The following is a 113,861-nucleotide window of genomic DNA, read 5'->3' on the forward strand; positions in this document are numbered from 1 at the left end:
ACCGTCGGTGGAGACATGGAGCTTGGGACGCGAACCGATACCCTGCACGCAGAAAGTGCCTTCCACCTGGACCGACAGAACCCCTAGACAAGGTTCATCGTCCCAGGTCAGAAGGCACTTTCGCGTTCCCGCCCATGATCCGGACGGACCCAAAGTGAAAGCCCCGGGCTAACCCTTTCTCACCCCGCTCCGCTGGGCATGGGCGCCCACGGTTGCGGCCGAACAGCGGACGCCTGCGGCGTCGGCGGTACCCGAGGTATCAGGACTGCGCAGCAGGTGCTGCGCGGTCCTGATACGCGTCGAGACTGTCTGCCGCGCCGCGGGGCTTCGGCGGGGCGCCGTGCGCGTCGACCATCAGCCGGGGACAACTGCGGGCTGGCGGCTGCCCGCAGCAAGGGCCGGACAATGGAGGCCTGGTTGAGGCCGCCAGCCGCGACGATCGATGCGCGCGTACGGACTCGTTGGTCGCTTTCCGGACAGGGCGCACCTTTCGCGAGCGCTACCGGATATGTCACGCGCCTCAAGTTCCACCCAAGCCCTCACAGACAGCCCCCGATTGTCCGTCGCATGCGGGGGAAAGGGAGGGGCCATACGGCCCGAGAGGCCCGGTGGCCCCCGGGCTGGTCGTCAAGGGGAAGGAAACGAACCGGTGAGTAGTGTGTGGATGTATGCAGAGGGCAGCGGATACACGCCCCGGCAGTCGCTGGTGGGCTTCACCGTGGAGGCTGCTGATGGCGTCATCGGGCATGTGGACCGCCATCAGGACCAGCCCGGCAGCCAGCACCTGGTGGTCGACACAGGCGTGTGGGTGTTCGGCCAGAGTGTGCTCGTCCCGGCGGGTGCGGTAACCGCCATCGACAGCGAAGCGCAGACCGTGAAGGTCGCTCCGAGCCGGGAGCAGATCAAAGGAGCTCCCCGGTTCACCACCGACAGCGAGACAGCCGACCACCGCTACCTGTCCGCGGTCGGCAACTACTATCTTTCCTTGTGACGCCGAGAGTAGCCGGCTGCTTGCAGCGCTCTCCCCGTGCACGGACCGCAGGAGAGCCAGTCCTGATCTTCATGGAACGTGCCCTGCCTGAAACCGGATCGCCGTCCGGTCGTTGGACCGGGTGAGAGGCACACCCGCCGCCGGGGGTACCCCGAGCACCCCCGGCGCGGTGCTTTGCGGCCCTGGCGCCTTCGGTTGGTTGCCGGCCTCTGCGTGCCGTCCGCGTGGCCGGCTGCGGGCGGCTCGAGCCCTGCCCAGTCAACCGCCTCTGGGGCGTCTTCAACGTCAGCTGCACCCCCGTCGGTGACACCGCGGTCCATGTCTGCCAGCGGTACATCCAGATCTCTACCGGCGGTACCCAGACGCTTGCGACCAAGCTGGACCTCGGCATGGTGGGCGGCGATATCTACTACGGTTCGCTGGCCCTGAACGACGAGGACGACCTGTTCTCCGGATTCACCGCTTCCTCCTCCTCCATGTTTCCCACCGGGGTCGCCATCGCCGTGCCGGGCGGCAACTTCCCTGCGAGGACGTTCGGCGACTTCTACGCCGCGGGCACCGAGGCCTACGCGTGCCGCTGCGGTACACGAGTGCGCCGGGGTGACTACTCGGGCACCGCTCGCGACCCGAGCAACCCCAAGGACGTCTGGACCGTCCAGCAGATTGGCGCCACCGCCAGCACCGGGATCTTCGGGGGCGACTGGGGCACCGCGATGGACCGTGTCACGCTGTCCCCACCCACCGTCACCAGCGTCACTCCTAGCGACGCACCCGAACTCGCCCAGTGCCTGAACACCGTTACCATCCGCGGCAGAGAATTCCCCGCGCACGGCGCCACCGTGAACTTCGGTTCAGTGCCAGCCACGAACGTGAACGTCATCGGGCCCGAGGAACTGACCGCGGACGCGCCACAGCAGGCGCGGGGCACCGTGGATGTCAGCGTAACCAACGCCAACGGCACCAGCCCGGTCACCGCCGCCGGACGCTTCACCTACGACCCGGACACCTCCGCACCCGCCACCTTCGCGACCGTCTCACCGACGCATAACAGCGCTGGCTGGAACACCACCAGCCCCGCACGCGTCAACATCGGCGCACTCGACGGGTCCTGCGGCTCCGGCGTTGTGAAGATTACCTACAGCGCGAGCGGCGCCCAGCCGACAGGGTCCACCGACGTCCCCGGCGCGGCCGCCGCCGTGGCCATCACCACGAACGGCGTCACCACGGTGGCGTACACCGCCACCGACGCCGCCGGAAACACCTCCCCCGTGCAGACGATCACGGTACGGCTCGACACCGCAGGGCCGGTGATCACCATCGTGCGGCCCGTGGCCGGTACCTACCTGTATCGCCAGCCGGTCACCGCGTCCTAACTCCTGCACCGATGCCACCTCGGGGGTGGCGAGCTGCGCGGGCACCGTCCCCAACGGCAGCCCGATCAACACCTCGACGCTCGGCTCGCGAACCTTCACAGTCAACGCCACGGACAACGCCACGAACCCCTCCACCGAGACGGTCACCTACAACGTGGCGTACCGGATCTGCCTGCTCTACGACCCCAGCCGCCCCACCCGGCTGCTCGGCCAAGTCATCATCAGCCTGCGGATCTGCGACGCGAACGGCAACAACCTCTCCAGCTCAAACATCACCCTGACGGCCAGCCGTATCACCGGCCCGGTCACCAGGCCGGTCACAGGCCGGTTCAGCTACACCCCGCTCCTCTCTGCTTACAGCCTCCCCATCAGCACCCAGAACCTGCCCAACGGCAACTACAACCTCGAATTCACCATCAGCGGAGCGGACACCTCGACACACGTGGCACCGTTCACTCTGCGCTGAGACCAAACCAGTCCGCGCATCGGTCCGGTCCCGGGCTCCCGGGGCCGGACCGATGCGTGTAGGCGACGGCTGCCAATTCAGAGAAGTGACCAGGCCGAAGTTGATCGCCCCGCTCCAGACGGGTCGTACCGCAACCTTCCTCGATGAGCCCCTCTCCATTCCAGCCTGCACCCGCCCCATTCGGGTGCATACGGGTACGCGGCCGTCCAAGCGGGGGCCGGGTTACAGGCATTCGAGGAGACGACGCATTCCGCGCAGACTCGGATCCAAGGCGGGATCGGCGCGATCGTCTTCAACGCCCGTCCCCCTCGTCCCGGCCGCGCTGGTGGTCTGGGGCTGCGCTCGGCCTGATCCTGCCCGCGGCCACGTCCAGCCCCACCTGGTCGGTGAACTTGACGGTTTCCGGCCCATGCCGGATTCCGAGCTGCCGTGCTGTGACCCGTAGGCGGGCCGGGCACCCTGCGGTCCTCTACAGCGTCAGCCAGACCGGGCGTTGACATGACGTACTGTCAGAACGTTTACACATAGTCCGGGGTTGCGTTCGATTTTGGAGTCTGGAACTGTCACCCGAGTAACTCACCCCCCTCGCAGCGGACTTCGGAGCGCAACGCCCCCGGACTTCACTGCCCGGCGCCTCGCCCCGGCGCGGCGCGTTACGGGCGAACTGCCTCCCCTTGCGTGCTCTCCGCTCGCGGCTACGGCCCACGGAGGGCGCCAGCCGCTTCACCAGGACAAACTGGGAGACCAGGCAACAGTGAAACGCACGAGCACCCTCGCCCTGACCGCAACACTGCTCGCTTCATCCGCCCCGCTCGGCCTCGCCGCCATGGGAGCCGGTACTGCGCACGCCGCATCCCGCACGTACTTCGTCAGCCCCAGCGGCAACGACAGCAACTCGGGCACGTCCATCCAAACTCCCTTCCGGACCGTCCAGAAGGCCGCGGACAGCGTCGAGCCGGGCGACACCGTCTCGATCATGAACGGCACGTACTCCGAGCGTTCTGCGGGGTCGAACGTGCTGACCATCAAGCGCTCCGGCCTCCCCGGAGCCCCCATTACCTTCACCGCTCATCCCGGCCACCATCCGGTGATCCACCCGGTGAAGGCGTGGAACGGCATCAGCGTTCACGGTGCCTCCTACATCTCCATCAAAAACCTAGAGATCAAGGGCAACAATGGAGCCCTCACTCTGGCCGGAGCTGAACGAGAATCGAAGAAGGGCGACCCCACCTACAACACCAACTGCATCTCCCTGGAACAGGACCGGTCCACGGGTGCGCTGTCGCACCACGTCGAGGTGGCCGGCAATGAGGTGCACGGTTGCGCCGGCGGCGGGATATCAGCCATCGACTCCGACCACGTGACCATCTCCGGCAACCACGTGTTCGGGAACTCCTGGTATGCGGTCTACGGAACCAGCGGAATCTCCGTCCTCACCCCGCGCGACGTGGGTGGTGGCGACGCCGGTACGTACAAGATCCGCATCACCGGCAATCGCGTCCACGACAATGAGACCAAGATTAAATGGGAGAAGTGCGGCTGCTACTCCGACGGCAACGGCATCATCATCGACACCCTCAAAGGCGACGCCGATCACCCCGCCTACAACGGACGCGTACTGGTCGCCAACAACCTCTCCTACGACAACGGCGGCTCCGGCATCCACTCCTACAAGAGCCAGCACGTCGACATCATCCACAACACGGCCTTCGCAAACGGGCGCAGCACCCGCATGGAGAGCTACGCCAACGTCTTCGCGCATGACAGTACCGACGTGCGGCTGCTCAACAACATCGCGTACGGCCGGCCGGGGCAAGCCACGAACAGCAAGTCCCGCAATGTGGACGTCACCTACGACTACAACGTCTACTTCGGCGGCAAGGCCCCCGAGGTCCAAGGCCCGAACGATGTCATCGCCGATCCGAAGTTCGCCAAGACGGGCACCGGAGCCGACGCGGACTTCCGGCTGAGCGCGGGCTCCCCCGCCGCCGGCTCGGGTACGCCGTTCGCTGCCGTCACCACCGACTTCACCGGAGCCCGCCGGGCCGTTGGCGCGCCCGACCGGGGCGCCTACAGCTTCGGCGCCAAGAGCGGCGTCCCGGGAGATGCCTCCGACGCCTCCTCCGCCGGCCGGCAAGGGGACGCCCCCGCCGGGAGCGGCCAGTCCGCCGGAAGTCACCCCGCCGCCTCACCGGGCGTGCAAGCCGGCGAAGGCACCGATGGCGTCTCCGGGCTGAAGCCGAACAGCGCAAGCGGACCGCTCGCAGAGACAGGCGGCTCCAACCCGGCGCTGCCGCTCGGCATCGCGGCGGTGGTCCTCGCCCTCGGCGGCGGCCTCCTCTTCGCGGCCCGGCGCAAGCGCTCCTGATCCCTGCGGATCACTTGGGGCGCCGAGACGTGGTGCCGGCCCCGCCCCCTCTCCAAGGGCCGGCACCACCGCGCGCCCACCGCACCCGCACTCACGAGCCCGGTTCGCCGAACGGGCTTCAGCCCCTGGCAGACTGGCCACTATGGCGGCGGCAAGGCACCGGATCGAAGTGGCGACACTCACAGGTGGGTCGGTACCCGACCCCCCGCGCGTCGCCTGGCGCAAACAGATGAGACAGCGCGTATTGGAGGCCGCTCGCGACCTCACCTGCGAAGCCGGCTGGGACCAGGTCAGCCTCTTGGCCGTCGCCGCCCGCGCCGAAGTGTCGCGCCCGTCGGTGTACAAGGAATTCGGCAACCGCGCCGGCCTGGGCCGTGCGCTGGTAGTACGTGAAACCCAGCAGTTTCTGGCGGGTGTGGCCGATGCCCTCTATCCCGGCGTGCCCGATTCCCATGCCTGCCTCCGGGGGGCCATCCTGTATGTACTTCAGGAGGCCGACCATCAGCCCCTTATCAGGGCCGTCATCACAGCCGCCCGAAAGGGCTCCGACAGCCTCCTGCCCTACCTCACCGCCCGAGCGGACCCGATCTTCGATGCCGGTCAAACCCTCGTCCAGGGTTGGCTGGCCACGCGATACCCACAACAGCACACAGAGTCTGTGCAGATCGCCGCGGACGTCATCGTCCGCATGACCATCAGCCACCTCATCCTGCCGGCCGACGAACAACACCTCACCGCACAAAGACTGGCGACTGCAGCCCTGAAGCTGCTGCAGTAAGTCGACCTGCAGCGGGAGCGGCGGGGTCTTGTCCCGAAGACAGTTCGGGACCAGGCAGTCCGCTAGTGACTTGAGAGGGGGTTTTGTTCGGTCTCGTGGTGTGAGGAAGACGTGGACGAGGAAGATGAGGACGACAGCGTGTGGGCCGAGTTCTATCCCGACGGCCTGGGCTTCAACGCGCCCTGGAACGGCTACTACGACACCTGAGCCGAGCAGAGAGGAGCCGCGGGCCGCTCCGGACGGCTGCTCGGCCTCGGGCAAGCCGACGCACCATTACGCCGATCATTGCCCAGCGGATCATCGTCTCGGCGTGCGCGGGGCGGGTCTCGTAGTCCCGTGCAAGACGTCGGTGGGCGGTGAGGCACGAGAAGGTGCGTTCGAGAGCCCAGCGCTTGGGCTGGACCTGGAAGCCGTGCTGGCCTGGGTCTTTGCGCACGATGTCCAGCTCACGGCCGAGGATCTGGGCGGTCCAGTCGACCAAGCGGCCGGCGAAGCCCTGGTCCGCCCAGTTTTTCTGAACACTCGGGTGGCCGAGCCGGGTCCACAGCAGTCGGCGGCGGGCACCGTCGCGGTCCGGGACATTGGCCGCCACGACGTGCACGGCCAGGAGCAGGCCGAGGGTGTCGGTGACGGTAAACCGCTTGCGTCCCTTGATCTTTTTGCCCGCGTCGAGGTCCCTGGTCGTGGCCGGGACGGTATCGGCGGTGCGGACGGACTGGGAGTCGATCAGCCCCGCCGTCGGTTCGGCATTCCTGCCGCCAGCCGTTCGGACCTTGTCGCGCAGGGCATCGTGGATGCGCTCGACGGTGCCGTCGTCGTGCCACCAGGTGAAATACCAGTAGATGGTGGGCCAGGGCGGGAAGTCCTTCGGCAGCTGCCGCCAGGCGCATCCGGTCCGAACAAGGTAGAAGATCGCATCCGCGATCCGTCGCCGCAGGTGCTTCCCCCGCCGCCAACCCTTCGGTCCCACCCTCGCCGGTGGCAGCAACGGCTCCACCAGCGCCCACTGGTCGTCGGTCAGGTCCGACGGATACCCACCCCCAGAACCACCCACGCAGGCCTCAACGACTTCTCCCGCCCCAGGACACGGCAGATCTCAAACGCGGTCTGCGTCGGAGGTTCTCTGCTGGATACGGCGTTCGATTGACAGACCCGGAGCCGGGACGGTGTGGGGCTCCGGGGGGTGCGCGGCGCTTCGATCGACGAACCAGGGCGGATACGGTTGCCCGCCTGCGCGGATAAGAAACCCATAAAAGTTGGGTGCATGGTCGGGGCGTGCTCGGGCATCCGGTGCTGCGGAGGTTGATAACTATGGTTCCCCTGCTTCTCGTTCTTCTGCTCGTTCTGATCCTTTTCGGTGCCGGGTTCGCGGTGAAGGTCCTCTGGTGGATTGCTCTCGCGGTGTTGGTGCTGTGGCTGATCGGCTTCGTCGCCCGTCCGAAGGGCAGCAGCGGCCGCTGGTACCGCTGGTAGCTGCCCGCGGCTCCGCCTCATAGGGATCGGTGTTGGTCGGCCCCACCTCAGCGTGGGGCCGACCAACACCGATTTTCCCTATCCGGGTGTCCAGAGGGCGGCCAGCCCGGCGGTGCGTCCTGCAGAGGTTCACGCCGTGGTGGGAACGGCACGAGCCGTCTTTCTCAACGGATCGAACTGCCTCAGGGGCGGGTCTCGGTGAGCCAGCCCGTTGCGGTCAGCTGGTTGGCCAGGGTTCAGTTCGCCTGTGTCGGATGGAACCTTGGCGGCGGGAGCGTTCAGGGCCATGCCGTTGCCGCTGGGACCGAGGCTGATCGATGTCGCGTTCTGTGTGGCCAGTGTCAGGGCGAGCAGCCGGGTGGAGGCGGTTGCCTTGGATTTACGGAGCTTCCGGTCCGAGGTGACCTTCTGGCCCCATCCGGAGAGGGCTTGGGCTGCATCTTCTTGCCGAATGTGAACGGGCCCGTCCCGTCCGATCGGGGTGCCAGGGAGAGGACGGCGATCGGGGGTGGGGGTTTGCCGGTTGGGAGGTGCGCAGGTCGCCGAAGGCGCCGGGAAACACCAGCCAGCGGCAGCCGGCCAGCTTCGCGACAGGCCCGCCGGATCGGTCAGGCCCTGCGCGGTGAGTTCCCGGCCGACGAGGTTGCCGGTGCCGGTGCCGGTGCCGGTGCCGGTGCCGGTGCCGGTACTGGTGTGCGCGGTGCGCAGGGTTGGCATCAGTACCAGCAGCCGTGCTTCCGGTTCGGGCAGCGGGCCTGTGGTCGGCGGCGTGCGCGAGGACGGGCGGGCGAGCGGCCCGTTCACGGTACGGGGAACCGTTGCCGAGGCCAGCAGCCTGCGCAGGCGGCCTTTCGCGTCCGCGGCAAGTGGAGCGCCGTCGAAGTGGCGAAGTCCCTCGGCCGCCAGGTGAGCGATCTTGTTCTCGACCGCCTGCCGGGTGCCCGTCCGCACCAGTACCTCCCGCACCTCGTCGAGCCCGGCGGGGGGCAGGTTCTCATCACCAAGAGCTCGTTCGAGGACCGCCAGGGCCGACCTGTCGCCCGTGGCCTCGGCCCTTGCCACCGCGAGCGCGGCCAGATAGGTCGGCTTTCCCTCGCGGATGTCCCCGCCACAGCTCTTGCCGGTCAGCAGAGGGTCGCCGAAGAGGTCGTCGAGGTCGTCGCGCAGCTGGAAGGCCATGCCCACGCAGCGTCCCGTCGAGCTCAGCGCGCGTATCGTGCGGCCGTCCGCGTTCGCGACCACCGCGCCCAGCACCAGGGGTCGTTCTACCGAGTACAGCGCGCTCTTGAGGTGGGCTGCGCGCAGAGTCTCCGGCTGGGAGCATGTCCGGGTCAGCTGACCTCTGAGGTCGAGGAACTGGCCCGCCACCATCTCGGTGCGCATGTCGCTCCACAGCCGGCGCACCGCCGTCGCCGTCATCGCGTCGAGTATCCGCCACCACGTCGTCCGCCCATGCCAGTGCCAGGTCTCCGGCCAGGATCGCGGAGGCCTCACCGAAACGGGTGGCGCGGGAGGGCGAGGCAGCCTTGCTGTACTGCTCCCGCACCTCGGCGTGCAGGGCCGGTCGGCCGCGCCGTAGCGTAGAGCCGTCCATCACGTCGTCGTGGACCAGCGCGCAGCTCTGGAGCAGTTCGAGCGCGGCCCCCATGCGCAGCGCCGCCGCGGCCGTCGCCCGGTCGTCCCCACCGCAGGCACGCATCAACCACCAGACCAGCTGCGACCGGATGCGCTTGCCGCCCTCCTGGGTAAAACGTGCCACACGCTCGGCCAGTTCACGGGCGAAGACCGCGTCCACGGCAGCGGCTCGGGTGACCCGGTCGGCCAGCACCCGCTCCAGCATGTGCCCGATCGCGGTGTACACGTCCGCGTCGACGGCAACGGGCAGGGGTGCCAGGAGGGTGTCACCGTGCGGACCCTCAGAACCCCGTGGTGTTCCGGTGGCAGGCAGAATCGGCCGCCTCCGCCGTGGTGAGGACCCCAAGGGAGCCGCCGGACAGGGGCCGGGCGACGGCTCGGCCGCGGGGTGGTCCTTCGCCTGCGTCGGGCGCATCCCGGTTCCTCTCATCGTGGTATTGACTGCTCATCCCGGTTCTTCGGCTACTTCCCGCGATACGGATGCGGCGCGAAGCGAATGCCTGAAAAGAGAGGGAATTCGGTCTTCCGGACGCACCTGCCCGAGTGACCGAAGCACATGACCGCATCCGATTCCGCCCTGCGGAGGGAAAGCAGTCCTGATACGTGCACGCAAACTCGGGAGGGAGGCAATGGTCGTGCTGAAGGCGGACGTGGCGGTCATCGGAGCGGGAGCCGCCGGGCTGTCACTGGCCCACCGCTTGAGCGGACACGCATCCGGGGCCCGATTTCCCTCCGTACTCCTCGTCGACGCCCCGCCCGGCCCGCTGCGCCCAGGCCCGCGCACCTGGTGCTTCTGGGAGGCGGGTCGCGGCCGCTTCGACGCCGCGGTCCGATCCCAGTGGCGCCACCTGCGGGTACGCCCGCCTGCCGGCCCCGCGGTCGAGGGGGACATCGCGCCGCTGCGATACAAGATGATCCGCTCCGACGACTTCGAGTACCTGGTCGCTCGGGACCTCGCGCGCAGCCCCAACGTCCGGCACCTCGAAGCGACCGTGGACTCCGTGGAGGAGGTCGCGGAGGGGGCACGATTGCAGATGTCCCCGTCCGACGGCCACCATCAGGCCCTGCATGCTCGCTGGGTGTTCGACACGCGGCCCCTGGGCAGCATTCCGGCTGCGCGCACCACCCTGCTGCAGCACTTCCACGGCTGGTTCGTCCGCACGGCTCGGCCGGCCTTCGACTGCGGGACTGCCGAACTCATGGACTTCCGGACAGCACAGCCGTGTGCAGGTCTCTCCTTCGGCTACGTCCTGCCCACCGGGCCGCGCGAAGCCCTGGTGGAGTACACGGAATTCTCTCCGCAGGTGCTGACGGCAAGCGGATACGAGGCGGCGCTTCGGCGCTACGTCGAGGACGTCCTGTCCCTCGGTGATCTGGAGATCGTCGCGACCGAGACGGGGCTGATCCCCATGACGGACGCTCCCATGCCGCGACGGATCGGCACATCGGTGTTCCGGATCGGGGCCGCCGGCGGTGCGACCCGCCCGTGTGGGTGACAGCTTCCGGCACGTGCCGCGGACCCCGCCGTGGAGTGCGCTCGGCTTCGTCGCGCTGAGCCCCTCCTTCCGGCTGGGGGATCTGCGCGCCATGGACCCGGTCTCGGCCCTCCCCCTCCTGGACGTCCGCGTGCCCGACGTCTACCAGCGGCTCGACGACACCAGCGCCTACGATTTCCTGGAGGCGATCCGTTTTCCGGAACGAGCCCGCCACCTGGCGTTCGAAGTCTTCTCCCGCAGCTTCTTCGCCGACCCGCGGCAGCTGTCGGCGGCCGAGATGGCGCTGATGTTCCACATCTACTTCCTGGGATCCGCCGAGGGCCTGCTGTTCGACGTGCCGCGTTCGCCCTATCCGGCCGCGCTGTGGGGACCTCTTGCCGGATACCTGGAGCGGCATGGCGCCGAGGTGCGCACCGGGAGCACGGTCGAGCACGTCGCGCCCGCCCGCGGCGGAGGGTTCGAGGTGGCCGGAGACCGCGAAGAGCGCCGCCACGACGCCGTGGTCCTCGCCCTGGACGCCATCGGCCTGCGGTCTCTGGTCGCCCGCTCGCAGCGGCTGGGCGACCCCGCCTGGCGGGAGCGCGTGGCGCGGCTGCGCAACGCCCCGCCCTTCCTGGTCACTCGGCTCTGGCTCGATCGGCCCGTCGCCCCCGACCGGCCCGGATTCCTCGGAACCAGCGGTTTCGGCGGCCTCGACAACATCAGTGTGCTGGACCGATGGGAGGACGAGGCGGCCCGCTGGGCGGCACGCACCGGGGGATCCGTCGTGGAACTGCACGCCTACGCCGTCGACCCGGGTGCGCAGCGCACCGCAGAGGAGCGGCAACTCGTGGAACAACTGCACCGCGTGTACCCGGAGACCCGCGCCGCGACGGTGGTCGATGTCCGCCACGAATGGCGCGAGGACTGCCCGTTGTTCCCGGTGGGTGGCTACGCGGACCGCCCCACCATCCGTACCTCCGATCCCTGCCTGGTGGTCGCAGGCGACGCCGTGCGCACCGACCTTCCGGTCGCACTGATGGAACGGGCGGCCACGACCGGCTTCCAGGCCGCGAACGCTCTGCTCGAACGCTGGGGCCTGCGTGGGCAGACCCTGTGGACGGTGCCGGACCGGGGCCGTGCCGCCGTACTGCGCAAGGCGGCCGCTTGGGCCGGCCGCTGAGGCACTGCCGGGCGGTGGTACGGGCGGGCGCGGAGGGGCAGGACACTGCGTGGCCGCTCCCGGCACCTCGTGCCGGGAGCGGCCACCAAAGTTGCCCGGGCGGAGCCGGAGTTGCCGCAGATGGTCCGAGAGGCGCTCGGCCGCCGCGGCGTGGCTTTCCGACGTTCTGCCTCGATCCGCTGCCGGCGATGCCTGCCGTTCGTACAGGCTCGTGTTCCCGCCGGCCGCTGCCGCCGAGCCGTTTCCCGAGCGATGGGTTCACCTCGCAGGTCCAGACCGGCGCATCGCGGCCAGCAGCCGGGCGGCGGCGTAGTCCGGCCCTCGATCGCCCGGTCCACGTGCCCACCGCTTCATGCGGGGACCGACGGTCTCGTACAGCGTGTCCAGCGCGGCCGGAACGTCGCCGGGCGCCAGTGCGTTCGGATCCCGTGCGAGCCCCACACCGGCGCGTTCGGCGTCGCGTGCCACGGCGAACTGATCGCTGGAGAAGGGAAGGACCAGCGCCGGGACTCCGGAGTGGAGGCATTCGGTGAAGGAGTTGGCACCCCCGTGGTGGACCATGGCGTCCACGTGCGGAAGCAGGGCCTGTTGCGGAACTGACGGCGCGACGACGACGCGGTCGCCGGCCAGGTCGGCGAGAGCGGCCGTTCGTCCCCCCGCGGCGACGATCACGGCCGTCCTGCTGGTACTGCCCAACACCCCCGAGACGACGGCGCGCAACACATCGTCTCGGGCGGACAGGAAGGTGCCGAGCGCGATGAGGACGACCCTGTCCGCCGTGCCGCGCAGCCGCCGCAATCGCCCTGCCCACTCGCCGTCCAGCGGCTGGTACAGGCCGACCATGTGACCCGCATACACACGCTCCGGTCCCTCCGGCGGGACCGGTAGCCACGGCAGTTGCGGATACGTGTACAGGACGGCATGGGGTGAGGTCAGGGCGAACGCCCGGCCCGGGCGGGGCGCGTGCGGCGCCCGGTCGCGGGCGAACGCCTCGAACAGAGCGGTGAAGGCCCGGTCGTTGTCGCGCGCAACAGCCGTCAGGCCGGCCAACCGACGCGGGTCGGGCCGCAGGGCGGCGGGCCAGTCGTAGGGGACGCCGAACCAGCTGCCGGGCCCTGCCGGAACGTAGGTCGGGTGCCCGGGGCAGAATGATGCGAAGCGCACCCGGAGGCAGTGCAGGGCGAGGGTCGCCGCATAACTGAGCTGGTCCACCACGTACCAGTCCGGGCGCCAGCGCTCGTCGAGGGCGCGCAGGCTCTCGAATACGGTGTCCGGGTCGGCCAGCATGTCGGCACGGCGGTGACGGGCCTGAACCGTCAGTGCGGGTACCGCCCCGAAGCGTGTGGCCTCCAGGAACTCGGCCAGCCGGGCGGTCTCCGCCGATTCCTGCTCCGTCGTCTCGGCCACGCCGGTGTTCGCATTGCGCGTCACGGTCAGGGGCACGAAACGGACGCCTGCGCGGACCGCCAGATCCTCGAAGGCCTCTGAACATGCGAAGTGCACCTCCGTGCCGCGTTCCCGCAGTGCCGACGCGAGCACGGCCATGGGGCCAGCATGGGAGGAGAACGGGGGGCTGATGATCACGACGCGAGGCATACCTCTGTCTTCGGCCCGATGGGGACGATCGGATGCGCGCGTCGTGGGACCAGACCCCCGTGCGGAATGCTGTGTGACCGGGTGCATCCGAGTGCGGACGACCGGGAGAAACCCGCTGCGTCGTACGTTTCTCACCAAGGAGACCACGTGTTCGATCCTTCAGCGCAGCCGTGGGACACCGCGGTGGCGCCGCCGCCCCAGGACGATACGGACCCGCTTGTCGCAGCGAGAAACGGCTTCTTCCGGGGTGCGGGCGCGGACGTACGGGGGACTGCTGCAGGCGTGCCCTTCAGCGGCGACCTGACGGTTCTGCTGGAGGCCGAGTACGGTGTCCGCCCCTGTTCGGTGCCGTCCTGGAAGGCCGACGCGCTCAGCCGCGAGGACACCGCCGTCGCGTCGCTGCGCCGGGCGTGCCGCCTCGCCGTTCCGCTCACCCCCGAGGCGCTGCTGGCCCACAGCCATGACGGGCACAGACTCGCCGCGGTCCTGACCGAGATGTGGCCCGAAACAGTACGCCGCCACGGCGAGCAGTACGCCGAGGAAACGCTGCGCCACATGTTGCTGCGAGGTGCGCCGGATGCCGCGCGTACGGCGTTCCTGCTGGACTGCGCGGAATCGGCCGGCCTGCGTCCGCTGTCCGCCGCCGAGGCGGCGCACCATGCCTCATGCCATGACCGAGGCGTCCGGCATGCCGTGTGGCGTTACCTGCACCAGCTTCCCGATGGCATCACACACCTGCCGGGCATCGGGGCGGCAGCCGACCCCTATGAGAGGCTGCTCCTCCAGCCGCAGGTCCTCGCTGGGCAGGACGGGTGGCCGGCAACCGGCATCGTCGTCGCGCAGACCATGCTCCAGGGCGAACTGGACACCCCGGGACACGGGTCGAGCGGCGGACTGTCCGTGCTGCTGGGCGGACTGGGTGACCGCCTGGCCCTGAGCGCCGGCATCGGTTGCGTGCTGACGGTGGTGACGTCGGGGCACGAAGAACTCGAACGCGACCCCCTCCTGCTGCGCGAGCGCCGCCCGGGCCATTGGGTGCTGCGCCTTCCGGTCGATGCTGCGGCGTCACCCCAGCCGGACGAATGGCCGGCCCATCGGGCCGCGCTCGCCTGGTGGGCCACCCGTCTTCTGGGCGCCCTGCCCCGCCCTGCCGATCTCGTGCACGTGCGGTACGGCGACGACGGCAGCCTGGCGCTCGCGCGCGCGGCGGACCGGACCGGAGCACGGCTCTTCTTCACCGCGACCCCTGATCCCCACCGCAACCTGGCGCGCAAGCATGCCGAGGCCGGACCGGAAGACGCGGAGCGAGCGGAAGTGCTCCGCGACGATCTCCACCGCGTCTTCTGCGCCGACCGCCTGGTGGACCGTGCCGACGCCGTCGTCGGCATCCCGGGACGCCCCGGGACCCGGGACCTGCTCCGCTACTTCCCCTCCCTCGGCACGCGATACGGTCCCACGGGGCCGGCCGCCCCGCCCGAGGGGATCGCACCCTACATCCCGGCCGAGCGCGAGACCTCTCTGCGGCAGGCGATGCTGGAGGAACTGTTCGCCGACGGCGGCCGTTCCGATGCGCTGTCGCCGGACGACCGGGCGCTTCCCCTGCTGCTGTGTGTGGGTCGGCTCCACCCGGTCAAGCAACAGGACCTGCTCGTGCGCACGTGGCTCGCCACGGAACTGTGGCGCACGAGCACGCTGGTCGTGGTCGGCGGCAGCAGAGAGCGCCCGACCTTGCACGAGCGGCGCATGCACGCCACGTTCGGCCCCCTGCTCGCCGGCCGGGAAGCAGCGGCACGCCGCTTGGCGTTGGTCCCCGCGATGCCGAACGACCGCATTCGACGCCTCGAGCGAGCCCTGGCCGACCCGGCCAATGGCGTACCGGCCTGGTACGTGTGCCCCAGTGTCAAGGAGGAGTTCGGGATCGCGGTGCTGGAGGCGATGGAGGCGGGACTGCCGGCGGCGGGGCCCCGCCGCGGGGGAGTGCCCCACTATCTGCAGGACGGGGTCAACGGCATCCTGCTGGACACCGGTTCCGCCGCCGACCTGGCACGTGGCCTGCACAGGCTGGCGTCCGTTCCGGAGGAGCGCCGCCGCCGCATGGGGCAGGCCGCGCGAGGCACGGTGACGGAGCGCTACTCCGTGGCCGAGATGGCGGAGGCCCTGAGGGCCGAGTACCTGGCGGCTACCGGGGAGAGGAGCCAGGGCGGCAGCTGATGGTTGCCTCCAGTGGGTGGCCTCCGGGCGAAACCGGCACCGGGACGAGGTCGACGGCCCGCCCGGTCGTCCGGAGGGGCCGCCGAGTTGCAGCCTCGGCTCACGAAGTGATCACACGCGACGGCGGGAAGGCTGCGACGAACAGAACAGCGGTGCGTGATCAAGCAAGGCGAAGTGCAGCCATGGTCAAAGCTCGTGGCCTTCGCCCGTGGACCCGCCGATCCGGTCCCTGTCCTCATAGTGCGCCAGGGCGAGCCCCAGGCCGAAGAATGTGGGAGCCCATTCGCCCACGAAGATGCCCCATCGGTCGGCGCGCTCAAGGTTCTCGTTCCTGCTTGAAGTGAGCCAGGACGCGAGGGACAAGCCGATCGACGCGGTGGCGGCCAGGTAGGCGTGCTCGCTCGTCACACCGAGTTCGTGCAGCTTCTTGACGATCATGATCACTCCTCTGTAGGGGAGAGGTGCACCCTCATGCGATCGCAAAAGCGCATAAAGGATGTCATGCAACGATCTCTTCGCTCATGGTGTCGCGTTCGGATGCAGGGGCGGCTTCGGTGTGCGCGTATCCCGGGGCCCGCTCCACTCCGTCGGAAGTTCCTTCGTCGACGGGACGATTGACGGAGACCATGATCCTCACAGCGTCCCCCAGGCCGTGCGGCCTCAGCAGTTCCGGGTCGGGACGCAGCCCCCATCCCGGGCCGCACAGCAGAACGTGGCTACGGGTGCGCGCGCCGTGGATCCCCCAGCGCTGTGACGCGAGATGACGTGCCATGGGAAGGTCGGCGGTGTTCCGGGATTGCGACCACAGGGCGACGGCCGCCGGGGCGACTCGGTGCACGGTGGCTTCCAGGGCTTCGACCGGCACTGATCCGCCCAGCATCAGGACACGTTGACCGCGATCCCGCAGAGCGGCGGTGAGCGCTTCCAGGGGAAGGGTGTGCTGTTCGCCGGGCAGACACGCCAGAAGCGCAGGGCGTCCGTCCGCCGGTTTGCGGCGAGCCATCGAGCCTGCGTAGGCGTATCGAAGGGCTGCTGAGATGTGCCAGGACAGCATGTGTTCCACTTCCACGTACCGGTCGTCGGACGACTCCCATTTCCGCCCCACGTACCGCAGGGTCGGCATCAGCACTTCGTCCCACGCGGCGATCAGGCCGTACGCTTCGATGGAGCCCATGATCTGCTCGTGGACGGCTTCGGCGTCCATGCGCACCGCTGCTCGAGCGAGCCCCCGGCCGCGTCGGCGTGAGTCCTCCGGTGTCAGGTCCTCGCGCGGATCGTCCGTACCGGTCGACGGCTCGGCCGGCGCCCGATCGAAGGTGACCGCCGCGGCATGTTCCGAGCGGACCTCGGTGGCATGAGTCTTCGCGGCGCGCGCCGCCTCGGCCGGGGGTACGCCTTCCGCCGTCAGGCGGCACATTTCCTGGACCATCGCGACATCCCGTGCAGTCCATCGCCGGTGACGTCCTTCGACCCTCGTCGCAGGTCCCAATCCGTAGCGGCGATCCCAGGAACGCAACGTGGTGGGGGAGATGCCGAGCTTCCGCGCGAGGCCCCCGGTCGTCACGCCGGCCCCGGAGCCGCGATCCCCGTTCCAGTCCATCTCCGCCTCCACTGCCGCAGTGCACGTGCCACACCGATGTGTTCTCCGTTCGGGCGGGCTGCGGATGCGTCACGACGGGGCCCGCGAGGAAGCGATCGGCGGTTTGCAGCCGCCACCAGACGCTGCGCCTTGCGGTGCCGGCGCGGGGCCTGAGCTTTCTGCCGCCCGATCCGAGAGGATCAGGCAGGTCAAGACGTTGCGGTGGCACCCTCGGATGGACTGGGGGAGTCCATCACGCGGCGCAGCGAGTGCAGGGCCCTGCGGATGTGGCTCTTGACCGTACCCAGGGGCAGTCCCGTGTGCTCGGAGATCTGCGCCTGGGTCATGTCGCCGTAGACGGCCATTCCCAGCAGACGCCGTTGCACCGGCGTCAGACGTTCGAGTTTCTGCAGGACGAGGACTCGGTTGACGGCGGCCTCGCTCTCGTCGAGGCCCCAGTGCCGGACCGCCTCCTCCTGCTGCGCCGCGGACATGTTCTCGATATCGGCTCGGCGGGTCCGCGCCGCGTGCGCGTCCGCGATGGCGTGGCGCGTGATGCCGACGAGCCAGGCGGCCAGAGGGCCCCGGTCCTGCCGGTACCCGGCACGTCCCCGCCAGGCGGCCATGAAGACCTGCTGCGTCACATCCTCGGCGTCCCGGACGTCGTTCAGGGAGCGCCGAGCGAGCGTGTACACCAGGGCACCCCACCGCTGGTATGCCAGAGCCAATGCTTGCTCGTCCCCGGCGCGGAAGCGACGGGCGAGGTCGGTGTCCGGGCCCGTCTCCGCTTGCTGCGGACATGGATCCGGCATCCGGAGCGTGTCGGAGTTGCACGACCGCGTGCGCTCTGTGCCGGCGCTCGGGTGAGTGTCGTGCCGAGCAGTGGCCATCGTTGGCTCCTGGGTCGATGTACGGAGATGGCACGACAGTCCTTCGAAACGATGCAGAGCTGCAATCTGCACCGTTGCCGCATCGAAATGGGCGTACGGGGCCTGCATCCCTGAGCGACCCACCAACGGAAGACCGGGCTGCACTCACTCACCGGAAGTGAGCTCTTCGAATGGGAGCGAGCCTTGGACTTCCGCTTCCCCGCCGTCGCCCGCACCGCCCCCGCCCCGCCACCGGGCACTGTGCAGCCGGTGGCGCCGGGTGGCGCCGTGACTCCTCGGGAGAGAACCGAGAACGGCCGACAGCGTTGCGGCTGCTCCTTGTGCCGCTACCGGGCCGCGTTGCGGCAGCCCTGCACGCCCTCTCCCGTCATCGCCAGGCTGCGGCCCATGCCCGGCCGGCGTGTGGAGGTGACCATGACGGACGGCGAACCGGTCGGCGTCGCCCCGGGCCGAAGCATGCCCGCTCAGGTGTACGCGCCGGAGCTTCCCTCTCCCACTCGGGCGATCCCGCCGCCCACCGGCGCAAGGAAGGTGGAACACAGTGGAACATCTGGGCACCGCTGAATTCACCGACCTCGCTCTCGGCACCGATGCCCGCCCGAGTCTGCGGCAGCACGACCATTTGGACCGTTGCCTCGAGTGCTCTCGCGAGCTCAGTCGACTGCGAGAAGTGGTCCGCGCCGCGCGCGACGTCTCTACCGAAGATCTCCTGACCGCTCCGCCCGACCGTGTGTGGCGCTCGATCGCGTCAGAACTGCACCTGGGCGCCCACCTGCGACCCCCGGCAGGGAGCGGCGGCCCCACAACCCTTCCGGACAAGCGCTCCTCGCGTGACCGCGCGCTGTCGCGACGACCCGCCCTGTTCCTCGCAGCCACCGCGCTTGCCGTTGCCACCCTGTTCGGCGCCGTCGTCACCGCACGGCTCACCGCCGGACCGCCGAGCGTGGCCGGCCCGGTGAGCCGGCTCGCCCCACTCGGTGATCCTGGAGCCGCCGGGACGGTTCGCCTGCGCGGGCCAGCCACCGACCGGGAGGTCACGGTCACTGTGGCCGGGCTGCCCCCGACGGACGGCTACTACGAGGTGTGGCTCATGGACCAAAGCCACTCCCGGTTCGTCCCGCTGGGCGCCCTCCGTGCGGACGGTACCGCCACGCTCCCGATTCCTCCGCAGATCGACCTCGGCGCCTACCCCCTGTTAGACGTGTCGGCGCAGGCCTACAACGGGAACCCGGCCCACTCCGGTGTGAGCTCCGTACGCGGCAGACTGTACGGCTGATACGACCTGTACTGGGCGCGGTCCCATCACTTCAGGCCGCCCTGTGTCCCTCCGCTGACACTGCGGGACGGCGGTCGGACGGGCGTCGGAGAGGGCTCGTCCGCTGCCGTTGCGTGGTGGTCGCGACGGCTGCAGGCTGCTGGTAGGCGCCCCGGCCTTGGTGGACCCGCTGTCGGATCCGGGAGGTGAACGGGCATGCGGCACCCGCTCAAACCCGAGCCGCGCGATGGGAACAAGGAGCGCAGCGCGGTAGTGCTGGACGTGCGGGGCATGGTCCGGGCCACTCAGCAGAGCACCGTCGCTGCGGTGCTGGGCCGCCGGCCGGGTGTGCTGGACGTCGAGGTGAACGCGGTCGCGCAGTCGGCCACGGTCGTCTTCGACCCCCGCCGGACCTCCCTGGCCGAGTTGCGCGGCTGGGTTACCGAGTGCGGCTACCACTGCGCGGGCCAGTCGGTGCCGTCCCACATCTGCGACCCGATGGAGGAGCCGGATCCGCCCGGAGCGGCGGAAGCGGCCGAGGCCGTACCGTCGGCGCACCCGGGGCACGGGCCGGAGGGCGGGCCTTCGCCCGACGAGGGGGCGGGCCACGGAGCCCATCGCAGCCATGCGGGGATGTCGATGGCGGCCATGGTGGCCGACATGCGCAACCGCTTCCTCGTCGCGGTGGTCTTCTCCGTCCCGATCGTGGTGTGGTCCCCGATCGGCGAGGAGGTCTTCGGCTGGCACGCACCCGTGCCGTTCGGGCTCCGCCAGGACGTGTGGGCGCTCCTGTTGAGCCTGCCGGTGATCTTCTACTCGTGCTCGATCTTCTTCGTCGGCGCCGTACGGGCGCTGCGTGCCCGGACCCTGGACATGATGGTGCTGGTGGCGGTCGCCGTCGGCGCGGGCTGGCTGTACTCCCTGATCATTACGCTCACGGGTGGCGGAGAGGTCTTCTACGAGGCCGCCACCGTACTGGCGTCCTTCGTGCTGCTCGGCCACTGGTTCGAGATGCGCGCCCGCGGCGGCGCCAACGACGCCGTCCGTGCGCTGCTGGACCTCGCCCCGCCCAGGGCGCTCGTCCTGCGGGACGGGGAAACGGTCGAAGTCGCCACCTCCGAGGTGGCCGTCGGGGACCTGCTGCTCGTACGCCCAGGGACGAAGATCGCCACGGACGGGGTCGTGGAGGACGGCGAGAGCGAGGTCGACGAGTCGACGGTGACCGGGGAGAGCCTGCCGGTGCACAAAGCACCGGGCTCCGGCGTAGTCGGCGCCACCCTGAACACCAACGGCACCCTCCGGATACGGGCGACCAAAGTGGGCGCCGACACGGCACTGGCCCAGATCGTCAAACTGGTCCAGGAGGCCCAGAACTCCAAGGCCCCCGGCCAGCGGCTCGCCGACCGGGCCGCGTTCTGGCTGGTCTTCGTCGCCCTCGTCGGCGGAGGACTCACGCTCGCCGTCTGGCTGCTGGCCACCGACCGGCCCTTCAGCAGCGCGATGCTGTTCGCGATCACCGTGGTCGTCATCACCTGCCCGGACGCTCTCGGCCTGGCCACTCCCACCGCGATCATGGTCGGCACCGGGCTGGGAGCCAAGCGAGGGGTCCTGTTCAAGAACGCGATGGCCCTGGAAGCGTCCGCCGGTATCCAGACCGTGGTCATGGACAAGACCGGCACCCTCACCAAGGGCGAACCGGAGGTCACCGAGGTGATCACCGCACCCGGCCGTGACAGTCACGAGGTCCTGCGCCTGGTCGCTGCGGTCGAGCGGGAATCCGAGCACCCGCTGGCCGGGGCGGTCGTACGCCACGCCGAGGCGCACGCCGTGGGACCGGTACGGGCCCGGCGGTTCGAGAGCGTGCCCGGTCACGGGGCGACCGCCGTGGTGGACGGCCACCGGGTCGCCGTGGGCAACCTCCGGCTGGCCGAACGCGAGGGCGTGTTCCTCGGTCCGCTCGCGGCCCGGCGGGACGAGCTGGCGGCCACCGGCCGTACCGTCGTCATCGCCGCCGTCGACGGCTTGGCCGCCGCCCTGATCGCCATCGCCGACGCACCGCGGGAGACCTCCGCGTCCGCCGTACGCGAGCTCCACGCACTCGGCGTCGAGGTCGTCATGCTCACCGGCGACAACCGGGCCACCGCCGAACGGATCGCGCAACGCCTGGGCATCGACACCGTCATCGCCGAGGTCCTGCCCGGCGACAAGGCATCCACGATCGTCGAGCTCCAGCGCGGCGGCCGCAAGGTCGCCATGGTCGGCGACGGAGTCAACGACGCCCCCGCCCTCGCCCAGGCCGACCTCGGCATAGCCATCGGCGCCGGCACCGACGTCGCCATCGAGACCGCCGACCTCGTCCTGATGCGCTCCGACCCCCTCGACGTCCCCACCGCCCTGCGCATCGGCCGGGGCACTCTGCGCAAGATGCGACAGAACCTCGGCTGGGCCATCGGCTACAACGCCATCGCCCTGCCCATCGCCGCCGGCGTCTTCGAGCCCGTCTCGGGCCTGATCCTCCGCCCCGAGATCGCCGCCCTGTCCATGTCCGGATCCAGCGTGATCGTTGCCGTCAACGCCCTCGCCCTCAAGCGCCTCCGCCTGCCCGTTTCGACCCCTCCGGCCCCAGCCGACGCAGACGATCGATCGCCAGGTAGGTTAGCCAAGCCCATGCCGTGCTGCGCCAGGCGCGGGTGCGTCCTACGGTGAGAAACGTGACCCGTCACGAGCACCGCACACAGCCGCAGCCGCAGCCCCGGCCAGCGCCGTGGCTCGGACGGCTGCTCGTCCTCGCTCTCCTGATCGGGTTGCTCGGGATGCACGGTCTCGGCACCTCCACCGTGCTGCCGGCGACGGGCGTGACGGTGCACGTGTCCCACCACGCGGCGGCCGCCGGCCCGCTGTATCCGTGCGACGACGAGCAACGCGGCCCGGCCCGGGACGCCGGTCATGCGGACCAGATGTGCGCTTCCCCGGCCCTGCCCGGTGCCCCCGGCGTCGCCGCACCGGATACCACGCCCCTCACCGGCATGCCGGGCGGCCTTGTCCATGCCCAGTTTGCACCGGCACCCGCACTGGCCCATCAGCCCGTCGGAGGGCGGGCGCCGCCCTCGCTCGCCGGTCTCCAGGTCCTGCGGACGTAGGGACTCCTCCCGTGGCACGCGCCCGAGCGCGTCGGCCACGGAGAGTCAGCCCCTCCCGCATCCGAACCTGGAGCTCAGCGACATGAACACGAACCGATCCCTGCCGCGCCGGGCGGCCCTGGCGGCCACCACGGTCGCCGCCGGCCTGATCCTTGCTGCGTGCGGCAGCGACAACACCACGAACACGGCCGGCAGCGCTCCGGCCACCACGACCGCCCCGGCGCCGTCGGAGGCCGACCGGCACAACCAGGCGGACGTCACCTTCGCGCAGGGGATGATCCCCCACCACCGGCAGGCCATCCTGATGTCCGACATGGTCGCCGCCCACGGCGCATCCCCCGACGTCAAGGCACTCGCAGAAAAGATCAAGAAGGCGCAGGCCCCGGAGATCGAGACCATGACCGGCTGGCTCAAGGCGTGGGGCGAGAAGGTCCCCACCGGCGTCAGCATGGACGGCATGGGCCACGGCGACGACTCCGGCATGCCCGGGATGATGGACGACCAGGGCATGGATCGGCTGGGCAAGGCCAGGGGCAACGCCTTCGACACCATGTTCCTGACCATGATGATCGAGCACCACGAAGGCGCCATCGCCATGGCCAAGACGGAGAAGCAGCAGGGCGCCTACGGCCCCGCCAAGGCCCTGGCCGACGACATCATCGCCTCCCAGACAGCCGAGATCGCCCAGATGCGCAGCATGCTCAAGGCTGGCTGACAGCGACAGTAAGGCAGCCTCGCCGCCCTGCCCGTCCGGCCGGGCCCCTCGACCTCCTCCTCTCGGGCGTCCTGATACCGGCTTGGTCGGGTGCGTAGGGTGCCAGTGATGAACTGCCGTCACCGGCGGAGCCGTTTGATCCGTTCGGACAGTCGTTCGCATTCGCCGGCGGGGCGACGCAGCGGCTGAAGGCTGGTCGTGGGTGCGCCAATCTCGCCCGGCAGATCCTCTTCTCCTGAGAAGAGGGGAGCCGTGCCGGTTATGTACAGCGGCGTTGGAGCTGGGGAGCCGGATTGGTCAGATGGATCGTGGTGCCGGCCCTGACCGCTTTCAGTCGTGCGGCCAGAAGTGCGTTGATCCCTGAGGAGTCGCAGAAGGTGACGCGGCTGCAGTCGGTGACGATGCGGTCTGCTCGGGAAGCGCGGACATGGGTGATGGCTTGATCCAGGGCACGGCTCAGCGACGGCGCCGTTGCGATGTCGATCTCGTCAGCGGGCCGGACCACGACCACGCGACCGACGACTTCGACAACGGGCTGCACGCCGGTGTCCCGGTCGGGTCCTTCTGTCACGTTGGTACCTCCTCGGCGTGCGGCCTGCAGGGACGTCGGTTCGTAGACGCCTCTCAGGTCTCAGGCCTTTCGCTGGTCGTGGGTGTCCTGGCGGAGCTGGTCGGTGTGCCGGGTGAGGCTGTCGATGCGGTCGGCGAGTTCGGTGTCGTCGGGCCGCAGGTGGCGCCGGGCGCCCGCCAGAGGGCGGACCAGGCGGGCGGCGTCGTTGTCGGCGAGTGCCAGGTTGAGCTCGCCAATGGCGTCCGCGGCGTCGGTGGGGAGGTCGGTGAGCGAGGTGACCTGTCCTGCGAGACGCCGCAGGTCGGCCGCGTTGTCTCGAGCCCAGGCGTCCACATTGCGGTCGGCGGCACGGGTGCCGCGGGTGGCCTCTACGCGTTCCTCGCCGGTACTCCCCGCCTTGCCGGGGCGCAGGCGGAGGTAGCGGCGTTCGGCGGCCTGGCGGCTGGCGACTCCGAGGGGGGCTGCGAGGTCGGCCCAGCTGGCACCCTGGCCGCGGGCGGTTTCGATCAGGCTGGTCTCCCAGCCGGCGAGCTGCTCGCGGACCTCGCGGAGCATCAGCAGCGCGGCCAGCGCCGGGTGCGGACCCTCGGCCGGTGCCGACGCCGATGTTGATGTGCTCGTGGAGCCTTGCTGGGCGCCCTTGACGGCTTGGTTGATGGTCTCCAGTGCCGCAGCTGCAGCGAGGAACGGGACTCGTGCGGTCGGTTCTGCGGGTTTGGTCATGGCGGTCTCCGTGTCTGTCATCCTCCGGATGACGCCCTGCTTGTCATCGTTTCGATGACATCCCGAACGCTTCGTCCGCGCGACCGCGGCCTGGATCGAAGGCGCCACCGAGAAGACGGCCCTGTGGGACATCGGAGCGGTCCTCTCCACCGTGGCCGCAGCCGCCGGAGACATCCTCATCCGCGAAGCGCTGCTCCAGCTCCCGCCCGGCTACGACCTTCTCTTCGGCCACCCCCAGCCCACCTGACCACCTGCCGCGAACGAAGAGAAGGGCAACCGCACACCATGTACGACCAGCCTCGAGCGAACCCGGCCCAGCCCGCCATGACGTTCGACCAGATGCTGGAACGCGTGCGCTACGAAGGCGCCCACCCCACCCGCGAACGCGCCGAGGAAGCCGTCCGCACCGTTCTTGCCGCGCTCGGCCAGCAGCTCGTCGGAGACGAACGCGTCGACCTCGCCCAGTGCCTGCCCGTCGAAGCAGCCCTCGCCCTGACCGCCCAGATCCCCGACACCGAACCGCTCACCGGCTGGGGCTTCATCAAGGACATGGCCGCCCGAGCCGGCACCACCCCGGCCGTCGCCCGCTGGGACACCGGCGCCGTACTCGCCGTCGTCGCCCGCCTCGCCGGCCCCGACCTCCTCGCCCGCATCCTTCGCCAACTCCCCGGCGGGTACGCGCTCCTCTTCGGCCTGGCCGAACTGCGCCAGCCCCAGCCAGCCTTCTGACCCCCGGGGTGCAGCGCGCGGACACCCAGCAGATCGGAGACCCTTTCCCGCGGTCCCGGACCTGTACACGGCGGTCCCGGGCATCACTGCTCGTCCGAGGCAGCCACCCGCCGCGGAGGTCCGGGAAAGGGATCGGCTCCGCGCGGTGGATACCGCCGTCCGGCAACAGCTGCGGGCCGCTGGAGCAGTTCGAGACCGGCTCAGTGTTCCACGGGCATGCCGTACTCCAGCCGGGTCGTCTCGATCTCGGCCCACACGGCCTTGCCGTCCCCGTACGCGTGTGCGCCCCAACAGTCGGACAGGCGCTCCACTATGTACAGGCCGCGGCCGCCCGGGAGGCCGGGTTGAGGCGCCGGACGGTGGAGGGGAAGGGTTGTCGTGCCGTCGTGGACCTCGATGCGCAGGGTCGCTCCGTCGGCGGTCAGGACGAGTTCGCGGCAGCCGTTCGAGTGCAGTGACGCGTTGGTCAGCAGTTCGGACACGAGGAGCAGGGTGTCCTCGGAGGTCTCGGTCCTGTCCCAGCCCCAGTCCTGGAGCGCTTGGCGTGTGAAAGCGCGGCCTTTGGCCACATGCCGGGGCACGCCTGCCAGGGCGAGCCGACGACGCTGCCTCCTGGGGTTCGAACGAGCGCTCAATGTGCCGTCCGCGAATGGTTCCCTGCTGTCCACTGTGGCCCCACTGCCGTGTTCGCCCCGGGCCCCTGATAGCGGCAGCGGCCCCGTGTCACGGCGCGTAACTGGTGCCGGAGGCGCGGTGGCGCGCTCCGGTCGGCGCGGGAAGCTCGAAAGCAGTGCTGACGCTGTCAGAGATGTCCTGCCGCGGGGTGATCGCTGGGCAGACTGCAGGGCGAAGGTGTCTCCTGCGGTGGGGAAACACACCAATTCGCAGGCCGGGTGGGTCGCCGATCGCAGTCCGCGGCGCGCCGGGTTCCTCGGTGGGGTCATCATGGTGCGGGGTCCTAGGCGGTGAGCATGCCGGCGCGCAGCCGTGCCAGTGTGCGGGAGAGTAGGCGGGAGACCTGCATCTGGGAGATGCCCAGTCCGGCGCCGATCTCGGCCTGGGTCTTGTCCTGGCCGAAGCGCATCGCCAGGATGCGCCGGTCGCGTTCGTCGAGCTCTTCCAGCAGGGGCGCGAGGGTGTGGAACTCCTCGAAGAGCTCCATGGCGGGGTCGACGTCGCCGAGGCGTTCCGCCAACGGCCGGGCCGCCCGGTTCACTGTGGACTGCGCGTCGTCGTCCGCGCCCGCGGCGTCGAGGGAGCCGCTGGTGTAGCCGTTCGCGGCCACCAGCCCGTCGATGACCTCGTCCTCGGACAGCTCCAGGTGCTGGGCGACCTCCTTGACGGTCGGTGCCCGGCCCAGGACGTCGGTCAGCGCCTCCTGTGCCTTGGCCAGCTCCGTACGGAGCTCCTGGAGCCGGCGGGGCACGTGCACGGCCCAGGTGGTGTCGCGGAAGTACCGCTTGATCTCGCCGGTGATGTACGGCAGGGCGAGCGTGGAGAACTCGACCTCGCGGTCGAGGTCGTAGCGGTCGATGGCCTTGATCAGCCCGATGGTCCCCACCTGGATGATGTCGTCCATGTCCAGGCCGCCGCCCATCACGCGGGCGCGGAAGCGCCGCGCCGCGAACTGCACGAGCGAGAGGTTCATCTCGATGAGGGTGTTGCGGGTGTACTGGTACTCCCGCGTGCCCTCCTCCAGGGACCGCAGCCGCCGGAAGAAGTGCCGGGACATCTCACGCGCGTCGGACGGCGCCATCTCGCGGGCGTTCCCCGGCAGGACCTGCTCCAGCTCCAGCTCCCGCGCCGACGCTCCCGCAATACTCGTGACCTGCGCGTCTTCTGCCTGAGCGAGGCCGATCACGGTGGCCGTATGAGTCATGACGACCGCTCCCTCCCGGTTGACCAATGGCTGTCCGACCCCGTCTGCCCAGGCGGCGCGGTTCCATGCACGCCACGATTGATGACGTCGAGCGAACGATCAAAGGGTTGAAGAACTCCCGGGCAGTGACCACGAAGTTCCACGAGTGCGTCTGAGTCTTTCCGGCACCGTCCCTGTCCCCACACTCCGACTCCGGCGAGGGCTGGATTCCGGTCGTGCCGTCGAGTATCTCGCGAAGGATGTCGAGGCGGTGCCCGGCGATAAGTCTGTGGTAGCGGGCGCTCTGCTCGGCGTATTCGTCGAGCAGAGCGCGATCGGGAAGTCGACGGCGATACGCATCTCGCGGTCGGGGTCCTCCCGGTACAAGGGCCCCGGTCTCCTCGCCGAGGAAGACCACTTGGAACCGGCAGTACTCTGCCGCCGCCGGATGGACCGCGAGACGGCCCAGGCGTACCGACTGGCGGAGCATCACACGGCGGGTGCTTCGGCGATCCACTGGGCGAGGGAGAGCAGAGTGGTTTCGGCACTGTTCGTCATGTAGTCGCTGAGGGCGTCGAGCTCTCCGCGGGTGGAGCCCAGCACAGGGTCGAGGCGCAGGAGTTGCCAGGACTGCTCGACNCATGTAGTCGCTGAGGGCGTCGAGCTCTCCGCGGGTGGAGCCCAGCACAGGGTCGAGGCGCAGGAGTTGCCAGGACTGCTCGACGACGGTGCCTCGTCCCCGGGGGCGGCACGTCCAGCTCCATTGCACGATGCCGTCCTCGGCGCCGCCGACCACGAAGGCGAAGGCTGCGCCGGGGTCGGCCCGTACGACCTGGGAGCGGGTGGTCCAGTGCCGGCCGTCCTTGGTGTTGCGGCCGCTGAACCAGGCCCCGACCCGGGGCCCGGAGCCCTGGTCGAACGTGACGTCGCTCGCGTTGGGGCTCCAGCGTCCGATGGCGGACACGTCACTGATCAGGTCGTAGACCCGGGCGGGTGCGGCATCGACCCAGGCGCGCCGGGTGAAGGCGAAATCCGATGCGTCGACCCCCGAGAGGTCATCTTCGCTGCTGGTCGTGTTCAAGGTGTCCTCCTGGACGGGTGAAGTCGGTGCCGTGTCGGCGACGCCCAGGTCATCACCCGTTCCGCCGGAGAACCAGACCCGCTGGTGCCTATCCACACCAGGGACANGTCGGTGCCGTGTCGGCGACGCCCAGGTCATCACCCGTTCCGCCGGAGAACCAGACCCGCTGGTGCCTATCCACACCAGGGACAGGCTGGGCGACCGGGCCCGGCCCATACTCGGATCCATGAACGGAAAAGTGCGGCTCGGGGAGTTCCTGCAGACGCGGCGCTCCCAGCTGCAACCGGAGGATCTCGGCATACCCGGCTACGGGGAGCGCCGTCGTGTGCCGGGGCTGCGCCGCGAGGAACTGGCCTCGCTGGCGGGTATCAGCGTCTCCTACTACACCCGGCTCGAACAGGGACAGTCCCTGAACGCCTCACCGCAGGTGCTGGACGCGATCGCCCGTGCCCTGGGTCTGGAGGAGGCCGAACGCCTGCACCTGCACAACCTGGCCCGGTCGTCGGCCACAGGCCCGGGCCGAGGCCGCCGGCCTGCCCCGGAGCGGCTGACGGAGGCGACCAGCCAGCTGCTGGAGGCCCTGTCCCAGGTACCGGCGATCGTGACCGGTCGCCGCAGTGACGTCCTGGCATGGAACCGGCTGGGCCATGCGCTGTTCGCCGGACACCTGGACCCGGGCGCCCCGGACCGGCCGGCGGAGCGGCCCAACATGGCCCGGCTGGTGTTCCTCGACGCGCACACCCGTGACCTGTATGCCGACTGGCCGGCCAAGGCCAGGGCCGTGGTGGGGAATCTCCGCCTCGTGGCGGGCAGGCACCCGGACGACACCGCGCTCCACGCGCTGGTGGGTGAACTGAGTTCGAGGAGTGCCGACTTCGCCACGATGTGGGCGGACCACCGGGTGACGGCGTGCTCCGTCGCGACCTACGAGATGCGGCATCCGCTGGTCGGCCCGCTGACCGTCACCCAACAGACCCTGAGCCAGGGTCCGGTACAGGACCCGGGCCGCGGGCAGAACATCGTGGTCGCCACCGCCGAGGCCGACTCACCTGCCCGGGCCTCGCTGGCCCTGCTCGCCCAAGTAAGCGTGCCGCGCGACCCGGCGCGACCGGGGGTCCGGGCCGGCTCCGGCTGAACAGGGCTACGACGCGAGGTCGATGTCGACGTCCGGCGGCTGCTGGAGCGTGTTGTGGACGGTGCAGTGCGAGGCGACGGCGAGAAGGCCCGCGCGCCGCTCTTCGGGTAGCTGTGGGGGCGGCACGATCACCAGGCGCACCGCGGCCACCCGGGCGGGGCGGTCGGTGGCCATGGCGAATTCCGCCCGCACGGCCAGGCCCTCGCGCGACAGGCCGTGGCGCAGCAGGTAGCGCCCTGCGTAGAAGGCGACGCACGTGGCCACGGAGGAGGCGAAGAGCTCGGTCGGCGTGGGCGCGGTGTCCGTCCCGCCCGCCTCTGTGGGCTGGTCGACACGGAAGCGGTGGCCGCGCACATCGACCACGTAGACGTCGCCGTCGGCGTGGGCGACATGGAGCCGGTGGGCATCTCCGGGCAGCCGAGTACCAGACCTTTCCGGTGCAGTGTGGGTCATGGCCAGACCTCCGGTTCCGGTGGGTGTTGCCACTGTGGGCGATCCGTCGGCCTCGGGCATGGGTCCTTCGGGTAGTTCTCTGGCCCTGTTGGCCCCTCACGCCGCCGCAGCCGGAGCGCCAAGCTGGAGGCCGCATCCGGCCGAACGCATTCGGCCATGCCGCGCCGAGGAGGAGGAGGTACGCCATGACGGTCCGGGTCGCTGTGGGTCTGGACGGATCCTGCGAGAGTCTCGCAGCGGCCGAGTGGGCCGCGCGTGAGGCCGTACGGCGCGAGGCCCCGTTGCACGTGGTCCACGTGGAGGAGTGGCCGGTCGCGCCCGCGATTCCCTACCCGGTCGCCGCCTACGACGCGGAGCGGTCCAGGGGATTGCTCCGTGATACGGCCGAGCAGTTGCGCAAGGACCACCCGGGGCTGGAGGTGACGACCGAACAGGCGCGTGGACGTGCCGGCTCTCTGCTGAGTGCGGCCGCCGACGAGTCGGATCTCATGGTGCTCGGCTCCCGCGGGCTCGGCGGGCTCGTGGGGTTCCTGGCCGGGTCGGTTTCGCTGGCCGTCGTTCGCAGCTCCCACCAGCCGGTCGTGCTCGTACGCGCCGACCGGGCCGACGTTCCGGCCGCGAGAGCGACGCCCGGACCGGCTGTCGGCGAGATCGTCGTGGGCGCCGACCTCCGACACCCGAACACGCCCGTGCTCGCCTTCGCGTTCCTGGAGGCGGCGCGTCGGGGCGCGAGGGTTCGCGTCGTGCACGGCTGGACCCTGCCCGGTCCGTCCGTGTACGCGATGGTGGCCGATCCAGGCATCGGGGAGACGGCCGGTGCCCAGGTCGCGTCCGCTCTGGAAGAACTGGTCCGGCCCTTGCGCAGGAGCTATCCGGACGTCCAGGTCGTCGAGGAAGTCGTCATCGGAGCCGCCGCAGTCCAGCTCGTGGAGGCCTCGGAGGGCGCGGAACTCGTGGTGGTCGGGCGCCGCAGGCGCCCGGCGCCGACAGGGCCCCACATCGGTCACGTCGCGCACGCCGTGATCCACCACTGCGCAGGACCGGTCGCCGTCGTTCCCTTCGGATAGTCCCGGGCTCCGGCGATGAGGTACAGGTCAGTGTCCGCTCAGGCACGGGTGGCGGTCCGCACCTGTGAGCGGAGGGACCGGGCCACCTCCACGTCGAAGGACTCGGTGCTGGGGGTGAGCATCGCCGCGGCGGCCGTGGCCACCCCGAGCGCGCAGGCGCTGACGGGATCCTCGCCGGCGGCGAGCCGCGTGGTGAGGGCGGCGACCATGCTGTCTCCCGCCCCTGCGTCGCTCAGGGGTTCGCCGGGCAGCGGCGGCGCGTGGAGCTCGGTGTGGCCGTGCACGGTCGAGCACAGCGCGCCCAGCGCTCCGAGGGTGGTGACGGCGATCTCGGCGGCCCCCGTGGTGAGCAGGCGCTCGTTGAGGGCCCGGGCGTCGTCGAAGTCGCTGACGGGGCGGCCGGTCAGGCTCTCGGCCTCGGTCCGGTTGCACCTGAACAGGAACACGCCCTCGGCGAGCGCTGCCGGGAGCGCCGGCCCGGAGGTGTCCAGGACGAGCCGGGATCCGGCCTCCCTGACCCGGCGGGCGACGGCCGCGTAGTAGTCGTCCGGCAGGCCGCCGGGCAGGCTGCCGCTGGCGACGACGTACGAGCGACGGCCGGCCAGCAACCGCTCCAGCACGTCCAGGCACCGCTCGCCCTCGCGCGGGTGCAGGTGCGGGCCGGGCGGCACGATGTGGAAACTGCGGTGCGATCCCGTCTCGAAGAGCACGAGCGCCTCGCGGGTGTCGTCGGCGATGTCGACGGCGAGGTGGTCGATGCCCTCTTCGTCCAGCAGCCGGTTGAGGCGCAGGCCGACCTCGCCGCCCGCGGTGTGGACGGCGGTGGCCCGTCCTGCGAACCGTACGACGTGACGGGCGACGTTGATCCCTCCGCCCCCGACGGCCACCGACCGGACCCGCGCACGGTTCTTGCCGATGCCCTCCAGGCGGTCGACCTCCCAGCAGAGATCGATCGTGGGATTCATCGTCAGGGTGACGACCGGCGGACCGGCAGTACGCCCCGGTCCCCGTCCCCCCACGCCGTCGGCAGTCCTGGCGCCGACGGGGTCCGGCGTCGCGGCCGTGCTCATCGCGGTGCCCTGATGGTCGCGCCGGCCTCGCCGGCTCGGCGCCGCGACAGGAGCGCCACCAGGCTCACCTCCGTGGACAGTGACACGTATGCTCCGCATTCCATCCTCGGACAGCTCGGCATCACCTGCACGCCTGCTCACAGCGGCCACGGTCGGCGTGCCGGATTCCCCGGTTCATGGTCCGGTGCGCGCCTGGAGTCGGCAGTGGACGTCGACGATGCCCTCCACGGACCGGGTGAGACGGTCGGCCATGGGGATGAGGTGCTCGTCCCGGACGCTGCCGGTCAGGGTGGCGACGCCTTGTGTCACGGTGACGGTGATCCCGTTGCGGGAGAGCGGGAAGAGGCGTTCGACGACGCTCTGACGAATGTCTTCGGTGAGTTCGTCGTCGGAGCGGAGGAAGACCTTGAGGAGGTCGGCTCGGCTGACGATGCCCTTGAGTGTGTTGTCGGCGTCGACGACCGGCAGCCGTTTGATGTGGCGGTCGGCCATGAGGCGGGCGGCCCGGGGGAGCGTGGCGTCGGGCCGGATGGTGACGGCCGGGCTCGTCATGAGGTTCTCGGCGCGGGTGGAGCCGGCTTTGGCGGTGTCGCCGAGGCGGCGCATCTGCTCGATCATGCCGGGGCGGTGCTCGTGGAACTCCTCCTTGGGGAGGAGGTCGGCTTCGGAGACCACGCCGACGACGCGGCCCTCACCTTCTACGACGGGGAGGGCGGTAACCTTCCAGCGTTCCATCGCGGCGGCGATGTCCTTGAAGCCGGTGTCCGGGGTGACGGCGATGACTTTGGTGGTCATGACGTCGGCGACGGTGTACGGGGTGGAGGTCATGTCGGGTCCTCAGCGTGCGCGGGCGAGCGGGGTTCCGCTGCCACGGGGTGCGAACAGGTCAAGGAGACGGGTGCGGGTCGCGTCGAGCCGGTCGGCGATGACCGCGGCCACGGCGGTGGAGACGGAGCGGCCGACGGCCGAGTTCTCGGTGCACAGGTCCCGTACGGCGGCGGCGTCGAACTCAAGGGCGATCACGTCGTGGGTGGCGATGGCGCCCAGGTGCCAGGTGTAGGGGCGGAACATCCAGGACCAGCCGAGCAGTTCGCCGTAGCCGAGAGTGTCGATGACGACGTTCTTGCGGCCGGGCACGTGCGTGTCGAGGTCGACGGTGCCACGTTCGATGATCCAGAACTTCTCGGCACGCCGGCGCTCCGAGAAGATGCGGGTGCCGGCCGGGAACGCGACCTGGCGGGAGTGGGCGAGCAGGGCCTCGCGGGCTTCCGGAGTCATCTGTTCGAGGATGCTGTGCATGGTGCTCATGGGGTGCCTCCAGCCCTTCCCTCCCACCGTGCCCCGTGTGCTGTGGAGGCGGGGAGGGCCGCGCGGTGCAGACCGCGGGGCCGTCCGGCCCACCTCAGCGGACCAGGACGGTCCCGCGAGCTGCACCGCGCGGCTCTCCCCGGACTCGGGTACGAGGGCCGTCCAGCCCAGCTCGTCCGTGATCCGGTCGCGAAGGGTCTCGGAGGCGACGACGGCACGGGTGCCGCGGGCGTCGCAGGGCAGCTTGTCCCGGTTGCGGCGCCGCAGGTCCGCGACACCCTGGAAGAGCCCGCAGCCGACGAGGATCCGGGTGTGATCGCTCTTGACGAGGAACTTGCTCCCCGGACCGGCGGGGCTTTGACATAGGAGGGGCCCTCCTTCCGAACGAACGCCGACATCCACCATCGCACCGGACGGGACGCCGGAAAGGGTCCGACCGGTACCCCTGAGGGGCCCGGACGGCCCAAGCGCGGCGGAGCAGCGCGGAGACAGCCTGGGACTGCTGCTTGCGCAGCGCAGACAGAAGGCCCAGCCGTGCAGACCTCGCGCCGTCCCAGGAGATGCCCACTCGGCCACGAGACCGCCGACAGGGCCCCGCAGCCTGCCGGCGCTGTTCACACGCCCGGCGTGGAGGACAGCGCAACACCACAGGCTGCCGTGCCCGCTCAGGAGCAGTGATCACGATGAAGAGGACCCCGCCCATCCAGCCCGAGACGCCCGCGGGTACGTCCGCGGGCATGCCTGCGGACACGTCCGCGGGGACGTCCCGGCGGACCGACCTGGGCCGTCGCCTGGCAGCCCGTCGTGAGGCTCTCGGTCTGAGCCGCGCCGAGCTGGNCCGCGGGGACGTCCCGGCGGACCGACCTGGGCCGTCGCCTGGCAGCCCGTCGTGAGGCTCTCGGTCTGAGCCGCGCCGAGCTGGGCCGCAGGTGCGGTGCCGACGGCAACTACATCGCCTACCTGGAGGAGCATGCGGCCTCGCCCTCCATCGGCACCCTGGTGCGGCTCGCCGACGTCCTCGGCGTCAGGGTGGACGACCTGACCGGCGCGAGCGCCGGGCGGGTTCCCGGCCGTTCCACGGCCCGTCGGGGCGCCGCCCTGGTGCCGCTGGGCGAGTCCGAGTGCCGGGACCTGCTGGGCACCCATGGGGTGGGCCGCATCGCGGTCGTCACTGCCGAAGGGCCGGTGGTGCTGCCCGTCAACTACCTGATGGCGGGAACCGGCATCGCCTTCCGCACCTCCGCGGTGTCCGTCGTCGGGAGGTCGGCGGGGACAGAAGCCGCATTCGAGATCGACCACATCGACGACGTGACCGCGAGCGGCTGGAGCGTCCTGGCCGTCGGCACCCTGGAAGGGGTCACCGACCCGGAGGCACTCCGGCATCTGAACGCTACCGCNCGCGAGCGGCTGGAGCGTCCTGGCCGTCGGCACCCTGGAAGGGGTCACCGACCCGGAGGCACTCCGGCATCTGAACGCTACCGCACGTTCCGGCCCCTGGGCCGGCGGGGACCGCGATCAGTGGATGCGGCTCGCCCCCGCCCGGGTCACCGGCCGTCGTGTGGCCCACGACTGGTGAGCGAGGTGCGTGCGGTCGTGTTCGACACGGACGGCGTTCTCCTGGCCTCGGCGGTCCGCCACGCCGCGGCGTGGAAGGAAACCTTCGACGGCTGTCGTGCCGGGTGGCGGCCGCCGGACGCCGGTGAACCTCCGCTGCCTTTCGACGCGGTCCGCGAGTACCGGGATCTGGTGGACGGCCGCTCACGGCTCGACGGCGTACGCACCTTCCTCGCCGCCCGGCGCATGGAACTTCCTCCCGGGAGCCCGCAGGACCCGCCGGGATGCACCACGGTGTACGCGGTGGCCGCCCGCAAGGAGGCGATCTTCTCGCGGATGGTGCGGACCGAAGGGGTGGAGGCCTTCGACGACGTCCGGCCCGTGCTCCGGCGGCTCCACGCGATGAGCGTCAGGTGCGCGGCGGTCTCGGCATCCAGACACGCCCGCTCCCTCCTCCGGGCCGCGGACCTCAGCAGCTGCTTCGACGCCCTGGTGGACGGCCGGGACGTGGACGCGCTCGCGCTTCCCGGCAAACCCGACCCCGCTCTCTTCCTCGAAGCGGCGGACCGGCTGGGCACCGGCCCCGCGCACACCGCGGTGGTGGAGGACGCGCTCGTGGGTGTCGAGGCGGGACGGCGAGGCCACTTCGCCCTGGTCGTGGGGCTGTGCCGGGAGGACGACCCGCAGACGGCGCAAGCGCTGATCGCGCACGGCGCCCACCTCGTCATCACGGGCCTCGACTCCCTTCCGGCCGCACTGCACGGACACCGGCCGTGAACGAGTCATGGCGCTGGGAGTACCAGCGCTACGACCCCAAGACCGAGCGGCTGATCGAGGCCCTGTGCACGCTGGGGAACGGCCGCTTCGCCACGCGCGGATCGGCCCCCGAGGCCACGGCCGACGACATCCACTATCCGGCCACCTACCTCGCCGGCTGCTACGACCGGCTCACCTCCACCGTGGCCGGGCGCACGGTCTCCAACGAGGACATGGTCCGGCTGCCGGACTGGACCGCCGTGCGCTACCGCTGCCTGCCCGACGGCGCGCCGCCGGGTGACTGGCTCACCCCGGATCACCCGGCCCTGCGCCACTACCGGGTATCGCTCGATCTCCGTACCGCAACGCTCACCCGGCGCATGCTCTTCCTCGACGCAGAGGGCCGCCGCCTGGGCGTGACCCACACCCGCCTCGTGCACATGGGGGATCCGCGTCTGGCCGCGCAGCGCACCGTCCTCCGCGCGTACGGCTGGAGCGGCCGGATCGAGGTCGCCTCCGTGCTCGACGGCGACGTCGTCAACGAGGGCGTGGACCGGTATCGCGCGCTGGACGGACGCCACCTCGTGGAGCACCGGACAGGGGTCGAGGCCGAGGGCATCGCCTGGCTGGACTGCGCCACAGCGGTGTCCCGCATCCGGATCGGGCTCGCCGTACGCACCTCGGTAGAACCCCTGGCGGCCGTCGACCGGACCTGCACGGCCACCGCTGCACGGCAGGTCTGCGTTCTGCCGATCAGGCGGGGGCGGCCGGTCGTCGTCGTGAAGACCGCAGCCCTGTGCACCTCGCTCGACCGCCCCCTGGCCGACCCCGTCCGCAGCAGTGTCGAGCAGGCCGGCCGGGCCCCGGCCTTCCGGGCCCTGTTGGCCTCCCACGGTGCGGCGTGGCAACGCCTCTGGTCCGAAGGGCAGTTGAGGACGGATGGAGAGAGTGGAAGGATTCTGCGGCTGCACGCCTTCCACGTACTGCAGACCCTTTCGCCGCACACCGGGGAACTCGACGCAGGCGTCCCGGCCCGCGGCCTCACCGGAGAGGCGTACCGCGGCCACGTCTTCTGGGACGAGCTGTTCGTCCTGCCCTACCTCGCCCTCCACTTCCCCGAAACAGCCCGCGCCCTGCTGATGTACCGGCACCGCCGGCTGCCCGCAGCCCGGGACGCAGCTCGGCGGGCCGGAGCCGCCGGGGCGATGTTCCCCTGGCAGAGCGCCGGTTCCGGCGCCGAGGAGACGCAGCGGCTGCATCTCAACCCCCGCTCCGGCCGCTGGCTGACCGACCACTCCCGTCTCCAGCGCCACGTGGGCTCGGCCGTCGCCTGGAACGTGTGGCAGTACGGCCTGGCCACGGGCGACACCGGGTTCATGCACGGACCGGGCGCCGAACTCCTGTTCCACACAGCCCACTTCTGGGCGGGCGCCGCGACCTGGGACCCCGGCCTCGGCCGCTACCGGATCCGCGGTGTCGTCGGTCCGGACGAGTACCACGACGCCTACCCCGACGCCGCGGCGCCCGGCATCGACGACAACGCCTACACCAACGTCACCGCGGCCTGGGTACTCGCCCGCGCCCTCGACCTGTACGAGGAGCTTCCGGCCTCCCGGCGGGCCGAGCTGCTCGCACAGCTCGGTGTCGACGCGGACGGCCTCCGGGGATGGGAGGAGGTCTCCCGCCGCATGTACGTGCCCTTCCACCGGGACGTGATCAGCCAGTTCCACGGCTACGGCGATCTCGCCGAGCTCGACTGGGACGGATACCGCGCCCGCTACCACGACATCCGCCGTCTGGACCGCATCCTGGAGGCCGAGGGCGACACGGCCAACCGCTACCAGGCCTCCAAGCAGGCCGACACCCTCATGCTCGGCTACCTCTTCCGTCCCGTGGAACTCGTCCGCCTGTTCTCCCGTCTGGGCTACCCGCTGGACGACGAGCTGTGGGCGCGGACGGTGGACCACTACCTGCGCCGGACCTGCCACGGTTCGACCCTGAGCAGCCTCGTCCACGGCTGGGTGCTCAGCCGGCAGCAGGGTGCGGACGCATGGCGGTACTGCCAGGAAGCCCTCCTCGGCGACATCACCGACGTCCAGGGCGGCACCACCGGCGAGGGCATCCACCTCGGTGCCATGGCCGGCACGCTCGACCTGGTCGAACGCGGCATCGTGGGGCTCGAACCCGGCGCCGACGGTCTGCACATCGACCCCGTGCCGCTCTCCCAGATCCCCGGGTCCGCGTTCTCGGTCTGCTACCTCGGGCACCGCGACATCCGCATCCGGTTCCGGCCCGGCCGGCTCGGTGTCCGGGTCCCGGCCTCCCTGCGCGGCCCGGTGCCGCTGATGCTGCCCGGCGAGCGGCGGGAGGAGGTGGCCGCAGGTGACGAGCGGTGGTTCCGGCTACCGGCCGAATGAGCCGCCCGGCCGCGCCCCACGGAATGACCCCGGCGTACGTCCGTCGGCCCCCTCGCGTGGCGGCGTGTCCGCGCTTCGCACACGCTGGAAGAAGAGCACCGAAGGGATCAGAAGCATGGACATGCAGCCTGAGGTTCCGCGGATCGTGGTGGGCGTCGACGGTTCGCCCTCGTCCCAGACCGCGCTGCGCTGGGCGGTGCGGTACGCCGGCCTCGTCGGAGGCAGGGTCGAGGCGGTGACCGCGTGGGAGGTGCCCGGGGAGGCCTCGTGGTCGGCCCCGGCCGTTGACTCCGACTTCGACGAGGAGGAGGCGCAGCGGCTCCTGGTCGAGGAGGTGCGGGACGTACTCGGCGAGGAGGGCGCCTCCCGGGTGCACGAACGGCTGGTGCACGGACATCCGGCGAACGTCCTGGTGGACGCGGCCGCAGGGGCCGACATGCTGGTGGTCGGCAGCCGGGGCCGTGGTGGCTTCCTCCGGGCCCTGCTGGGCTCGGTGAGTCAGCAGGTGGCCCTTCACGCTCCCTGTCCGGTCACCATCGTGCGGCCGGACGTGTCCGCGGGTTAGCGGCATCCCGTCTCACCGCTGCGCCGCATGCGTGCGGCGGATGTCCAGTTCCAGGAAATGTGCGGAGCAGGAGATGCACGGATCGTGGTTGCGGACGGCTCGCTCGCACACTCTCGCGATCTCTTCGTCGGTGTTCTCTCCGCGGTCCAGACAAGCCTGGACGGTCCGGCGCAGATCCTCTTCGATGGCGCCCTGGTTCTGCGCGGTCGGCGGAACGAGCCGCGCGTCGGCGATACGGCCGGAGGCGTCCAGCACGTAGCGGTGGTACAGGAGACCGCGCGGGGCCTCGGTGGCGCCGTGCCCGGTGCCGGCGCGGGGCGGCACCTCCAGGTGCGGGCGCGCCGGCGGCTCGTAGGCGTCGATGATCCGGAGTGCCTCCTCCACGGCGTAGAGCACCTCCACGGCACGCACGAGGATGCTGCGGTAGGGGTTCCTGCAGACGGTGCCGGCCGCAGTGCCCGGTGTCCCCGGCCGCGTCGGGGGTGCGCCCAGTCCGGCTTCCCGGGCCGCTTCGAGCGCCAGGGGTGAGAGCAGGTGGCCGCTGATGGCCCAGCGGGCGAGCGAGCCGGTGAGATGCCTGCGGCCGTCCAGCCGGGAGTGCAGGGCGGAGGAGTGCGCGACCTGGGTCTCCGCGACGTGATCGCAGAAATCCCGCAGAGGGAAACCGCGGGCCCGGAACGGTTCGCCGTACCGCAGCACGGTCGGGACACCGGACTCGATGGCGTAGGTGCCGCTCTCGGCGAGCGCGAACAGGTCGGCGTCACACTCGGCGTCGGGGAAGTCGAACCCGGCCACCCAGCGCAGCGTGTCCCAGGCGTCGTCGAGGGCTGTGCGCAGTCGCTCCGCCAGGGGCCGGAGCTGGGACGGGGTGGGAGTGCGGTGGAAGCCGCCGAGGCGGACGTTGACGGGGTGGATGGCCCGCCCGCCGAGGAGTTCGACCACCGCGTTTCCGGCCTGCTTCAGACGCAGTCCGCGTTCCACGTGCTCCCGGTGGGTGCGGGAGAGTGCGATCACGTCGTGGTGGCCGAGGAAGTCAGGCGCGTGGAGCATGTGGATATGGAGGGTCTGGCTCTCGATCCACTCGCCGCAGTACAGCAAACGGCGCAGGGCGGCCAGTTGTCCGTCGACGGTGACGCCGCACGCGTCCTCGATGGCCCGGCAGGCGCTCATCTGGTAGGCGACGGGGCAGATCCCGCAGATGCGGGAGGTGAGGTCCGGGGGTTCGGTGTGTGCTCTGCCCCGCAGGAAGGCCTCGAAGAAGCGTGGCGGTTCGTAGATCGCCAGGTGTGCCTCGGTGACCGTGCCGTCCTGGACGAGCAGGCGGAGCGCGGTTTCGCCCTCCACCCGGGTGACCGCGGGAATGCGCAGGACGCGGGAAGCGGGCAGGTCCGTCACGGCGTGCCCTCCTCGTGTGCAGGCCCCGGCCCCTGTGTTTCCACAGCGGTGAAGGCCGTCACGTTGTAGGTGTGCAGGAACCTGCCGGTGTCCTCGGCGCTCATCCCGTCGCGGTGGAGGAGGGGGATGAGCGCGGGCAGGTTGGTCGTGGCGGCCGGACCGAAGCAGCCGTAGCAGCCGCGGCCGTAGGTGGGGCACAGGGCTCCGCAGCCCGCGTGGGTGACGGGTCCGAGGCAGGGCGTTCCGTGCGCGACGGTGACGCAGACGTTGCCGCGTCGCTTGCAGGCGAAGCAGACGCTGTGGTTGGGGATGCCCGGCTTGCGTCCGGCGAGGAAGGCCGTGATGACCTCCACGAGCTGCCCGCGGTCGATGGGGCAGCCGCGCAGTTCGAAATCGACGCGCACGTGGGCGGAGATCGGCGTGGACGTGGCGAGGGTGGCGATGTACTCGGGGCGGGCGTAGACGGTGGCGAGGTACTCCTCGACGTCGGCGTAGTTGCGCAGTGCCTGGACACCACCGGCGGTCGCGCACGCGCCGATGGTGACGAGATGGCGGGACTCGTCGCGGATGCGGCGGATACGGTCCAGGTGTTCGGGGGTGCTGACCGACCCCTCGACGAGCGCGAGATCGTACGGCCCCGGAGCCGTGTCGCTGGACGCCTCGGCGAAATGGGCGATGTCGACTTCGCCGGCGAGGGCGAGCAGCTCGTCCTCGCAGTCGAGCAGGGTGAGCTGGCAGCCGTCGCACGAGGCGAACTTGAACACGCCGAGCCGCGGACGGACGGACTGGGGTGGGTCAGGAGGGTGCATCTCACAGCTCCCGCACGGTGAGCAGGGATTCGGCCCGGTCGTAGCCGACCACCGGGCCGTCGCGGCACAACAGCAGGGGGCCGAGCTGGCAGTGCCCGCAGTGCCCCGTCGCACAGCGCATGTTGCGCTCAAGGGACACCTGGATACGTGCGGCGTCCACACCCCGGTGCACCAGGGCGCGCGCCGTGGCCCGGATCATGACCTCGGGGCCGCAGACGAAGGCGGTCGTGCCCGACGGTGCGAAGCGGGCTTCGTCGATCAGGCCCGTGACGATTCCGACCCGGCCCGTCCAGCCGGCCGAGGGCCGGTCGACGGTGAACTCCGCGAACGGGCTCCGCCAGAAGGGGACTTCATCCGAGTACAGCAGGTCGCCCGGACTCCGGGCACCGGCGAGGACGTTGAGCCGTCCGTACGTCTCCGGCTCGGCCAGCACCGTGTCGATCAGGGGCCTGAGCGGGGCGAGACCGATACCGCCGGCGACGACCAGCACATCACGTCCACGAGCGGCCGTCGTGTCCCAGCCCGTGCCGAACGGGCCGCGGACCGCGACCTGGGCGCCGGGCCCGAGGCCGCACAGCGCTCGCGAGACCGCGCCGACGGCCCGTACCGTGTGGACCAGCCGGCTGCCGTCCAGGATCCGGGACACGGACACGGGGATCTCGCCCACGCCGAACGCATACACCATCGCGAACTGCCCCGGGGAGAAGGGGGCGAGAGGCTCGCCGGAGGGTGCGAGCGTGAAGGTGACGGTGTCGCGCGTCTCCTCCCGCCGGTCGTCCACGCGGTAGGGAAGCGGTGTCAGGGTCATGAGGCGGGCCCGTCCGACGGCGGCCCGTACAGGTCGAGCAGCCGGGTGCGTGTCGCCCTGAGCCGCTCCCCGATGGTCTCGGCGACGAGGGTGACCAGGGCCAGGCCCAGCACGGGACGCTCGGCGCACAGGGCACGTACCGCGGCGGCGTCGAACTCCCAGGCACGGACGACGTCCCGGGTCTCGGCGCCGAGGTGCCACTGCCGTGGCGGACACAGCCACGACCAGCCGAGCAGGCCGTCCGCGCCGATCGTCTCGACGACGGCGCGGCCCCGGCCGGGGATCTCGATGTCGAGGGCGACGGTTCCCGAGCACAGGATCCAGAAGCGGTCCGCCTCCTCGCCCTCCTCGAAGACGCGGGTGCCGGCAGGCAGGACGACGGTGCGGGCAAGGGAGGACAGAGGCTCGCGCTCACCTGCCGGCAGGGCGGCGAGCAGTCGTGCGCCACAGGGACGCTCCGCGGGCGTGGTCATGGCGCCTCCTGGCTCCCCCCGGCTTCCCGGTGGAGGGCGTGTGCCTCCTCGGTGAGGTCGATGCCGGTGGGGCACCAGACGATGCAGCGGCCGCAGCCGACGCAGCCGGAGCTGTCGAACTGGTCGTGCCAGGTGCCGAGTTTGTGGGTGAGCCACTGGCGGTAGCGGCTGCGGGGGGTGGCCCGGACGGGACCACCGTGCAGGAGCGAGAAGTCCAGGTCGTAGCAGGAGTCCCAGCGGCGCCACCGCTCGGCGTGGTCGCCGGTCAGGTCGGTGACGTCCTCGGTGGTCGTGCAGAAGCAGGTCGGACAGACCATGGTGCAGTTGCCGCAGCTCAGGCACCGGGCCGTGACATCGTCCCAGCGGTCCGCCTCCAAGGTGTCCCGCATCAGCGTACGCAGGTCCACCGGCGGCATGGACCGGCCCATGCGTTCGGCCGCCTCGCGCACCCCCAGGACGGCAGCGGTCCGGGTCGTGTCGTCGGCGGCACGGCGGGGGAGTTCCGCGAGGACGGCGGCTCCCTCTTCGGTCCCGCTCCGGCACAGGAAGCGGTGACCCTCTGCATCCACCACCTCGGTGAGGGCGAGGTCGTACCCGGCGTCCGCGGCCGGTCCCGTCCCCATCGAGACGCAGAAGCAGGTGGCACCGGGCTCGGTGCACTCGACCACGATCAGGAAGGCGCCCGTCCGCCGGGAGAGGTAGGCCGGGTCGTGGTAGCGGCCACCGGCCATGACCCGGTCCAGGATCCGGATGGCCCGCAGATCGCACGGCCGCACCCCGAGGAACGCGTAGGAGACCCGCTCCGGCCTCTCCTCGCGCACGGTCAGGTCGCCACCGGGCCCGCGGTCCGCGGACCACTGGCGGACCCGCTCGGGGTGCAGGAACGACTTCCACGACTGGGGGCCCGCACTGTGCGCGAACGCGGCCCCGTCGTCACGCCGGCGGAGCCGGTACGTACCGGCTTCCAGCTCCACCCCCCACCCGTAGGGCAGCGCGGTGGCCGAGTCCAGCTCGTCGAGGACGATCGCCCCGTCCCGTACGGTCGGTCCGATCACCGTACGGCCACGACGCCGCAGGGCCGTCACGAGCGCGGCCAGACCACTGCGGTCGAGCACCGCCTCGGTCACGCCGCCGGGGGGCAGCCGGTTTTCCGCGGGGCCGGTCATGCTCTGCCTCCTGTCCGTGCCCCGTCACCGATGCGAGGCAGGGCGCATACGACGGCGCCGACCGCCCGCCGGGGGCCGCACCGCGCGACTTTCACGGCCAGGGTGTCAGGCGGACGGCCTGCGGGCGGTGACCTTCGTCCGGCGAGTCCCGGCCGGTGGCCCGGCCTTCCGGCAGCGGGCGTCGTCGGCGGCCCTGCCATGGCGCTCGATGTCGGCCGTGATGCGCCGGAGCAGCCTCGGTACGACGCACGCCACCGCGGGAGTCATGCCCAGCCCCGGCGAGAGGTCCGCTCCTTCGACCGCGTACACGATCAGGCGACGGGGACTGCGGCCGAGTGCGCGGCCCAGGTCCACGGCTTCGGCGAAGCCGAGCCCGTGCGTGCTGTGCCGCGCGGAACCGGTCGTGCCCGGTCCGCCGCCCGCAGCATCGTCCCACCGATGGGTGCGCCCAGGCTCCGCGGCGGGTGGAAAACACGCATCCACGACGATGGCCAGACCGGCGTTCTCCCACAGTTCGATCAGACGCCCGGGATCCCCGTCGCACTGCGCCACAACGACACCCGGGGGCAGCCCGCCTTCCTCGGCCCGGCGCCTCAGCAGCCCGGCCACGGCCCATCCGACACCGTCGTCGCGGCGGAACTCGTTGCCCAGGCCGATGACCACCGTCCGGCCGACCGCCTCCATCGGATCCTGACTCCTTCCGCACTCGGCCCGCGCCGGCCCTCCTGCACGGTTCCCGCCGCAACCGTACGGCGATGCCCGGTTCACAGCCCGCAGGCCCGCAGGCCCCGCGTCCAGGGCGGCCGCCCGCCGCGCGACGGGGCGCGGGGGCCGCCAGACTGGACAGGGGGGAGTTTTGAGGAGGCAGCCATGAAGACAGCACGCGAGATCATGCATCCTGGCGCTTCCTGCGTCCAGGAGACGGAGACGCTCATGGACGCCGCGCGCCGGATGGGCGAGCTGGATGTCGGAGCACTTCCCATCTGCGGACCGGACGACCGCCTCCACGGGATCATCACCGACCGTGACATCGTGATCAAATGCCTGGCCAAGGGAAAGGACCCCAGTCACATGACGGCCGGGCAGCTCGCTCAGGGCAAGCCCGTGACCGTCGACGCCGATGCGGGTGCGGACCAGGTACTGGCCACGATGCAGGACCATCACATCCGGCGGGTCCCCGTCATCGCGGACCACCGCCTCGTGGGCATGATCAGTGAAGCCGACCTCGCCCGGCACCTGTCCGACGACCAGGTGGGTCACTTCGTCGAGACCATCTGCGCGGGCCGCTGATCCACGCAGTCCCCGACTCGACGAGAGTCGTTCCAACGGTCCGGGGAGAGGAGGGTGACCCCATGGAACCGGTCGTGACGGTCGGCCTCGACGGCTCTCCGGAGAGCCGTGCCGCTTCCTACTGGGCCGCCGACGAGGCCCAGCGGCGCAGGCTCACCCTGCGTCTCCTGCACGCCTGGCCCCTGCTGGTGCCGGATCCGGCACACGCTTCCTCGGAGCTCGACCAGAACTACTGGGCCAAGAAGCTCGTGCACACGGCACGAGCGGAAATCCAGGCGATGTACCCCGGGCTGACGGTCATCGGGGAGCTCGTCGCCGAAGACGCCCAGGACGCACTCCTGCGTGTGGCGGCCGAGTCCGAGATGACGGTGCTCGGCACACGGGGACTGGAGTCCGTCCAGAGCTATTTCCTCGGTGGCATCAGTACGCCCGTCGTGAGCCGGGCCGAGCGTCCCGTGGTCCTGGTCCGGGCGGGCACACGCGAAGGCGGGCAGCCGGGCCCGGCGGGCGTGGTGGTGGCGTTGAAACTGGGCGGCCCGTGCGACGACCTCCTGGCGTTCGCCTTCGAAGCGGCGGCAGCTCGCGGAGTGCCCCTGCGGGCCGTACACGGCGAAACCCTCCCTCTGCACGCCCACATGCCGTGGGGCGCGGACCACGAGGTGACCCGGGAGATCGAGCGCGAGGCCAGGGCGAGGCTGAATCGGGCCCTCCAGCGGTGGCGTGTGCAGTATCCCGATCTCGATGTCGTCGACAGCGTCACCCTCGAAAGCCCGGCCAGGGCCGTGGTGAAGGCTGCCGAGGGCGCCGGAATGCTGGTCGTCGGGCGGCGCAAGAACCGCCCGCCGCTGGCACCCGGCCTGGGATCGGTCGCCCAGGCCGCCATTCACCATGCACGTTGCCCCGTAGCGGTCGTACCCCATGACTGAATCCGGCACCGGCCCCGTGGAGTCGCGACGGACCGACCTCCCGTCCGACGGCTCGGGGCCGCGGACAGGCTTCGGTGATCAAGCCCCTCCGCCACCGAGGGCGGAGGTGTGCGAGACCCATACGGCGGTCGTCCTGTTCGTGGGGGACCGTGTCTACAAGCTCAAGAAGCCGGTCGACCTGGGCTTCCTGGACCACAGCACGGTGGCGGCCCGCCGAAGCGTGTGCGAACGGGAAGTCGCCCTCAACCGGCAGTTCGCGCCGGACGTCTACCTCGGAGTCGGTGAGTTCCGCAGCCCCGGAGCAGAGGTGCCCGAACCGGTCGTCGTCATGCGCAGGATGCCGCCCGTCCGCCGCCTCTCGGCGCTCGTCGCCGAGGGCGCGGACGTGGACCGGTTCCTCGACGCCGTCGCCCGTCGGCTCGCCGCGCACCACGCGGGTGCGGCCCGGGGCCCGGAAGTGGACGCGCAGGGCACCAGGGACGCGCTGTCGGCACGCTGGGAGGACAGCTTCGCGCAAGTGCGTGAGCTCGTCGACGCCGAGCACCTGCCCGGAGGCCTGGCCGAGACCGAGCGCCTGGTACGCCGCTACCTCAGCGGACGCAAGCCGTTGTTCGACGCCCGCATCGGGCAGGGGCGGATCGTCGACGGCCACGGCGACCTGCTCGCCGACGACATCTTCTGCCTCGACGACGGTCCCCGCATCCTCGACTGCCTCGAATTCGACGACCACCTGCGCTACGTCGACGGTCTCGACGACGCCGCGTTCCTCGCGATGGACCTGGAGCGTCTCGGGGCTCCGGAGACCGCTTCGTACTTCCTCTCCCGGTACTGCGAGTACTCCGGTGACCCGGCGCCGCCCTCCCTGTGGCACCACTACGTCGCCTACCGCGCCTTCGTGCGGGCCAAGGTGTCCCTGATCCAAGCCGCGCAGGGTGCGCCCGGTGCGGACTTCGCGGCGCGGCGACCGGCCGCGGTCGCGCTGCGGCACCTGCGCACCTCCGCCGTCGGCCTCACCCTCGTCGGCGGGCTTCCGGGCAGCGGGAAGTCCACCCTCTCCGGCGCCCTGGCCGACCGTCTCGGTGTGACCCTGCTCAGCAGCGACCGGATCCGCAAGGAACTGGCGGGCATCCCGGCGGAGCAACCGGCGCCGGCAGGCTACGGCGAGGGCCTGTACACACCGGAGCGGACGGCCGAGGCGTACGCGGCCCTCCTCGACCGTGCGTCGAGGCTGTTGGCCACCGGCGAATCGGTCGTGCTCGACGCCACCTGGACCGATGCCGGACAGCGTGAAGCCGCCGTCCGCGTGGCCGGCACTGCCCACGCCGACCTCGTGGCACTGCACTGCCACGTTCCCGGTCCGGTGGCGGAAGCCCGGATCGAGGGCCGCACGGCAGGCCCGTCCGATGCCGATGTGGCCGTCGCCAGAGCCATGGCCGCCCGAGAGGCCGCGTGGCCCGAAGCCGTCACGATCGACACGAGCGGGTCTCTCGAGTCGGCAGTCGTCCAGGCGCTGGCCGCCGTGCACCCGTGGGGAAGCAGCCAGGCACCCATCTTCCGCCGCCCCTACATGGAGCCGGAGTGAAACCACCGTGCCGGGACCATCGGCCCCCGCACAAGGGGTCCGGTCGGCCCTGGTCAGCGGGCCCCCTCGGCACTGCGGACAGCACACCCCGTCGGGTGATGGTGGAACCCGGGCGACGCCGAACCGGCGCCGCTTGCCGAAGAGGGTGACCACGATGCAGCGCATACGGATCCGGACCCGGCCGAAGCAGTCTCACAGGCCCGCCCCGCTGGACCTGCGTACGCCCTCCGGCCGCCCGCTGCCGTACTGAGCACCCGGCTTGCGCGGAAGGCTCTGGAGGTCGCCATGGGACACACAGGACGCGTCATACCCTTCACCCGGCTGAGCCGCGCAGACATCGCCCGCGTCGGCGGCAAGAACGCCTCCCTCGGTGAACTGACCGGGCGGCTGGCCCAGGCCGGCGTGAACGTACCGCCCGGCTTCGCCACGACCGCGGAGGCCTACGAAGAGCTGCTCGACCGAAACGAGCTGCGTGCTCGGATCCAGGAGCAGCTCGACCGTTTCCACGACGGCACGGCGCTGGAGGACGTGGGTGCGGGGCTCCGATCGCTCGTGATGGGCGCACCCCTGCCCGCGGCGCTGCGCGACGAGATCGCCGCCGCGTACGCGGAGCTCGGACGTCGGCTGGGCCGGACCGACCCGGAGGTCGCCGTACGGAGCAGTGCGACCGCCGAGGACCTGCCCGAGGCCAGTTTCGCCGGGCAGCAGGACACGTATCTGAACGTGCGTGGCACCGAGCAGCTGCTGGACGCCGTGCACCGCTGCTTCGCCTCGCTCTTCACCGACCGGGCCATCGACTACCGCGAGCGCATGGGCTTCGACCATCTGCGGGTGGCGCTGTCCGTCGGAGTCCAGGCGATGGTCCGCTCGGACCTCGCCGGCGCCGGAGTGATGTTCACCCTCGACCCCGAGAGCGGCTTCCCCAACGTCGTCGTGGTCAGTGCGGCCTGGGGTCTCGGCGAAACCGTGGTCAGCGGGCGGACGGACCCGGACGAGTACACCGTCTTCAAACCGTCCCTGAAGGACCCCGCCCTCGACCCTGTCATCGATGTCCGCGTCGGAGCCAAGCGCCGCAAGGCCGTCTACGCCGAGGGCGGTTTCACCGATACGGTCGATACCAGCCCCGAGGAAAGGGCCGGGCGGGTCCTGACCGACGCCGAGGTACGCCGGCTCGCCGAATGGGCGGTGGCGGTCGAGGAGCACTACGGGTGCCCGATGGACCTGGAGTGGGCCAAGGACGGGACGACCGGAGAGCTGGCCGTCGTCCAGGCCCGTCCGGAAACCGTGCAGTCCCGCAGGCGTTCCGCGACCCTGCGCCGCTGCCGGCTGACCGGCACGCCCGGGGCGGTGCTCGCCGAGGGCACCGCGGTCGGCGAGGCGATCGGAGCCGGCCCCGTGTGCCGTCTGGACACACCCGTGGACCTCGAGCGCTTCCCGGCGGGCGGCGTACTCGTCACCTCCATCACGGACCCGGACTGGGAGCCGATCATGAAGCGGGCTGCCGCGATCGTCACCGATCATGGGGGCCGCACCTCGCACGCGGCGATCGTCAGCCGCGAACTCGGCGTTCCCGCCGTAGTCGGCGCGGCCGTCGCCACGAAGGTCTTGGAGGACGGGGCCGAGGTCACCGTCTCGTGCACGGAGGGCAGCCGCGGCAAGGTGTACGCGGGCCTGGTGCCGTACGAGGAGACCGAGACCGACCTCGCGGCCCTTCCCGCCACCCGGACCCGCGTGATGCTCAACCTGGCGGACCCGGCTGCGGCCTTCCGCTGGTGGCGGCTGCCGGCGGACGGCGTGGGCCTGGCCCGCCTGGAGTTCATCGTCGCCCACCAGGTCAAGGTCCACCCCATGGCCCTGCTGCATCCGGAGCGGCTGGGCGCGGGCGACCGCTGCGCCGTCGACCAGCTCACCGAGGGCCGTCTCGACCGCACCCGGTACTTCACCGACCGCCTCGCCTACGGCATCGCCCGGATCGCCGCCTCCCGGTGGCCGGACCCCGTCATCGTGCGCACCAGCGACTTCAAGACCAACGAGTACGCCAAGCTCCTCGGCGGCCGCCCGTTCGAGCCGGTCGAGGCCAACCCGATGATCGGATGGCGGGGAGCCAGCCGCTACTACAGCGACGGCTACCGTGAGGGCTTCGCCCTGGAATGCCGGGCACTGCGCCGGGTCCGTGACGAGATGGGCCTGACCAACGTCATCGTCATGATCCCCTTCTGCCGTACGCTGAAGGAGGCCGACAAGGTCCTCGACGTCATGGCCGCCGAAGGGCTCCGGCGGGGCGAGAACGGGCTCAAGGTCTACGTGATGGCCGAGATCCCCGCCAACGTCCTGCTCGCCGAGGACTTCGCGGAGCGCTTCGACGGCTTCTCCATCGGCAGCAACGACCTCACACAGCTCACCCTGGGTGTGGACCGCGACTCCGAAGCGCTCGCCGACGTCTTCGACGAGAACGATCCCGCCGTCACCCGCCTGATCGGCCTGCTTGTCCCGCGGGCCCAGGCCGCGGGACGTCCCGTGGGCCTGTGCGGTCAGCGCCCGAGCGACGACCCCGCCTTCGCCGCCTTCCTCGTCGGCGTCGGGATCGACTCGGTTTCCGTGGCACCGGACAGCTTCGCCGCCGTCAAACAGCACGTGGCCGCGGCCGAGAAGAGGTGCCACGGCGGGGACCGAATGGCCCCGGCCGGGATCCGTCCGGCCCATGCGGAACCACCGCCGGCAGCGTGACAGTGGCATCGGCCCACAAGGACGAGACGAGGAGGCCCCGCCATGACCGCCAAGAAGGTCCTGGTCGCCTACGGGACCCAACACGGAGCCACTGCGGGGATCGCCGAGCAGATCGGCAGGACCCTCCGCGAAGACGGCCTCGATGCCGTGGTCCTGCCCGCGGGCAAGGTCCACGACGTCCGCGCCTACGACGCAGTCGTCCTCGGCGGCTCTCTCTACGCCGGCCACTGGAGCGGCAAGGCCAAGCGCTGCGCCGAACGCAACGCCGAGTCCCTGCGACACCGTCCCGTGTGGCTGTTCAGCAGCGGCCCGCTCGACCGGTCGGCGGAGGAACAGGACATCCCCCCGGTCCCCGCGGTCGCCCGGCAGATGCAGCTCATCGGCGCGCGGGAACACAAGACGTTCGGCGGCAGCGTGACGGCCGGCACCCCCGGGCTCGTCGCCCGGTCGATGCTCCGCCAGGGCAAGGGCGGAGACTACCGCGCTCCCGAGCGCATCCAGGCCTGGGCACACCACATCAGCACCGAACTCGCGGCCGCCTGACCGGGCGGCCCGCCACGGCAGCCGTGCAACGCGGAGGTGAGCCATGGACGACCACCGGACGGCGGGGGTGGGGGGCAATCCGCTCCGGCGCGGGGCCGACCGCACGCGCACCCGCCTGCACGCCGCCTTCGCGGTCACGTGCCTCCTCGCGGTGATCTGCGGCATCGCCGTCGGCCGGGCCGCCTGGATCGACTCCGGCCAAGCCGCCGAGATCCTGGCGCGGCACCGGCACGTCGTCACGGCCACCGCCGTCGACGCGACCAGCTACCGGACCGGACCGCGCCCGGGCGAGAGGCCGGTCGTGGTCGCCCCCGTCACCTGGCAGTATCCCGCCGGCCGCCGGCATGCCGAAACCGTCCCCGTTCCGGCGCAGACGCGCAAGGGCGACACCGTCCCGGTCTGGGTCGACGACCGGGGCGACGCCGCCACGGCGCCCCCTGCGACCGCCGACCTCGCCATGCGTGCCTTCGGTCGCGGCGCCGTGGTGTTCGCCGGGATCGCGCTCCTTGCAGGAGCCCTCCTCCGCCTGGGGATCCGGATCGTCGATACCCGCAGCGCCCGGGCATGGGAATCCGAATGGGAGGACGTCGAGCCCGTCTGGACCGGCCGTCCGCACCCCGGCCCCGGAGCGGACGATGGCTGACGGTCTCGCCGACAGGGGGCTCGCTCCGGACGTCGTACCCGATCCTCTGGAGCCCCTTCCGTTGCTCCGCCGGGAACTCCACACGGGACCCGCAGGGCTGTCGAGCCGGGAAGCGGCACGGCGGCTGGCGGTCTACGGGCCCAACGAGGTCCGCCCCGCCGCGCAGACCGGTGTCCTTCGGGAACTCCTGCGCCAGCTGGCCCACCCGCTGGCGCTGCTGCTGTGGGCGGCCGCCGCGCTCGCGTTCATCGCCGGCATCGACGTCCTCGGCTGGGCGATCATCGCCGTGGTCCTCGTCAATGCCGGCTTCGCCCTCGTCCAGGAACGGCAGGCCGAGAAGGCCGTCGAGACCCTGGCACGGTACCTGCCCGCGCAGGCGCGGGTGATCCGCGACGGGCAGCCACGGCACGTCCCGGCCCGGGACCTGGTCCCCGGCGACCTGATCGTCCTGGAGGAGGGCGACCGCATCGCCGCCGACGCCCGTCTGACCGAAGGCGGCATCGAAGCGGACCTGTCCATGCTGACGGGGGAGTCCACGCCGGTGGAACGGCTGGCCGGTCCCGGCCTGCAGGCGGTGCCGGTGCTTCAGGAGCCGAACCTCGTCTTCAGCGGCACCAGCGCCACCGAGGGGCAGGCGCGGGCGATCGTCTTCGCCACCGGGGACCACACGCAGCTCGGCCGGATCGCCGCCCTCAGCCAGCGCACCCGGCGTGAAGCGAGCCCGCTGGAGAAGCAGGTCAAGAAGGTCGCCTGGCTGATCGCGGCGGTCGCCGTCGCCATGAGTGCCGTCTTCCTCGTGACCGGCGTCGCGGTGGGCCTGCCGCTCACCGACTCGATGATGTTCGCGATCGGCCTGCTCGTGGCCAATGTGCCCGAAGGACTCCTGCCGACCATCACCCTCGCCCTGGCCGTCGGCGTCCGGGTCCTCGCCCGACAGGGCGCGGTGATCAAGCGGCTCAGCGCCGTGGAGACCCTCGGCTCCACCAACGTCATCTGCACCGACAAGACCGGCACCCTCACCCGGAACGAGATGCGCCTGCAGGCCCTCTGGACGCCCGCGCACGGCACGGAGCACGGGCCCGGCGCCACCGGGCTCGTCCGGGCGGCGGCCCTGTGCACCACCGTCACGCGCGAGAGAGACGATCAATGGCACGGCGACCCGACCGAGATCGCGCTCGTGGACGGAGCGGCGCAGCGCGCCGTCCCGGTGGAACCGGCCGACCGGGACGCCCACCGCCGCGCCTGCTTCCGCTTCGATCCCCGACTGCGCCTGATGTCGGTGGTCCAGGCGACGGACCCGGGCCGCCTCCGGGTCATCACCAAGGGGGCTCCGGAAGCCGTCCTGCCCCTTCTGACGCGCGGGGACCCGGACCGGCGTGCGCAGGACGCAGCAGCCGACCTGGCCGGGGCCGGCATGAGGGTCCTGGCCGTCGCGGAGCGGGAGCTACCGGACGGTGCCGACGTCCCGTCGCGGCGGCAACAGGCCGAACGGGATCTGCGCCTCCTGGGCCTCGTCGGCCTGTACGACCCACCGCGTCCGGAAGTCGCCGCGGCGGTCGAGCGCTGCCACCGGGCAGGGCTGACCGTCCACATCGTCACCGGCGACAACGGAGCCACAGCCGCCGCCGTGGCCCGGTCCGTGGGCATCGGCGTACCGGACCTGCGGGTGATCGCCCAGTCCGAGGCGATCGACGACCACGAACTCGACCACCTGCTGCGGCTGCCCGGCACGGAGATCGTTTTCGCCCGCTCCTCGCCCGAGACGAAACTGAAGGTGGCCGACGCCCTGCGGGCCCACGGGCAGATCGTCGCTATGACCGGCGACGGGGTCAACGACGCGCCCGCCCTCCACCGCGCCCACATAGGCGTCGCCATGGGACGCTCGGGCACCGACGTGGCACGCGAAGCCTCGACCATGATCCTCACCGACGACAACTTCGCCACCATCGTCACGGCGATCGAATCAGGGCGCCGGGTCTACGACAACGTCCGCAAGTTCATCGTCTACATTTTCGCCCACCTCACCCCCGAGGTCGTTCCCTTCCTGGTGTTCGCCCTGTCCGGCGGCGCCGTCCCCCTGCCGCTGACCGTGCTCCAGATCCTCGCCATCGACCTCGGCACCGAGACCCTCCCCGCCCTCGCCCTGGGCCGTGAGCGTGCCGAACCGGGCGTCATGGCACGACCGCCCCGGCCCAGCAGCCAGGGAGTGATCAACAAGGACATGCTGGTGCGCAGTTGGGGCTGGCTCGGCACCGTATCCGCCGCCCTGGTGATGACCGCCTTCTTCTACGTGCTGTGGCGGGCGGGCTGGCATCCTGGCGACCCCACCGGCCCAGGCACCCCGCTCCACCACACCTACCTCACCGCCACCACCGCCACCTTCGCCGGCATCGTCACCTGCCAGGTCGGAACGGCGGTGGCGGCCCGCACGGACCACGCCGCCCTGCGCGACATCGGCCTCTTCACCAACCCCCTGCTGCTCGCCGGCATCGCCTTCGAACTCGCCTTCACCGCGGCGCTCGTCTACGCGCCCCCGCTCCAGCACCTTTTCGGCACCGCCGCCCTGCCCCTGGACGTCGTCCTCCTCATCGCCCTCTTCCCGCCGCTGGTCTGGGGAACCGACGAAATCCGCCGGTGGGCCCGCCGCCACCACCACACCTGAAGCACCGGAGGAACACCATGTCCCACACCACCGAGTGGAAGTCCCGCGTCTACCTGTTCGAGGAGGACGGGACCACCAAGGTCCGCGTCGAACTCGACACCGGATCCAACCGGCTCACCGGGCACGGAACCGCCCGCTGCAACCCCACGGACAAGGACGTGCCCGAGATCGGTGACGAACTCGCCGCCGCCCGCGCCCTGGAGGACCTCGCCCACCAGCTGGGACGGATCGCCCGCCGCGACATCGCCGGCTCCGGAGCGCCGCCGCAGAAGGACTCCCTCAAGCCCTACGGCGGCTGGCTGGACGACGCGGCATTCCGGTGAACGAGCCTGGGCACGTCGGACCGCGGCACCGTCCTCCGGGTGACCAGGAGGCCACGGGAGCGCGGGCCCGGAACGGCGGCACGGACGACGTGCCGGCGATCGAGGTGACCGGCCTGACCAAGAGGTACGGAGACGTCACGGGCATCGACCGCCTCAGCCTGACCGTGCGGACCGGGGAGGTCTTCGGCTTCCTCGGACCGAACGGGGCCGGGAAGACCACTACTCTGCGGTGTCTCACCGGGCTCCTGCGGCCCACCGAGGGCCGCGTCAGGGTGCTCGGGCTGGACCCGTTGCGCGAGCACCTCCGGCTGGCACCCCGGATCGGATACCTGCCGGGAGAGCTGCGCCTGTACCCCGAACTCTCCGGAACGGAGACCCTCGATCTGCTGTCCGCTCTACAAGGCGCGCCAGTACCCCGTCGCGGCGAGTTGTGCGACCGGCTGGGGCTGACCACGTCGGTCCTCGCCCGCCCCGTCTCCGGCTACTCCCGCGGTATGAAGCAGAAGCTCGGGCTGGTGCAGGCTTTGCAGCACAATCCGCGGCTGGTCGTGCTGGACGAACCGACCGAGGGCCTCGACCCGTTGGTACAGGAGACGTTCTTCGCCCTGCTGGGGGAAGCCGCGGCCGGCGGACGGACCGTCCTGTTGTCCAGCCACATCCTGCCGGAGGTGCAGCGCACGTGCGGCCGGGTCGCGATCGTGCGGGACGGACGGCTGGTGACCGTCGAAAGCGTGGCCGGGCTGCGCGAAGCACGCGCCCGACGGATCAGGCTGACCTTCGGCGACGGGCAGGGGCCCCGGCCGTTGGGCGCCGCCGAACACTGGGCCCCGCAGTGGCAGGACGACCGGGTGGACCTGCTCGTGCCACCGAGCGAGGTGGTCGGTGCGCTGCGCGGACTCCTCGCCCTGCCCGTGGCTGACGTCACGGTGGAGGAAGCGGGACTCGACGAGGCGTTTCTCGACCTCTACCGCGACAACGGCCCGGAGGAGGAAGCATGAAGAACCGGTGGCCCCTGTTCTGGCTCGCCCTCTACCGTCGGCGCAGGATGCTGGGGGCCCTGCTGCTGGGGGTGATCGCCTTCGAGGCGCTCATCGTGGTGGTGGCAGGGGCCCTCGCCCCAGGGGACCTGTTCTCCTCCGGCGGGAAGGGCCCGCCGTCCGCCTACCAGGCGTTCAGCGGCTCCAGCGGCAACGTTTCGATCGCGAGCTACCCCGGGTTGCTGGGTGCCGGCCTCACTCACCCCTTCTGGATCGCCCTGCAGCTCACCGCGATCGGCTCGCTCGCGGCAGCTGCCGTGGCGGCGGACGTGGAATCGGGAACGGTGGAGCTGGTGATGGTGCGGCCCGTCAGCCGCACCCGGTTGCTGGCCGAGAGGACCGCGGCGCTGCTGGCCGTGGTGCTGGCCCTGAACGCGGCAGCGACGGCCACGGTCGCGGCCGGCGTGGCACTGTCCCCGGGGATTCACCGGATGGTGCCGCTGAGCGGGGTCCTCGCCGCCGGGTTCATGGGCTTCGGCTTCGCCCTGTGCATGATCGGTCCGGCCATGGCCGTGTCGGCGGCGGGGCGCCGGCGGTCACAGGTGATCGGCGCGACCATCGCCATCGCAGCGGTGGGCTTCGCCGTCAACTTCGTCGCGCTGGCCTGGGCGCCGGCGGCGCCGCTGAGGTTCCTCAGCCCGTTCCACTACTACACCCCGGGCGACGCCCTGGCCGAAGGTGGTGTCCTGTGGCCGCAGTTCGCGGTCCTGGCAGGAGTGGGGCTGCTCGGTCTCGTGCTGGCCCACGTCCTCCTCCGCCGCCGGGACCTCGCCCCCTGACCCGGCTGCCGCGCCGTGCGTGCCCTCCTGCCGGGCTCGGGTGTCCAGTGCTGTGGCCGGGATACAGGTCAGCCTGCTGTCGACGTCGACGACCCCGTCGACGCTCTGGCACAGCCGTACGATCACGGGCAGCAGTTCCGCGCGGGGCACCGTGCCACTCAGGGTCACCAGCCCGTCCTCCACGTCGACGGTGATCGAAGAAGGAGCCAGCCGCAGGACGCGGGTCAGGACCTCCTCCACGATCTCCTGCTGGATGGCGTGGTCGTCGCGGAGGAACAGCCGGATCAGATCGCTCCGGCTGAGCACGCCGGTGATCCGCCCGTTCGCGTCGACGACCGGCAGGCGTTTGACCCCGTGGCGTTGCATCACCCGGGCGGCGCGGACCACGCTCCACTCGGGGCGGGCCGTCACGGCCGGGCTCGTCATGAGGTGCTCGGCGGTCGACGTACCGCCGGGGGAGCGCCGATGCAGGAGGTCCGCCTCGGACACGACGCCGACCGGGCGCCCCGTGCCGTCCACGACCGGCACGGCGGTGATGTCGTATTCCCGCAGCAGTCGGGCGATCTCCTTGAAGGCCGTGGCGGGACGGACCGTGACAGCGGTGGGCGTCATCAGCTCGGCGACGCTGCGGTGCCTCATGAGCGAGCCCCCTTCATCCGGAAGCCGGGACCGTGAAGTCCGCCCTGACGTCCACGACCCCCGGCACGGTGCCCACCGCGCGGACCAGGACGTCTTCCATCGCAGGATCCGGGATGGATCCGTGCAGGTAGACGACGCCGCTGGCGACGTGCACGTGGACCTCGGCCGAGCCGCGCGGAATCAACCGGAGCCCCAGCAGTTCGCGGACCTCGGTGCCGATGTCCGCGTCAGGGCGCAGATACACCTTCAACAGGTCCCCGCGGCTGACGACGCCGACCAGCCGGCCGTCGCCGTCCACCACGGGCAGGCGCTTGAGGTGGCCGCGTGCCATGACGCGGGCCGCCGCCCGGATGGTGGCGGTCGTCGGTACCGTCACGGCGGGGCGGGTCATCAGCCGCCCGGCGGTGGTCGCGCGGTCCGGATCGGATGCCTGGGTGCTGAGCAGCAGATCGGCCTCGGAGACCACACCGGCCACGTGTCCGTCCTCGGCCAGAACGGGGAGGGCGCTGATGTTCCACATGCGCATCGTCTCCACGATGTCCTTGAACGCGGTTCCGCGGTCGACCGAGACGGCTGCCCTGGTCATGACGTCGGCCACGGTGCGCAGGTGTTCCATAGCGCTCCTCGGTGCTCGATCCGCACAGGGCGCGGACACGTCAGGGGTGGGCAATGACGGCGACCGGGGCGGCTGCGTGGTGCAGCACCGCGTGGGCGACGGGGCCCAGGTGCGGGCCGAGGGGTGAGTGGCGCAGGCGGCGCCCCACCACGACCAGTGCCGCCCCCCGGGAGGCATGGAGGAGGCGCTCGCCCGCGGATCCCGTGGACACGCGGGTCGCGACGTCCACAGCGGGGAACTTGTGCCGCCAGGGCAGCAGCATGTCCTCGACCGTATGCGTCACGCTCCGCTCGATGTCCCGTTCGTTGTCGGAGTCGAAGAGCGGGACGTAGCTGTACGCGGGAGGCATTTTCCAGGTGTGTACGACCTGGAGCGGGCAGCCGCGTCGTTCCGCCTCCTCGAAGGCGAAGGTGAGGACCCGGTCGCAGGCCTCCTGGATGTCGATCCCGACGACGATCCCGGCCCCGGCCCCGGCCCCGGTGTGGGGTGCGGAATCGGAGGCCGCCTCCTGCGGTTCGTCCGTGCTGCGGACGAGAACCACCGGGGTGTCGGTGGCGGCCACGGCGGACAGAGCCACCGAGCCGACGAGGAAGCCGGTCAGCCCGCCGAGGCCGCGTGACCCGAGGACCAGCAAGGCGGCGTCGGTGGCTTCCGCGGCCAGGGCGGCAGCGGGGCGCCCCGTCGGACAGCGGGTCGTGATCTCCAGGTGGGGGTGGCGCGCGTGCAGTTCTTCTGCCGCTTCGCTCAGTGCCCGGTCCGTCCAGCTGTCCGCGCTCTGTGGGCCGACGCCGGGGAGAACCGGGTCGAGCAGCCAGTCGACGGCGTGTACGAGCCTGAGCGGAACCTGCCGCAGAAGGGCTTCGCGCGCCGCCCAGCGGGCCGCCGCAAGACTCTCGTCGGAGCCGTCGACCCCGACTGTGACGTGGTTCTTCATGAGTGGAGTTCCTCCGTGTGGCGGGCGCGCTCGGTTACCAGGGCATGGCGTGTTGACCGGAACGGGTGTCCACCGGGTCCTCGGAGCCGGAGATGATAGGCGGTGCGACGCCCACGACCCCGTCGATCTGTGCGTGTGCCCTTCACATTCCGCCGCAGCGGAGGAGGAAGCGAGGGCCGAACGGCCCCGTCCGGGGACCGGACGGGCCACCCCGTCGCAGGACGGTCCCGCCGTCCGACGATGGGGACCTTTGGTCCCGCAGGCGGGGCCCGGGCGGCCCTCCTGCCGGGGCGCCGTGCCCGCCAGTGTGAGGGGTGTCCCCTTCGGGCTTCTCGGTTGGGAGTCATCGTGGAAAGCACCATCCGCACTCCGGACAGCAGCTCGGTCACCGTCGGTGTCGACGGTTCCGAGCCGGCGCGCCGCGCTGCCCTGTGGGCCGCAGGGGAGGCCGTACGCCGGGGCCGCCCGCTCCACATCGTCTACGGCGCGGACACCGACGTCAGGGCCTTGTACGTGTCCGTGGAGACCATCGAAAAGGTCCGGGCCGCCGGCCGGGCGCTCCTGGACGACACGGCGGCGGCCGTGGCCGCCGAGTACCCGGGTCTGAAGGTGACCACGGAGTTCAGCCGATCGGACGCCGTCACCAGCCTGAAGCGGGCCGGCGGCCTCTCCAGCACGATCGTCGTCGGCAGCCGCGGCCTGGGGGGCTTCGACTCGCTCATGCTCGGCTCCGTCGGACTGGGCATCGCAGCCGTCGCCCACACTCCCGTCGTCGTGGTCCGCGGCGACAGCGAGGCGGAGGAACGGGGAACCGTCCTGGCCGCCGTCCGCGACGAGCACGACCTCGTGTGCGCCCGCTACGCCGCCCAGGAGGCCGAGCTGCGCAAGGCGTCCCTGCGGTTGCTGCACGTCTGGAACATCCTCCAGTCGGTCGGCGTCGTCGCCCCCATGCTCGACACCGTCGACGCCATCGGCGGGGAGCACGAGGAGGCCATGCGGGGCGTCACCCACACGATCCGTGCCGAGTTCCCGGACCTGACCGTCGACAGCGAGGGGGAGAAGAGCTTCTCCGTCGCCGGAGCCCTGGTCGAGGCGTCCCGGCACGCCGACCTGCTGGTCATGGGCGGCCGCCGCAACCCCACCCCGCTCGGGCTCTCCCGGGATCTCGGCAGGGTCACGCACAGCCTGGTGCACCACGCCCACTGCCCCGTGCTCCTCATCTCGCGCTTCGGGGACGACGCCGGGAGCGGGTCATGACCGCGGCGCGGGGAGGTGCTCGCGGCATTCTCGTCGGGATCGACCCGGACAGGGACTGGCACCTTCCCCTGGCCTGGGCGGCCGACGAAGGACTCCGCCGCAGGCTTCCCCTCCGTCTCGTGCTGGCCGTCCCGCCCCAGCACGACACCCAGCACGCCGACGACACCCCACGGCAGGCCGCCCTGCGAGGCACGGGCACCGAGCGGCTGGAGCAGGCCCGGGACTGGGTCCGGGAACGGCATCCCGAACTGGCCGTGGTCACCGATCTGCGGGGCGGCTTTCCCGCCCCCGTCCTGGCGGCCATGGCAGGTCAGGCCCGTATGGTCGTCCTCGGTTCCCGGCACCTGGGCCGCGTCGCGGAGGTACTCAGCGCCGGATCGCTCGTACTCCCTGTGACGGCCCAGGCCCCCTGCCCCGTCGTCGTCGTGGGCGACGCCGAACACATCACGCAGCGGCCGCTGTACATCGTCGCCGGCATCGACGGGAGCAGCGCCTCGGCCACAGCCCTCGAGTTCGCCTTCGACGCGGCCGACCTGCGCGGAGCCCAGGTACGGGCCATCTCCGTGTGGCAGCCGCCGGTCTGGCTGTTGCACGACGAAGAAGCAGCCCTCCAGGCGCAGCGAGCCCTGCTGGCCGAGACCACCGCCGGGTTGACCGAGAAGTACCCGGACGTGCTCCTCACGCACGAGGTGCTGGTCGGCCATCCCGTCGAGGAACTGGCCCGGGCGGCCGAGCACGCTCTGGCGGTCGTGGTGGGCCGCCGCGGCCGCGGCGGCTACACCGGCATGCGGCTGGGATCCACGGTGCACGGCCTCCTGCACCGGGCGCACTGCCCGGTCATCACCGTCCCGACCGGATGAGGCGAACATGACCAGCCGCACGACCGACGCGCCGGCCGCCCGCGCCCCCGGCCGCCCGGGGCTGACGCAGGCCGAGGCCGAACGCCGACTGGCCCGGCACGGCCGCAACGAGGTACCGCCGCCCCGGCCGACACCCCTGTACCGCCGGGTGCTGGCACAACTGCGAGACCCGCTGATCATGGTGCTGCTGGGTGCTGCCCTGCTCACCATCGTGATCGGGGACTACCCCGACGCCGTCGTGATCGGACTCGTGGTCGTCGTCAACACCACCGTGGGCGTGGTCCAGGAGGTCCGGGCCGACCGTGCCGTCGCCGCGCTCTCCGCCCTCTCGGCCCCGCACGCCCGGGTGCTGCGGGACGGAGTCGCTCACGAGGTCGCCGCGGCACTCGTGGTGCCCGGCGACCTCCTGCTGCTGGGCGAGGGCGACATCGTCGCCGCCGACGCCGAACTCGTCGAAGCCTCCGCGCTCCTGATGGACGAATCCATGCTCACCGGCGAGTCCGTGCCCAATGACAAGGCGCCCAGGGAGCCGGTGTCCGCCGGAACCGTGGTCGTCCGCGGTCGTGGGACCGCCACCGCCACGGCCACCGGCCCGGCGAGTGCGCTCGGCCGCATCGCCGCACTGCTGGACGGCAACGGCCACGAAGCGACCCCGCTGCAGCGCAGGCTGGCCTCCCTCGGCCGTGTTCTCGCCCTCGTCACCCTCACCCTCTGCGTGCTCTTCTTCGCCCTGGGGCTGGTACGCGGGCTCGCACCGGACACGATGGCCGTCACCGCCATCAGCCTGGCCGTCGCGGCCGTGCCCGAATCCCTCCCGGCCGTGGTCACCCTCGCCCTGGCCCTCGGCGCCCGGCGGATGGCGGCCAGAGGGGCGCTCGTCAGGCGTCTGCCCGCCGTCGAGACGCTGGGCTCGGTGAGCGTACTGGCCACGGACAAGACCGGCACCCTCACCGAGGGCCGGATGGTCGTCCAGCGCCTTTGGACCCCGTCCGGGGCCGCCGACGTGACCGGCAGCGGCTACGACCCCTACGGAGAGCTGACCCGCGACGGCCTCCCCCTGACGCCCGAGCAGCTTCGGCCGCTTCAGGAACTCCTCACCACCGCAGCCCTGTGCAACGACGCCGTCCTCAAGCCCTCGGATGACGGACCCGGCACGTGGGCCGCGGTGGGTGATCCCATGGAGGCGGCGCTGCTGGCCGCCGCCGCCAAGGCGGGCTGCCCCGACCCCGCCGAGCTGCGCCGGGACTGCCCCCGGATCGCGGAAGCACCGTTCGACAGCATGCGCAAGCGCATGACCACCCTGCACCACCTGCCCGACGGGAACGTGCTGGTCTGCCTCAAGGGAGCCCCCGAGGCCGTTCTCACCTCCTCCGTGCTCGCCGAACCGCCTGGTCTGCTGGAACAGGCCCGTGAGCAGGCCGCGGCACTGGCGCGGGAAGGATTCCGCGTCCTGGCGGTGGCCGGCACGGAGCGGCTCTGGCAGCCACTGCCCGCCACCGAAGCGGAGCGGGACCTGCGTCTCCTGGGCCTGATCGCGATCAGCGACCCGCCGAAAGCAGCGGCCTTCGCGACCCTCGCGGCCTGCCGGGCGGCCGGCATCACCCCCGTGATGATCACCGGTGACCATCCGGCGACGGCACGTGCCATCGCCGAGCGCACCGGCCTGCTCCGGGACGGTGAGGCCGGTGAGATCCTCACGGGCGCCCAACTGGCCGCCGCGCCCGACACCGACCTGACCGGCGTCAGGGTCTTCGCCCGCACCGACCCCCAGCAGAAGCTGGACATCGTGCACGCCTGGAGGGCCCAAGGAGCGGTCACCGCCATGACCGGGGACGGAGTCAACGACGGCCCGGCCCTGCACCAGGCCGACATCGGGGTCGCCATGGGCGCCCGCGGTACGGAGGTGGCCCGCCAGGCCGCCGACCTCGTCCTCACCGACGACGAACTCGGCACCGTGGTCACCGCGGTCGAGGAAGGCCGCAGGGTCTATGACAACATCCGCCGCTTCCTCGTCTACGCCATGGCCGGGGGCGCCGCCGAGATCCTCGTGATGCTGATCGGCCCCCTGCTCGGCCTGGCCCTGCCGCTGCGGGCGGGGCAGATCCTGTGGATCAACCTCCTCACCCACGGCCTGACGGGTGTGGCCATGGGCGCGGAACCCGTCTCACCGCAAGCCATGCGACGACCGCCGCGGCCGCCCGGACAGCACATCCTCGCCGCCGGCGTGTGGCAGCGCCTCCTCGTCCTGGCCTCCGCCGTGACCGCGGTCAGCCTGCTCGCGGGCGTCGCAGCGCGCGCACTGGACCTGCCCTGGCAGAGCGTGCTCTTCCTCGCTCTGCTCGCAGCCCAACTCGGAGTCGCGCTCGGCCTGCGGGCCCGTCTGCTGACCCGGGCGAACCTCTTCCTCCCCGTCTCGGTGGCCGGATCGGCCGTACTGGCGATGGCCGCCCTGTACGTGCCGGCTCTGCAATCGTTGCTGGACACCCGGCCTGTGGGCTGGACCGGGATCTGGCTCGCCTCGGCCGCGGCTCTCGCGGCATTCGTGGCCGCCCGCGCCCTGCGGGGTGCGTTTCGCAGAAAGGCATGATCATGAGTACGTTCGCACCGCACTACGGACCGGGGGTCCACGCCGAGGTCGGCGACCAGATCGTCGTCGGCGGACCGAGCGTCGGCAAGCCCGGCCGGGACGGCGAGGTCGTCGCCCTGCATCACCCGGACGGCACTCCGCCCTACGACGTCCGCTGGTCCGACACCGGACGTACCACCGTCTTCTTCCCCGGCCCGGACGCCCACGTCAGACACCTGCACGAGACACCGGGGCAGCCCGGCGACGCGGGCGGAGCGGCGCGGTAGCCGGTAGGCCTCGCGCAGGGCCCTGTGGTCCCACCCGGGCCGCAAAAGGGACCGAACGGCCCATGGTGTGGCAGCCGCGTCATGGCAGAGCCTGTCGGTACCGGGGACCGGGCAGCGGGAAAGCACTTCCACTGCCGGACGGCGGAGCGGCGATCCGCCCGCCGAGGAGGCGATGACGCCATGACCACCATCAGCGGAACCGGATACCGCGCGCCTCACGGACTTCTCGGTCCTGCGCCGGCCGCGGCCACCGACCTGGGACTCCGGCTCGCCGCCCGGCGGGCTGCTGCTGGTCTGAGCCGCGAAGACCTGGGGTACCGGTCCGGTCTTGACGCGCACTACATCGCCCTTGTCGAAGAGCGCGGCGCCCTGCCCTCGATCGGGACGCTCGTCCGTCTGGCCGGTGTTCTCGGCACCACCGTCGAGGCGCTCGCGGGGAGGACACCCGTTGCTGAAGCCGGTCCACGGGCAAAGGAACCCGCCGCCGGTACGGTCGTTCTCGACGCAGGAGAGTGCCGACGCCTGCTCGGAGTCCGGGGCATCGGACGAGTGGCGGTCTTCACCGCCGACGGCCCCGCGGTGATTCCGGTCAACTACCTCGTCGTCGGCCAGGACATCGCCTTCCGCACCGGGGCGGACACCGTCCTGGCACGGGCGGCCGGGACGGATGCCGCGTTCGAGGTGGAGCGGATCGACGAAGTCGCGGCAAAGGCGTGGAGCGTCCTGGCCGTGGGGCTGCTCGAGACCGCCACGCACCCCGACGAGCTCCGGCGCATGGCCCGCGCAGCCCATTCCATGCCCTGGGCCGGCGGTGAGCGCAACCGCTGGATGAAGCTCGCACCGGTTCGGTTCACAGGCCGCCGGATCGCACGCCTCCAGTGAAAGACGCAGCCCACCCGCCTGCGGGGCCGAATGGCCCCGCCCCTGCCCCGACAGGCCCAAGCCGAACGCGTCGATCCGGGGTGACAGTGAAGGCAGAACCATAAGAAGGCGTCGGGTCCAAGGCGCCGTCAGACCCAGGAGCACCCCATGTCAGGCACGCAGATGGAGCGGAGGCGCAGCCTCTTCCCCGACCTCACCGACTGGTTCGGAGCCGACTTCCCGCGCTTCCCCATGTGGCGGTCGGCTTTCGGTACCCACCCCATCCCGATCGAGGTGACCAGCAACGAAGGCACGTACACGCTCCGTGCCGAACTGCCGGGAATGGACCCTGAGAAGGACATCGAGATCACCGTGGACGGCGACATGCTCACGGTGAGTGCCGAGCACACCGAGAGCGCGGAGGACAAGGACCACTCCGAATTCCGCTACGGGCTCTTCCGCCGCAGTGTCCGTCTCCCCGGCCGGATCCCGGCCGACGAGGTCGACGCCGCGTACGAGGACGGCATTCTGACAGTCCGCGTCGCGATGGAGGCCGAACCCCCGGCCGGCCGTCGCACCATCCCCGTCAAGCGCCCCGGCGGCGAGCAGCAAGGAGAGGGGTCATGACCGGCAAAAGGGTTCTGGTCGCCTACGGGAGCAAGCACGGAGCGACCGCCGGCATCGCGGCGGAGATCGGCAGGACCCTCCGTGAGGACGGACTCGACGCCGTGGTGCTCCCGGCCGACGACGTGGACGACGTCCGCGGCTTTGACGCCGTCGTACTCGGCGGGTCCCTGTACGCCGGCCGCTGGAGCGGCAAGGCCCGGCACTGCGCCGAACGCAATCAGGACTACCTCAGGCACCGCCCTGTCTGGCTGTTCAGCAGCGGACCGGTCGACAGCTCCGCCGAGCGCCACGAGATCCCGCCCGTTGCGGCCGTGGCCGAGCAGATGGAACGCCTGGGCGCACGCGAGCACGTCACCTTCGGAGGCAGTCTCACGGCGAGCACACCGGGACTTCTCGCGAAGGCCCTGGTCCGCCACGGCAAGGGCGGTGACTTCCGCAACCCCGAGCGGATCCGGACGTGGGCCCATCACATCAGCAGTGAACTCGCCGAAGCCGCCTGAAGCACAGCCCCGCCGTCGGCGGGGCTGCGCCGTGCCCGATCGGGGGCGGACGGGGGACCGTTCGGCCCTGGCGGCCGACTGCGGCAGGTGGTCCCATGAAGGTGGCGGAAAGAGCCCGTCGAGGATGCGGAGGAGCGGCCGGCGGCCGTGCACCGCACGATCAGGATCCGCGAGAAGCGGGTGGACTCTTTCCGTCCACCGGTGCGCGCGGCCCGATCTCGTCCCGCGGCCCCGGAGGTTCGTCCAGCACGCTCCAGGCGATGGGGCCGAGCAGGTCGGCGACCCTGCCGAAGACGTCCATCAGGAGATCGTCCACCGTCAGCATGCCCACGACGTGCCGGCCGTCCAGAACCGGCAGACGCCGGACACCACTGGTGCGAAACATCCGGTACGCGGCGCTGATGTCGTCGTCCGCGCCGATGGTGACGGCCGGCGCGGTCATGATCTCCCGTACCGGGTTTTCGAGGTCCAGGCCGGGGGCCACCCCGCGCAGTACGATGTCCCGGTCGGTGATGACACCCAGTAGTTCTCCGCCCTCGGTCACGGCGAGGCAGCCGACGCCGTGCACGGCCATGTGCCGTGCCGCGTCCCTGATGGTCGTCGATCCGGTGACCCCCATCGCGGGCGTGGCCATGGCCTCGGACACGTTCATGTTCCGGTCTCCTTCCAGTGGGGGTCTTCGAGCGGGTCGAGTGCGGCGCGGGTGAGGGGGACATCCGGCCTCTTCAACGCCCCGTACCGGTGTCGTCCGTCTCCCACGCGAGGTGTACGTCGACCCGTACGACGCCGTCCACCGTGCGGCAGAGGCGCTCCACGACCGGGACGAGACTGCGGAAGCGCACCACCCCGTGGAGCGTCACCTGTCCGTCCGTCACGTCGACGGAGACGGAGGAGGGATCCAGGCGCAGGGTCCGCGCGAGGACCTCCCCGTAGATCTCGTGGCGGATGGCGGCGTCGTCGCGCAGGAAGATCCGCAGCAGGTCGCCACGGGTGACGATGCCCACGAGGACGTCGGATTCGTCGACGACCAGGAGCCGCTTGACCCGCTGGCTCTCCATGAGCCGGGCGGCCTCGGCCACGGTCCAGTCGGGGCGGGCGCAGACGGGCGGTGCGGACATGAGTTCCTCCGCGCTGGTCCCGGCCGCCTTCTCGCTCTCCCACGGTTCGGGGCGGGGCAGCGAACCGAACCAGTCTCCCTGGTCGGCGGGTTTCGGGAGCAGATCGCCCTCGGAGATCACACCGAGAGGGCGTCCGACGGTGTCGGTGACCGCCACGGCGGACACGGCGTGTTCGCCGAGTGTGCGCACGATGTCCTTGAACGTGGCGTTCCGGGCGACCGTGACGACCTCACGGGTCATCAGCTCGCGCACTTCCCTGTGCCTCACCGCATCCTCCTTCGTCCTTGCCCGACCGCCGTCGCGTTCAGGCCGTCAGCTTCGAGCGGAACCGTGACGTGACGCCACGACTCCGGGCACCGAGCGCGCGATGCGCGGTAGCGCGTCGGCCAGAGCCGGATCGCGTTCGCGTGCGTCTCCGGATCCGCACGGTCGCCGATCCCGAGGGGATCAGCCGCGTCATGATTGTGTTTCATGACTCCTCCCACCGTGGATCGCCCTTCCAGCCTGCTGTTCCACGCCTGCCCGGAACAGGGCCGACCGGGCCCGTGTCATGGGCTGACCAGTCCGTGTCCGGCACCGTCTACGCGGGCTCGGACTGCGCGCCTCCGGTGTGCCCGGCCACGTAGTCCGCGCAACCGTCGAGGGTGGCCAGCGCGGGATAGTCCTGTTCCGGCAGGGCCAGCCCCGTGCGTCCGCTGAGCGCCTCGACGAAGGCGAGGAAGTCCAGTGAGTCCATCTCCAGGCGTTCGCGGAAGTTCTCGTCGGACGGCACCGCGGAGAGATCGGCGCCGGGCACGGCCTCCTCGATCACGGCTCTGATCGTTTCGAGAGCCTCTTCGCGGTTCACAAGTCCTCCGGATGCTGGAGCAGGCGGTCGAGCGTGGTGAGGAAGCGGGCCCCGGTGGCGCCGTCACTGGCCCGGTGGTCGGCGGACAGGGTGGCGGTGACGGTCGGGTGGAGGGCGATCATGCCGGCGACGGCCACGGGGCGCTCGGTCACCCTCCCGAGACCGACCATCGCCACCTGGGGCGGGTAGATCACGCCGAACACCGACTCGACCCCCTGGTCACCCAGGTTGGTCACGGTGAGCGTCGGGTCGGCGGTCTCCGAGGCACGGAGCCTGCCGTGCCTGGCCCGGGAGACGAGGTCCTTCAACGTCGCCATCACATCGGTGAGGGGCATGCGGTCGGCATCGGCCAGCGCCGGAGCCACGAGACCGCCTCCGCGTACGGACACGGCGGTACCGAGCCGGACACCGGCAGCCGCGACGAAGCGGCCGTCCGTCCAGTGGCCGTTCAGTTCGGGTACCTCGCGCGCGGCCGACGCCACCGCCTTCAACAACAGCGCAGCCGGTACGAGACGTTCGCCGACCGGCCGGGTGCTGTTCTGCCGACGCATCCACTCCAGGGCCGCGGCCAGGTCGATGGTGGTGGACAAGTAGTAGTGCGGGATCTCCCGCTTGGCACGGGACATCAGCCGGGCAATGGCGGCGCGATCACTCGTGGACGTGGACGCGGACGCGGACGCGGCCGCGGCCGCGGCCGCGGACGTGCCCGTGTCGGAGGCAGCGGCCTTGGGCGCGCGCCGCGCACCGGCCGCGACGGACGCCTCCTTGACGGTCGCGGCCTGGTCCGGGCCGGTGCGGGATCCGGCCGCGGCACGGACGTCGTCCGCCTTCACCGCGCCGTGGCGGCCCGAGCCCCGGACCGCGGAGAGGTCGACGCCGAGTGACTCCGCAAGGCGCCGCGCGAGGGGGGATGCGTGGACGCGGGACGGCGCCGGATGACGGGACGGTGCCGGATGAGCGGCCCGGGACACGTCCGACCGTGTGATCCGGCCGCCGCGCCCGCTGCCGTGCAGGGCTGCGAGCTCCACCCCCTCTTCGGCCGCCTGGTGCCGGACGAGCGGGGTGGCCGTCGCGTCTCCCGCCGGAACGGGTCCGCGCGCGGGGGGAGGCCGTACGGGTGCGGTGGGCGAGATGACGGCCAGCGGCGTCCCCACAGGGACGGTCGTGCCGGGCTCGACCAGCAGCTCGGTCACCGTTCCGGACTCGAAGCACTCCACTTCGATGGTCGACTTGGCCGTCTCCACCACCGCGACGACCTCCCCGCGTGCGACCTCGGCTCCCACGGTGGTCAGCCACTCGACCAGGGTCCCCTCGTCCATGTCGGCTCCGAGGGACGGCATGGTGAACTCGCCCACGTCAGGCCACCGCCTGCCGGACCGCTGCCACGATGGAGGCGGGCTGCGGCAGAGCGGCTTCCTCCAGTTGTCGCGCGTAGGGGATCGGCACCTCCTGGCTGCACACCCGCTGGACCGGTGCGTCGAGTTCGTAGAAGGAGCGCTCCGCGATGCGCGCCGCGACTTCCGCGGAGATGCTGCCGCTGCGCCAGGCCTCGTCCACGATCACGGCCCGGTGGGTCCGGGCGACGGACGCCAGTACCGTCGCGTCGTCCAGCGGCCGCAGGGACCGCAAGTCGACCACCTCGGCGCCGATGCCGTCCGCTGCCAGGGTTTCGGCGGCGGCCAGGGCCTTGGGCAGCGACCCGCCGTAGGTGATGACGGAGACGTCCGTGCCCAGGCGGCGTACCGCGGCGGAATCCAGGTCAACGGAGTCGACCGTGCCGTCCAGCACCCCCTCTTCGTTGTAGAGGCTGCCGTGTTCGAACATCACGACCGGGTCGGGGTCGTCGAGCGCTGCGGCCAGCATGTGCCGGGCGTCGTCCATGGTCGCGGGGGTGAGCACCCGGATGCCCGGAATATGGGCGTACCAGCCTTCCAGGCTGTGCGAGTGCTGGGCAGCGAGCTGACGGCCCGCGCCGGTGGTCATACGGATCACGATCGGCACGCTCAGCTGTCCGCCGGACATGTGCAACAGCGTCGCGGCGTTGTTGAGGATCTGGTCGAGGGCGAGCAGGCTGAAATTGACGGTCATGATTTCGACGACCGGACGCAGCCCGCCCAGCGCCGCACCGATGCCCGCGCCGACGAAGGCGGATTCCGACAGGGGAGTGTCGCGGATCCGGTCGGGCCCGAACTCCTCCAGGAGGCCCAGGCTCACACCGAAGCAACCGCCGTACCGGCCGACGTCCTCACCCATGAGGAAGACCCGGTCGTCGGTCCGCAGGGCTTCCCGCAACCCGTCGCGCAGCGCTTCCCGGTACGTCGTGGAGGCGGTCGAGCCGCCGCTCGCGGACCGGCGCGCGTTCATGACGCACCCCCGCTCGGGCTTGTCACGAACCTCAACAGGTCCGCGACGGGCTCGTACGGGGCGGCCTCGGCGGCGCGGACGGCCGCGTCGATCTCGGCGCTCACGTCTTCCTCCAGCCGCTTGTTCGCAAGGTCGTCCAGGCCTCCTTCGGCACGCATCCGTTCCTCCAGGCCGGCCAGCGGGTCCCGCGCCTTCCAGCGCGCTATTTCGTCCTTCTCGCGATATCGGTCCGGGTCGTACATCGAATGGGCCCGGAAGCGGTACGTCCGCGCTTCCAGGAAGTGCGGACCGCCACCCGACCTGACCGAGTCGGCCGCTTTCCGCGCGGTCGCCTCGACGGCAAGCACGTCCATGCCGTCGACCGTCCACGCGGGCATACCGTACGACGCGGCACGCATCGCAAGGTTCGTTTGAGCGTGTTCCCGCGCCAGACTGGTCCCCATGGCGTACAGGTTGTTCTCGCAGACCAGCAGCAGGGGCAGCTGCCACAGCGCGGCGAGGTTGGCCGTCTCGTGGAACTCCCCCTCCGCGTAAGCCCCGTCACCGAAGAAGCAGCATGTCACCCGTTCGGTGCCGCGCATCCGGTCGGCGAGGGCGAGCCCGGCCGCCAGGGGCAGTCCGCCCGCGACGATCGCGTTGCCGCCGTAGAACCGTCGCCCGGCGTCGAAAAGGTGCATCGACCCACCGCGGCCGCGACTGCACCCGGTGGCCTTGCCGAACATCTCTGCCATCACGGCACCGGCCGACACGCCCCGGGCGAGGGCGTGGCCGTGCTCGCGGTAGGTGGAGACCACGGCGTCGTCACCGCGCAGCGCCTGCCCGACCCCCACGGCGACCGCTTCCTCACCGATGTACAGGTGCACGAAGCCGCGGATCTTCGCCGCGCTGTAGAGCTCGACACACCGTTCCTCGAAGCGCCGGATCAGCAGCATCTGCCGGAGCAGCTCAAGCTCGTGCTCGTGCCCGGGCCCTCGGCCTCCCGTCGGTGGCGCCGGAGTCTTTCGCGGGGCGACGCTGCGTTGTGTACCGGTCGCACCGGTGGACCGCCGGGTGGTGGTGCTCATGGCCGTCCCTCTCCTCACGGGTCCCGGACGGGACTTTCCAGAGTCGACAGGTCACCCTCGGGCAACCCGAGCTCGCGGGCGCGCAGCAGGCGGCGCATGACCTTGCCGCTGCGGGTTCTGGGCAGGTTCTGGTCGAACTCGATCTCGCGCGGGGCCACGGCGGGACCGAGCCGCCGGCGGGCGAACGCCAGCAGGTCGCGCTTCAGTGCCGCCTGCGGCTCGTGACCGGGGCGCAGGGAGACGAACGCCTTGACCACGGCACCCGCGACCGGGTCGGGACGGCCGATCACCCCGGCCTCGGCAACCGCCGGGTGCTCCATGAGAGCGCTTTCCACCTCGAACGGTCCGATGAGATGTCCGGCGGATTTGATCACGTCGTCCGCGCGTCCGACGAACCAGAACCACCCGTCCGCATCCCGTTTCGCCAGATCGCCGGTCAGGTACCAGCCGTCGACGAAGCAGGCGTCGTAGCGCGCCCGGTCGTTCAGGTAGTCACGGAACATCGAGGGCCAGCCCGGTCGCAGCGCCAGCTCTCCCTCCGCGCCGGGTGTGGTCACCGGTCGTACGTGGCCGTCGTCCAGGGTGACCCGTCCGTCCTGCCCGCGTTCGAGGATCGCCGCGTGGATACCGGGCAGCGGCCGCCCCATGGAGCCGGGGCGGATGTCGCTGGAGGCGTAGTTGGCGATCATGATGGCGCCCGTCTCGGTCTGCCACCAGTTGTCGTGCACCGGCAGGCCCAGGACCTCCTGCCCCCACAGGACGGCTTCCGGGTTGAGCGGTTCGCCGACGCTGGCGACGAACCGGAGGGCCGAGAGGTCGTACGGGCCGGGGAGGGCTCTGCCGCTGCCCGGGGGCGTGGCACGCATCAACATCCGTATCGCCGTCGGCGCCGTGTACCAGACAGCCACCTTCTGGGTGTCGAGGATCCGGTACCACCGGTGGACATCGAATTCTCCTTCGTCCACCACCAGCGTGGCGCCGTGCGTGAGTGGGGCGATGATCCCGTACGAGGTACCGGTCACCCAGCCCGGGTCGGCCGTGCACCAGTACACATCCCCGGGGCCGAGATCCAGCGCGAACGCCGCCGTGGCATGGTGCGCCACGACCGCTTCGTGGACGTGGACCGCGCCCTTGGGCGTGCCCGTCGTCCCACTGGTGAAGTGGAGCAGGGCCATGTCCGCAGGGTCGGTCGGCGGTACCGGAAACACCGGAGAGGCGCGCTCCGTCAAACGGTCGAGCACCTCCGTGCCCGCCGGCGGGTCGGTCACGGGGCCGACCAGCAGGACGTGGGCCAGGCCCGGGAGCGTGCGCCGGATCTCCTCGACCTTGCGCCGGTACAGGGCCTCGGTGGTGACGAGGACCCGGGCGTCACCCAGGGCCAGCCGCTGGCGGACCGGCTCGGGGCCGAAGGCGGCGAAGAGCGGGCAGAGGACGCGTCGGGCCCGCAGCGTGCCCAGCACCGTGGCGTAGAGCTCCCTGCGCCGACCCATGAGGGTGAACACCCGTTCCCCGGGCGCCGTTCCCAGTCCCACGAGGACGTTGGCGAACCGGGACGCTCCGTCGGCGAGCTCGGCATAGCTGACATGTGTCACGGCGTCGTCCGAGGCCACGCACCGCAGGGCCTCCCGGCCACCGTGACCGGCCATGATGTGCCGGTCCACCGCTTCGAAGGCGATGTTCAGACCCCCGTCGGGGAGGCCGCACAGCCATGACCGGGCCTGGTCCCAGGTGAATGTCGCACAGGTCTCTTCGTAGTCCGACAGCCGAAAGGCGGCCGCTGGGCGGCGCTGCTTGGTGATCACCGGATGGGGCATGACGGGCTCCTCCTCCACCATCGGGTCTGTGGAGTCCGGTCCGCAACCACCATCCTCCGGTCCCGGGGTGCCGGGGGAGGGCCGAACGGTCCTCGTCGGGGACCGGTCGGACCTCTGAGCCGGCCGGACGCTGACGTGCGGGAGCAGGGGCGCCCGCCGGGGTCTATGCCGCGGCCGGGACGGTTCCGTCGAGTTCGAGCCGTACGTCGACGACCCCCTCGACGGCCCTGATGGCACGAGCCAGGAGGGGGACCAGAGCCCGCTCGGGCAGGGGGCCCCGGAGCGTGACGACACCGTCCTGCACCGAGAAGTCCAGGGACGCCATGCCCGGCGCGAGATCGGCCAGTACAGCCTGCCGGATCTCCTCCGCCAACTCCTCGTCGGGCCGGAGGAAGACCTTCAGCAGGTCGCTGCGGCTGACGACGCCCTCCAGCATGCCCAGCTGGTTCACGACCGGCAGCCGCTTCACATGCTGGTGGGCCATGATGCGGGCGGCCTCGGCCGTGGTGGCGTCGGGGTGGACGGTCACGGCGGGGCTCGACATCAGGTCCTCGGCGAGTACGCCGCCGGCCTTGGATGCCTCGTCCAACTGCTCCGGGAGGCGCGGCTCCTCGCGCCGGAACTCCTCCTTGGGCAGGAGGTCGGCCTCCGAGACGACGCCCACGACGCGGCCTTCGCCTTCCAGGACCGGGACGGCGCTGACCTTCCACTCGTGCAGAAGCTCGACGATCTCCTTGTACGACGCCTCCCGGCCGATGGCGATGGCCGTGTGTGTCATGACGTCACTGACGGTGTACCGAGATGCTGGCATGACCGGCTCCTTCGCCGCGTTCGGTCAAGGATCCTGTCGGAACCCTGCTTCCATCGGAGCACCCGGAGCGCGCGCAGGGCAGGGCCCTGTGGGCCACGCTGAAGGTCCGATCGGCCCCCCGGCGGGGGACCCGGCCACCGCATGGGGCCTGTCGGCCCTGACTGCGGCCCCGACCGGCCCATGCCACGCGGCTCGGGCAGACGGATGGTGATGACATGCGGGACGCGCCCTGTGGGCCGTCTCTCAGACCATCGCATCAGGAGCGTGAGCCATGTTCTGGTACGACCACGGAATGGGGGGATGGGGCTGGGTCGCCATGTCGTTCAGCATGGTCCTGGTCGTCGCTCTGGCCGTCGCTGGAGTCGTTGTGCTCGTCCGCAGCGTCGACCGGTACGCCCCGGGGCCGGCACAGCCCTCAGCCGTGCCCTCCGCGAAGCAGGTCCTCGCCGAACGCTTCGCCCGCGGCGAGATCGACGAGGAAGAGTACGAACAGCGTCTGACCGCCCTGCGTGCCCACGGTCCGGCGCAGGGCAGGCCAGGATCGGGAGAGGCCTGAACGCATGCCGCTGTGGGAGTGGCCCGGCCCGTGGCCATGGCAGGCGTGGATCATCAACGGCTCCGTCGTGCGAACGCCGGCGTGCTGGGCCAGGGCCAGGGATCCCGGGGCAGGGCCGTCCGGCCCCTGCCGGAGCCCGGTCCTGGCAGGAGACAGTGGAAGTGGTGCCTGCTCGTGAGCGGTGCCGAGGAGGGGAGATGGCGGTCATGGTTTCGTACGTGTACGACGTACACGGCTTCGTCGAGGGCGACCGGAACACGGTCGCTCTCCTCGGATGCAAGGGCGCGAGCCTCGCGCAGATGGCGCACCTGGGGCTGCCCGTGCCGCCCGGCTTCACCATCACCACAGAAGCGTGCGGCGCCTTCCTGGCCACGGGGGAGCTGCCGGCAGGCCTGGAGGCTCAGGTGGGTGAGCATCTGCGCGCACTCGAGTCGGCCGAGGGCAAGAGGCTGGGACAGGTGGACGATCCGCTGCTGTTGTCGGTGAGGGCGGGTGCGGCAGCGTCGACGCCGAACACGATGGAGACGATCCTCGACATCGGACTGAACGACCTCTGCGTGCTCGGACTGGCCAAAGTGCCCGAGCGGGAGCGGTTCGCCTGGGATTCCTACCGCCGCCTCGTGCAGATGCTGGGAAGCACCGTGATGGGCGTCGATCGTTCACTCTTCGAGGACGTGCTCCTACGGATCAAGCGCCAGCACCGGGTCGCGGACGACTCCCGGCTGGACACGTGCGACCTCATCCGAGTCGTGGAAACCTTCAAGGACCTCATTTACGAAGAGAGCGGCACGGAGTTCCCGCAGGCCCCGGCCGAGCAGCTGCGGATGGCGATCCTCGCCGTGTTCGGGGCCCGTAAGGACGGGCGGACTCTCCTCGGCGCGCACAGCAAAGACCGCATGGACGACGCTGGTGCGGCGGTCGCCCTCACCGTCCAGCGGATGGTCTTCGGGAACCTCGGAAGCGATTCCGGCAGCGGCGTGGCGTATCCCCGAGACCCTGATACCGGACGGCGCGGCCTCTACGGCGACTACCTGCCGAACGCCCAGGGCAGGGACGTCGTCTCGGCAGACCGCGACACACTCCCCCTGCAAGACCTGGCCACGCTCCACCCCGCCGCGTTCGACCGTCTGCGCCGCTCCATGGAGGAGCTGGAAGCGCACCACCCCGACCTCGTCGCCGTCGAGTTCACGATCGAGCACGGAACCCTCTGGCTGCTCAACGCCCGCGTCCGGTAACGCGGGCGGCGACTTCACCGTTGCCGGAGTTCGGCGATCACGAGGTCACTGTCAGCACGATCTTGCCTTGGATGTGGCCCTGGGCGGCTCGCGTGTGTGCGCTGCCCGCCTCCGACAGCGGGTAGGTGCTGTCCACCCCCACCTGGAGCCTGCCCTCGTTGAACAAGCGTCCGATCTCGGCGAGCTGGGGGCCGTTGGAGCGCACCTGAATGTTCGAGACCGTGATACCCAGACGCGCCGTCTCTTCCGGGTCGTACCGGGCGAAGAACACCGGAAGCATGGTGCCTCCGCGCCTGAGCACGGTCAGGAAGCGCGAGCTGTCCGGGCCACCGACAGCGTCGATCACCAGATCGACGCCGCCGACCACGTCCGCGACCTGCGTCGTGGTGTAGTCGATGAACTCGTCGGCGCCGAGCTTGCGCAGGAACTGCTCGTGCCGGCCCGAGGCCACCGCGATGACGTGCGCCCCCTTCCACTTCGCCAGCTGCACCGCGAAGTGACCCACTCCACCAGCGGCCCCGTTGACCAGCACGGTCATCCCTGGCGTGATCGGCACCGGCTGGTGCACCCGGCCGGTGAAGGGAGACGGCACGTCGTGGCCGAGATCGACCAGGTACTGCCAGGCCGTCAGCAGGGCCATCGGCGCACCGGCCGCCTCGACGTGGTTGATACCGGCCGGCTTGTGGGCCAGGTCGGGAGCCGGCGCGGCCACGTATTCGGCGTACGTACGGCCGTCGAAGCCGGGGAACCGCAGCATGCCGAAGACCTTGTCACCGACGGCGAACCCGGACACGTCCGGAGCGACCGCCTGCACCACGCCCGACATGTCCGTTCCGGGGATGAGGGGGAACTCCAGCACCGGCCTCATCCCGGCCGGCATGACCTTCATCCCCTCACGCAGGTACCAGTCCGGCGGGTTGATGCCCGCCGCGTGTACCCGGACGAGCACCTCGCCCGGGCCGATCCCGGGAACCGGCACCTCGTCATACCGCAGAACTTCCGGTCCGCCCGCTTCGTGGAACTGGATCGCCTTCATCGTGCCTGTCGCTTTCTCGGGGAAACGTTGCTCCTTCAGTCAAGGCCCTGGACGGCACGGTCGTCCAAGTCCCCTTCGGCAAGCGGTCATTCCGAAACGGCATGACGCGTACCCTGCAACGGTGAACGATCTCGGACAGGACCTGGAACTGCGGCTCGTGCGCTACTTCACCGTGGTGGCGGCGCACCAGCACTTCGGCCGGGCCGCCGCCGACCTGCACGTGGCCCAGCCGGCACTGAGCCGTCAGATCCAACGGCTGGAGAAATATCTCGGCACACGACTGCTGGACCGCACCCCCCGGGGCGCCCGGCTCACTCCGGCCGGCCAGACTTTCCTCCCCCGGGCCCAAGCGCTGCTGCGGGCCGCCCGCCAGGCCGAACTGGCCGTGCGGGAACAAGCCCGGACCGAACGAATCACCATCGGCTACGTCGAAGACCTGGTGATCACTGCCGCCGTACGGGAACTGCGCCACCGTCACCCGGACGCCGAGATCGCCACCCGGCATCTGAGCTGCAGCGGCGTCGGCGCACTGTCCGACAAGCGCGTCGACGCCCTGATTGCGCGGACCCCGCTGCCGCTCGCCGCCGGCGACGTGTTCACCACCCCGTTGTACGAGGAGCCCCGGATGCTCGTGGTTCCCCGCGGCCATCCCCTGGCCGGCCGCGCGTCGGTGAACGTGCACGAACTGGCCGGCGAAGAGGCGGCGCCGTGCGCGTTCGAGACCGCGGACTGGGCTTCCTACCGGATTCTCGGGGCCGGCGTGCCGCCGGTCGAGAGCTACGAGGACAAGCTCGAACTCGTCGCGAGCGGCGGGGCGATCGCCGTCCTGCCGGTCGGCGATCGGCGCAGCTCACTGCGTTCCGGCCTCGTCACCGTCCCGGTCGAGGGCGCTCCCCCCAGCCAGGTCGTCCTGGTCAGTCGCAAGGGTGACCGGAATCCGATGATCAGGAATCTCCGGCTGGTGGCCAAGGCCGTCCTGACCGGGACCAGCTGACCCGCCTGGCGCTGAACTGCACCAAGCGGTGCCCACGCGTACCGTGTCCGTCGCAGGCAAGGGGCGGGTCTACGTGGGCGGGTCCGGCCGGGGCGTGGTGACGACGTGGTCGTAGAGGCTGAACAGCCGCAGTCGGCCGTCGGCTTCGTCCTCCTTTGTGGCGAGGGCGTCCCAGCAGCGTGCTGCCAGGGCGCGGGCGCGGGTGCCGGGCCAGGGCTGCGGGAGCAGTTCGGGGGGCAGCAGCGGGTCGGGTTCCATGGCGGCGGTGAAGGCCGCAGCCAGCTCGATGGCGTACGTCAGACGTTCGGTTCCGGTGGGCGGGGCTTCCGGTCCGGACAGTCTGGCGAGGCGGGCTGCGGCGAGCGCCGCGAGTGTCTCGTGTCGCTCGGCGATCGGCCGGAGTGGCCAGAGCAGGGCGGCCAGCCGGGTGGGTTCGGTTTCCTCGCCCACCCGTAGGTCGCGGCTGGTGAGGCGGGTGAGGGAGGGCAGGACGCCGAGGTGGCGGGCGTGGGCCTCGACGATGTCGCCGATCGCGTTGGCGCTGACGTAGAGGCCGCCCTGGAGGGGGGCCGCGCCGAGGTGGAGGAGGGTGTCGCGCAGGGCGTCGCGGGACTGGCGGGCGGTTTCGGGGATGGCGAAGGCGAACAGGTGCCAGGTCCCGTCCCAGGGGGCGAGGCCCTGGTCCTGCCGGTAGGCGTGGCGTACGTACTCCGCGTCCGGCGCGACGGAGCCGGTGGGGTCGGCGGTGGCGTGCAGCCGGGCCTTGCGCCCCCGGCCCTCCTGGGTGAACCGGCCCTCGCCGACAAGTCGTTTCACGCACAGTCTGACCTGCTGGTCGGTCATGCCGAGGGCTTCGGCGACGGCGTACAGCTCGCCGGCGTCGACGGTGCCGTCCTCGCGGACGAGGCCGAACACCAGGGTCCGGGTTCCGATCTCCGGTGCGGCGGGCTCCGCTGCGGACGTTGTCGGAGGCCTGCTGGTCATCGCTGCTGCTCCTTGCCGGTGCCGGGGATGGCGCGATGCATCGTAGTCACCGCGCCGAAGCCCATGAGGCGCGTGAGGTACGGGGTCTGCTCGGTCCGTACGGCGGTGAAGCCGTGTCGCTCGTACAGCGCGCGGGCCCGGGGGTTGGCGTCGATGACGTCCAGGCGGATCCGGGAGCAGCCGTGTTCGGCCGCGATGGCCGCGATCTCGGTCAGCAGCAGGCTGCCGATGCCGGTGCCCCGGTGGGCGGGGTGGACGGCGATGCCGTCCATGACCAGTTCGCCCGGCTCCGGGGCGCGTTCGAGCAGGGCCAGCGCGGCGAGCCGGGGCAGGCCGCGGAGAAGTCCGTAGCTGGAGAGTACGTCGCGTACACCGCCGCCGGTCAGGCCGCGCCCGTCGAGCTGGTAGCCGGCCACGCCCACGACCCGGTCGCCGCCGGGCGTCAGGGCGACGCCGGCGCGGTCGTGGTGGAGGTGGCGGGCGATGAAGGCGCGGCCGTGCTCGGGCGGGCCCAGGGCGGCGCCGAGCTTTCGGCCGAAGGCCTCCCAGTACAGCTCGGCGACCTGCTCCTCGGCACTGCGGGGCACGCCGCGCCGGATGGCAACCGCTGGGTCCATCGTTCCTCCTCGCGTTCTACGTACGACCATAGTACGGTCGATTCGGAAACGATCGTTTGTGATGCGATAGATATTTGATGGGGGGGGCAGATGACGTCGAGAAGCACCACACGCCGCCGCCGGGTGGGGCGGGCCGTGCTCGCGACGCTGGCCGCACTGGCGGTCGTGGCGGCGGGCCTGGGCGGGCTGGTGGTCTGGCAGAACACCTACGACCTGCGCGAGAAGGCTGTGACGGTACGCCGGGACGGTCGGACCCTGGCCGGCGTACTGGCCCTGCCCGAGCAGGGGGAAGGGCCCTTCCCGCTGGTGGTCTTCGTCCACGGCGACGGGCCCGTCGACGCCACTCACGACACCTTCTACCGGCCCATCTGGGAGTCCTTCGCCCGCGCCGGCTACGCCTCACTGTCCTGGAACAAGCCGGGCGTGGGAGGCGCGCCCGGAGACTGGCTCGACCAGTCCATGGACGACCGGGCCGACGAAGCCGTCGACGCCATCGCCTGGGCCCGGCAGCGCCCGGACATCGACGGCAGCAGGATCGGACTGTGGGGCGCCAGCCAGGCCGGCTGGGTCCTGCCCAAGATCGCCGCGAAGGACCCCGGCATCCGCTTCGTCATCGCCGTCTCACCCGCCGTCAACTGGCACCGGCAGGGCCGCTACAACCTCCTCGCCGAGCTGCACCGCGACCGCGCCTCCGACACCGAGGTCGCCGCCGCCCTGCGCCGCCGCGAGACGGGCCTGGAGCTGCTGGGGAGGGGTGCGTCCTACGAGGAGTACGTACGCGCCGTCGGCGATCCGCGGGGCATGACGGCCGCCCGCTGGCGGTTCGTCTCCAGGAACCACACCGCCGACGCGAGCGCCGATCTGCCGGCGCTGCGCGGGGTGCCCGTCCTGCTGGTGCTCGCCGGACACGACGTGAACGTGGACACCGCCGATACCGAGGCCGCCTACCGGCGGCTGCTGCCGGGGCCCGCGCTGCGCGTCGGTCACTACCCGGACGCCACACACGGCCTGGTCAAGCACGACGTGGAGAACTCCTCACTCCGCCTCACCCTGACGGCGCTGTGCGCGCCGAGGGCCCTGTTCGCCGACGGCTTCCTGGAAGACCAGCGGCAGTTCCTGGCCTCCGTGGACACAGGAGCGAGGTGACCACCCGACCCGCGGCAGGTCCCACGGCAGGGCCGTCGGCCGGGGCGTCGGCCGGGGCGGCCGGCCCGCGGCGCCTCTCCGACATCGACGCCCTGCGCGGCTTCGCCCTCTCAAGGCATCCTGCTCGTGAACATCACCTGTGGAAAGGCCAGGACAGCGTGACTCAAGGGCCCGGCGTGAACAGCTGCCGTGCGGCGACTGATTCACGAGTGGACCCACTGGGGCAATCGCCGTCCTGACGATGCATTCTTGATCAGTGTCGAATCCTTCTCAGTCCCAACTTCCCCTGCGTAGAGGCCGGATGGTCGTCTGCGGCGACGACGGTCTGGCCAGGAGGCTGGCCGGCGAACTTCGCGACGTGTACCGGGAGCGGGTGACGCTCGTGGTACCCGAGGCCCGGGCGCAGCAGCCCGCAGTCGGGCGGCGGTCCGGTCGGGCACTCGGCCTGCTGGGCCGCGTGCCGGCAGCCAGGAACTCCCGTGTCCCGAGGGGCGAGCAGGTGGACCTGTACCTGCGGGTCGTGGAGGCGGCCGAGCCGGACGAGGAGGCGCTCAACGCGGCTGGTGTGGCGGGTGCGGCCGCGCTGGCGCTGGTGTACGAGGACGACGAGACGAACTTGCGGGCGGCCCTGGTGGCCCGTCGGCTCAACCCCAGGCTCCGGCTGGTGATCAGGCTCTACAACCGCAAGCTGGGACAGCACCTGGAGGAGCTGCTCGACCAGGCGGCGATCATCGCCGAGCCCGGACTGGACCTACGGGAGCTGGACGCGTCCACCACGGTCCTGTCCGACGCGGACACCGCGGCGCCGGCGCTCGCCGCGTCCGCCGTCGTCGGCACCAGCAAGATCGTGCAGGCGGACGGGCTGCTGCTGCGCGCGGTCGAACGCATGCCGCAGGGCCGGGGAGAGGTCGCCGACCCGGGGCTCTGCACCCTGGCGCTGCTCTCGGCGACCACGGGCGACCCGGCCGGTGCAGAAGGGTCGGAGCACAGCGGCGAGCGCGGGCCGCAGCTGCTGCCGGACGACCGGGCGGTCGCCGCCGCGACGGGCCGGGGCATCGTCGCCCTGGAAGCGGTTTCCCACCTCGGCTCCGCCGGGTCCCCGGGCCGCCTGGCAGGGGCCGCCTTCCCGGTCGCCTCGCTGTTCTCCCGCCGCCTGCGGTGGTCCCTGGCGGGAATCGTCGGGGCCGTCGCCGCACTGGCGGTGGCCTCCTGGATCACCACCGGGGACCATCCGCTGCACGCGGCGTACATCACCCTGCTCGACATCTTCGCGATCAACGACCCCGCGGTTGATGAGCCGCCCGAGCGCAAAACACTGCAGATACTCGCCGGTTTCGTGGGGCTGCTCCTGCTGCCGGTCCTCGTGGCGGCGGCGCTGGAGGGACTGGGCGCCTTCCGGACCGCGACCACACTGCGCCGCCCGCCCCGCAGGACCTCGGACCACGTCGTCCTGCTGGGCCTCGGCAAGATCGGAGCGCGGGTGCTGTCCCGGCTGCGGGAGCTGGAGATTCCCGTCGTGTGCGTGGAGTCCGACCCGGAGGCGAGGGGCATCGAACTCGCCCGGCGTCTGCGCGTCCCCGTTGTCCTCGGTGACGTGACCGAAGAGGGCGTGCTCGAAGCGGCGCGGGTGAGCCGGGCGCACGCCCTGCTCGCCCTGACCAGTGCGGACATCACGAACCTGGAGGCTGCCCTGTACGCGAGGGCCGTCCGGCCCGACCTGCGGGTCGTGATGCGCCTCTACGAGGACGACTTCGCGACCGCCGTCTACCGCACCCTGCGCGCCGCCCACCCCGGTGCGCTCACCCGCAGCCGCAGCGTGACCCACCTGGCGGCACCGGCGTTCGCCGGAGCGATGATGGGCCGGCAGGTCCTCGGTGCGATACCGGTCGAGCGCCGTGTGCTGCTGTTCGCCGCGCTTGTGGTGGCCGGCCATCCGCAGCTGGAGGGGCGGACCATCGCAGAATCCTTCCGGCCTGGCGCCTGGCGCGTGATCGCCCTGGACACCTGTGCCCCCGAGGACCGGCGCCCGGACCTGGCCGCCACACCTGAGGAGACCCGCGTCCCCGACGCGGGCCTGGTCTGGGACCTGCACCCCGGGTACGTCCTCAAGGCGCAGGACCGGGTGGTTGTGGCAGCCACTCGCACAGGCCTTGCGGAGCTGCTCGGCCGTGGCACCGTCCCCGCCTCCGGGACGTGAGAAGAGTCGTCGGGTCCGGGTCCCGTCCGGTCCGGATGAGCAACCGGTCATAAGCGCCCCAGCGCTGCCCACTCAGGACCACCGCGACGTCGTGGTGCACGAGTTGCTGAGAAGTGTCCGACGGCAGTCACAGGGTGCCGAGACTGCCGGGCTCCGGCATGAGAACGACGGGTGGTCTGGCCGTATCGTGGGCAACCGCACCAGGAAGGTACCCATGACCGGAAATCCCGCCATCCACGCTGTCGTTCTGGCGGCGGCGACGCTCCTCCTGCTTCCCCTCCCCGTCATGCTCCTTCGAGGGCGGGTTCCGGAAAGGCTGCGCAACAGAGCCGTGGCCAGAGCCTACGCCTACGCCATGCTCGGCCTTTACGTGCAGGCATGCCTGAACACCGTACCGCGCATGCTGGACGCCCCCGCAGGCCTGACCACAGCGTGCACGGCCGCGGGGGTGGGGCTCGCCGTCGCGGCGGCGGTGCTCTTCATGCAGGCTGCGGTCCGTGGCCATCGCGCGAACCCGGAGGGCCCGCGGTGACCGCGCGGGGCCTCACCTCTGCACGGGGACGCGTACCTGGAGGGCAGCACGGACCTCCTGCGTGAGGCCTGCGCCACCGGTCGCCGCTTCACCCGCGCAGAGCTTCAGGCCCGCCGCGACGCGGGCGAACGGGGCCGCCGGGGCCGGAATCGGGCTGCGGGCGCTCGTACGGGCTCACTTGGCCCTGGCCCGTGAGATTCAGCCGCAGCTCCCCGTACGCGAATTGCCTTACGCCTGTCCCAGGCCCACGCGGTGGCCGTGGCCCAGGGCCCGGAACCGTACGGCGACGACCCGCCCGCTTGCTGTCCTTGAGCGTCCGGGCCTTCACCTACCGCCTCGAACGCATCCACAAGTTCATGGCCTTCAGCACGAACCCTCGGCGACGGTCGCGATGACGTGGTGGCGTACGAGGGGCGCGGGATATGGCTCGCCGGGGTTGACCGGGGTCAGGGTCAGGCGCATGCAGAACACCGTTCCCGTGTCTTCCGTGGAGATCGTGTAGCCGGCGAGGCCATTCCCTCGGACGCTCAGTCCGTGGCCAGGGCCTGTGCCGGTCTCCCTGACAGCGTTGCGGACCAGGTCGTCCTGGGGTGTGTCGCGGCTTGCGTAGTGGGGTTTGGCATTGAGGGCGTCCGCGGCTTGGTGGACAGCCGTACGAAGCTCGCCGTCACTCCAGTGCCAACTGCCGTAGAGCCAGTACAGGATGCCGACCGCGGCGAGCGGCGCGATGACGATGAGGGCGCGGCCCACGGGGTTGCGCGAGTTGTACACGTACTGGCGGGTCCGCGGGTGTCGTATGAAGACGGACTCGTCACTCACCGGTCAGCGACCCCTTGCCGCATGGTTCGCCACGCCCGGCGGACCCGGTCGCCGATCTCTCCGATCACGATGACCATGAGGGCGCCGAGAGCACATCCGGCAAGGGAATCCGACCCGCCCAGGACACTGCCGCCCAGCCAGAATGCCGCTGTGATCAGGCCCCACCAAGCGGCGGCCCCGGACAGCATCCGAACGGTTCGCCTCGGATCACGCATGTGCGCCCTTCTTCCTCGGAACAACCGCGAGTACGACGGCAGCGACGCCGCGTAGGGTCAGTGGTTCGCAGTGGTCGCGCGCTGATAGATGTCGGGGATGCCGTCCGCGTCGGCATCCGACGTTTCCTCCTCGTACAGGTGCTTGTACACCTTGTTGCGGCGGAGCAGGAGAAGGGCGGCGAGGGCGGCGGAGGCGAGGGAGCCGATCAGGACGGCTGCCTTGATCTGTTCCGTGACGGCTTGGCCGGGGAAGGCGAGTTCACCGATGAGCAGGGCGACTGTGAAGCCGATTCCGGCAAGGACGGACAGTCCGAAGACGTCGCCCCAGGCCAGGTCGGGGTTGAGACGTGCGCGGGTGAAGCGCGCTGCGAGGTAGGTGCCGCCGAACACGCCGAGGATCTTGCCGACGACGAGGCCGATGACGACGCCCAGCGGTTCGGGCCGGGTGAACACCTCGGCGAGGGCACCGCCCGAGACCGTGACGCCGGCGGCGAACAGGGCGAAGAGGGGCACGGCCACCCCGGCGGAGAACGGGTGGACGAGGTGGGAGACCCGGGCACCGGGGGAGGCCTCCTCGCCCTTGTCGAGGGTGGTGCGCAGGATCAGGCCCATGGCGACGCCCGCCACGGTGGCGTGGACGCCGCTGTTGTACATGAGCGCCCAGGTGGCGATGCCGAGCGGGACGTACCACCACCAGCCGCGGACGCGGAAGCGCTGGAGGGCGTAGAAGAGGACCAGGCAGGCGACGGCGCCGCCGAGGGCCCAGAAGTTCAGATCGGCGGTGAAGAAGACCGCGATGATGAGGATGGCCCCGAGGTCGTCGACGACGGCCAGGGTGAGGAGGAAGGCACGCAGGGCCGCCGGCAGATGCGTGCTGATCACCGCGAGGACGGCGAGGGCGAAGGCGATGTCGGTGGCCATGGGTACGGCCCAGCCGTCGAGGCTGCCGCCGCCGAGTCCGGCGGTCAGCGCGTACAGGGCGGCGGGGACGGCCATGCCGCAGAGGGCGGCGACCACCGGCAGGGCGGCGGTGGCGGGGGTGCGGAGTTCGCCGACGACGAGTTCGCGCTTGAGCTCGATGCCCGCGACGAGGAAGAAGACGGCGAGGAGGCCGTCTGCGGTCCAGTGGCCGACGGAGAGGTCGAGGCCGAGCGCGGGTATGCCGAAGTGGAAGTCGCGCACCTGCTGGTACACATCCCCGAGGGGGCTGTTGGCCCAGACCAGCGCGATGACGGCGGCGGCGAGGAGGACCATGCCGCCGATGGTCTCGGTGCGCAGGGCCTCGGCGATGGCGCGTCGCTCTGGCCAGGGCAGGAGTCCGAGGAACGGGGAGCGCTCGGGCGGCGGGGCAGCGGTCATGGCGGGTGAACCTCCGGGGCGTCGGCAGCATTGCGGGCACACGGCCCCAAGGACGCCGACCAGACTTCCCGGCACACCCCGCGTCCGCCCATTGGTGTGATGAGCGCATTGACGCGTTCTTTACACCCTATCGGGAGGGGCGGGATGTGGCCAGGGGGGCTTTGACGTGCGGTGACGATGTTCGGGACAGAAGAGAGGGCCCGTACCCGCCCTAGGCGCAAGGGTGGGTGCGGGCCCCCAAGGAGCCGGGCCGCCGGGGGGACGGTCAGACGGTGGTCTTCACCGGCTCCTGGTCTTCGTCCTCGTCGGCTTCGGTGTCCTGGCCGGCGTCGCGGCGGCGGACGAAGTCGAGGAAGTGGTTCAGCTCCCGCTTCACGACGGGGGCCAGCAGGTAGAGGCCGATGATGTTGATGACGGCGAGCATGAAGAGCACCGCGTCGGCCATGTCGATCAGGGTCTGCAGCGTCAGCAGCGAGCCGGCCACCGCGACGAGGGTGTACATGACCTTGAAGGTGATCTCGCTGGCCTTGGAGCGGCCGAAGAGGTGCGTCCAGGCCTTCATGCAGTAGTAGCCCCAGGTCAGCACCGTGGAGATCGCGAACAGCATGACGGCGATGGTCAGGATGTACGGGAACCAGGGCAGGACGGTCGCGAAGGCGTCGGAGGTGATGGTCACGCCGCCGATCGACTCACCGCCGTTGCGGAGCTCGACGTAGCTGGCCGGGTTGGCGATCACGATCGTCAGCGCCGTCATGGTGCAGATGATGACCGTGTCGATGAACGGCTCCAGCAGGGCGACCAGGCCCTCGCTGGCGGGGTGCTTGGTCTTGACCGCGGAGTGGGCGATCGGGGCGGAGCCGAGACCGGCCTCGTTGGAGAACGCGGCCCGCTTGAAGCCGATGATCAGCGCGCCGAGGACACCGCCGGCGACGCCCTGCGGGTTGAAGGCGCCCTCGATGATCGTGGAGATCGCGGCGGGGACCGCGGTGACGTTGACCAGGATGACGACCAGGCAGGCGGCGATGTAGATGCCGGCCATGGCGGGGACGAGCTTGCTGGTGACGGAGGCGATGGAGCGGATGCCGCCGAGGAGCACGATGCCGACCAGTGCGGCGATCAGGATGCCGAAGAAGAGGGCGCCGGCCGAGGAGCCGAGCATGCCGGACTCGCCGCCGGTGACGGAGACCAGCTGGGCGTACGACTGGTTGACCTGGAAGAGGTTGCCGCCGAAGAGGCCGAAGAACAGCACGAAGGCGGAGGCGAGGACGGCGAGGACCTTGCCGAGGGTCTTGCCGCGGGAGCCGAAGCGCTCGGCCAGTCCCTTGGGGAGGTAGTGCATCGGGCCGCCGGAGACGGTGCCGTCGGCGTGCACCTCGCGGTACTTCACGCCGAGGGTGACCTCGACGAACTTCGTCGCCATGCCGAGCAGGCCGCAGAGGATCATCCAGAAGGTGGCGCCGGGGCCACCGATGGAGACGGCCACGGCGACACCGGCGATGTTGCCGAGGCCGACGGTGCCGGAGACGGCTGCTGTCAGCGCCTGGAAGTGGTTGACCTCGCCGGTCGAGCCCTTCTCGTCGTACTTGCCGCGGACCACGTTCACCGCGAGGCGGAACTTGCGTATCTGGACGCCCCCGAACCAGGCGGTGAAGACGACGCCGGCGACGACCAGCCAGGCGACGATCAGCGGGAGCTGGGTGCCCCCTACGGGGACGGAGTAGAAGACGACCTCGCCGAGCCACTTGGCGATGGGCTCGAAGAAGCCGCTGACGGCCTCGTCTACGGAGTCGGTGAAGGAGTCGAGTGACATGTGGCAGAACCTCGTTGCGCAGACCGGTCCCGTGCGGTGGGCCGGTGTGAAAGTGCGGGCTTTGAGCGAACGCGTTGTCCGATCGGCGACCCGTGGCGCCATCGGTCCGCGGACACGAACCGGGGAAAGGCGCCTTGGTCGTACTCATGCTGCGAAGTGGTGCCCGGCCTGGTGACGGCCGCGGCTCCGGAGTTCCGGCGAGGGGTGGGCCGGAGCGGAGTTGCGTATTCCTAGCACGTTCTTTACGGCTTCTTTAGTGACGGAGGTCACGGTCGCCAGCTTTTTATGGCGTTTGTCCAGGTTCGGTGATGCGATCGTTATCCGGATCTGAGGTTCTGCTGAGCGAACGATCACCAGCGCTCGGCCGCAGCCGCGCCGCTGCGCGGCGGAGCCGGGCGAGTCGCGACTCCCCGTTCCCCCCCACATCCGCGCGCTCGGCCTGGGCGACATCGCTCCTGCCGAAGGCTGGTTGAGGATCGCCGCTCCGATGGAGTCCCTGGTCGGCTTCGCGCTTGTCGGCGCGACTGTGGCCTGGAGGGAGGCGGCAGAGCCGGGGGTCAGCACCCCTGCGGCGCGGGCGGTTGCACCACGCGCGAGCAAGCTCTGAGCCCGGGCCAGACCCAGTCGAAGCGGTCCCTGAGGGGAATCCGGACGGTCCCTCGATGCCCGCCGGGCCTGGCCCCCGGCCGCCTGCAGGATCGATCGGCGGAGCCCCTGGCATCAAGGTTGCGTCAAGGCCGTGGCGGCCGGCGTATGGGAGCCGTCAAGGAGGCTTAACGCCGCCCTGCACGTGCGGTTGGCTCGTGCTCGGCCGGCTGGCCGATTCCGTACCTTCACTCATCCAGGAGCTCACGATGGCCGATGTGGCCTTCGTCATCGCCACGATCGCGGTGTTCGCGCTGGTGGCTCTCATAGCGCGGGGGGTGGCGAAGCTGTGACTGCCGAGGACATCGTCGGGCTGGTCGTGGCCGTTGCCCTGCTGGGCTGTCTCGTCCTCGCCCTCGTCAAGCCGGAGAGGTTCTGAGCCCCCACATGGGCCCGTCCTTCGTGTCGGACACGAACCGGCAGCCGGGCTCGGGCGAGGTGGCCATGAGCCATGTCACCCAGACCGCCGGCCTGGCGGTGCAGAACTTCGTCTCCGCAGCCGTGGGCATCGCGGTCGCGGTGGCGCCGGTCCGCGGCTTCGCCCGCTCCCGCACCCCGTCGGCCGGTCCGACCGGCCGGTGATCGAAACCGGCGACTTCACAGCTGACCTGCTGGCCAGAAAGGTCCGGCGAGATGGCCGCGATGTCCGAATCACCCCCACCGAGTGGCACCTGCTGGAGATCCTCATCACCCGCCCCGGACGGCCTATCAGTCAGCGCCGGCTGCTCATCGGCCTCTGGGGGCTGGCGTACGCGGACAAGACCGACCACCTGCGCGTCCACAGGGCCCGGCTGCGGCGCAAACTGGAAGCGGATCCCACGCACCCCAGGTATCTGATCACCGAGCCCGGCATGGGCTACCGCTTCGAAGGCTGAGCACCATGAGACGTGGCACATTCCGCATCTACCTCGGGGCGGCACCCGGTGTCGGCAAGACCTACGCCATGCTGTCCGAGGGGCACCGCCGGATCGAACGCGGCACCGATGCCGTCGTCGGCTTCGTCGAGCACCACGGCCGGCCCCGCACCGAGGTCATGCTGCGCGGCCTGGAGGAGATCCCGAGGCGCGAGCTGGAGTACCGCGGCGGCCGCTTCACGGAGATGGATGTGGACGCCATCCTGGCCCGGCGGCCCGCCGTCGCGCTCATCGACGAACTCGCCCACACGAACGTCCCCGGCTCCCGCAATGCCAAACGCTGGCAGGACGTCGAGGAGCTGCTCCAGGCCGGCATCGACGTCATCACCACCGTCAACATCCAGCACCTGGAATCCCTGGGCGACGTCGTCGAGACCATAACGGGGATCCGCCAGCAGGAGACCGTCCCGGACGAGGTGGTCCGCCGCGCCGACCAGATCGAGCTGGTCGACATGTCCCCGCAGGCCCTGCGCCGCCGTATGGCCCACGGCAACATCTACAAGCCCGACAAGGTCGACGCCGCCCTCTCCAACTACTTCCGCCCCGGCAATCTCACAGCCCTGCGCGAGCTGGCGCTGCTGTGGACGGCCGACCGGGTCGACGAGTACCTCCAGGAGTACCGCGGTGAGCACAACATCCGCACCACCTGGCAGGCCCGCGAGCGCATCGTCGTCGGCATCACCGGCGGCCCCGAGGGCCGCACCCTCATCCGCCGCGCCGCCCGCCTGGCCGAGAAGGGAGCGGGCGGTGAGGTCCTCGCGGTCTATGTCGCCCGCAGCGACGGTCTCACCTCCGCCTCACCGAAGGAACTCGCCGTCCAGCGCACCCTGGTGGAGGACCTCGGCGGAACCTTCCACCACGTCATCGGCGACGACATCCCGCAGGCCCTGCTGGAATTCGCCCGTGGTGTCAACGCAACCCAGATCATCCTCGGCGTCAGCCGCCGCCGGTCCTGGCAGTACGTCTTCGGGCCTGGTGTCAGCGCCACCGTCGCCCGCGAATCCGGCCCCGACCTCGACGTCCACATCGTCACCCACGACGAGGCCGCCAAGGGCCGCGGACTGCCGATCGCGCGAGGTGCCCGCCTCGGGCGGGCCCGCATCGTCTGGGGCTGGCTGGTCGGCATCGCCGGGCCCGCCCTGCTGACGGTACTTCTGCGCACCGCCGTCCCCGATCTCGGGCTCGCCAACGACATGCTGCTCTTCCTCACTCTGACGGTCGCAGCGGCACTGCTGGGAGGACTGCTGCCCGCGCTCGCCTCAGCAGCCTTCGGATGCCTCCTCCTCAACTACTTCTTCACCCCGCCGCTGCACCTGTGGACCATTGCCGACCCCAGGAACATCGTCGCCATCTCGGTGTTCTTCGCGGTCGCCGTCTCCGTCGCCTCCGTCGTCGACCTCGCGGCCCGGCGCACCCACCAGGCCGCGAGGCTGCGCTCCGAAGCAGAGATCCTCTCCTTCCTCGCCGGCAGCGTGCTGCGCGGCGAGGACTCCCTGGACGCCCTGCTCGAACGGCTGCGTGAGACCTTCGCCATGGAGTCCGTCGCCCTGCTGGAACGCAGGCGCGAGGTGGACCCCTGGAGCACCGCGGCGAGCACCGGCCCCCACCCGGCCGAGCGCCCCGAAGACGCCGACGTCGACATCCACATCGGCGAGAACCTGGCCGTCGCCCTCACCGGACGGGTGCTCCCCGCCGAGGACCGCCGGGTCCTGGGCGCCTTCGCCGCCCAGGCCGCCGTCGTCCTCGACCGCCAGCGCCTGGTCGGACAAGCCGAGGAAGCACGACGACTCGCCGAGGGCAACCAGATCCGCACCGCCCTCCTCGCCGCCGTCAGCCACGACCTGCGCACCCCGCTCGCCGGGATCAAGGCCTCCGTCACCTCCCTGCGTGCCACCGACGTCGAATGGTCCGACGAAGACCGAGCGGAACTCCTCGAAGGCATCGAGGACGGCGCCGACCGGCTCGACGCCCTCGTCGGCAACCTCCTCGACATGTCCCGGCTCCAGACCGGCACCGTCACCCCGATCATCCGCGAGACCGACCTCGACGAAGTGGTCCCCCGGGCACTGCACGGCATCCCCGACGACAGCGTCGAACTCGAAATCCCCGAAACCCTCCCCATGGTCGTCGTCGACCGCGGGCTCCTGGAGCGGGCCGTCGCCAACATCGTGGAGAACGCCGTCAAATACAGCCCTGCGGGACACCCCGTCCTGGTCTCCGCCAGCGCCATCGCCGACCGGGTCGAACTGCGCGTCGTCGACCGCGGCCCAGGCATTCCCGACGAAGCCAAGAACCGCGTCTTCGAACCCTTCCAGCGGTACGGTGACGCACCCGCCGGCGCCGGGGTGGGCCTCGGCCTCGCCGTCGCCCGCGGCTTCACCGAGGCCGTCGGCGGCACGCTCGCCGCAGAGGACACCCCTGGCGGTGGCCTCACCATGGTCCTCACCCTCCCCACCGCCGAAGTGGCGGCAAGGGCCCATGATGCTCCCGGCGCGGCCCTGGCCTGACGCCGTACGGGCCCGTCCGCTGCTGCCGACGGAGGAGCCGGTACAGACACCCTCCCCACCCCGTGTGCCGGCCCGCCTGCCTGCGGGTACTCTTGGCCGCCGCGGTCCTTGACGCATCCCTGACGACAGGACCCGTTGTCGGGACAGTGTCGGAGGGCGAACGAAGTGGCTGGACGTGTGGCCGGGGCGTGGCGGCTGTTCACCGCGCATCCCGCCCGTACCGTGGTGTCGGCGTTCGCCCTGGTGATCGCCATCGGCACGGTGCTGCTGATGTTGCCGGCGGCGTCCACCGACGGCTCGGTCACCGACCCCCTCACCGCACTCTTCACCTCCACCTCCGCGGTGTGCGTGACCGGGCTGGTGGTCGTGGACACCGCCACCCACTGGAGCGGCTTCGGCGAGGGCGTCATCCTGGCCCTCATCCAGGTCGGCGGGTTCGGCATCATGACGATGGCCTCCCTGCTCGCCCTGCTCGTCTCCGGCCGGCTGCGCCTGCGCATGCAGCTCACCGCAGCCGCCGAGACGAAGAGCCTGGGAATCGGTGACGTACGGCGCGTCCTGCTCGGCGTGGCCGGCTGCACCCTCGCCGTGGAACTCGCCGTGGGGGCTGTCCTCGCTCTGAGGCTGCGGTTCGGCTACGACAAGCCCTTCGGCGAGGCCGCGTACTCCGGCTTCTTCCACTCCGTCTCGGCCTTCAACAACGCCGGCTTCGGCCTCCACGCCGACAGCATCGTGCCCTACGCCCAGGACCCCTGGATCACGATGCCGATCGCCGCCGCGGTGATCCTGGGCGGCCTGGGCTTCCCCGTACTGCTCGAACTGCTGCGGCACCGCACCCGCAGACGCACCACCGGGCGGCGCAACTGGTCCCTGCACACCCGGCTGACCCTCGTCACCAGCGCGGTACTGCTTCTGGTGGGTACGGTCATGACATGCCTGCTGGAATGGACCAATGCGGGCACCCTCGGCGCGTTCGACTGGGACGAGAAGATCCTGGGCGGGTTCTTCTACTCGGCGATGAGCCGAACGGCCGGGTTCAACGCCGTCGACATGGGCGCCCTGAACGCCTCGACCCTCCTGTTCACCTGCACGCTGATGTTCATCGGCGGCGGTAGCGCCGGAACCGCCGGCGGCATCAAGGTGACCACCTTCTCGGTCCTCGCCGCCGCCATGCTCGCGGAGGTCCGCGGCGAACCCAACTCCACGGTGATGGGCCGCCGACTGGCCCCCCACGCCCTGCGCCAGGCCCTCACGGTCGCGTTGCTGGGCATCGGCCTCGTCATCACCGCCACCCTGGCCCTCCTCACCGTCACCAAGGCCCCGGCCGAGGCGGTGCTGTTCGAGGCGGTGTCCGCGTTCGGCACGGTCGGCCTGTCGACCGGGATCACCGCCGACATCCCGGCCGTCGGACAGCTCATCCTGATCCTGCTGATGTTCATCGGCCGACTCGGACCGATCACCCTCGTCTCCTCCCTCGCCCTGCGCGAGCGGACCCGCCGCTACCAGCTACCCGAGGAGCGACCCGTCATTGGGTAACTACCTGAACTCCCTGCGCCATCGCCGTCGCAAGCGCCTGCTCGACCTCGGTGCCCAGCTCCACTCCGACCAGCGCGTGGCCGTCATCGGGCTGGGGCGCTTCGGCAGCTCCCTCGCCCACGAACTGACCCGCCGCGGCTGGGACGTCCTGGGCATCGACACCGACGCCTCCCTCGTGCAGAAGCACAGCGACACCCTCACGCACACCGCCGTCGCCGACTGCACCGACCCCGAGGTCCTCCACCAGCTCGGCGTCCATGACTTCCCCAGCGTCGTGGTCGGTATCGGCACGGACATAGAGGCCAGCATCCTCGTCGCCTCCAACCTCCTCGAGGCGCAGGTCCCGAACATCTGGGCCAAGGCCATCAGCCGCCAGCACGGCCAGATCCTCGAACGGCTCGGTGTCCACCACGTCGTCCTGCCCGAGCACGAGATGGGCGAACGCGTCGCCCACCTCGTCACCGGCCGCATGCTCGACTTCATCGAGTTCGACGACGACTACGCCCTGGTCAAGACCATCACCCCGACCACGATCACCGGCGTCCCCCTCGGCCAGAGCGCGGTCCGCAGCAAGTACGGCATCACCGTCGTCGGCATCAAGCGGCCCGGCCAGGACTTCACCCACGCCACCGCCGAAACCGTCGTGGAGAAGGGCGACGTCATCATCGTCACCGGCAGGACACGCGACGTGGAAGCCTTCTCGGAACTCAGCTGAGCCCCCCGGCGTCCGCCGGCTGTGCCGGGGAAGCCGAGGCACCTCGACAGGCCGCGAGTCTGCGCTGTATGCAGGATGACCGTCACTTGGCCGACGGCCGCCAGGCGGTCAGACGCGAAGGTCCCGACGTCTGTAGCCGACGCCACCCGCGGCCGCGGCGAGCGTGGCCATGGCCGTCATCAGGAACGCCGCGTGCCAGTTGACCGGGGTGCCGGGCACGGCGGCCAGGTGCGCGAACGGGGACAGCCGGCCGACCCATGCCGGCAGACCGGAGCTGTCGGCGATGACGTGCAGCAGGAACCCTCCCGCGGCCGGCAACGCTCCGATGGCGGCGACAGCGCGTGGCGCCCAGCCGAGTGCGAGTACACCGGCGCCCAGGCAGAGGAGTGCGATCGGCAGTACGTTCCAGGCCCCGGACAGCGCGGCGAGAAGGCCGAGGCCGGCACCGACGGCCTCGGTCCCGCTCCAGGTGGCCAAGCCCGCGACGGTGGTGACGACGACGACGCCGCCCAGCGCGGCGGCGATCTCGCCGGTGAGCAGGGTCGTCCGGGCGAGGGGCTGGGCGTACAGGAGGGTCAGGCGCCGGTTGTTCTCGTCGGCCGCGAGCGCTGCGAGCCGGACCGCGACGAACGCTCCTGCCGGAACGGCCAGAAGCGCGAACAGCGTTGCGGTGTATCCCTGGACGGTGCCGAGCCCGGCAAAGCCTGCCTGAGCGGCGAGTTCGGCGGACCTCGGGTTGTCGGTGAGGAAGTCCGTCATGGACACCGCCAGCACCCCGATGAGCAGGTAGTACGCGCCGACACCAGTCGACCAGCCGGCCAGTGGCCGCAGCCAGGCGCCGCACCGCAAATGCCTGGACCGAGCCGAGAAGCCCCGTGCGCGGGGCCCGGCCGGAAGAAGAGCGCAGGTACCCGCCGCCGATGTCACGCCCCTGCGCTGCGGCCACGGCCCCCGCGAAGAGCGCCAGGCAGGCGGCCGGCAAGACCACCAGAGGCCAGATCCGGTTGCCGTCGTACGGGCGGGCCAGCGCCATCAGACCGAACGGCGACAGCCGGCGCAGCCACCCCAGAGCGGCGACACCGTCGCCGACCATCCGCAGGAGCATGCTGACGCCCAGCAGCGCAACCGCAGCGCCACTGGCCGATGCCCGGGTCGCGAACACCTGAGCGGCCATCGTTCCCACCGCGGCGAAGAACACCCCGCACAACGCCAGAGCGGCACTGTGCACCGCGGCGCCGCTCACAGCCGCACCGGCAGCGACCAGACGTGCGAACGCGGCCACGCCCGCGGCGAGCGCAGCGGTCGCCAGGACGGCGACATGGTGCGCCACCACGGCCGTGACCGGCGGACGCATCGTGCCCCTGAGTGCGGCGGAGCCTGAAGGGAAAGGGTGGCTCGGCGCGCTCCGTGACCTCCTGCCGATCGGCGGCTTCGGAGCCCCTGGTGGACCCGTGATGTCTTCCCTCGCCACCCCGCCCCCGACACCGCAACCGGCACGGCGTGCTGCTCTCGTTCCGCGTGGCTTTGGCCTCGCTCTTGAGAATGCGGGCCGACGTCCCCAAGGAGCGGGCGAGTCCGGGACGTTTGCGGGCTGACGAGTATCAAGAGGGCGATGATGAGGATGTGGTGATCTCGCTGATGCCGAACATGCGGACCCGCCTCCTGGCGTGGGCGGGGTTCGTATCCGGCGTTGTGAATCTACATGACTGTAGAAGTGACTTGCGGTCAGTATGATGAGCTTGTTGTGGACGGGAGGTTGACGACGGTGAGAGACGACGCAAACGATGGTGCCGGGCAGGCGTCCCGCCGTCGCGGCCAGGGGGAGCTGGAGGCTCAGGTCCTGGCCGCCCTGGGGCAGGCCTCGGGTCCGGTCACGGCCGGCTGGGTACAGGAGCGCATCGGCGGCGGGATCGCCTACACGACGGTGATGACCATCCTCACGCGGCTGCACGCGAAGGGTGCTGTGGTGCGGGAGCGGGTGGGTCGCTCGTTCGAGTGGACGGCTGTTGCCGACGAGGCGGGGCTGGCGGCGCTGCGGATGCGCAAGGTGCTGGACGCGGAGGCCGATCGGGAGGCGGTGTTGGCGAGCTTCGTTACGGCGCTGTCGCCGGGGGACGAGCAGCTGTTGCGGGATCTGCTGGCGCAGGCTTCGGAAAAGGGTGAAGACTGAAGGCATGGGGGTTTTCGTCTTCCTGCCGCTGGTGCTGCCGCTGACCGCCTGGCCGATCGCCCGGCTGGCCGAGCACCGGCTCCACCCGCGGACCGCCACCTGGCTGCTGACGTGGACAGCCGTGCTGCTGGCGGTGTGCAGCACATTGTGTCTGGCCCTGCTGATGGTGGTCGGAACCGCACAGCTGCCGGGCAATCCTCTGCCGGACGGCTGGTCGGACCCGGAGGTCCGCGAGGCGGTCCCGTATGACGAGGTCGCCGGGCGGGTGGCGATCCCCGCCCTGCTGTCCGTACTGGTCTCGTGCCTGGCGGCAGGGTGGCGGCATTACCGGGTGCGCATGCAGGCCACGCGCGCCGTCGCGGGGTTGGCCGGCAAGCCGGTCGCGGTGCTGCCCGATCGGGCTCCCTACGCATACGCGCTGCCCGGCCGGCGAGGCGGCGGGCAGGTCGTGGTCAGCACCGGCATGCTCTCCGGGCTCACCCCGGGTGAGAGGCGGGCGCTATTCGCGCACGAGCGGGCTCATCTGGCGGGCCGGCACCACCGGTTTCTGCTGGCGGTGCAGCTGGCGGCTCGGGCGAACCCGTTCCTTCGGCCGCTGCGGACGGCGGTGGCGTTCACCGCAGAGCGGTGGGCGGACGAGGAGGCGGCGGCCCGGACCGGAAGCCGCCACACCGTCGCATTGGCGGTGGGCAAGTCCGCCCTGGTCTCCAGGGGAGCCCCCGTGGCATCCCTCGCCCACTTCGCCGCCGGGCCGGTCCCGCGCCGGGTGGCGGCCCTGCTCGGGCCCGCTCCTGTTGCCAGGAACTGGCTGTCGGTGTTCACGACGCTGGGCCTGGCCATGTGGACGGCCGCCGCGGGGGTCACCGCGTCGGCCCTGTCGTCGGCCAACTCGGCGGTCACACTGTTCTTCATCCTGCACGCCGCGCTCGACGCGTAGCCGAAGAACCGAGGCGCGGGGCCGGTGAGGACCGTGCGGGGCGGAACCTCACCGGCCGCGGCCTTGGCTTACAGGTCGAACTCGTGCGGGGAGAGGTCGAGGGAGTAGCAGGCCTCGCGGACGATGGCCTGTTCGGTCTTGTCGAAGTCGAAGTCGGCGGTGAGCTTGTTCAGGTCGTCGTCGAAGCGCCGCTGCAGGTCTGCGGCGTCGAAGTTCTGCAGCCGGGGCCGCGAGCAGGGCGGCTTGCTGCCGCTGGTGAACACATCACGTCTCCCCGCCTGCGGGGGTTCTGGATCGCGGGCGGGAGAAGGCGCATCCGCACGTCGGCGGATCCGCCTTCTGGGCCCGGGGTCGGAATCTACGCCGCGGCAGAGGCGTGAGAGCTGCGTGACACGGCTGGATGCTCAGTTTCAGCGCGAAGCGGGCAGGGGTGAGCGGTCGGCCTTACGACTCGTCGTCGCCTTCGTCCTCGTCCCCTTCGAAGAAGTCCCCGACCTCGTCGACGACCTCGGCGGCGATCATGCCGCCGGCGACGCCGACGGCCAGGCCGGCTGCGCCGGCGGCGACGACCGTGCCCATGCCCGGGCCGGAGCGATGGCCGCTGTGGTGGCCGTGGTCGTCCTTGTGGGCGTGCCCGCCCACGTGGCCGTGACCGTACGGGTCGTGGCCGTAGGAGCCGTGCGCGGCGTGGCCGGTGGGGGAGGAGAGCAGGCGCTGGATCCAGGAGTCGACCTCGGCGTTCCAGTCGGTGCCGGATGGCTCGCCGTGGCTGACGGTGTAGCGGGCGAGGGCGTCGTGGCCGCCGGAGAAGAGGCCGCCGCGCTTGTCCGCCTCGACGACGACCTCCATGCCCGCGGGGTTCGCGAGGAAGGTGACCTCGATCTCGTTGGCCTGGCCGGCGTACCGGGGGGCGGGGGTGAGCTCGATCTCCTGGTAGAAGGGCAGCTGCTGGCCGGTGCCGGCGATGCGCCCGTACTCGAGGTCGGCGGACTTGAAGCCGAAGCCGAGCTGCCCGAGCGCCTCCAGGACCGCCTCCTGCACAGGCAGGGGGCGGACGGTCAGGGCGTCGAGGTCACCCTTGTCCTTGGCGCCCGCCACGCCGAGTTCGGTCCGAACCCCGAGGACGATACCGAGCGGCTGCCCGTACAGCTCGGTGATCGGGGTCTCCCAGGGCAGGGTGACCGCGAACGGAACGCTGCGGTGCTCGCCCTCGTGGAGGCGGAAGCCGCCACCGACGCTGAAGCGCTCGAAGACGACAGTTCCGTCGTGCTCGCCGTGCTCGGTCTCGGCCTCGACGCGGGCGACGAGCTCAAGTGTGATGTGCTCGATGTCGAAGTCCGCGCGCCCTCCGGTCAGACGGACCTCGCCGGACAGGCTGCCGCCAGGGGTTGCACCGGCGAGGTCGAGGACCGTGTCCACGGCCGGGCCGCCGACACCCATCGAGCCGAGCAGTCGCTTGAACACCATCGTGGCGTCCACTCCTTCAGTCATGGTTCACAAAGGCAGGCGCCCCGGCGGCCCGCCGCCGGGGCGAAAAGCGTGCGCCAGCGGCGCGGGGGTACTACTTCGCGGCGTCCAGTGCGGCGAGCGCCTGGGCCCAGCGGGCGAACTTCAGGTCGGCCAGGTCCGCGACGGTCTTGATCCCGAACGCCTCCTTCAGCAGCTCCCCCTGCCGCTCACTGACGCCCTTGAGCGCGTCCACGGGGGCCGCCAGGACCTCCGCCACACTCTTGTCCGCCCACGCCTTGTCCAGCACCTTGTCGAGATCGATCGAAGCCATGAAAAGTCCCTCCCTGAAGAACAAGCAGCCAACACATCCATCCGCCAACAGGCAGCCCTCCACGCCCCGTTGCGGGCATGCGGGCATGCCTGAGCACCGGTGCGTGAAGATCACCACTAGCGGAATCTACACACATGTAGAAGCATAGGAGTAGTCGGGCCGTCGCGAAGCGCCGTCATGGAAAAGGCGCAAAGGGTTCCCTCGAACCGCCCCACCGCCCCACCGGCCGGCCGGCCGGGTGCGGGGCGGCGGCGTTGGGGTTTACTTGCCTTTTACCAAAAGGTGCGGATACTTTCCGTAACCACACACGTATCCGGACCTACGAGGTCCGCCGAGAAGGAAACGGAGCAGCAGACCCGCAATGGGTGAACCTCCCAGTCCATGCCGTGCCACGCCCTGCCCGAAGACTCTTGAGCCGGGAGCGGGGGTGGCACGGTGACCGAGATCCTGCTGCTGCTTCTCGCGCTCGCCCTCACCCTGGCGTGCGCGGTGTTCGTCGCCGCTGAATTCTCCCTGACCACCGTCGAGCGCAGCGAGCTGGAGCGGGCCGCCGCCGACGGTGAACGTGGTGCCGCGAGCGCCTTGAAGGCCGCCAAGCGGCTGACGTTCCAGCTCTCGGGCGCCCAGCTGGGCATCACCGTGACCTCGCTGGTCATCGGCATGCTCGCCGAACCCTCGGTCTCGGCCCTGCTGCGCGGCCCCCTGGAAGCCATCGGCCTGCCCGCGGGCGCGGTGGCGACCATCGCCACCCTGCTCGGCGTGGCGATGTCCACGATCGTGCTGATGGTGGTCGGCGAGCTCGTCCCCAAGAACTGGGCGATCTCCCACCCTCTGGGCGTCGCCAAGGTCGTGGCCGGACCCCAGCGCGCCTTCACCGCCGTCTTCGCACCGCTGATCCGGCACCTGAACAACACCGCCAACCGCCTGGTACGCCGCTTCGGGCTGGAGCCGGCCGAGGAACTCGCCTCCGCGCGCACGCCGGAGGAGCTGGTGGCCCTGGCCCGGCACTCGGCCCGCGAAGGCGCCATCGAAGCCGACTCGGCCGAGCTGTTCGTCCGCACACTGCGCCTGGGCGAGCTGACCGCGGAGAACGTGATGACCCCGCGCGTGGACGTACGCGCGCTCGAAGCGCACGCCACCGCCCTGGATGCGGCCAACCTGACGCTGGCCACCGGCATCTCCCGCTTCCCCGTCTACCGCGACAGCCTGGACGAGGTGATCGGAACCCTCCACGTGCGCGACGTCCTGGCCCTGGAGGACGACAAGCGCCCCCTGACCCCCGTCACCGCGCTGATGACCGAACCCCTGCTCGTTCCCCACTCCCTGCCCGTGGACACCCTCCTCGGCAGGCTGCGCAAGGCACGCACCATGGCCGTGGTCATCGACGAATACGGCGGCACCGCCGGCGTCGCCACGGTGGAGGACATCGTCGAGGAAGTCGTCGGCGCGGTCCGCGACGAACACGACCCCATGGAGGTTCCCGACCTGATCGAAGCCCCGGAGGAGAACGGCCGCCGGGCCTACGAAGCCGACGGCTCCATCCGCCTGGACCAGCTCGAAGAGATCGGCCTGGAAGCCCCCGACGGCCCCTACGAGACTCTCGCGGGCCTGATCGCCACCCACCTTGAGCGCATCCCGCTCGCCGGTGACACCATCACCCTCGCCGACTGGGAACTGACCGTACTCGACATAGACCACCACCGGGCCGACCGCGTGGCCCTCACCGCACCGGCCCTGGCCGATGAGACCGAGGGGGAGGAACGATGACCACGATCCAGCTGCTGATCGGCGTGCTGACGCTGGTCACCAACGCCTTCTTCGTCGGCGCCGAGTTCGCCCTGATCTCCGTACGCCGCAGCCAGATCGAACCGGCCGCCCTCAAGGGTGATCGCCGGGCGAGGGCCACCCTGTGGGGCCTGGAACACCTCTCCGCGATGATGGCCACCGCCCAGCTCGGCATCACCGTCTCTTCGCTGGTCCTGGGCGCCGTCGCGGAGCCGGCCATCGCGCACCTGCTGGAGCCCCCCTTCGAGGCGGTCGGCGTGCCCGAGGCGCTGATCCACCCGATCGCCTTCGTCATCGCGCTGACCCTGGCCACCTACCTCCACATGCTGATCGGCGAGATGGTCCCCAAGAACATCGCACTTGCCGCCCCGGCACCCACCGCACTGACCCTCGGCCCCCCGCTGGTCGCCCTCACCCGCGCGCTGCGCCCGCTGGTCTTCGGCATCAACGCCTTCGCCAACACCCTGCTGCGTCTGCTGAAGGTGGAGCCGAAAGACGAGGTGGCCTCCGTCTTCACCGACGGCGAACTCGCCCGCCTGGTCAAGGACTCCCGCGACGCCGGCCTGATCGACCCCGAAGAGGGCGAACGCCTCCAGGACGCCCTCGAACTGGGCACCCGCAGGGTCGGTGAGATCATGATCCCGCGCGGCCGGTTCGTCAGCGTCACCGACGGCATCACCCCGCGCGGACTGGAGCGGACCGCCGCCGAACACGGCTTCTCGCGCCTGGTCGTCACCGGCGCGGGCGGCGAGATCCTGGGCTTCCTCCACATCAAGGACGCCCTCGCCGCCACCGACCGCACCGCGCCGTTCCCGCGCACCGCCCTCCACACAGTCACCAAGGTCGCCAAGGACACGCCCCTGGACGACACCATGACCGCCATGCGCACCGCCGGCACCCACCTGGCCGCCGTCACCGACGACAACGGCGATGTCATCGGCTTCGTCACCATGGAGGACGTACTCGAGGAACTCGTCGGCGAGGCCGCCGCCCCCGGCGCCTGACCGGCAGGTATGAGCGGCTGGTGGTGGCCGGGGGCGCGATGCGCCCCCGGCCACCACCAGCCGCTTGCCCGGGCTTGCCACTGCGGTCGAGGCATTCCGGGCGCGTCCGATTCCGGGCCGGTGGGGCTCCGGCAGGGTCGGTCGGACGGAGGCGTGGGTGCGGTCCACATCCTTGAGGCGGGAAGTGTGGCGACGGGCACCATGTGCCGTTGACCTGGGCGTTCCTATGGTGTGGCGACACGGAATCGTCCCCGCCCCCAGTCCGGAAGTGGTACTCATGGCCGCCCCTGCCGCACCGTCAGCGAGCCCCGGCACCATCAGAAGAGTCGTCGCGGCGAGTCTCGTCGGCACCACCGTCGAGTGGTACGACTTCTTTCTCTACGGTTCGGCCGCCGCGCTGGTGTTCAACCAGCTGTTCTTCCCCGAGAGTGAACCGTTGGTCGGCACCCTCCTCGCCTTCCTCACCTACGCGATCGGCTTCGCGGCACGCCCCCTCGGCGGGCTTGTCTTCGGCCACTACGGCGACAAGATCGGCCGCAAGCGGCTCCTCGTCCTCAGCCTCCTCCTCATGGGCGGCGCGACCTTCGCCATGGGCCTGCTGCCCACCCACGCGAGCATCGGCGTCGGCGCCCCCGTCCTCCTCACCCTCCTGCGCCTGATCCAGGGGTTCGCGCTCGGCGGGGAGTGGGGCGGCGCGGTGCTGCTCGTCTCCGAGCACGGTGACGACAGGAACCGCGGCTTCTGGGCCTCCTGGCCCCAGGCGGGGGCGCCCGGCGGCAACCTGCTGGCCACCGGCGTCCTCGCTCTCCTCGCCGCAGTGCAGTCCGACGAGGCCTTCCTCGCCTGGGGCTGGCGCATCCCCTTCCTGCTCTCCGGGGTGCTGGTGATGATCGGCCTGTGGATCCGGATATCCGTCGCCGAGTCCCCGGTGTTCCTGGAGGCACAGGCCGCGGCCGCGCGGCGGGCCGCCGCCGGCGTCGCGGCGAAGCCGCCCGTGACCGAGGTGTTCCGTACGAACTGGCGCGGCGTCCTGACCGCGATCGGCACCCGCCTCGGCGAGAACATCTCGTACTACGTCATCACCGCCTTCCTCCTCGTCTACGTCACCAGCCACCTCGGGCTGCCCAAGAGCGACGGCCTGAACGCCGTCCTGATCGGTTCAGCCGTCCACTTCGCTGCCATCCCGGCGTGGGGCGCCCTCTCCGACCGGATCGGCCGCCGCCCCGTCACCCTCATCGGCTCCGTCGGCATGATCGGCTGGGCGTTCGCCTTCTTCGCCCTGCTCGACTCCAGGTCCTTCCCGGTGATCGTGACCGCCGTGACCGTCGGGCTGCTCCTGCACGGTGCGATGTACGGACCGCAGGCCGCCTTCATCTCGGAGATGTTCGCCACCGAGGTCCGCTACTCGGGGGCCTCGATGGGATCCCAACTTGCGTCCGTCGTCGGCGGAGCGCTCGCCCCGATCGTCGCTGTGGCCCTGCTCAAGGACCACGACTCCTCCGTACCGGTCTCGATCTACCTGGGCGCGGCGGCAGCGGTCACCACGCTGACGGTGCTGGTCGCCAAGGAGACCCGCGGGCGTAGCCTGGCCCGCGAACACGCCCCGGCGGGCGGCGCGGTTCCCGCCCCGCGCGGGACCGGGTACGGAGCGGTGCCGGCCGACAACTGAACACCCATCCGGCACTGCCGGTGCCGGCGCCCGGCAGTTCCCGCTGCCGGTGCCGCCCGGCCCAGTCCACCACCACGACGGAGAGCGCCCGATGCCCACCACCGGAAACACCGCGAGCACCGGCACCGGCACCGGGCCGTCCTGGACCGCGCTGCGGCACCTGCACCACCTGCTGGACCTGCTCGACCGGGGCGCGCCGGCCGAGCAGTTCGCACCGCCCGCCGCCCCCGCCCGCGGCCCGCACCTCGAAGACGCCGACGCGGCCGTGGTCGCCGAGGCCACCCGGGTCGCGCTCCGCATCCGCCGGACGCTCACCCAGCACCGCCGCCGCGAGGCCGAACTCGCCGCGCTCTTCGACACCGCCGGGGACCTGGCCCGGCTCAGGGACCTGGACGCCGTACTGAAGGCCATCGTCCACCGCGCCAAGCTGCTCCTCGGCACGGACGTGACGTACCTGTCCCTCAACGACGACGACGCGGGCGACACCTACATGCGGGTGACCGACGGCTCGGTCTCCGCCGCGTTCCAGCAGGTCCGCCTCGGCATGGGGGAGGGCCTCGGCGGTCTGGTCGCGGAGACGGCCCGCCCCTACTCCACCGGCGACTACCGTGACGACCGGCGCTTCCGGCACACCCCGACGATCGACGGCGCCGTCACGGAGGAGGGGCTACGGGCCATCCTGGGCGTCCCGCTGCGCCTGGGCACCCGGGTGATCGGCGTCCTGTACGCGGCGGACCGCACCGCCCGCACCTTCACCCCCGACGAGGTGGCGCTCCTGTCCTCCCTCGCCGACCACGCCGCCATCGCCATCGACAGCGCCCGCCTGCTCGACGAGACCCGCAGCGCGCTCGTCGACCTCAACGAGGCCTCACGGACCATCGAGGCGCACAGCGACGCCATGCGGCGGGCCGAGGACGCCCACGACCGGCTGACCGATCTGGTGCTGCGCGGCGCCGGCATCGGCGACGTCGCCACCGCCATCGGCACCGTCCTGCAGGGCGGCACCCTGATCCACGACGCCGACGGCACCGAACTCGCCCGCTCCGGAACCGATTCCGGACGGCCGCCCGCCCGGGCCGTCACCGCGTCCCGGGCCGGCGGACGTGCCGTGCCCGCCGACGGCACCTGGGTGTGCGCCGTCCTCGCGGGCCCCGAACTGCTCGGCAGCATCGCCCTGACCGGCCGCCCCGACCTCGGCGACGCCGACCGCCGCCTCTTCGAGCGGACCGCCGTCGTCACGGCTCTGCTACTGCTCCAGAGCCGCTCGGTCGCCGAGACGGAGGACCGGGTACGGGGCGAGCTCCTCGGCGACCTCCTCACCGGCGCCGCCGACCCGGCGAGCCTGCCGGCCCGCGCCCGCCGGGTCGGCGTGAACCCGGACCGCCTGCACGGGGTGTTCGTCCTGCACTGCGCCGCCGCACCCCGGCAGCGGCTGCTGTCCGCCGCCGCCCGGATCGCGCACGCCCGCTCGGGCCTCGCCGGGCTGCACCACGACGACGTGGTCCTCGTCCTCCCCACCGAGCACCCCGGGCCCGCCGCCGCAGGCCTCGCGGGCGAGCTGGGCCTGGCCCTCGCCCGCCCCGTCACGGTCGGCGCCGCCGGCCCGGTCACGGCGCCGGGACGGTTCCCCGGCGCCCACGCCGAGGCCCTGCGGTGCCGGACCGCCCTGCGCGCGCTTGGCCGGGAGGGCTCCGGCGCCGCCCTGGGCGGCCTGGGCTTCCTCGGTGTGCTGCTCGGCGACCGCACAGACCTCGGCGGCTACGTGCGCGGGACCCTGGGGCCCGTGCTCGACTACGACGCGAAGCGCGGCACCGAACTCCTCCACACCCTCCGGACCTACTTCGACGAGGGCGCGAGCCAGTCCAGGGCCGCCGAGGCCCTCCACGTGCACGTCAACACGGTGGTGCAGCGCCTGGACCGGATAGGCCGGCTGCTGGGCCGTGACTGGCAGCGACCGGAACGGGCCCTGGAGCTCCAACTCGCCCTGCGCGTCCACCGGGTGCAGCGGCCGGACGATTCCGGTCCGCCGCCCGCGTAGGCCGGTGTCCACCCGCCCGCGCGGCGCGGTTCGCGGCGCAGCCGACGGAAGGGCGCCACAGGTGGCAGGGTGGAGGACATGTGCGGCCGATACGTTTCCACCCGCAGCCCCGAAGACCTCTCCGGCCTCTTCCAGGCCGCGCCCCCGGACCCGCGGGACGCGCTGGGACCCAGCTGGAACGTCGCCCCCACCGACGCGGTCTGGGCGGTGCTGGAGCGCGCCGACCGGGAGAGCGGGCTGCTGGAGCGGCGGCTCCGCCCCCTGCGGTGGGGCCTGGTGCCGTCCTGGTCGAAGAGCCCGTCCGGCGGCGCGAAGATGATCAATGCGCGGGTGGAGACGGTGCACGAGAAGCCCGCGTACCGGCGCGCCTTCGCCAAGCGCCGCTGCCTGCTGCCGGCGGACGGGTTCTACGAGTGGCAGGCCGTCCCCGCCTCGGCCGGGGCGAAGGCCTACAAGCAGCCGTACTTCATCCGCCCCGAGGACGGCGTCGTGATGGCGATGGCCGGGCTCTACGAGTTCTGGCGCGACCCCGCTGTCGCCGACGGCGACGACCCGGCGGCGTGGTGGGCGACCTGCACGATCATCACCACCGAGGCGACCGACGCGGCCGGCCGCGTCCATCCCCGGATGCCGCTGGCGCTCGCCCCCGCCGACTACGAGGCCTGGCTCGACCCGTCCCACCAGGACGCGGACGAACTGCGCGCGCTGCTCGCCGCACCCGGGGGCGGCCGCCTCGACGTGCGTCCCGTGTCGACGGCGGTCAACAACGTGCGCAACAACGGGCCCGAACTCCTCGACGAGCCCTCCGACCCCGCGTCGGCGGTGAAGTAAAGAAATATTGACACGATGTACTCCCTGCTTGACACTTCACGTGTCAGGTTTTCTTTACATGGGGAGTGGTCGTGGCAGTCGAGGAAAAACGCGCATGGATCATGATCGTGGTCACGGTCGTGTCGTACGCGGTCTACCTGGCCCTCGTCCTCGGGAGATCCGGGGACGGCCCGATCGCCGAGGAGCCCTACGTCGCCGCGCTGCTGTGGACGGTCGGGTCGGCCATCGTCGCCTCCATCGTTCTGCACATCGCGGTAGCGCTCCTCTCGCCGGAGGAGGGCAGGACCAAGGACCAGCGCGACCGCGAGATCCACCACTTCGGTGAACACGTCGGACAGTCCTTCGTCGCCATCGGGGGCGTGGCCGGGCTCATCCTCGCGATGGCCGAGGCGGACCAGTTCTGGATCGCCAATGCCCTCTACCTCGCGTTCGTCCTGTCGGCGCTGCTCGGATCCATGGCGAAGATCTCCGCTTACCGGACGGGCTTCCAGCCGTGGTGAGGCCCACGAGGGTCACCAACAGGATCCGGGCCCTGCGCTTCGCCAACGGCGAGATGACCCAGGCCGAGCTCGCGCGCCGGATCGGCGTCACCCGGCAGACCGTCATCGCCATCGAACAGGGCCGCTATTCGCCCTCCCTGGAGAAGGCCTTCGAGATCGCCCGCGTGTTCGCCGTACCGCTCGACTCCGTTTTCCAGTACTCCGCGACAGCCACCACCGCAGAGGGAGAAGAATCATGAAGGCGATCGTCCAGGACGGCTACGGCTCCCCGGAGGTGCTGCGGCTCGACGAGGTGGACCGGCCCGTTCCGGGCCGCGGCGAAGTGCTCGTACGGGTCCACGCCGCCGCGGTGGACCAGGGGGTCTGGCACCTCATGGCGGGCCTGCCCCATGCCCTGCGCCTGGTGTTCGGGCTCAGGGCCCCCCGCGTGCGGATCCCCGGCATGGACCTGGCGGGGCGGGTGGAGGCCGTCGGGCCCGGGGTCACCCGGGTCAGGCCCGGCGAGGAGGTGTACGGCAGCTGCCAGGGGTCGTTCGCCGAGTACGCCTGCGCCAAGGAGGACGCCCTCGCGCCGAAGCCGGCGAACCTCGGCTTCGAAGAGGCCGCCACCGTCCCCGTGTCCGCCGTCACCGCCCTCAAGGCACTGCGCGACGCCGGCCGGGTCCGGCCCGGGCAGAGCGTCCTGGTCCTGGGCGCCTCCGGCGGCGTCGGCACGTACGCCGTGCAGGTCGCCAAGGCCTTCGGAGCGCACGTCACCGGAGTCTGCAGCGGCGCCAAGACGGACCTGGTCCGCTCCATCGGCGCCGACGAGGTCGTCGACTACACGCGGGAGGACCCGGTCGACGGCAGCCGCCGGTACGATCTCGTCCTCGACATCGCGGGCAACCGGCCGCTGTCCCGGCTCCGCCGCGCCCTGACCGCCCGCGGGACCCTCGTCATCGTCGGCGGCGAGGACGGCGGCCGGTGGATCGGCGGCAACCAACGCCAGCTGGGTGCCCTCCTCCTGTCGCCCTTCGTCGGTCACCGGCTGGTCCCGCTCACCGTCATGAAGCAGCACCGCAGCGACCTGGGGACCCTCACGGAACTCATCGAGGCGGGCACCGTCACCCCGGTCGTCGACCGCGCCTACCCGCTGGCCGAAGTGCCCGACGCCATACGCCACCTGAGAGGAGGCCAGGTGCGCGGCAAGATCGCGATCCGGCTGTGAGCCGGCCGCCGGCTCCCAGGTGATGCGGGCCGCCACCGGCAGGTGGTCGCTGCCGGTGGCCGGCAGCGTGCGGATCCCGGCGACGCTCGCCGAACGCACCAGGACCTGGTCGATCCGGGAGACCGGGAAGGACGCGGGCCAGCTGAGGGCGAACCCGCGCCGGGGAGCCTCCATCCGCGAGGTCAGGGGAGCGAGTCCGCGGTCGTCCACGGTGCCGTTGAGGTCTCCGAGCAGGACCACCCGGTCCACCGGCTCGGCGGCGACGGCCGCGCCCAGCAGCAGCGCGCTCTCGTCCCGCAACTGTGAGGCGAACCCGGACGGCCGCATCCGTACCGAGGGCAGGTGGGCGACGTACACGGCGATCTCACCCTCCGGGGTGGTCACCGCGGCCCGGAGGCCGCGGTTCCAGCCCTCCCCGATGCCCACGGGCCTGATGTCCAGCCGCCGTACGCCCGTCAGCGGGTACGCGGACCAGAGGCCGACCGTGCCCTCGACCGCGTGGTACGGATACCGCGACGCCAGGGCCGCCGCGTAGACGGGCAGCGCGGAGGGTGTCAGCTCCTCCAGGGCGATGAGCTCCGGCGCGGCCGCCGCCAGGGCGGTCGCGGTGCCCGCCGGATCCGGGTTCTCGTCACTGACGTTGTGCTGGACCACCGTGAGGTGGTGGGGACCGCCGTCCGCGGGAAGGAGCAGACCGCCGAAGAGCCACACCCAGGTGAGCACGGGCAGCAGCAGGGCCACCAGCGCGACGGCCGACCTGCGTACCAGCGCCGCCACGAACAGCGCCGGGACCACCAGGCCGAACCAGGGCAGAAACGCCTCCAGCAGGCTTCCGAGGCGGCCCACCGCGTTGGGCACGGCGGAGTGGAACGCCGGCACGGCGGCGGCCAGCAGCGCGAGCGAGGCCAGGACGCGCCCGCGACCGGCCCCGGTCGCCGCCCGCCACCGGCCCGCGCACCGCACGGTGCCGACGACACCGCCGCCCGCGCCGCTGTCCCGACCACCGGCCTCACCGTGAGCGGTCCCGCCGCCCGTCCGCCTTGCCACTGCCCCGCCCATCCGTCCCGGACCGTTCCGTCCCGCACAATGAGCACGACGTCGCCCGATACGACGCGTGATCCACCACCGGGGTTCCCGCACGGGCCACGGGTGGTGGCGAGGCCGTCCATGTCCGCGGGTGCGCGCGGCACGGCACGCTGCGCACCGGGCCGCGCGGCCGACGCCGTACGCCACGCCCGCATGCTGCTGGAGCAGGGCCGCACCGCGTCGGTCCAGCCGTACCTGCCGCTGGTGGAGGAGGAGGGCGAACGCGCCCTGGTCCTCTTCGCCGGGATCTTCAGCCACGCCATCCGCAAACAGGCCTGCTGACCGAGCCCGGGCGGATGGAACCGGTGCTCATGGAACTGGGGCTCATCGAGCCGGACCTGTTCCTCTGACTCGCCCCGCACGCGGCGGACCGGCTCGCCCTGGCCGTGGCGGCGGGCCGCGAGCCCACCGGCCGGTAGCCGGCATACACAGGTCGGGCCGGGCTCGCACAGCCCGGCCCGACACCTTGCCGACCGGCTACGACGTGCGGCACGCGCCGCGCATCCGGCGCCGGCGCAGCAGCAGGCCCACGCCCGCTCCGGCCAGCGCGGTCACCGCGACACCCGCCGTGGTCCACCAGACGGCGTCGCCCTCGGAGTCGGACACCGCCTGCGTCCCGGAGGGAGCCGGGGCGGGGGAGGACGCGTCCGCGGCCGTCGCAGCGGCGGCAGCGGAACCGGAGGCGGAGTCGGGAGTCGGGGCCGAGACAGCCGGAGTGCCGCCGGTGGCCGGAGCCGGGTCCACCACGGGTACACCGACTTCGAGTTCACCCTTGCCGAGCGCGGGGAATCCCACCTCGACGCTGACCTTCCACGTACCGGGCGGCAGGATCTCGGCGGTGGTCCAGCCGGCGGGCGCGGCCGCCGGATCGCGGACCAGGCGCCAGGGGCCCATCGTGCGGGAGCCGTCGACGCTGACCGCGTTCACGGTGGCGGCGACGGTCTCGTCGACGGCGTCCCCGTCGTTCTCCCAGGTGATGTCGGTGGTGACATGGCCGGCGCGTTGTCCGGTCACCACCACCTTCAGAGTGTCTCCGTGGGCATGGGCCGCAGCGGGAAGCAGGAACATGAGACCGAGTGCGGCCAGGGTGGCGGAGAGAGCGGTTCTTATGCGCATCGTCGGGTGCTCCGGTCGGGATGAGGGGAAACCGGCGGACGGCCGCACGGGGCGGCCGTCCGCCGGCGCGGGATCACGGCGTCACGGGGTGATCCCGGTGCCCGGGCGTGGGTTGCGTCCGGGCACCGGGCGTGGCGGCAGTGCTCAGCCGGACTTCTGGACGGTCCAGGCCTGCGCCGCGCGGCCGTCCGCGCGCTGGAGGTCGAGCAGCCAGTTCCCGTAGTACGGGCGGTTGCTGACGGTGAGGGCGAAGCCGCCGCTCGGGTCCGTGACGGTGACCGCGCTGCCGCGGGACGTCAGCTTCCAGGCCTGCGCGCCGTTGTTCTTGTCGCAGGGCTGCTGGGAGACCCACATGCCCGGGGCGGGGGAGCCGCCCGGCTGGAGGCACTTGCCGGAGACCGCGGACTTGATGCGGACCTGTCCGTTGCCGGCGTCGTCGAAGTACCACTGCTGCTGGGCGTAGCCGTTGGCGCGGCCACCGACGAGCACGGTGCCGTCGGCGGTGCGTCCGCCCCAGACCTCCGCGGCCATGCCGGTGCTGCCGTTGCCGAGCGTGTAGCGGCTGCCCGGGGTGGTCGCCCCGCCGCCGGCACCGGTCGTACGGAAGGTCGCGGCCTTGCCGGCACCGCTGTCGCGGCCGGAGGCGTCACGGGCCGAGACGGTCACCGAGTACGAGGTGTTGGGCTGCAGGTTGTAGATCCGCAGCACCTGCGACTGGACCCAGGCCAGGTGCTTGCCGTTCAGCATCACCTGGTACCAGGCGGTGCCCTCGACCTTGGGCCAGCTCACGACGACGGAGTTGGACTGGATCTGGGCCGCGGTCGCGGTCGGTCCGCCCGTGGGCTGCTTCGTCGGCGTCGGGCTGGGCTTCTTCGTGGGCGTCGGGTTCGGGTTGGGACCGGGGTCCGTGCCGCCGCCACCGCCCTTGTTCTTCATCAGGAACTGGTTGTCGGCGATGTTCCAGTGGGTGGCCAGGTAGCTGCCCGGCTTGGGACTGGTGTGGAAGTAGTCGTCGTGGTTGCAGTCCAGGATGTTCTCGGACGCCTGGTTGGTGCAGATGTTGCGCATCTTCGGGTAGTACGGGGTGTCCGAGTAGCACATGACGTCGTACTCGTCGGTGCAGTGCGCGCCGCGGCTGGTGTTCGGGGCGCTGTTGTTGACCGCGCCCAGGTTGTGGCCGAGTTCGTGCGCTGCGGTGTGTCCGCCCCAGCAGCCCGAGTCCGTACGGCCGTAGGAGGGACCGAAGTTGCTCTGATTGTTCTGGCCGGGACGCTCGTCGCCCGCGAAGGTGCCGATGCCGCAGTAGACCTGGCTGTCGGCGAAGATCATGTACTTGCGGTCGCGGCGGTCGAGGCCCTTGGCGGCCAGCGCGTTGTTGGTCGCGCTGAACTCGGCCAGGGCGTTGGCCGGGAGCTCGATGTTGAGCACGGTGGGTGTGCAGTCCGCGGCGGTGACGTAGCGGATGTGCCGGACGCCGCCGGTCTCCTTGGCGCTCGCCGAGTAGATGAGGTCGGCGTCGGCCGCCCACTTGCGGAACGAGGCGACGTACTCGGAGTAGCGGTCCTTGCCGGGGGCATGGACGTACACGACCTGCACGCGGTTGCCGGTGCTGCCGTCACCGTCGCACTGGACGGTCTGGCCCGCGGGGCCCGCGGCGACGGCCTGACCGCCCTCCGCTGCGGCAGGCTGAGGCGCGGCGTCCTTGGTGCCCGCGGCGTCGGCCGCAGGCGCGTCCTGAGGACGCCCGCCGCCTTCCTTGCTGGCCGGGTCGTCGGTGGAGGGCTTGGCCGGATCGGCTGCCGGGGCCGTCTCCTTGACGGCCGGCGGGATGTCCTTGGTGATGTCGACGCCCTTGGGCGGGGCGTCGGGACCGTGGGTGCAGTGACCGTCCGCGGTGCGGTAGACGCCCACGCAGCGGTCGCCCTTGGGGGCGGGCTGCAGGCCGTCGTAGATCATGCCGCGGGCGTTCTCATTGGCGGGCGCTGCGGCAAGCGGTTCCGGCTCCTGGTCCCGCGCGGGGGCGGCGGCCGGAGCGGAGGCCGCGGCCTCGACGGAGTCGGCTGCCTGGGCACCGTCGCCGAGCCCGGAGTAGGCGATGCCCGCGGCGATCACCGCACCCGCTGCCACGGCGGCGGTGGCGAGTATCAACCGCCGGGGTTTGCGGCGGTGGGGGGTGGCAGCGCGTCTGCGACGGCCTGTCATAGGCACCTCAAATCGTTGTCGTACTAGTGGGGTGCGCGGAAGCCTGCCAGACGAATGCCGCGGAGAATTCGGACAAACGGGAGCGCGGTCCGAGAAATCATTCCGTTACCTGTCGGCATGATTTGACGAACACTCAACTTGCCGTAAAAACAAGGGAGTTACGCGCGTCGCATGAGAAAGGTCCAGTCCTTTCCGGGCGGGTTGTTATCAAATCGAGATATGATGCGGAAGCTTGTTGACGGGAATTCAGTCAGGAATTCACCTAATTACTACCTGCTGAATTCCCTCCGTCACGACGGGTGAGGACACGCGCCCCCGAAACGGGCCCCGCTGCCCACCGGCTCCCCCACGCAGCCCGCCAGTTGTCGAAACCCGCCGGTTTGCACCGTCCCAAGTGCCGCATTGACGGTGGAGGGTGACGTACGTACACCTGGGCACGGTCGCGGACCGCTACGTGGCCACCCGGCAGCGCGTTCGACTGGCCCGGCGGATATTCGAGGCGGCGCGCCCCTCGGCCCGGCCGCGGACCCGGTCACGCTCGACAGCTCCGCCGTCGTACGGTGCCGGCGTGCGGTCCGGGCGCCCTGGGCCGAGGTACGGATAGTCGGTGGCGGAACAACGCGCGCCCTCGGACGCGGTGCCGGCCGCCGCCGAGGGCAACGAGGGCTGCGTCGGAGCGGGCAGTTGAACCGGGCCGGAACCGGCCCCGTGCGGGACAGTGGCGGGGCCGGGCGAGTGGTCAGGCCTCGACGGCCCTGAGGTCGAGGTGCGCGAGGCGCCCGGGGCCGGTGGGGATGCCGAGCGCGACGATCCCGCCGTCCCGGAAGGTGAAGGCCATGACCGACGACGCCCGGCCCCCGCCGACGCGACCACGCCGGGAAGACCGTTGACCAGCGCCGGCCGCGCGGCCTCGGCGAAGCGAGCGATGGTGATCGCCTGCGAGGCGCGCCCGAGGACCGGGGCGATCTCACCGAACGGCACGGCGAACAGGTCGTGCAGGACGAAAGCCAGGCGCTCGGCAGGCGCGAGCGTCTCCAGGACCACCAAGAGGGGGCCGGTGTTCCTCGAACCGCCGCGCCGGCGGCTCCGTCCCGCTCACCTGTCACAGCCCCCGGCACACCGGAGGCGGACGGCAGCCGACCCCGGCGGACAGCGCGCGCGGCGTGGTTGCGCGACGGCCTACGCCGTGGCGGATTCCTTCCGGAGGCGGCGGTAGAGGCGGTCGCGGTCGTCGTAGAGACCGCGGCTGTCCGTCTGGACCAGAGCGCCGTTGATCGCCATGGTCGGGGTGCCCGCGACCTCGGACTTGTCGAGTGCCTCGTCGGAGGCCTCCACGAACTTCCGGTGCTTCGTCTCCAGCACGGCCGCGTCGAACTCCGGGCCGCGCAGGCCCGGGACCTTCCCCGCCAGGGTCAGCAGCCGGTCCCGCGTGAAGCCGCCCGACCTGCGCACCTTCGCCTGGTGGCGGTAGAGCAGCTCGTGATACTCGGCGAACTTGCCGTGGTCCACGGCGGCGCGCAGCGCGTTCGCGGCGTACTTCGACCCCGGGCCGAGGAAGGACCCCAGGGTGAACTGGAGCTGCAGCGCGTCGTTACGGGCCGCCTGCTTCAGGTAGTGCCCGTTGCCGTCCAGCTCGAACTCGGCGCAGGCGGGGCAGCTCAGGTCCTCGTAGATCCGGACCGAGAGGGGAGCGGACGGGTTGCCGATCACGATGGTGGTGCCGTCCGGGGCCAGCGACTCCCGGGCGGCGGGCAGGTCCGCGTCCGCCGAGACGTCGAGCGGATGGCCGCCCTGCGGGCTTCGCCCGGTGCAGGAACTGACGGACGACGCAACGACGATGGCCGCAGCCGCACCCAGGAACCCGCGTCTACTTCTGACCTGCATGAACACCCTTTCCCCCTGATCGACAGGGAGACCTTACGCGCTCCCGCGCCCCACCGCGCACCGGGTTTTCCCGGGACCGCGGCCGTCGGCGTCCGGCCGCGGACGGTCGTACGGGTCCGCGGCCGGGATGCGCTCAAGGGTGACGGCGGTGGCGGCCGTGGCGGCGGTGGAGTTCCAGGGTGGTGAAGACCGCCACGCCGAGGGTGATGTGCATCAGGGACAGGGCCGCGACGGTGCCGCCGTCGGCGTCCGCCGACAGCGGGCCGGCGACCGACAGCAGCGCCAGCCCGCTGCCCACATACTGCGCGATCCGCAGAAGGACCGGCTTCCACAGGGCCGCCAGGAGGGCGGCACCCAGCCCGACGATCAACGGGACGACCGAGGAGCCGATGACGCCGCCGACCGTGATCGGGTGCTGCGCACCGCCGTCGACGACGACCAGCGAGGCACCGGCCGACCTGGCGACGGCGAAAACGATCAGATTGACCACGGCCGCGCCGGCCGCGCCGGTGACCAGCACCTTCCACCAGCCGAATCCGGAACCGCGGACCGAGGCCACGGCCTCGACGGAAGAACCGGAGTCCGGAACTGCACTGCTCGACATGAGACTTCCCCCAATGTGTGAAGTACCGCGCCGCCGTACGGCCGCCGGCATGCACAGAAGCCTCCAACCTGAACCTCACTTGAGGTCAAGCCCCCAGTGCAGTGCGCGGCCCATCCACCGCCGTACCGCCGCGCGCCACCGGGCTATGGCACGAGGAAATCGCGCAGGTCGACGATCGTGTAGCCCTCGGCCTCGGCAGCGTCGATGATCAGGGGGAGGGCCTCGGCGTCGAGGACGCCGCCGTCGCCGTTGCTGCCGACATGCATCTGGATGATCGCCCCGGGGGCCAGGGCGTCGATGGCCCGCTCGGCGGCGGCCTCCGCGTTCATGCCGCCCTGCGGGCCGAGGTAGCCGTTGGTGTCCGCGGTGAACTCGATGGCCGCGTACCCCAGGTCGTTGACGTCGGCCACGGAGTCCCGGGTGGTGGAGCTGTAGGGGAAACGGAAGAACGGCAGGGGCACAGCGCCTGAGGCCGCCCGGATCGCCGC

The 113,861-nt window shown here is 71.2% G+C and carries 101 protein-coding genes and 11 pseudogenes (1 of these 112 only partly in view); 62 read left to right on the forward strand and 50 right to left on the reverse strand.

Translation table 11 applies throughout. The features are described 5' to 3' along the window. Positions 1–664: 664 nt before the first annotated feature. The 5 genes from AAT21_RS12550 (at position 665) to AAT21_RS12570 (ending at position 5,976) form a co-directional block, all read left to right on the forward strand. Entirely contained in the window at positions 665–991 is a 327-nt protein-coding gene (locus AAT21_RS12550; RefSeq protein WP_046777316.1) for a hypothetical protein, read from the forward strand. 224 nt (positions 992–1,215) lie between these two features. Further along, positions 1,216–2,364, forward strand: coding sequence for an OmpL47-type beta-barrel domain-containing protein (locus AAT21_RS12555; protein WP_046776689.1), 1,149 nt, complete (start codon positions 1,216–1,218; stop codon positions 2,362–2,364). A gap of 25 nt (positions 2,365–2,389) precedes the next feature. Next, positions 2,390–2,830 carry a hypothetical protein gene (locus AAT21_RS12560; RefSeq protein ID WP_046776690.1) on the forward strand — a complete coding sequence of 147 codons (441 nt, stop codon included), beginning with the start codon at positions 2,390–2,392 and terminating at the stop codon, positions 2,828–2,830. A gap of 754 nt (positions 2,831–3,584) precedes the next feature. Continuing rightward, the gene (locus AAT21_RS38850; RefSeq protein ID WP_052757735.1) at positions 3,585–5,198 is read left to right on the forward strand and encodes a right-handed parallel beta-helix repeat-containing protein; all 1,614 of its coding nucleotides are present in this window, start codon (positions 3,585–3,587) and stop codon (positions 5,196–5,198) included. 229 nt (positions 5,199–5,427) lie between these two features. Next, positions 5,428–5,976 (forward strand): TetR/AcrR family transcriptional regulator, encoded by a 549-nt coding sequence (locus tag AAT21_RS12570; RefSeq protein WP_046776691.1) that lies wholly within the window; start codon positions 5,428–5,430, stop codon positions 5,974–5,976. Between the two features lie 172 nt (positions 5,977–6,148). On the opposite strand, the gene AAT21_RS12575 is transcribed toward AAT21_RS12570, so the two are convergent. Beyond that, the gene (locus AAT21_RS12575) at positions 6,149–7,030 is read right to left on the reverse strand and encodes an IS5 family transposase (protein ID WP_046776692.1); all 882 of its coding nucleotides are present in this window, start codon (positions 7,028–7,030) and stop codon (positions 6,149–6,151) included. A 257-nt stretch (positions 7,031–7,287) separates the two neighbouring features. Here AAT21_RS12575 and AAT21_RS12580 point away from each other — a divergent pair, with 257 nt between their 5' ends. Then, positions 7,288–7,449, forward strand: a complete 162-nt coding sequence (locus AAT21_RS12580; RefSeq protein ID WP_046776693.1) for a hypothetical protein — start codon at positions 7,288–7,290, stop codon at positions 7,447–7,449. A gap of 129 nt (positions 7,450–7,578) precedes the next feature. Here AAT21_RS12580 and AAT21_RS39665 read toward each other — a convergent pair whose 3' ends face one another. Both AAT21_RS39665 and AAT21_RS39835 read right to left on the reverse strand, forming a co-directional pair. Then, complete coding sequence (locus AAT21_RS39665; protein ID WP_052757738.1) at positions 7,579–8,868, reverse strand: polyprenyl synthetase family protein; 1,290 nt, start codon at positions 8,866–8,868, stop codon at positions 7,579–7,581. A 70-nt stretch (positions 8,869–8,938) separates the two neighbouring features. After that, positions 8,939–9,514: pseudogene (locus AAT21_RS39835) on the reverse strand (polyprenyl synthetase family protein); the annotation flags it as partial. Between the two features lie 199 nt (positions 9,515–9,713). Between AAT21_RS39835 and AAT21_RS12590 the strand changes: the two are divergent. Together AAT21_RS12590 and AAT21_RS12595 are read left to right on the forward strand one after the other, a co-directional pair. Then, on the forward strand, positions 9,714–10,580 hold the full coding sequence (locus AAT21_RS12590; RefSeq protein ID WP_412180310.1) for a lycopene cyclase family protein: 867 nt from the start codon (positions 9,714–9,716) through the stop codon (positions 10,578–10,580). Next, positions 10,579–11,742, forward strand: a pseudogene (locus AAT21_RS12595) (FAD-dependent oxidoreductase); the annotation flags it as partial. The gene AAT21_RS12590 and the pseudogene AAT21_RS12595, both read left to right, overlap by 2 nt. 258 nt (positions 11,743–12,000) lie before the next feature. Here AAT21_RS12595 and AAT21_RS12600 read toward each other — a convergent pair. Beyond that, positions 12,001–13,287, reverse strand: coding sequence for a glycosyltransferase (locus AAT21_RS12600; protein ID WP_235438765.1), 1,287 nt, complete (start codon positions 13,285–13,287; stop codon positions 12,001–12,003). Positions 13,288–13,485: 198 nt separating this feature from the next. Between AAT21_RS12600 and AAT21_RS12605 the strand changes: the two genes are divergently transcribed. Continuing rightward, a complete protein-coding gene (locus AAT21_RS12605) occupies positions 13,486–15,549 on the forward strand; it encodes a glycosyltransferase family 4 protein (RefSeq protein WP_235438766.1) in 2,064 nt (687 codons plus the stop codon). A 186-nt stretch (positions 15,550–15,735) separates the two neighbouring features. On the opposite strand, the gene AAT21_RS12610 is transcribed toward AAT21_RS12605, so the two are convergent. From AAT21_RS12610 to AAT21_RS12620, 3 genes are all read right to left on the reverse strand, one after another. After that, entirely contained in the window at positions 15,736–15,987 is a 252-nt protein-coding gene (locus AAT21_RS12610) for a hypothetical protein (RefSeq protein WP_046776696.1), read from the reverse strand. A 61-nt stretch (positions 15,988–16,048) separates the two neighbouring features. Further along, positions 16,049–17,149, reverse strand: a complete 1,101-nt coding sequence (locus AAT21_RS12615) for a MerR family transcriptional regulator (RefSeq protein ID WP_079025703.1) — start codon at positions 17,147–17,149, stop codon at positions 16,049–16,051. 188 nt (positions 17,150–17,337) lie between these two features. Next, positions 17,338–17,823 (reverse strand): RNA polymerase sigma factor, encoded by a 486-nt coding sequence (locus AAT21_RS12620; RefSeq protein WP_235438767.1) that lies wholly within the window; start codon positions 17,821–17,823, stop codon positions 17,338–17,340. A 925-nt stretch (positions 17,824–18,748) separates the two neighbouring features. Between AAT21_RS12620 and AAT21_RS34425 the strand changes: the two genes are divergently transcribed. From AAT21_RS34425 to AAT21_RS12640, 4 genes are all read left to right on the forward strand, one after another. Continuing rightward, on the forward strand, positions 18,749–19,294 hold the full coding sequence (locus AAT21_RS34425) for an anti-sigma factor (protein ID WP_167350574.1): 546 nt from the start codon (positions 18,749–18,751) through the stop codon (positions 19,292–19,294). Between the two features lie 195 nt (positions 19,295–19,489). Further along, a complete protein-coding gene (locus AAT21_RS12630) occupies positions 19,490–21,979 on the forward strand; it encodes a heavy metal translocating P-type ATPase (RefSeq protein ID WP_046776697.1) in 2,490 nt (829 codons plus the stop codon). A 5-nt stretch (positions 21,980–21,984) separates the two neighbouring features. Then, positions 21,985–22,413, forward strand: a complete 429-nt coding sequence (locus AAT21_RS12635; RefSeq protein ID WP_157879673.1) for a DUF6153 family protein — start codon at positions 21,985–21,987, stop codon at positions 22,411–22,413. Between the two features lie 82 nt (positions 22,414–22,495). Next, positions 22,496–23,128: a DUF305 domain-containing protein gene (locus tag AAT21_RS12640; RefSeq protein WP_046776698.1), complete on the forward strand. Its 633-nt coding sequence runs from the start codon at positions 22,496–22,498 to the stop codon at positions 23,126–23,128. A gap of 259 nt (positions 23,129–23,387) precedes the next feature. Here AAT21_RS12640 and AAT21_RS35420 read toward each other — a convergent pair whose 3' ends face one another. Together AAT21_RS35420 and AAT21_RS12645 are read right to left on the reverse strand one after the other, a co-directional pair. Further along, positions 23,388–23,699, reverse strand: a complete 312-nt coding sequence (locus tag AAT21_RS35420; RefSeq protein WP_235438768.1) for an STAS domain-containing protein — start codon at positions 23,697–23,699, stop codon at positions 23,388–23,390. Between the two features lie 60 nt (positions 23,700–23,759). Beyond that, positions 23,760–24,422 (reverse strand): hypothetical protein, encoded by a 663-nt coding sequence (locus AAT21_RS12645; protein ID WP_046776699.1) that lies wholly within the window; start codon positions 24,420–24,422, stop codon positions 23,760–23,762. A gap of 61 nt (positions 24,423–24,483) precedes the next feature. Here AAT21_RS12645 and AAT21_RS36670 point away from each other — a divergent pair. Both AAT21_RS36670 and AAT21_RS12655 read left to right on the forward strand, forming a co-directional pair. Next, positions 24,484–24,669: pseudogene (locus AAT21_RS36670) on the forward strand (DUF2267 domain-containing protein); the annotation flags it as partial. A gap of 38 nt (positions 24,670–24,707) precedes the next feature. Continuing rightward, on the forward strand, positions 24,708–25,151 hold the full coding sequence (locus AAT21_RS12655; RefSeq protein WP_046776700.1) for a DUF2267 domain-containing protein: 444 nt from the start codon (positions 24,708–24,710) through the stop codon (positions 25,149–25,151). Positions 25,152–25,351: 200 nt separating this feature from the next. Here the strand turns inward: AAT21_RS12655 and AAT21_RS38855 are convergent, their stop codons facing one another. The 3 genes and pseudogenes from AAT21_RS38855 to AAT21_RS39840 all read right to left on the reverse strand — a co-directional run. Continuing rightward, positions 25,352–25,732 carry an ATP-binding protein gene (locus AAT21_RS38855; protein WP_235438769.1) on the reverse strand — a complete coding sequence of 127 codons (381 nt, stop codon included), beginning with the start codon at positions 25,730–25,732 and terminating at the stop codon, positions 25,352–25,354. Positions 25,733–26,109: 377 nt separating this feature from the next. After that, the gene (locus tag AAT21_RS12665) at positions 26,110–27,030 is read right to left on the reverse strand and encodes a SigB/SigF/SigG family RNA polymerase sigma factor (RefSeq protein ID WP_046777324.1); all 921 of its coding nucleotides are present in this window, start codon (positions 27,028–27,030) and stop codon (positions 26,110–26,112) included. Between the two features lie 619 nt (positions 27,031–27,649). Continuing rightward, positions 27,650–28,186, reverse strand: a pseudogene (locus AAT21_RS39840) (SRPBCC family protein); the annotation flags it as partial. Between the two features lie 130 nt (positions 28,187–28,316). On the opposite strand from AAT21_RS39840, the gene AAT21_RS12680 reads away from it, so the two are divergent. After that, complete coding sequence (locus AAT21_RS12680; RefSeq protein WP_046776704.1) at positions 28,317–29,225, forward strand: helix-turn-helix domain-containing protein; 909 nt, start codon at positions 28,317–28,319, stop codon at positions 29,223–29,225. 6 nt (positions 29,226–29,231) lie between these two features. On the opposite strand, the gene AAT21_RS12685 is transcribed toward AAT21_RS12680, so the two are convergent. Beyond that, complete coding sequence (locus AAT21_RS12685; RefSeq protein ID WP_046776705.1) at positions 29,232–29,678, reverse strand: OsmC family protein; 447 nt, start codon at positions 29,676–29,678, stop codon at positions 29,232–29,234. A 185-nt stretch (positions 29,679–29,863) separates the two neighbouring features. Here AAT21_RS12685 and AAT21_RS12690 point away from each other — a divergent pair, with 185 nt between their 5' ends. Then, positions 29,864–30,745: a universal stress protein gene (locus AAT21_RS12690; protein WP_046776706.1), complete on the forward strand. Its 882-nt coding sequence runs from the start codon at positions 29,864–29,866 to the stop codon at positions 30,743–30,745. Between the two features lie 38 nt (positions 30,746–30,783). Here the strand turns inward: AAT21_RS12690 and AAT21_RS12695 are convergent, their stop codons facing one another. The 3 genes from AAT21_RS12695 to AAT21_RS12705 form a co-directional block, all read right to left on the reverse strand. Further along, positions 30,784–31,914 (reverse strand): 1-phosphofructokinase family hexose kinase, encoded by a 1,131-nt coding sequence (locus AAT21_RS12695; protein ID WP_079025588.1) that lies wholly within the window; start codon positions 31,912–31,914, stop codon positions 30,784–30,786. 75 nt (positions 31,915–31,989) lie between these two features. After that, complete coding sequence (locus AAT21_RS12700; RefSeq protein WP_046776707.1) at positions 31,990–32,643, reverse strand: CBS domain-containing protein; 654 nt, start codon at positions 32,641–32,643, stop codon at positions 31,990–31,992. A 9-nt stretch (positions 32,644–32,652) separates the two neighbouring features. Then, positions 32,653–33,123 carry a cyclic nucleotide-binding domain-containing protein gene (locus AAT21_RS12705; RefSeq protein ID WP_046777326.1) on the reverse strand — a complete coding sequence of 157 codons (471 nt, stop codon included), beginning with the start codon at positions 33,121–33,123 and terminating at the stop codon, positions 32,653–32,655. A 918-nt stretch (positions 33,124–34,041) separates the two neighbouring features. On the opposite strand from AAT21_RS12705, the gene AAT21_RS38870 reads away from it, so the two are divergent. The 4 genes from AAT21_RS38870 to AAT21_RS12720 form a co-directional block, all read left to right on the forward strand. Beyond that, on the forward strand, positions 34,042–34,520 hold a 479-nt coding region (locus tag AAT21_RS38870), incomplete at its 3' end, for a helix-turn-helix domain-containing protein (RefSeq protein WP_235438845.1). Between the two features lie 196 nt (positions 34,521–34,716). After that, complete coding sequence (locus tag AAT21_RS38875; protein WP_235438770.1) at positions 34,717–35,454, forward strand: HAD family hydrolase; 738 nt, start codon at positions 34,717–34,719, stop codon at positions 35,452–35,454. Further along, complete coding sequence (locus AAT21_RS12715) at positions 35,451–37,850, forward strand: glycoside hydrolase family 65 protein (RefSeq protein ID WP_046776708.1); 2,400 nt, start codon at positions 35,451–35,453, stop codon at positions 37,848–37,850. The genes AAT21_RS38875 and AAT21_RS12715 overlap by 4 nt, the downstream gene beginning before the upstream one ends. A gap of 115 nt (positions 37,851–37,965) precedes the next feature. Beyond that, the gene (locus tag AAT21_RS12720) at positions 37,966–38,415 is read left to right on the forward strand and encodes a universal stress protein (RefSeq protein ID WP_046776709.1); all 450 of its coding nucleotides are present in this window, start codon (positions 37,966–37,968) and stop codon (positions 38,413–38,415) included. A gap of 12 nt (positions 38,416–38,427) precedes the next feature. On the opposite strand, the gene AAT21_RS12725 is transcribed toward AAT21_RS12720, so the two are convergent. The 6 genes from AAT21_RS12725 to AAT21_RS12750 all read right to left on the reverse strand — a co-directional run bounded on the left by AAT21_RS12725 (position 38,428) and on the right by AAT21_RS12750 (position 43,750). Then, the gene (locus AAT21_RS12725; protein WP_046776710.1) at positions 38,428–39,810 is read right to left on the reverse strand and encodes a Ni/Fe hydrogenase subunit alpha; all 1,383 of its coding nucleotides are present in this window, start codon (positions 39,808–39,810) and stop codon (positions 38,428–38,430) included. Continuing rightward, positions 39,807–40,619, reverse strand: a complete 813-nt coding sequence (locus AAT21_RS12730) for an NADH-quinone oxidoreductase subunit B family protein (protein ID WP_046776711.1) — start codon at positions 40,617–40,619, stop codon at positions 39,807–39,809. Before AAT21_RS12730 ends, AAT21_RS12725 begins: the two co-directional genes overlap by 4 nt. Position 40,620: 1 nt before the next feature. Further along, positions 40,621–41,427: an FAD/NAD(P)-binding protein gene (locus AAT21_RS12735; RefSeq protein ID WP_046776712.1), complete on the reverse strand. Its 807-nt coding sequence runs from the start codon at positions 41,425–41,427 to the stop codon at positions 40,621–40,623. Beyond that, positions 41,424–41,900: a cyclic nucleotide-binding domain-containing protein gene (locus tag AAT21_RS12740; protein WP_046776713.1), complete on the reverse strand. Its 477-nt coding sequence runs from the start codon at positions 41,898–41,900 to the stop codon at positions 41,424–41,426. The genes AAT21_RS12735 and AAT21_RS12740 overlap by 4 nt, the downstream gene beginning before the upstream one ends. After that, entirely contained in the window at positions 41,897–43,066 is a 1,170-nt protein-coding gene (locus AAT21_RS12745; RefSeq protein ID WP_046776714.1) for a 4Fe-4S dicluster domain-containing protein, read from the reverse strand. The genes AAT21_RS12740 and AAT21_RS12745 overlap by 4 nt, the downstream gene beginning before the upstream one ends. Before the next feature lie 105 nt (positions 43,067–43,171). Next, positions 43,172–43,750, reverse strand: a complete 579-nt coding sequence (locus AAT21_RS12750; protein ID WP_046776715.1) for a hydrogenase maturation protease — start codon at positions 43,748–43,750, stop codon at positions 43,172–43,174. A 186-nt stretch (positions 43,751–43,936) separates the two neighbouring features. Between AAT21_RS12750 and AAT21_RS12755 the strand changes: the two genes are divergently transcribed. From AAT21_RS12755 to AAT21_RS38880, 10 genes are all read left to right on the forward strand, one after another. Continuing rightward, positions 43,937–44,356: a CBS domain-containing protein gene (locus AAT21_RS12755; protein WP_046776716.1), complete on the forward strand. Its 420-nt coding sequence runs from the start codon at positions 43,937–43,939 to the stop codon at positions 44,354–44,356. Between the two features lie 62 nt (positions 44,357–44,418). Beyond that, positions 44,419–45,282 carry a universal stress protein gene (locus AAT21_RS12760; RefSeq protein WP_046776717.1) on the forward strand — a complete coding sequence of 288 codons (864 nt, stop codon included), beginning with the start codon at positions 44,419–44,421 and terminating at the stop codon, positions 45,280–45,282. A gap of 106 nt (positions 45,283–45,388) precedes the next feature. Continuing rightward, entirely contained in the window at positions 45,389–46,864 is a 1,476-nt protein-coding gene (locus AAT21_RS12765) for a bifunctional aminoglycoside phosphotransferase/ATP-binding protein (RefSeq protein WP_046776718.1), read from the forward strand. A 285-nt stretch (positions 46,865–47,149) separates the two neighbouring features. After that, a complete protein-coding gene (gene ppsA, locus AAT21_RS12770) occupies positions 47,150–49,591 on the forward strand; it encodes a phosphoenolpyruvate synthase (RefSeq protein ID WP_046776719.1) in 2,442 nt (813 codons plus the stop codon). Between the two features lie 42 nt (positions 49,592–49,633). Beyond that, on the forward strand, positions 49,634–50,134 hold the full coding sequence (locus AAT21_RS12775; protein ID WP_046776720.1) for a flavodoxin domain-containing protein: 501 nt from the start codon (positions 49,634–49,636) through the stop codon (positions 50,132–50,134). Between the two features lie 43 nt (positions 50,135–50,177). Then, a complete protein-coding gene (locus tag AAT21_RS12780; RefSeq protein ID WP_052757744.1) occupies positions 50,178–50,777 on the forward strand; it encodes an Rv1733c family protein in 600 nt (199 codons plus the stop codon). After that, positions 50,770–53,439, forward strand: a complete 2,670-nt coding sequence (locus AAT21_RS12785; RefSeq protein WP_046776721.1) for a cation-translocating P-type ATPase — start codon at positions 50,770–50,772, stop codon at positions 53,437–53,439. Before AAT21_RS12780 ends, AAT21_RS12785 begins: the two co-directional genes overlap by 8 nt. A gap of 17 nt (positions 53,440–53,456) precedes the next feature. Further along, positions 53,457–53,762 (forward strand): DUF1876 domain-containing protein, encoded by a 306-nt coding sequence (locus AAT21_RS12790; RefSeq protein WP_046776722.1) that lies wholly within the window; start codon positions 53,457–53,459, stop codon positions 53,760–53,762. A gap of 89 nt (positions 53,763–53,851) precedes the next feature. Beyond that, on the forward strand, positions 53,852–54,760 hold the full coding sequence (locus AAT21_RS12795; RefSeq protein WP_046777329.1) for an ABC transporter ATP-binding protein: 909 nt from the start codon (positions 53,852–53,854) through the stop codon (positions 54,758–54,760). Then, positions 54,757–55,578, forward strand: coding sequence for an ABC transporter permease (locus tag AAT21_RS38880; RefSeq protein ID WP_046776723.1), 822 nt, complete (start codon positions 54,757–54,759; stop codon positions 55,576–55,578). The genes AAT21_RS12795 and AAT21_RS38880 overlap by 4 nt, the downstream gene beginning before the upstream one ends. Before the next feature lie 69 nt (positions 55,579–55,647). Here AAT21_RS38880 and AAT21_RS38885 read toward each other — a convergent pair. The 3 genes and pseudogenes from AAT21_RS38885 to AAT21_RS12815 form a co-directional block, all read right to left on the reverse strand. Further along, positions 55,648–56,217: pseudogene (locus tag AAT21_RS38885) on the reverse strand (CBS domain-containing protein); the annotation flags it as partial. Between the two features lie 13 nt (positions 56,218–56,230). Beyond that, the gene (locus AAT21_RS12810) at positions 56,231–56,833 is read right to left on the reverse strand and encodes a CBS domain-containing protein (protein ID WP_046776725.1); all 603 of its coding nucleotides are present in this window, start codon (positions 56,831–56,833) and stop codon (positions 56,231–56,233) included. A 40-nt stretch (positions 56,834–56,873) separates the two neighbouring features. Next, on the reverse strand, positions 56,874–57,767 hold the full coding sequence (locus AAT21_RS12815; protein WP_046776726.1) for a universal stress protein: 894 nt from the start codon (positions 57,765–57,767) through the stop codon (positions 56,874–56,876). A gap of 348 nt (positions 57,768–58,115) precedes the next feature. Here AAT21_RS12815 and AAT21_RS12820 point away from each other — a divergent pair, with 348 nt between their 5' ends. From AAT21_RS12820 to AAT21_RS12850, 7 genes are all read left to right on the forward strand, one after another. Then, entirely contained in the window at positions 58,116–59,024 is a 909-nt protein-coding gene (locus AAT21_RS12820) for a universal stress protein (RefSeq protein ID WP_046776727.1), read from the forward strand. Beyond that, positions 59,021–59,884, forward strand: coding sequence for a universal stress protein (locus AAT21_RS12825; protein WP_046776728.1), 864 nt, complete (start codon positions 59,021–59,023; stop codon positions 59,882–59,884). The genes AAT21_RS12820 and AAT21_RS12825 overlap by 4 nt, the downstream gene beginning before the upstream one ends. A 7-nt stretch (positions 59,885–59,891) precedes the next feature. Then, positions 59,892–62,471, forward strand: a complete 2,580-nt coding sequence (locus AAT21_RS12830; protein WP_046776729.1) for a cation-translocating P-type ATPase — start codon at positions 59,892–59,894, stop codon at positions 62,469–62,471. A 2-nt stretch (positions 62,472–62,473) separates the two neighbouring features. Beyond that, positions 62,474–62,737, forward strand: coding sequence for a DUF1918 domain-containing protein (locus AAT21_RS12835; protein WP_046776730.1), 264 nt, complete (start codon positions 62,474–62,476; stop codon positions 62,735–62,737). Positions 62,738–62,917: 180 nt separating this feature from the next. Beyond that, positions 62,918–63,619: a helix-turn-helix domain-containing protein gene (locus AAT21_RS34920; RefSeq protein WP_157879674.1), complete on the forward strand. Its 702-nt coding sequence runs from the start codon at positions 62,918–62,920 to the stop codon at positions 63,617–63,619. Between the two features lie 147 nt (positions 63,620–63,766). Further along, positions 63,767–64,225 carry an Hsp20/alpha crystallin family protein gene (locus AAT21_RS12845; protein ID WP_046776731.1) on the forward strand — a complete coding sequence of 153 codons (459 nt, stop codon included), beginning with the start codon at positions 63,767–63,769 and terminating at the stop codon, positions 64,223–64,225. After that, positions 64,222–64,725 carry a flavodoxin domain-containing protein gene (locus tag AAT21_RS12850; protein ID WP_046776732.1) on the forward strand — a complete coding sequence of 168 codons (504 nt, stop codon included), beginning with the start codon at positions 64,222–64,224 and terminating at the stop codon, positions 64,723–64,725. Before AAT21_RS12845 ends, AAT21_RS12850 begins: the two co-directional genes overlap by 4 nt. A gap of 160 nt (positions 64,726–64,885) precedes the next feature. On the opposite strand, the gene AAT21_RS12855 is transcribed toward AAT21_RS12850, so the two are convergent. From AAT21_RS12855 to AAT21_RS12890, 8 genes are all read right to left on the reverse strand, one after another. After that, a complete protein-coding gene (locus tag AAT21_RS12855; protein WP_046776733.1) occupies positions 64,886–65,377 on the reverse strand; it encodes a CBS domain-containing protein in 492 nt (163 codons plus the stop codon). Between the two features lie 73 nt (positions 65,378–65,450). Beyond that, a complete protein-coding gene (locus tag AAT21_RS12860; protein WP_046776734.1) occupies positions 65,451–66,110 on the reverse strand; it encodes a CBS domain-containing protein in 660 nt (219 codons plus the stop codon). Between the two features lie 313 nt (positions 66,111–66,423). Further along, positions 66,424–66,690, reverse strand: a complete 267-nt coding sequence (locus AAT21_RS12865) for an acyl carrier protein (protein WP_046776735.1) — start codon at positions 66,688–66,690, stop codon at positions 66,424–66,426. After that, positions 66,687–68,045, reverse strand: coding sequence for a dihydrolipoamide acetyltransferase family protein (locus tag AAT21_RS12870; RefSeq protein ID WP_046776736.1), 1,359 nt, complete (start codon positions 68,043–68,045; stop codon positions 66,687–66,689). The genes AAT21_RS12865 and AAT21_RS12870 overlap by 4 nt, the downstream gene beginning before the upstream one ends. A 1-nt stretch (position 68,046) precedes the next feature. Then, entirely contained in the window at positions 68,047–69,054 is a 1,008-nt protein-coding gene (locus AAT21_RS12875) for an alpha-ketoacid dehydrogenase subunit beta (protein WP_046776737.1), read from the reverse strand. Then, positions 69,051–70,118, reverse strand: coding sequence for a pyruvate dehydrogenase (acetyl-transferring) E1 component subunit alpha (gene pdhA, locus AAT21_RS12880; protein ID WP_079025593.1), 1,068 nt, complete (start codon positions 70,116–70,118; stop codon positions 69,051–69,053). The genes AAT21_RS12875 and pdhA overlap by 4 nt, the downstream gene beginning before the upstream one ends. A gap of 14 nt (positions 70,119–70,132) precedes the next feature. Then, positions 70,133–71,932, reverse strand: a complete 1,800-nt coding sequence (gene acsA / locus AAT21_RS12885; RefSeq protein WP_046777331.1) for an acetate--CoA ligase — start codon at positions 71,930–71,932, stop codon at positions 70,133–70,135. A gap of 163 nt (positions 71,933–72,095) precedes the next feature. Then, positions 72,096–72,743: a CBS domain-containing protein gene (locus AAT21_RS12890; protein ID WP_046776739.1), complete on the reverse strand. Its 648-nt coding sequence runs from the start codon at positions 72,741–72,743 to the stop codon at positions 72,096–72,098. A 271-nt stretch (positions 72,744–73,014) separates the two neighbouring features. Here AAT21_RS12890 and AAT21_RS12895 point away from each other — a divergent pair, with 271 nt between their 5' ends. Both AAT21_RS12895 and AAT21_RS12900 read left to right on the forward strand, forming a co-directional pair. Next, positions 73,015–73,299, forward strand: a complete 285-nt coding sequence (locus AAT21_RS12895; RefSeq protein ID WP_046776740.1) for an SHOCT domain-containing protein — start codon at positions 73,015–73,017, stop codon at positions 73,297–73,299. A gap of 206 nt (positions 73,300–73,505) precedes the next feature. Continuing rightward, positions 73,506–74,528 (forward strand): annotated as a pseudogene (locus AAT21_RS12900) (PEP/pyruvate-binding domain-containing protein); the annotation flags it as partial. A gap of 43 nt (positions 74,529–74,571) precedes the next feature. Here AAT21_RS12900 and AAT21_RS12905 read toward each other — a convergent pair. After that, the gene (locus AAT21_RS12905) at positions 74,572–75,570 is read right to left on the reverse strand and encodes an NADP-dependent oxidoreductase (protein WP_046776741.1); all 999 of its coding nucleotides are present in this window, start codon (positions 75,568–75,570) and stop codon (positions 74,572–74,574) included. A 121-nt stretch (positions 75,571–75,691) separates the two neighbouring features. Between AAT21_RS12905 and AAT21_RS12910 the strand changes: the two genes are divergently transcribed. Continuing rightward, positions 75,692–76,564 carry a LysR family transcriptional regulator gene (locus AAT21_RS12910; RefSeq protein WP_046776742.1) on the forward strand — a complete coding sequence of 291 codons (873 nt, stop codon included), beginning with the start codon at positions 75,692–75,694 and terminating at the stop codon, positions 76,562–76,564. A 69-nt stretch (positions 76,565–76,633) separates the two neighbouring features. On the opposite strand, the gene AAT21_RS12915 is transcribed toward AAT21_RS12910, so the two are convergent. Beyond that, the gene (locus tag AAT21_RS12915; protein WP_046776743.1) at positions 76,634–77,548 is read right to left on the reverse strand and encodes a PaaX family transcriptional regulator C-terminal domain-containing protein; all 915 of its coding nucleotides are present in this window, start codon (positions 77,546–77,548) and stop codon (positions 76,634–76,636) included. After that, positions 77,545–78,165, reverse strand: coding sequence for a GNAT family N-acetyltransferase (locus AAT21_RS12920; protein ID WP_200904376.1), 621 nt, complete (start codon positions 78,163–78,165; stop codon positions 77,545–77,547). The genes AAT21_RS12915 and AAT21_RS12920 overlap by 4 nt, the downstream gene beginning before the upstream one ends. A 90-nt stretch (positions 78,166–78,255) precedes the next feature. On the opposite strand from AAT21_RS12920, the gene AAT21_RS12925 reads away from it, so the two are divergent. The 3 genes from AAT21_RS12925 (at position 78,256) to AAT21_RS12935 (ending at position 82,040) form a co-directional block, all read left to right on the forward strand. Next, positions 78,256–79,311, forward strand: coding sequence for an alpha/beta hydrolase family protein (locus AAT21_RS12925; protein WP_046776745.1), 1,056 nt, complete (start codon positions 78,256–78,258; stop codon positions 79,309–79,311). A gap of 301 nt (positions 79,312–79,612) precedes the next feature. Further along, entirely contained in the window at positions 79,613–81,508 is a 1,896-nt protein-coding gene (locus AAT21_RS12930) for a potassium channel family protein (RefSeq protein ID WP_046776746.1), read from the forward strand. A gap of 214 nt (positions 81,509–81,722) precedes the next feature. Continuing rightward, on the forward strand, positions 81,723–82,040 hold the full coding sequence (locus tag AAT21_RS12935) for a hypothetical protein (protein WP_046776747.1): 318 nt from the start codon (positions 81,723–81,725) through the stop codon (positions 82,038–82,040). A 363-nt stretch (positions 82,041–82,403) separates the two neighbouring features. Here the strand turns inward: AAT21_RS12935 and AAT21_RS12940 are convergent, their stop codons facing one another. The 3 genes from AAT21_RS12940 to AAT21_RS12955 form a co-directional block, all read right to left on the reverse strand. Beyond that, positions 82,404–82,859 (reverse strand): hypothetical protein, encoded by a 456-nt coding sequence (locus AAT21_RS12940; protein ID WP_052757748.1) that lies wholly within the window; start codon positions 82,857–82,859, stop codon positions 82,404–82,406. A 272-nt stretch (positions 82,860–83,131) separates the two neighbouring features. Next, positions 83,132–84,433, reverse strand: coding sequence for a Na+/H+ antiporter NhaA (gene nhaA, locus AAT21_RS12950; RefSeq protein ID WP_046776749.1), 1,302 nt, complete (start codon positions 84,431–84,433; stop codon positions 83,132–83,134). Positions 84,434–84,698: 265 nt separating this feature from the next. After that, a complete protein-coding gene (locus AAT21_RS12955; RefSeq protein WP_046776750.1) occupies positions 84,699–86,243 on the reverse strand; it encodes an alanine/glycine:cation symporter family protein in 1,545 nt (514 codons plus the stop codon). An 803-nt stretch (positions 86,244–87,046) separates the two neighbouring features. Between AAT21_RS12955 and AAT21_RS39675 the strand changes: the two genes are divergently transcribed. The 7 genes and pseudogenes from AAT21_RS39675 to AAT21_RS12985 all read left to right on the forward strand — a co-directional run bounded on the left by AAT21_RS39675 (position 87,047) and on the right by AAT21_RS12985 (position 92,560). Next, positions 87,047–87,181 carry a hypothetical protein gene (locus tag AAT21_RS39675; RefSeq protein WP_268768173.1) on the forward strand — a complete coding sequence of 45 codons (135 nt, stop codon included), beginning with the start codon at positions 87,047–87,049 and terminating at the stop codon, positions 87,179–87,181. Next, positions 87,178–87,267: a K(+)-transporting ATPase subunit F gene (gene kdpF, locus AAT21_RS34925; protein WP_046776751.1), complete on the forward strand. Its 90-nt coding sequence runs from the start codon at positions 87,178–87,180 to the stop codon at positions 87,265–87,267. The genes AAT21_RS39675 and kdpF overlap by 4 nt, the downstream gene beginning before the upstream one ends. A gap of 17 nt (positions 87,268–87,284) precedes the next feature. Beyond that, positions 87,285–87,455, forward strand: a pseudogene (locus AAT21_RS12965) (potassium-transporting ATPase subunit KdpA); the annotation flags it as partial. An 11-nt stretch (positions 87,456–87,466) separates the two neighbouring features. Further along, a pseudogene (locus tag AAT21_RS12970) lies at positions 87,467–87,763 on the forward strand (winged helix-turn-helix domain-containing protein); the annotation flags it as partial. A gap of 5 nt (positions 87,764–87,768) precedes the next feature. Next, the gene (locus AAT21_RS12975; protein WP_046776754.1) at positions 87,769–90,309 is read left to right on the forward strand and encodes a sensor histidine kinase; all 2,541 of its coding nucleotides are present in this window, start codon (positions 87,769–87,771) and stop codon (positions 90,307–90,309) included. A 165-nt stretch (positions 90,310–90,474) separates the two neighbouring features. Then, positions 90,475–91,845: a TrkH family potassium uptake protein gene (locus AAT21_RS12980; protein ID WP_046776755.1), complete on the forward strand. Its 1,371-nt coding sequence runs from the start codon at positions 90,475–90,477 to the stop codon at positions 91,843–91,845. Next, entirely contained in the window at positions 91,838–92,560 is a 723-nt protein-coding gene (locus tag AAT21_RS12985) for a potassium channel family protein (RefSeq protein ID WP_200904377.1), read from the forward strand. Before AAT21_RS12980 ends, AAT21_RS12985 begins: the two co-directional genes overlap by 8 nt. A gap of 108 nt (positions 92,561–92,668) precedes the next feature. Here AAT21_RS12985 and AAT21_RS34435 read toward each other — a convergent pair whose 3' ends face one another. After that, positions 92,669–93,325: a hypothetical protein gene (locus AAT21_RS34435; RefSeq protein WP_167350575.1), complete on the reverse strand. Its 657-nt coding sequence runs from the start codon at positions 93,323–93,325 to the stop codon at positions 92,669–92,671. A gap of 734 nt (positions 93,326–94,059) precedes the next feature. Then, a pseudogene (locus AAT21_RS38895) lies at positions 94,060–94,152 on the reverse strand (twin-arginine translocase TatA/TatE family subunit); the annotation flags it as partial. A 173-nt stretch (positions 94,153–94,325) separates the two neighbouring features. Here AAT21_RS38895 and AAT21_RS12995 point away from each other — a divergent pair. Together AAT21_RS12995 and AAT21_RS13000 are read left to right on the forward strand one after the other, a co-directional pair. Then, on the forward strand, positions 94,326–94,730 hold the full coding sequence (locus AAT21_RS12995) for a BlaI/MecI/CopY family transcriptional regulator (RefSeq protein ID WP_046777335.1): 405 nt from the start codon (positions 94,326–94,328) through the stop codon (positions 94,728–94,730). A 4-nt stretch (positions 94,731–94,734) separates the two neighbouring features. After that, positions 94,735–95,667: a M48 family metalloprotease gene (locus tag AAT21_RS13000; RefSeq protein WP_046776756.1), complete on the forward strand. Its 933-nt coding sequence runs from the start codon at positions 94,735–94,737 to the stop codon at positions 95,665–95,667. A 68-nt stretch (positions 95,668–95,735) separates the two neighbouring features. On the opposite strand, the pseudogene AAT21_RS13005 reads toward AAT21_RS13000, so the two are convergent. From AAT21_RS13005 to AAT21_RS13015, 3 genes and pseudogenes are all read right to left on the reverse strand, one after another. Next, positions 95,736–95,888, reverse strand: a pseudogene (locus tag AAT21_RS13005) (Tellurite resistance TerB); the annotation flags it as partial. A 223-nt stretch (positions 95,889–96,111) separates the two neighbouring features. After that, positions 96,112–97,134 (reverse strand): sporulation protein, encoded by a 1,023-nt coding sequence (locus AAT21_RS13010; RefSeq protein ID WP_046776757.1) that lies wholly within the window; start codon positions 97,132–97,134, stop codon positions 96,112–96,114. A gap of 94 nt (positions 97,135–97,228) precedes the next feature. Beyond that, a complete protein-coding gene (locus tag AAT21_RS13015; protein WP_046776758.1) occupies positions 97,229–97,447 on the reverse strand; it encodes a hypothetical protein in 219 nt (72 codons plus the stop codon). A gap of 435 nt (positions 97,448–97,882) precedes the next feature. Between AAT21_RS13015 and AAT21_RS13020 the strand changes: the two genes are divergently transcribed. From AAT21_RS13020 to AAT21_RS13055, 8 genes are all read left to right on the forward strand, one after another. Then, positions 97,883–99,214, forward strand: coding sequence for a hemolysin family protein (locus AAT21_RS13020; RefSeq protein ID WP_046776759.1), 1,332 nt, complete (start codon positions 97,883–97,885; stop codon positions 99,212–99,214). Continuing rightward, a complete protein-coding gene (locus AAT21_RS13025; protein WP_046776760.1) occupies positions 99,211–100,236 on the forward strand; it encodes a hemolysin family protein in 1,026 nt (341 codons plus the stop codon). The genes AAT21_RS13020 and AAT21_RS13025 overlap by 4 nt, the downstream gene beginning before the upstream one ends. Before the next feature lie 277 nt (positions 100,237–100,513). After that, positions 100,514–101,905, forward strand: a complete 1,392-nt coding sequence (locus AAT21_RS13030; protein WP_046776761.1) for an MFS transporter — start codon at positions 100,514–100,516, stop codon at positions 101,903–101,905. 91 nt (positions 101,906–101,996) lie between these two features. After that, on the forward strand, positions 101,997–103,943 hold the full coding sequence (locus AAT21_RS13035; RefSeq protein WP_046776762.1) for a helix-turn-helix domain-containing protein: 1,947 nt from the start codon (positions 101,997–101,999) through the stop codon (positions 103,941–103,943). A gap of 78 nt (positions 103,944–104,021) precedes the next feature. Then, a complete protein-coding gene (locus AAT21_RS13040) occupies positions 104,022–104,774 on the forward strand; it encodes an SOS response-associated peptidase (protein ID WP_046777337.1) in 753 nt (250 codons plus the stop codon). A 71-nt stretch (positions 104,775–104,845) separates the two neighbouring features. Beyond that, positions 104,846–105,274 carry a hypothetical protein gene (locus tag AAT21_RS13045; RefSeq protein ID WP_200904378.1) on the forward strand — a complete coding sequence of 143 codons (429 nt, stop codon included), beginning with the start codon at positions 104,846–104,848 and terminating at the stop codon, positions 105,272–105,274. Beyond that, positions 105,268–105,513: a helix-turn-helix transcriptional regulator gene (locus AAT21_RS13050; RefSeq protein WP_046776764.1), complete on the forward strand. Its 246-nt coding sequence runs from the start codon at positions 105,268–105,270 to the stop codon at positions 105,511–105,513. Before AAT21_RS13045 ends, AAT21_RS13050 begins: the two co-directional genes overlap by 7 nt. Then, positions 105,510–106,481 carry an NAD(P)-dependent alcohol dehydrogenase gene (locus AAT21_RS13055; protein ID WP_046776765.1) on the forward strand — a complete coding sequence of 324 codons (972 nt, stop codon included), beginning with the start codon at positions 105,510–105,512 and terminating at the stop codon, positions 106,479–106,481. The genes AAT21_RS13050 and AAT21_RS13055 overlap by 4 nt, the downstream gene beginning before the upstream one ends. 15 nt (positions 106,482–106,496) lie before the next feature. Here AAT21_RS13055 and AAT21_RS35450 read toward each other — a convergent pair. Further along, positions 106,497–107,540, reverse strand: a pseudogene (locus tag AAT21_RS35450) (endonuclease/exonuclease/phosphatase family protein); the annotation flags it as partial. Between the two features lie 108 nt (positions 107,541–107,648). Here AAT21_RS35450 and AAT21_RS13065 point away from each other — a divergent pair. Beyond that, positions 107,649–107,849, forward strand: a complete 201-nt coding sequence (locus AAT21_RS13065) for a hypothetical protein (protein WP_046776767.1) — start codon at positions 107,649–107,651, stop codon at positions 107,847–107,849. 195 nt (positions 107,850–108,044) lie between these two features. Here the strand turns inward: AAT21_RS13065 and AAT21_RS34440 are convergent, their stop codons facing one another. From AAT21_RS34440 to AAT21_RS13090, 5 genes are all read right to left on the reverse strand, one after another. Continuing rightward, the gene (locus AAT21_RS34440) at positions 108,045–108,683 is read right to left on the reverse strand and encodes a hypothetical protein (protein WP_157879675.1); all 639 of its coding nucleotides are present in this window, start codon (positions 108,681–108,683) and stop codon (positions 108,045–108,047) included. Between the two features lie 144 nt (positions 108,684–108,827). Next, a complete protein-coding gene (locus AAT21_RS13075; RefSeq protein ID WP_235438771.1) occupies positions 108,828–110,831 on the reverse strand; it encodes an RICIN domain-containing protein in 2,004 nt (667 codons plus the stop codon). A gap of 1,233 nt (positions 110,832–112,064) precedes the next feature. Then, positions 112,065–112,769: a thioredoxin domain-containing protein gene (locus AAT21_RS13080; RefSeq protein ID WP_046777340.1), complete on the reverse strand. Its 705-nt coding sequence runs from the start codon at positions 112,767–112,769 to the stop codon at positions 112,065–112,067. A gap of 133 nt (positions 112,770–112,902) precedes the next feature. Further along, positions 112,903–113,373, reverse strand: coding sequence for a DUF6069 family protein (locus tag AAT21_RS13085; RefSeq protein ID WP_052757753.1), 471 nt, complete (start codon positions 113,371–113,373; stop codon positions 112,903–112,905). A 143-nt stretch (positions 113,374–113,516) separates the two neighbouring features. Beyond that, positions 113,517–113,861: the final stretch of a polysaccharide deacetylase family protein gene (locus AAT21_RS13090; RefSeq protein WP_046777342.1), read on the reverse strand. Its footprint extends 396 nt past the window's final position; 345 of the gene's 741 nt are visible here — the last part of the coding sequence; its start codon lies off the right edge, out of view — the gene reads right to left on this strand; the stop codon is at positions 113,517–113,519.

Origin of the sequence: Streptomyces yangpuensis, assembly GCF_001005295.1 — a bacterium.
GTDB classification, from domain to species: Bacteria; Actinomycetota; Actinomycetes; order Streptomycetales; family Streptomycetaceae; genus Streptomyces; species Streptomyces yangpuensis.

Bases quoted from the DNA above. Each gene is read 5' to 3' on its own strand.
- AAT21_RS12925 (WP_046776745.1), top strand. From the start codon at position 78,256: ATGACGTCGAGAAGCACCACACGCCGCCGCCGGGTGGGGCGGGCCGTG.
- AAT21_RS12890 (WP_046776739.1), bottom strand. From the start codon at position 72,743: ATGCCAGCATCTCGGTACACCGTCAGTGACGTCATGACACACACGGCC.
- AAT21_RS12920 (WP_200904376.1), bottom strand. From the start codon at position 78,165: ATGGACCCAGCGGTTGCCATCCGGCGCGGCGTGCCCCGCAGTGCCGAG.
- AAT21_RS13055 (WP_046776765.1), top strand. From the start codon at position 105,510: ATGAAGGCGATCGTCCAGGACGGCTACGGCTCCCCGGAGGTGCTGCGG.
- AAT21_RS13030 (WP_046776761.1), top strand. From the start codon at position 100,514: ATGGCCGCCCCTGCCGCACCGTCAGCGAGCCCCGGCACCATCAGAAGA.
- AAT21_RS12665 (WP_046777324.1), bottom strand. From the start codon at position 27,030: ATGACTCATACGGCCACCGTGATCGGCCTCGCTCAGGCAGAAGACGCG.
- AAT21_RS12550 (WP_046777316.1), top strand. From the start codon at position 665: ATGTATGCAGAGGGCAGCGGATACACGCCCCGGCAGTCGCTGGTGGGC.
- AAT21_RS12580 (WP_046776693.1), top strand. From the start codon at position 7,288: ATGGTTCCCCTGCTTCTCGTTCTTCTGCTCGTTCTGATCCTTTTCGGT.
- AAT21_RS38880 (WP_046776723.1), top strand. From the start codon at position 54,757: ATGAAGAACCGGTGGCCCCTGTTCTGGCTCGCCCTCTACCGTCGGCGC.
- AAT21_RS12600 (WP_235438765.1), bottom strand. From the start codon at position 13,287: ATGGCCGTGCTCGCGTCGGCACTGCGGGAACGCGGCACGGAGGTGCAC.
- AAT21_RS12775 (WP_046776720.1), top strand. From the start codon at position 49,634: ATGACCGCCAAGAAGGTCCTGGTCGCCTACGGGACCCAACACGGAGCC.
- AAT21_RS12720 (WP_046776709.1), top strand. From the start codon at position 37,966: ATGGACATGCAGCCTGAGGTTCCGCGGATCGTGGTGGGCGTCGACGGT.
- AAT21_RS12855 (WP_046776733.1), bottom strand. From the start codon at position 65,377: ATGAACGTGTCCGAGGCCATGGCCACGCCCGCGATGGGGGTCACCGGA.
- AAT21_RS12570 (WP_046776691.1), top strand. From the start codon at position 5,428: ATGAGACAGCGCGTATTGGAGGCCGCTCGCGACCTCACCTGCGAAGCC.
- AAT21_RS13085 (WP_052757753.1), bottom strand. From the start codon at position 113,373: ATGTCGAGCAGTGCAGTTCCGGACTCCGGTTCTTCCGTCGAGGCCGTG.
- AAT21_RS12740 (WP_046776713.1), bottom strand. From the start codon at position 41,900: ATGACCACGCCCGCGGAGCGTCCCTGTGGCGCACGACTGCTCGCCGCC.
- AAT21_RS12780 (WP_052757744.1), top strand. From the start codon at position 50,178: ATGGACGACCACCGGACGGCGGGGGTGGGGGGCAATCCGCTCCGGCGC.
- AAT21_RS12930 (WP_046776746.1), top strand. From the start codon at position 79,613: ATGGTCGTCTGCGGCGACGACGGTCTGGCCAGGAGGCTGGCCGGCGAA.
- AAT21_RS12630 (WP_046776697.1), top strand. From the start codon at position 19,490: ATGCGGCACCCGCTCAAACCCGAGCCGCGCGATGGGAACAAGGAGCGC.
- AAT21_RS12750 (WP_046776715.1), bottom strand. From the start codon at position 43,750: ATGGAGGCGGTCGGCCGGACGGTGGTCATCGGCCTGGGCAACGAGTTC.
- AAT21_RS12895 (WP_046776740.1), top strand. From the start codon at position 73,015: ATGTTCTGGTACGACCACGGAATGGGGGGATGGGGCTGGGTCGCCATG.
- AAT21_RS13080 (WP_046777340.1), bottom strand. From the start codon at position 112,769: ATGCAGGTCAGAAGTAGACGCGGGTTCCTGGGTGCGGCTGCGGCCATC.
- AAT21_RS12835 (WP_046776730.1), top strand. From the start codon at position 62,474: ATGAGTACGTTCGCACCGCACTACGGACCGGGGGTCCACGCCGAGGTC.
- AAT21_RS12785 (WP_046776721.1), top strand. From the start codon at position 50,770: ATGGCTGACGGTCTCGCCGACAGGGGGCTCGCTCCGGACGTCGTACCC.
- AAT21_RS12810 (WP_046776725.1), bottom strand. From the start codon at position 56,833: ATGGAACACCTGCGCACCGTGGCCGACGTCATGACCAGGGCAGCCGTC.
- AAT21_RS12610 (WP_046776696.1), bottom strand. From the start codon at position 15,987: ATGATCGTCAAGAAGCTGCACGAACTCGGTGTGACGAGCGAGCACGCC.
- AAT21_RS12760 (WP_046776717.1), top strand. From the start codon at position 44,419: ATGGAACCGGTCGTGACGGTCGGCCTCGACGGCTCTCCGGAGAGCCGT.
- AAT21_RS12790 (WP_046776722.1), top strand. From the start codon at position 53,457: ATGTCCCACACCACCGAGTGGAAGTCCCGCGTCTACCTGTTCGAGGAG.
- AAT21_RS12700 (WP_046776707.1), bottom strand. From the start codon at position 32,643: ATGACCTCCACCCCGTACACCGTCGCCGACGTCATGACCACCAAAGTC.
- AAT21_RS12745 (WP_046776714.1), bottom strand. From the start codon at position 43,066: ATGACCGGCCCCGCGGAAAACCGGCTGCCCCCCGGCGGCGTGACCGAG.
- pdhA (WP_079025593.1), bottom strand. From the start codon at position 70,118: ATGAGCACCACCACCCGGCGGTCCACCGGTGCGACCGGTACACAACGC.
- AAT21_RS12690 (WP_046776706.1), top strand. From the start codon at position 29,864: ATGACGGTCCGGGTCGCTGTGGGTCTGGACGGATCCTGCGAGAGTCTC.
- AAT21_RS12830 (WP_046776729.1), top strand. From the start codon at position 59,892: ATGACCAGCCGCACGACCGACGCGCCGGCCGCCCGCGCCCCCGGCCGC.
- ppsA (WP_046776719.1), top strand. From the start codon at position 47,150: ATGGGACACACAGGACGCGTCATACCCTTCACCCGGCTGAGCCGCGCA.
- AAT21_RS13065 (WP_046776767.1), top strand. From the start codon at position 107,649: ATGTCCGCGGGTGCGCGCGGCACGGCACGCTGCGCACCGGGCCGCGCG.
- AAT21_RS13035 (WP_046776762.1), top strand. From the start codon at position 101,997: ATGCCCACCACCGGAAACACCGCGAGCACCGGCACCGGCACCGGGCCG.
- AAT21_RS12975 (WP_046776754.1), top strand. From the start codon at position 87,769: ATGAGACGTGGCACATTCCGCATCTACCTCGGGGCGGCACCCGGTGTC.
- AAT21_RS34440 (WP_157879675.1), bottom strand. From the start codon at position 108,683: ATGCGCATAAGAACCGCTCTCTCCGCCACCCTGGCCGCACTCGGTCTC.
- AAT21_RS13025 (WP_046776760.1), top strand. From the start codon at position 99,211: ATGACCACGATCCAGCTGCTGATCGGCGTGCTGACGCTGGTCACCAAC.
- AAT21_RS12825 (WP_046776728.1), top strand. From the start codon at position 59,021: ATGACCGCGGCGCGGGGAGGTGCTCGCGGCATTCTCGTCGGGATCGAC.
- AAT21_RS12845 (WP_046776731.1), top strand. From the start codon at position 63,767: ATGTCAGGCACGCAGATGGAGCGGAGGCGCAGCCTCTTCCCCGACCTC.
- AAT21_RS12695 (WP_079025588.1), bottom strand. From the start codon at position 31,914: ATGCGGAGCATACGTGTCACTGTCCACGGAGGTGAGCCTGGTGGCGCT.
- AAT21_RS12655 (WP_046776700.1), top strand. From the start codon at position 24,708: ATGTACGACCAGCCTCGAGCGAACCCGGCCCAGCCCGCCATGACGTTC.
- AAT21_RS13010 (WP_046776757.1), bottom strand. From the start codon at position 97,134: ATGGTGTTCAAGCGACTGCTCGGCTCGATGGGTGTCGGCGGCCCGGCC.
- nhaA (WP_046776749.1), bottom strand. From the start codon at position 84,433: ATGACCGCTGCCCCGCCGCCCGAGCGCTCCCCGTTCCTCGGACTCCTG.
- AAT21_RS13040 (WP_046777337.1), top strand. From the start codon at position 104,022: ATGTGCGGCCGATACGTTTCCACCCGCAGCCCCGAAGACCTCTCCGGC.
- AAT21_RS12735 (WP_046776712.1), bottom strand. From the start codon at position 41,427: ATGACCCTGACACCGCTTCCCTACCGCGTGGACGACCGGCGGGAGGAG.
- AAT21_RS12590 (WP_412180310.1), top strand. From the start codon at position 9,714: ATGGTCGTGCTGAAGGCGGACGTGGCGGTCATCGGAGCGGGAGCCGCC.
- AAT21_RS39665 (WP_052757738.1), bottom strand. From the start codon at position 8,868: ATGACGGCGACGGCGGTGCGCCGGCTGTGGAGCGACATGCGCACCGAG.
- AAT21_RS13000 (WP_046776756.1), top strand. From the start codon at position 94,735: ATGGGGGTTTTCGTCTTCCTGCCGCTGGTGCTGCCGCTGACCGCCTGG.
- AAT21_RS12645 (WP_046776699.1), bottom strand. From the start codon at position 24,422: ATGACCAAACCCGCAGAACCGACCGCACGAGTCCCGTTCCTCGCTGCA.
- AAT21_RS34920 (WP_157879674.1), top strand. From the start codon at position 62,918: ATGACCACCATCAGCGGAACCGGATACCGCGCGCCTCACGGACTTCTC.
- AAT21_RS12640 (WP_046776698.1), top strand. From the start codon at position 22,496: ATGAACACGAACCGATCCCTGCCGCGCCGGGCGGCCCTGGCGGCCACC.
- AAT21_RS12935 (WP_046776747.1), top strand. From the start codon at position 81,723: ATGACCGGAAATCCCGCCATCCACGCTGTCGTTCTGGCGGCGGCGACG.
- AAT21_RS12915 (WP_046776743.1), bottom strand. From the start codon at position 77,548: ATGACCAGCAGGCCTCCGACAACGTCCGCAGCGGAGCCCGCCGCACCG.
- AAT21_RS12955 (WP_046776750.1), bottom strand. From the start codon at position 86,243: ATGTCACTCGACTCCTTCACCGACTCCGTAGACGAGGCCGTCAGCGGC.
- AAT21_RS12905 (WP_046776741.1), bottom strand. From the start codon at position 75,570: ATGAAGGCGATCCAGTTCCACGAAGCGGGCGGACCGGAAGTTCTGCGG.
- AAT21_RS12615 (WP_079025703.1), bottom strand. From the start codon at position 17,149: ATGGACTGGAACGGGGATCGCGGCTCCGGGGCCGGCGTGACGACCGGG.
- AAT21_RS12850 (WP_046776732.1), top strand. From the start codon at position 64,222: ATGACCGGCAAAAGGGTTCTGGTCGCCTACGGGAGCAAGCACGGAGCG.
- AAT21_RS12755 (WP_046776716.1), top strand. From the start codon at position 43,937: ATGAAGACAGCACGCGAGATCATGCATCCTGGCGCTTCCTGCGTCCAG.
- acsA (WP_046777331.1), bottom strand. From the start codon at position 71,932: ATGCCCCATCCGGTGATCACCAAGCAGCGCCGCCCAGCGGCCGCCTTT.
- AAT21_RS12730 (WP_046776711.1), bottom strand. From the start codon at position 40,619: ATGCACCCTCCTGACCCACCCCAGTCCGTCCGTCCGCGGCTCGGCGTG.
- AAT21_RS12705 (WP_046777326.1), bottom strand. From the start codon at position 33,123: ATGAGCACCATGCACAGCATCCTCGAACAGATGACTCCGGAAGCCCGC.
- AAT21_RS12815 (WP_046776726.1), bottom strand. From the start codon at position 57,767: ATGAAGAACCACGTCACAGTCGGGGTCGACGGCTCCGACGAGAGTCTT.
- AAT21_RS12680 (WP_046776704.1), top strand. From the start codon at position 28,317: ATGAACGGAAAAGTGCGGCTCGGGGAGTTCCTGCAGACGCGGCGCTCC.
- AAT21_RS12685 (WP_046776705.1), bottom strand. From the start codon at position 29,678: ATGACCCACACTGCACCGGAAAGGTCTGGTACTCGGCTGCCCGGAGAT.
- AAT21_RS13015 (WP_046776758.1), bottom strand. From the start codon at position 97,447: ATGGCTTCGATCGATCTCGACAAGGTGCTGGACAAGGCGTGGGCGGAC.
- AAT21_RS12875 (WP_046776737.1), bottom strand. From the start codon at position 69,054: ATGAACGCGCGCCGGTCCGCGAGCGGCGGCTCGACCGCCTCCACGACG.